Annotated in this window: 81 protein-coding genes and 2 pseudogenes (1 of these 83 running past the window's edge); 55 read left to right on the top strand and 28 right to left on the bottom strand. The window is 72.9% G+C overall.

What is annotated here, in order from left to right:
* The 4 genes from NAEX_RS00410 to NAEX_RS00395 form a co-directional block, all read left to right on the top strand.
* Positions 1-225: the 3' portion of an acyl-CoA thioesterase gene (locus NAEX_RS00410; protein ID WP_100793433.1), read on the top strand. Its footprint begins 180 nt before the window's first position; 225 of the gene's 405 nt are visible here — the last part of the coding sequence; the start codon falls outside the window, past its left edge; its stop codon occupies positions 223-225.
* A gap of 67 nt (positions 226-292) precedes the next feature.
* On the top strand, positions 293-988 hold the full coding sequence (locus tag NAEX_RS00405; protein WP_170135329.1) for an outer membrane lipoprotein carrier protein LolA: 696 nt from the start codon (positions 293-295) through the stop codon (positions 986-988).
* Between the two features lie 33 nt (positions 989-1,021).
* A complete protein-coding gene (locus tag NAEX_RS00400) occupies positions 1,022-3,409 on the top strand; it encodes an MMPL family transporter (protein WP_096325549.1) in 2,388 nt (795 codons plus the stop codon).
* Between the two features lie 38 nt (positions 3,410-3,447).
* Entirely contained in the window at positions 3,448-4,050 is a 603-nt protein-coding gene (locus NAEX_RS00395) for a DUF3261 domain-containing protein (RefSeq protein WP_143141275.1), read from the top strand.
* 139 nt (positions 4,051-4,189) lie between these two features.
* On the opposite strand, the gene NAEX_RS00390 is transcribed toward NAEX_RS00395, so the two are convergent.
* The 5 genes from NAEX_RS00390 to NAEX_RS00370 all read right to left on the bottom strand — a co-directional run bounded on the left by NAEX_RS00390 (position 4,190) and on the right by NAEX_RS00370 (position 7,855).
* Complete coding sequence (locus NAEX_RS00390; RefSeq protein WP_275937602.1) at positions 4,190-5,200, bottom strand: glutathione S-transferase family protein; 1,011 nt, start codon at positions 5,198-5,200, stop codon at positions 4,190-4,192.
* Between the two features lie 92 nt (positions 5,201-5,292).
* A complete protein-coding gene (locus NAEX_RS00385; RefSeq protein WP_143141274.1) occupies positions 5,293-5,652 on the bottom strand; it encodes a hypothetical protein in 360 nt (119 codons plus the stop codon).
* A gap of 405 nt (positions 5,653-6,057) precedes the next feature.
* Entirely contained in the window at positions 6,058-6,978 is a 921-nt protein-coding gene (locus NAEX_RS00380; RefSeq protein ID WP_096325546.1) for a hypothetical protein, read from the bottom strand.
* Positions 6,975-7,286 (bottom strand): tetratricopeptide repeat protein, encoded by a 312-nt coding sequence (locus NAEX_RS00375; RefSeq protein WP_096325545.1) that lies wholly within the window; start codon positions 7,284-7,286, stop codon positions 6,975-6,977. The genes NAEX_RS00380 and NAEX_RS00375 overlap by 4 nt, the downstream gene beginning before the upstream one ends.
* Before the next feature lie 8 nt (positions 7,287-7,294).
* Entirely contained in the window at positions 7,295-7,855 is a 561-nt protein-coding gene (locus NAEX_RS00370; RefSeq protein ID WP_096325544.1) for a hypothetical protein, read from the bottom strand.
* A gap of 174 nt (positions 7,856-8,029) precedes the next feature.
* Here NAEX_RS00370 and NAEX_RS00365 point away from each other — a divergent pair, with 174 nt between their 5' ends.
* From NAEX_RS00365 to NAEX_RS00340, 6 genes are all read left to right on the top strand, one after another.
* Positions 8,030-10,855 (top strand): VWA domain-containing protein, encoded by a 2,826-nt coding sequence (locus NAEX_RS00365; RefSeq protein ID WP_143141272.1) that lies wholly within the window; start codon positions 8,030-8,032, stop codon positions 10,853-10,855.
* Positions 10,856-11,405: 550 nt separating this feature from the next.
* Positions 11,406-12,254, top strand: coding sequence for a glycine-rich protein (locus NAEX_RS00360; protein WP_096325542.1), 849 nt, complete (start codon positions 11,406-11,408; stop codon positions 12,252-12,254).
* Positions 12,255-12,693: 439 nt separating this feature from the next.
* A complete protein-coding gene (locus NAEX_RS00355) occupies positions 12,694-13,710 on the top strand; it encodes a glycine rich domain-containing protein (RefSeq protein ID WP_143141271.1) in 1,017 nt (338 codons plus the stop codon).
* Positions 13,711-13,847: 137 nt separating this feature from the next.
* Positions 13,848-14,729, top strand: coding sequence for an alpha/beta fold hydrolase (locus tag NAEX_RS00350; RefSeq protein ID WP_096325540.1), 882 nt, complete (start codon positions 13,848-13,850; stop codon positions 14,727-14,729).
* 9 nt (positions 14,730-14,738) lie between these two features.
* Entirely contained in the window at positions 14,739-16,034 is a 1,296-nt protein-coding gene (locus tag NAEX_RS00345) for an alpha/beta hydrolase family protein (protein ID WP_096325539.1), read from the top strand.
* A gap of 336 nt (positions 16,035-16,370) precedes the next feature.
* On the top strand, positions 16,371-17,429 hold the full coding sequence (locus tag NAEX_RS00340; RefSeq protein ID WP_143141270.1) for a hypothetical protein: 1,059 nt from the start codon (positions 16,371-16,373) through the stop codon (positions 17,427-17,429).
* A 94-nt stretch (positions 17,430-17,523) separates the two neighbouring features.
* Here NAEX_RS00340 and NAEX_RS00335 read toward each other — a convergent pair whose 3' ends face one another.
* Positions 17,524-18,867 carry an NAD(P)/FAD-dependent oxidoreductase gene (locus NAEX_RS00335; RefSeq protein ID WP_143141269.1) on the bottom strand — a complete coding sequence of 448 codons (1,344 nt, stop codon included), beginning with the start codon at positions 18,865-18,867 and terminating at the stop codon, positions 17,524-17,526.
* A gap of 997 nt (positions 18,868-19,864) precedes the next feature.
* Between NAEX_RS00335 and thrS the strand changes: the two genes are divergently transcribed.
* The 4 genes from thrS (at position 19,865) to NAEX_RS00315 (ending at position 25,622) form a co-directional block, all read left to right on the top strand.
* Positions 19,865-21,085, top strand: coding sequence for a threonine--tRNA ligase (gene thrS, locus NAEX_RS00330; RefSeq protein ID WP_096325536.1), 1,221 nt, complete (start codon positions 19,865-19,867; stop codon positions 21,083-21,085).
* Between the two features lie 582 nt (positions 21,086-21,667).
* A complete protein-coding gene (locus tag NAEX_RS00325; protein WP_096325535.1) occupies positions 21,668-22,738 on the top strand; it encodes a methyltransferase in 1,071 nt (356 codons plus the stop codon).
* A gap of 98 nt (positions 22,739-22,836) precedes the next feature.
* Positions 22,837-24,129 (top strand): M16 family metallopeptidase, encoded by a 1,293-nt coding sequence (locus NAEX_RS00320; protein WP_096325534.1) that lies wholly within the window; start codon positions 22,837-22,839, stop codon positions 24,127-24,129.
* Positions 24,130-24,335: 206 nt separating this feature from the next.
* On the top strand, positions 24,336-25,622 hold the full coding sequence (locus tag NAEX_RS00315; RefSeq protein ID WP_143141268.1) for a M16 family metallopeptidase: 1,287 nt from the start codon (positions 24,336-24,338) through the stop codon (positions 25,620-25,622).
* A 160-nt stretch (positions 25,623-25,782) separates the two neighbouring features.
* Here the strand turns inward: NAEX_RS00315 and NAEX_RS00310 are convergent, their stop codons facing one another.
* The 3 genes from NAEX_RS00310 to NAEX_RS00300 all read right to left on the bottom strand — a co-directional run bounded on the left by NAEX_RS00310 (position 25,783) and on the right by NAEX_RS00300 (position 30,921).
* Complete coding sequence (locus NAEX_RS00310) at positions 25,783-27,078, bottom strand: OmpA family protein (RefSeq protein ID WP_096325532.1); 1,296 nt, start codon at positions 27,076-27,078, stop codon at positions 25,783-25,785.
* 192 nt (positions 27,079-27,270) lie between these two features.
* Positions 27,271-29,580, bottom strand: a complete 2,310-nt coding sequence (locus NAEX_RS00305; protein ID WP_096325531.1) for a PAS domain-containing hybrid sensor histidine kinase/response regulator — start codon at positions 29,578-29,580, stop codon at positions 27,271-27,273.
* Between the two features lie 318 nt (positions 29,581-29,898).
* On the bottom strand, positions 29,899-30,921 hold the full coding sequence (locus NAEX_RS00300) for a Glu/Leu/Phe/Val dehydrogenase dimerization domain-containing protein (protein ID WP_096325530.1): 1,023 nt from the start codon (positions 30,919-30,921) through the stop codon (positions 29,899-29,901).
* Positions 30,922-30,978: 57 nt separating this feature from the next.
* Between NAEX_RS00300 and NAEX_RS00295 the strand changes: the two genes are divergently transcribed.
* From NAEX_RS00295 to NAEX_RS00285, 3 genes are all read left to right on the top strand, one after another.
* Positions 30,979-31,602 (top strand): hypothetical protein, encoded by a 624-nt coding sequence (locus tag NAEX_RS00295; protein WP_143141267.1) that lies wholly within the window; start codon positions 30,979-30,981, stop codon positions 31,600-31,602.
* 102 nt (positions 31,603-31,704) lie between these two features.
* Complete coding sequence (locus NAEX_RS00290; RefSeq protein WP_096333463.1) at positions 31,705-34,200, top strand: SPFH domain-containing protein; 2,496 nt, start codon at positions 31,705-31,707, stop codon at positions 34,198-34,200.
* 168 nt (positions 34,201-34,368) lie between these two features.
* Positions 34,369-35,688 carry a radical SAM/SPASM domain-containing protein gene (locus NAEX_RS00285; protein ID WP_096325528.1) on the top strand — a complete coding sequence of 440 codons (1,320 nt, stop codon included), beginning with the start codon at positions 34,369-34,371 and terminating at the stop codon, positions 35,686-35,688.
* Positions 35,689-35,991: 303 nt separating this feature from the next.
* Here NAEX_RS00285 and NAEX_RS00280 read toward each other — a convergent pair whose 3' ends face one another.
* A complete protein-coding gene (locus NAEX_RS00280) occupies positions 35,992-36,564 on the bottom strand; it encodes a hypothetical protein (protein ID WP_096325527.1) in 573 nt (190 codons plus the stop codon).
* An 88-nt stretch (positions 36,565-36,652) separates the two neighbouring features.
* Here NAEX_RS00280 and NAEX_RS00275 point away from each other — a divergent pair, with 88 nt between their 5' ends.
* On the top strand, positions 36,653-39,091 hold the full coding sequence (locus NAEX_RS00275) for a hypothetical protein (RefSeq protein ID WP_143141290.1): 2,439 nt from the start codon (positions 36,653-36,655) through the stop codon (positions 39,089-39,091).
* 478 nt (positions 39,092-39,569) lie between these two features.
* Complete coding sequence (locus NAEX_RS00270; RefSeq protein ID WP_096325525.1) at positions 39,570-41,273, top strand: tetratricopeptide repeat protein; 1,704 nt, start codon at positions 39,570-39,572, stop codon at positions 41,271-41,273.
* A gap of 133 nt (positions 41,274-41,406) precedes the next feature.
* Here NAEX_RS00270 and NAEX_RS00265 read toward each other — a convergent pair whose 3' ends face one another.
* The 3 genes from NAEX_RS00265 to NAEX_RS00255 form a co-directional block, all read right to left on the bottom strand.
* Complete coding sequence (locus NAEX_RS00265; protein ID WP_096325524.1) at positions 41,407-41,829, bottom strand: GFA family protein; 423 nt, start codon at positions 41,827-41,829, stop codon at positions 41,407-41,409.
* Positions 41,830-42,031: 202 nt separating this feature from the next.
* Positions 42,032-43,444, bottom strand: coding sequence for a DUF1552 domain-containing protein (locus NAEX_RS00260; protein ID WP_096333462.1), 1,413 nt, complete (start codon positions 43,442-43,444; stop codon positions 42,032-42,034).
* Positions 43,445-43,449: 5 nt separating this feature from the next.
* The gene (locus tag NAEX_RS00255) at positions 43,450-45,225 is read right to left on the bottom strand and encodes a DUF1592 domain-containing protein (protein WP_096325523.1); all 1,776 of its coding nucleotides are present in this window, start codon (positions 45,223-45,225) and stop codon (positions 43,450-43,452) included.
* Positions 45,226-45,368: 143 nt separating this feature from the next.
* Between NAEX_RS00255 and msrB the strand changes: the two genes are divergently transcribed.
* Positions 45,369-45,779, top strand: coding sequence for a peptide-methionine (R)-S-oxide reductase MsrB (gene msrB, locus NAEX_RS00250; RefSeq protein WP_096325522.1), 411 nt, complete (start codon positions 45,369-45,371; stop codon positions 45,777-45,779).
* An 11-nt stretch (positions 45,780-45,790) separates the two neighbouring features.
* On the opposite strand, the gene NAEX_RS00245 is transcribed toward msrB, so the two are convergent.
* The 5 genes from NAEX_RS00245 to NAEX_RS00225 all read right to left on the bottom strand — a co-directional run bounded on the left by NAEX_RS00245 (position 45,791) and on the right by NAEX_RS00225 (position 51,488).
* Positions 45,791-46,384: a hypothetical protein gene (locus NAEX_RS00245; RefSeq protein WP_143141411.1), complete on the bottom strand. Its 594-nt coding sequence runs from the start codon at positions 46,382-46,384 to the stop codon at positions 45,791-45,793.
* Between the two features lie 550 nt (positions 46,385-46,934).
* Positions 46,935-47,909 carry a hypothetical protein gene (locus NAEX_RS00240; protein ID WP_096325520.1) on the bottom strand — a complete coding sequence of 325 codons (975 nt, stop codon included), beginning with the start codon at positions 47,907-47,909 and terminating at the stop codon, positions 46,935-46,937.
* Positions 47,910-48,143: 234 nt separating this feature from the next.
* Positions 48,144-49,253, bottom strand: coding sequence for a ribosome small subunit-dependent GTPase A (gene rsgA / locus NAEX_RS00235; protein ID WP_096325519.1), 1,110 nt, complete (start codon positions 49,251-49,253; stop codon positions 48,144-48,146).
* Positions 49,250-50,737 carry a WG repeat-containing protein gene (locus NAEX_RS00230; RefSeq protein ID WP_096325518.1) on the bottom strand — a complete coding sequence of 496 codons (1,488 nt, stop codon included), beginning with the start codon at positions 50,735-50,737 and terminating at the stop codon, positions 49,250-49,252. Before NAEX_RS00230 ends, rsgA begins: the two co-directional genes overlap by 4 nt.
* A gap of 91 nt (positions 50,738-50,828) precedes the next feature.
* Positions 50,829-51,488, bottom strand: coding sequence for an RNA polymerase sigma factor (locus NAEX_RS00225; protein WP_096325517.1), 660 nt, complete (start codon positions 51,486-51,488; stop codon positions 50,829-50,831).
* A 73-nt stretch (positions 51,489-51,561) separates the two neighbouring features.
* Here NAEX_RS00225 and NAEX_RS00220 point away from each other — a divergent pair, with 73 nt between their 5' ends.
* The 5 genes from NAEX_RS00220 (at position 51,562) to NAEX_RS00200 (ending at position 62,686) form a co-directional block, all read left to right on the top strand.
* Positions 51,562-55,140 carry a serine/threonine-protein kinase gene (locus NAEX_RS00220; protein WP_170135328.1) on the top strand — a complete coding sequence of 1,193 codons (3,579 nt, stop codon included), beginning with the start codon at positions 51,562-51,564 and terminating at the stop codon, positions 55,138-55,140.
* A 456-nt stretch (positions 55,141-55,596) separates the two neighbouring features.
* On the top strand, positions 55,597-56,550 hold the full coding sequence (locus NAEX_RS00215; RefSeq protein WP_143141410.1) for a hypothetical protein: 954 nt from the start codon (positions 55,597-55,599) through the stop codon (positions 56,548-56,550).
* A gap of 94 nt (positions 56,551-56,644) precedes the next feature.
* Positions 56,645-58,483, top strand: a complete 1,839-nt coding sequence (locus NAEX_RS00210; protein WP_096325514.1) for a c-type cytochrome domain-containing protein — start codon at positions 56,645-56,647, stop codon at positions 58,481-58,483.
* Between the two features lie 205 nt (positions 58,484-58,688).
* Positions 58,689-61,580, top strand: coding sequence for a serine/threonine-protein kinase (locus NAEX_RS00205; protein ID WP_096325513.1), 2,892 nt, complete (start codon positions 58,689-58,691; stop codon positions 61,578-61,580).
* Positions 61,581-61,942: 362 nt separating this feature from the next.
* Positions 61,943-62,686 (top strand): SDR family NAD(P)-dependent oxidoreductase, encoded by a 744-nt coding sequence (locus tag NAEX_RS00200; protein WP_096325512.1) that lies wholly within the window; start codon positions 61,943-61,945, stop codon positions 62,684-62,686.
* A gap of 305 nt (positions 62,687-62,991) precedes the next feature.
* Here NAEX_RS00200 and NAEX_RS00195 read toward each other — a convergent pair whose 3' ends face one another.
* Complete coding sequence (locus NAEX_RS00195) at positions 62,992-64,560, bottom strand: NAD(P)H-binding protein (protein ID WP_096325511.1); 1,569 nt, start codon at positions 64,558-64,560, stop codon at positions 62,992-62,994.
* A gap of 95 nt (positions 64,561-64,655) precedes the next feature.
* Between NAEX_RS00195 and NAEX_RS00190 the strand changes: the two genes are divergently transcribed.
* The 6 genes from NAEX_RS00190 (at position 64,656) to NAEX_RS00165 (ending at position 71,962) form a co-directional block, all read left to right on the top strand.
* Complete coding sequence (locus tag NAEX_RS00190) at positions 64,656-65,738, top strand: alpha/beta hydrolase family protein (RefSeq protein WP_096325510.1); 1,083 nt, start codon at positions 64,656-64,658, stop codon at positions 65,736-65,738.
* A 1,041-nt stretch (positions 65,739-66,779) separates the two neighbouring features.
* On the top strand, positions 66,780-67,790 hold the full coding sequence (locus tag NAEX_RS00185; protein ID WP_170135327.1) for a hypothetical protein: 1,011 nt from the start codon (positions 66,780-66,782) through the stop codon (positions 67,788-67,790).
* Between the two features lie 391 nt (positions 67,791-68,181).
* Complete coding sequence (locus NAEX_RS00180; protein WP_096325508.1) at positions 68,182-68,736, top strand: polyhydroxyalkanoate synthesis regulator DNA-binding domain-containing protein; 555 nt, start codon at positions 68,182-68,184, stop codon at positions 68,734-68,736.
* A gap of 137 nt (positions 68,737-68,873) precedes the next feature.
* On the top strand, positions 68,874-70,397 hold the full coding sequence (locus NAEX_RS00175; protein WP_096325507.1) for a class I adenylate-forming enzyme family protein: 1,524 nt from the start codon (positions 68,874-68,876) through the stop codon (positions 70,395-70,397).
* A 12-nt stretch (positions 70,398-70,409) separates the two neighbouring features.
* On the top strand, positions 70,410-70,808 hold the full coding sequence (locus NAEX_RS00170; protein ID WP_143141408.1) for a hypothetical protein: 399 nt from the start codon (positions 70,410-70,412) through the stop codon (positions 70,806-70,808).
* 2 nt (positions 70,809-70,810) lie between these two features.
* On the top strand, positions 70,811-71,962 hold the full coding sequence (locus tag NAEX_RS00165) for an alpha/beta fold hydrolase (protein WP_245913930.1): 1,152 nt from the start codon (positions 70,811-70,813) through the stop codon (positions 71,960-71,962).
* A 21-nt stretch (positions 71,963-71,983) separates the two neighbouring features.
* On the opposite strand, the gene NAEX_RS00160 is transcribed toward NAEX_RS00165, so the two are convergent.
* From NAEX_RS00160 to NAEX_RS00145, 4 genes are all read right to left on the bottom strand, one after another.
* On the bottom strand, positions 71,984-73,504 hold the full coding sequence (locus tag NAEX_RS00160; RefSeq protein ID WP_096325505.1) for an esterase/lipase family protein: 1,521 nt from the start codon (positions 73,502-73,504) through the stop codon (positions 71,984-71,986).
* A gap of 51 nt (positions 73,505-73,555) precedes the next feature.
* Positions 73,556-74,617, bottom strand: a complete 1,062-nt coding sequence (locus tag NAEX_RS00155) for an alpha/beta fold hydrolase (RefSeq protein ID WP_096325504.1) — start codon at positions 74,615-74,617, stop codon at positions 73,556-73,558.
* A 293-nt stretch (positions 74,618-74,910) separates the two neighbouring features.
* Positions 74,911-75,474 carry an MYXO-CTERM sorting domain-containing protein gene (locus tag NAEX_RS00150; RefSeq protein WP_143141407.1) on the bottom strand — a complete coding sequence of 188 codons (564 nt, stop codon included), beginning with the start codon at positions 75,472-75,474 and terminating at the stop codon, positions 74,911-74,913.
* Positions 75,475-75,680: 206 nt separating this feature from the next.
* Positions 75,681-76,409 carry a 2OG-Fe(II) oxygenase gene (locus NAEX_RS00145; protein ID WP_143141406.1) on the bottom strand — a complete coding sequence of 243 codons (729 nt, stop codon included), beginning with the start codon at positions 76,407-76,409 and terminating at the stop codon, positions 75,681-75,683.
* A gap of 163 nt (positions 76,410-76,572) precedes the next feature.
* Between NAEX_RS00145 and NAEX_RS00140 the strand changes: the two genes are divergently transcribed.
* The 18 genes and pseudogenes from NAEX_RS00140 to NAEX_RS00060 all read left to right on the top strand — a co-directional run bounded on the left by NAEX_RS00140 (position 76,573) and on the right by NAEX_RS00060 (position 100,956).
* Positions 76,573-78,480, top strand: a complete 1,908-nt coding sequence (locus tag NAEX_RS00140) for an acyl-CoA dehydrogenase family protein (protein ID WP_096325501.1) — start codon at positions 76,573-76,575, stop codon at positions 78,478-78,480.
* A gap of 468 nt (positions 78,481-78,948) precedes the next feature.
* A complete protein-coding gene (locus NAEX_RS00135) occupies positions 78,949-80,289 on the top strand; it encodes a DNA methyltransferase (protein ID WP_211302325.1) in 1,341 nt (446 codons plus the stop codon).
* Positions 80,290-80,458: 169 nt separating this feature from the next.
* Entirely contained in the window at positions 80,459-81,868 is a 1,410-nt protein-coding gene (locus NAEX_RS00130) for a sigma-54-dependent transcriptional regulator (RefSeq protein ID WP_096325499.1), read from the top strand.
* 9 nt (positions 81,869-81,877) lie between these two features.
* Positions 81,878-82,933 carry a type II secretion system protein GspC gene (gene gspC, locus NAEX_RS00125; RefSeq protein ID WP_096325498.1) on the top strand — a complete coding sequence of 352 codons (1,056 nt, stop codon included), beginning with the start codon at positions 81,878-81,880 and terminating at the stop codon, positions 82,931-82,933.
* On the top strand, positions 82,930-85,347 hold the full coding sequence (gene gspD / locus NAEX_RS00120) for a type II secretion system secretin GspD (RefSeq protein ID WP_096325497.1): 2,418 nt from the start codon (positions 82,930-82,932) through the stop codon (positions 85,345-85,347). The genes gspC and gspD overlap by 4 nt, the downstream gene beginning before the upstream one ends.
* A gap of 19 nt (positions 85,348-85,366) precedes the next feature.
* Complete coding sequence (locus NAEX_RS00115) at positions 85,367-87,232, top strand: GspE/PulE family protein (protein ID WP_245913557.1); 1,866 nt, start codon at positions 85,367-85,369, stop codon at positions 87,230-87,232.
* Positions 87,233-87,238: 6 nt separating this feature from the next.
* Positions 87,239-88,477 carry a type II secretion system inner membrane protein GspF gene (gene gspF, locus NAEX_RS00110; RefSeq protein WP_096325495.1) on the top strand — a complete coding sequence of 413 codons (1,239 nt, stop codon included), beginning with the start codon at positions 87,239-87,241 and terminating at the stop codon, positions 88,475-88,477.
* A 25-nt stretch (positions 88,478-88,502) separates the two neighbouring features.
* Positions 88,503-88,949 carry a type II secretion system protein GspG gene (locus tag NAEX_RS00105; RefSeq protein ID WP_096325494.1) on the top strand — a complete coding sequence of 149 codons (447 nt, stop codon included), beginning with the start codon at positions 88,503-88,505 and terminating at the stop codon, positions 88,947-88,949.
* Positions 88,950-88,989: 40 nt separating this feature from the next.
* A pseudogene (locus NAEX_RS54280) lies at positions 88,990-89,073 on the top strand (prepilin-type N-terminal cleavage/methylation domain-containing protein); the annotation flags it as partial.
* A gap of 671 nt (positions 89,074-89,744) precedes the next feature.
* Positions 89,745-89,999 carry a hypothetical protein gene (locus NAEX_RS52645; RefSeq protein ID WP_245913553.1) on the top strand — a complete coding sequence of 85 codons (255 nt, stop codon included), beginning with the start codon at positions 89,745-89,747 and terminating at the stop codon, positions 89,997-89,999.
* A 1-nt stretch (position 90,000) separates the two neighbouring features.
* Complete coding sequence (locus NAEX_RS00095) at positions 90,001-90,774, top strand: type IV pilus modification PilV family protein (RefSeq protein ID WP_096325492.1); 774 nt, start codon at positions 90,001-90,003, stop codon at positions 90,772-90,774.
* Positions 90,771-91,496 (top strand): PulJ/GspJ family protein, encoded by a 726-nt coding sequence (locus tag NAEX_RS00090; protein ID WP_096325491.1) that lies wholly within the window; start codon positions 90,771-90,773, stop codon positions 91,494-91,496. Before NAEX_RS00095 ends, NAEX_RS00090 begins: the two co-directional genes overlap by 4 nt.
* 13 nt (positions 91,497-91,509) lie before the next feature.
* A complete protein-coding gene (locus NAEX_RS00085) occupies positions 91,510-92,880 on the top strand; it encodes a type II secretion system minor pseudopilin (protein ID WP_096325490.1) in 1,371 nt (456 codons plus the stop codon).
* Positions 92,881-92,920: 40 nt separating this feature from the next.
* Positions 92,921-94,675: a pilus assembly protein PilM gene (gene pilM / locus NAEX_RS00080; RefSeq protein WP_096325489.1), complete on the top strand. Its 1,755-nt coding sequence runs from the start codon at positions 92,921-92,923 to the stop codon at positions 94,673-94,675.
* Complete coding sequence (locus tag NAEX_RS00075; protein ID WP_096325488.1) at positions 94,672-95,280, top strand: hypothetical protein; 609 nt, start codon at positions 94,672-94,674, stop codon at positions 95,278-95,280. Before pilM ends, NAEX_RS00075 begins: the two co-directional genes overlap by 4 nt.
* On the top strand, positions 95,277-96,815 hold the full coding sequence (gspN, locus tag NAEX_RS00070) for a type II secretion system protein GspN (protein WP_096325487.1): 1,539 nt from the start codon (positions 95,277-95,279) through the stop codon (positions 96,813-96,815). Before NAEX_RS00075 ends, gspN begins: the two co-directional genes overlap by 4 nt.
* A 162-nt stretch (positions 96,816-96,977) precedes the next feature.
* Positions 96,978-98,396 carry a sigma-54-dependent transcriptional regulator gene (locus NAEX_RS00065; protein WP_096325486.1) on the top strand — a complete coding sequence of 473 codons (1,419 nt, stop codon included), beginning with the start codon at positions 96,978-96,980 and terminating at the stop codon, positions 98,394-98,396.
* A 160-nt stretch (positions 98,397-98,556) separates the two neighbouring features.
* Positions 98,557-100,956: a hypothetical protein gene (locus tag NAEX_RS00060; RefSeq protein ID WP_096325485.1), complete on the top strand. Its 2,400-nt coding sequence runs from the start codon at positions 98,557-98,559 to the stop codon at positions 100,954-100,956.
* 84 nt (positions 100,957-101,040) lie between these two features.
* Here the strand turns inward: NAEX_RS00060 and NAEX_RS00055 are convergent, their stop codons facing one another.
* Positions 101,041-102,036 carry an autophagy-related protein 101 gene (locus NAEX_RS00055; protein ID WP_096325484.1) on the bottom strand — a complete coding sequence of 332 codons (996 nt, stop codon included), beginning with the start codon at positions 102,034-102,036 and terminating at the stop codon, positions 101,041-101,043.
* A 110-nt stretch (positions 102,037-102,146) separates the two neighbouring features.
* Between NAEX_RS00055 and NAEX_RS00050 the strand changes: the two genes are divergently transcribed.
* Positions 102,147-102,992, top strand: coding sequence for a hypothetical protein (locus NAEX_RS00050; RefSeq protein WP_096325483.1), 846 nt, complete (start codon positions 102,147-102,149; stop codon positions 102,990-102,992).
* Between the two features lie 260 nt (positions 102,993-103,252).
* On the opposite strand, the gene NAEX_RS00045 is transcribed toward NAEX_RS00050, so the two are convergent.
* Positions 103,253-106,165, bottom strand: a complete 2,913-nt coding sequence (locus NAEX_RS00045; protein ID WP_170135300.1) for a HEAT repeat domain-containing protein — start codon at positions 106,163-106,165, stop codon at positions 103,253-103,255.
* A 159-nt stretch (positions 106,166-106,324) separates the two neighbouring features.
* Here NAEX_RS00045 and NAEX_RS00040 point away from each other — a divergent pair, with 159 nt between their 5' ends.
* The 4 genes from NAEX_RS00040 (at position 106,325) to NAEX_RS49320 (ending at position 110,942) form a co-directional block, all read left to right on the top strand.
* The gene (locus NAEX_RS00040) at positions 106,325-106,510 is read left to right on the top strand and encodes a hypothetical protein (RefSeq protein WP_096325481.1); all 186 of its coding nucleotides are present in this window, start codon (positions 106,325-106,327) and stop codon (positions 106,508-106,510) included.
* A gap of 16 nt (positions 106,511-106,526) precedes the next feature.
* Positions 106,527-108,128, top strand: a complete 1,602-nt coding sequence (locus NAEX_RS00035) for a hypothetical protein (protein ID WP_096325480.1) — start codon at positions 106,527-106,529, stop codon at positions 108,126-108,128.
* Entirely contained in the window at positions 108,125-109,957 is a 1,833-nt protein-coding gene (locus NAEX_RS00030) for a HEAT repeat domain-containing protein (protein WP_096325479.1), read from the top strand. The genes NAEX_RS00035 and NAEX_RS00030 overlap by 4 nt, the downstream gene beginning before the upstream one ends.
* A gap of 679 nt (positions 109,958-110,636) precedes the next feature.
* Positions 110,637-110,942, top strand: coding sequence for a hypothetical protein (locus NAEX_RS49320; protein ID WP_096325478.1), 306 nt, complete (start codon positions 110,637-110,639; stop codon positions 110,940-110,942).
* A gap of 42 nt (positions 110,943-110,984) precedes the next feature.
* Here NAEX_RS49320 and NAEX_RS00020 read toward each other — a convergent pair.
* The 3 genes and pseudogenes from NAEX_RS00020 to NAEX_RS51895 all read right to left on the bottom strand — a co-directional run bounded on the left by NAEX_RS00020 (position 110,985) and on the right by NAEX_RS51895 (position 113,719).
* Positions 110,985-111,841, bottom strand: a pseudogene (locus NAEX_RS00020) (class I SAM-dependent methyltransferase).
* Positions 111,838-113,136 (bottom strand): alpha/beta hydrolase family protein, encoded by a 1,299-nt coding sequence (locus NAEX_RS00015; RefSeq protein ID WP_211302323.1) that lies wholly within the window; start codon positions 113,134-113,136, stop codon positions 111,838-111,840. The pseudogene NAEX_RS00020 and the gene NAEX_RS00015 overlap by 4 nt, the downstream one beginning before the upstream one ends.
* The gene (locus NAEX_RS51895) at positions 113,090-113,719 is read right to left on the bottom strand and encodes a TolB family protein (RefSeq protein WP_211302322.1); all 630 of its coding nucleotides are present in this window, start codon (positions 113,717-113,719) and stop codon (positions 113,090-113,092) included. The genes NAEX_RS00015 and NAEX_RS51895 overlap by 47 nt, the downstream gene beginning before the upstream one ends.
* A gap of 856 nt (positions 113,720-114,575) precedes the next feature.
* Here NAEX_RS51895 and NAEX_RS49315 point away from each other — a divergent pair.
* Positions 114,576-115,034 (top strand): hypothetical protein, encoded by a 459-nt coding sequence (locus NAEX_RS49315; protein WP_096325477.1) that lies wholly within the window; start codon positions 114,576-114,578, stop codon positions 115,032-115,034.
* Positions 115,035-115,343: the final 309 nt, after the last annotated feature.

The raw sequence follows: 115,343 nt of genomic DNA, 5'->3' as shown, positions 1-115,343 counted from the left end.
GTCGACAGCCACTGCCGCTACACCTACCCGCTGCGCTACGCCGACCGCGTGCGCGTCGACGCGTGGTTCGTGTCGGTCACGCCGCGGCTGGTGGTGGCCTACCGGATCCGCAACCTCAACCAGGATCGCTGCTCGGCCCGCGGGCAGACGATCCTCGTCACCACCGACCAGGAAGGTCGCCTCTTGCCGGAGACGCCCGATGCGCTGCTCAAGTACCTGGTGTAGCTCGTTGTCGCCGAGAGCGCGGGGGCTGTCCGCCAGGACAGGTCCGTTCGCACATGTCCTCACGGTCATGCTCGTCCTGCCCGTCCTGCTGGTCATGGCCGGCTCGCCCGGCCGGGCCGGCGCGACCGAGCCGCTGCCGGTGACGGTGGCCGCGCCGGTGGTCGCCAGCATCACGCTCGAGCAGCTGCTCGGGCAGTTCGCCGGGATGAGCGGGCTGCAGGCCAGCTTCCGCGAGGAGAAGCGGATGGCGCTGCTGGCCGCGCCGCTCGTCAACGAGGGCACGATCTACTTCGTGCCGAACGGCAAGAAGCCGCGCCTGGCCCGGCACACGGCGAAGCCGGCCCGCTCGGTGGTGGTGATCGACGGCAGCGCGCTCAAGCTGGCCGACGACGCCGGCCGCGAGGAGATCGCGCTCGACAAGAGCCCGGCGGTGCGGCTGTTCGTCGACTCGTTCGTCAAGATCTTCGCCGGCGACCGCGAGGCGCTGGCCGCGATGTACGCGATGGACCTGCAGGCCGAGGGCCAGCGCTGGACGCTGAAGCTGAAGCCGAAGCTGGCGCCGCTCGACAAGCTGATCGAGCGGGTCGAGATCACCGGCGACGGGGTGGTGATCGCGACCATGCGCGTGGTCGAGGTCGGCGGCGACGAGGCCGTCACCACGTTCTCCGCCGTCGACCCCAAGCGCAAGTTCACCGCCGAGGAGCTGGGCTCGCTGTTCAGCCTGCCGCCGAAGCCGGCCGCGGCCCCGCCGGCCGGCCGCTGAGCGCGGCGCGGCCGTCCGCTGGTCACCTGTTCCATGGAACCTGCCCGATCAGACAGGCCGAGCGCGTGGCGGGCGGGGCTCGGCGCGGCGCTGGTCGCCGGGCTGGTGGCGTTCTGCGTGCTGCGGCTGCAGGTGGTCACCGACATCACCGCGTTCATGGCCGACGTCGCCGACCCCAAGCTGGCGGCGCTGTCGCGCGGGATGGCGAGCTCGGAGCTGACGCGCACGCTGGTGCTGTCGGTCTCCGACGAGCGCGGCGAGCCCGACGTCGCCATCGCCGGGGCGCAGGCGCTGGCCGACCGGCTGCAGGCCCGACCCGAGGTGGCGTGGCTGCGCACCGGCCCGGGCGAGCTGCACGCGGAGGCGATCCACAACCTCTACTATCCGCGCCGGTTCTACCTCCTGGCCGACGAGGCAGCTGCGCTCCAGGACAGGTTGTCCGACGACGGCCTGCGGGCGGCGGCCCGCGAGCTGCGGCGCCAGCTCGGCCTGCCGACGTCGGGGGTGATCAAGCAGATCGCGCCGGCCGACCCGCTGCTGGCCTATCCGGCCCAGCTGCGCCGGCTCGAGGCGGCCCAGGGCGGCGGGGTCGGGCTGCGCGACGGCCACTTCGTCGCCGAGGATCAGCACGCGCTGGTGATGCTGGCGACCCGCAGCTCGCCGTTCGACGCGACCGACCAGGCGCCGCTGCAGGCGGCGATCGAGGCGGCGTTCGCCGAGGTCGACGCGCAGGCCGGCGGGCGGCTGGTGCTCGAGCAGTCGGGCGTGGCCCGCTTCGCCCTCGCGGCCGAGACCAGCATGCGCGCCGACATCGGCCGGATCTCCACCGTCTCGCTGGTCGGCATCGTCGTCCTGTTCCTGCTGATGTTCCGCTCGCCGCGGCTGGTGCTGCTGTCGCTGGCGCCGCTGGTGGCCGGCGTGGCGGCGGCGCTGGCGGCCTGCCTGGCGCTGTTCGGGTCGGTCCACGGGCTGACGCTGGCGTTCGGGGCGACGCTGATCGGGGTGTGCATCGACTACTCGGTGCACCTGTTCAACCACCACATGCTCGACCCGGCGCACGGCGGGCCGCGCCACAGCGCGCGGCGGATCTGGCCGGGCCTGCTGCTCGGGGCGCTGACGACGGTGGCGGGGTTCGCCGGGCTGGCGTGGACCAGCTTCCCCGGGCTGCGCGAGGTGGCGCTGTTCGCCTCGATCGGGGTGCTGGTGGCGGCCCTGGCGACGCGCTACTGGCTACCTGACCTTTTGCCCATGGCCCCAAAGCCAGGTTCGGTGCAGCGGCGGGCGGCGGCCGGGCTGGCGCGCGTGGTGGCGGGGATGCGACGCCGGCGCTCGGCGGTGGCGGTGCTGCCGGCGCTGGCGCTCGGGCTGTGCGTGGTCGGGCTGCCGCGCATCGAGTGGTCGGACGACGTGCGGCTGCTGACGGCGCTCGACCCGGCGATGCTGGCCGAGGACGAGCGGGTGCGGGCGCGGGTGTCCCGGATGGACGGCGGGCGCTTCGTGGTCGCGTTCGGGGCCGACGAGGAGGAGGCGCTGGCCGGCAACGACGCGGCGGCGGTCCGCCTGCGCGCGGCCCAGGCGGCCGGCGAGATCGAGGCGTTCCGCAGCCTGCACGCGCTGGTGTGGTCGGCGGCGCTGCAGCGGGACAACGCGGCGGCGCTGGCCGACCCGAGCCTGCCGGCCCGCCTCGACGCGGCGTTCGTCGCCGAGGGCTTCCGCGCCGGCTCGTTCGCCAAGTTCTTCGCGGACATGTCCCACGGGCCAGACGTGATGCGGCCGGCCGACCTGGCGGCGACGCCGCTGGCCGAGGCGGCGCGGACGTTCCGGGCCGACATCGAGGGCGGCGAGGTGGCCCTGGTGACGCTGCTGCGCGGGGTCGCCGACCCGGCGGCGCTGCAGGCCCGCCTGGCCGACCTGCCGCAGGTGCGCTACTTCGACCAGCAGGGCATGATGCAGGCGGCGTTCGGCCGCTACCGCGCGCGCACGCTCGAGCTGGTGGTGTTCGGGCTGGTGGCGGTGCTGGCGATGGTGTGGCTGCGCTACCGCCGGGTCGGGCTGGCGCTGGCGGCGTTCGCCCCTGCCGTGCTGGCCGCCGCGACGGCGCTGTCGCTGGTGGCGCTGTCGGGCGCGACGATCGGGATCCTCCACGTCGTCGCGCTGCTGCTGGTGCTCAGCATGGGGGTCGACTACGGGGTGTTCCTGGCCGAGAGCCGGCGCGACCCGGGCGGCTTCGACGCGACGGTGCTGAGCGTCCTGCTGGCGTGCCTGTCGACGGTGCTGGCGTTCGGGCTGCTGGCGATGTCGCAGAGCCCGGCTCTGCAGGCGATCGGGGTGACCGTCGGGCTCGGGGTGCTGCTCAGCCTGGTGCTGGCCCCGGCCGCCCTGGTGCTGGCCGGCGCGGGCGAGGGGAAGGATCGCGAATGAACTCGAGGGCATGGTCGATCGGTCATGTCGTGGCGGCCATGCTTTTGGGAGCATGCGCGAAAGGACAGGAGGCCGAGACGGCGCCGCCGCGCGAGCTGCGAGACGCCGACTACCCGGGGGCGCTGGCGACGACGCTGACCGGGCCCGACTTCATGGCCCGCCAGCGGCTGCGCGGGACGGCCCGCGGGCGCGAGATCGGCGGCGAGGTGGTGCTGCAGAAGCAGGGCGACGCGCTGACGCTGGTCGGGCTGACGCCGTTCGCGACCAAGGCGTTCGTCGCCAGGCAGCAGGGCGCCGAGGTGAAGGTCCAGGTGTTCGCGCCCGAGGGCAAGCTGCCGTTCCCGCCCCGCTTCATGCTGCTCGACGTCAACCGGGTGCAGTTCCTCGGGCTGCCCGGGGCGCCGCTGGCCGACGGGACCCACCGCGGCGAGGTCGGCGAGGAGACGGTGACGGAGGTGTGGCAGGGCGGGGCGCTGCTCGAGCGCCGCTTCGAGCGCAAGGACGGCGCGCCCGCGGGGGCGATCGTCGTCACTTACGAGGGCGGGATGAAGGACGGGGCCCTGCCGCCGCGGCTGAAGCTCGTCAACGGGTGGTTCGGCTACGAGATCGCGGTCGAGACGCTGCAGTGGCAGCCGCTGTGAGCTCGAGCCTCGGGCGGTGATCGCCGCGGACGTGAGCCGGGCGGCCGGGGTCGTGAGCAGGGCGGCGACGGCGACATCCTTCTGGCAGGGCGGTCGGCCGGTGCATTCGCTGCGGCTCTGCGGACGGGACGAGCCGCGCTCACGACTTCGGGGCGAACAGCTCGCCGCCGAAGCGGCCGCGGTCGTGCGCCTGCTCGAGCGTCGAGATCGGGCCGAGCGGGACGATGCGCGTCGGGTTCACGTGCGGGTGGCTGCGATAGTAGTGCTCCTTGATGTGATCGAGGCGGCACAGCTCGGCCACGCCGGGCAATTGATAGAGGTCGCGCAGGTAACCGGACAGGTGCGGGTAGTCGACGATCCGCCGCAGGTTGCACTTGAAGTGCCCGTGATAGACCGGGTCGAAGCGCAGCAGGGTGGTGAACAGGCACAGGTCGGCCTCGGTGACGACGTCGCCGCACAAGAACCGCTGCTCGGCGAGCACGCCGTCCCAGTGGTCGAGCGCGGCGAACAGCTCGCGCACCGCCTCCTCGTACGCGGCCTGCTGGGTGGCGAAGCCGGCCTTGTACACCCCGTTGTTGATCGGCTCGTAGATCTGGTCGATTGTGCGGTCGACGCGGCGCTGCAGCGGCTCCGGGAACAGCGTGATCGGCCGGGTGTGCAGCGCCGCGAACTCGACGTCGAGCATGCGCAGCAGCTCGCGCGACTCGTTGCACACGATCGTCGCGCGCTCGCGGTCCCACAGCACGGGCACGGTGACGCGGCCGCTGTAGCCCGGGTCGGCGCGGAGGTAGATCGAGCGCAGGAAGCGAGCGCCGAAGATCGGGTCGGGGACGCAGCCGTCGCGGTCGGTGAAGGCCCAGCCGTCGTCGCCCATGAAGGGGTCGACGACCGAGATCGAGATCGCCTGCTCGAGGCCGAGCAGCCCGCGGGCCAGCAGCGTCCGGTGAACCCAGGGGCAGGCGTGGGCGACATAGAGGTGGTAGCGGCCTGCGACCGCCGGGTGGCCCGAGCTGTCGCCGGCGGTCACGCGGTCGCGGAACTGCGACTGTTCGCGCACGAATTTGCCGGCCTCGTCCGGCTCGTACCGCTTCGTCGTCCACACGCCGTCGATCAGCATGCCCATGGCTCCGGCCTCCGCGGCGACGATCATGATCGGAATTCGCCGGCCGGGCCACCGATCCGGCCGCGAGGTCGCCGGCGATCGTCGCCGGGGGGAGCGGCGACGGCCGGCGGGGCGATGGTTCAGCGGCTCTCGAGCTTGAAGCCGGTGAGGCAGCGCTCGCCGCCGTTGCCGGCCTTGTAAGTCGGCGTGAGCTCGACCTGCTTCTTAGCGCGCAGGGCCTCGAACAGGAGGTTGATCGAGTTGGCGCTGAGCTCGCGGCCGGGGCACAGCGAGCCGCCCCACTTGTAGTCGCGCTTCTGGCCGGTCTTCTCCTTGATCGTGACCGAGCCGTTGAACATGGCGTGGTTGTCGCTGCTGCTCTCGTAGAGGGTGACGGCTTCGACGTTGCCGACGGTGCCGTTGGAGTCGGCGAAGGCGACGGCGGGGATCATCACGGCCGTCAGCGCGGCGATCAGGGACAGACGAGGACGATGCGACATGTTCATGCTCCTGGGGGGTCGGCCCGTGGTGGGCACTCGGACTGCGGGCGCCAGGGTCCTATTTGCGTCCCCGACCTGCAACACCTCGTGAGCGCTCGATCTGGGCGCGATCAAGAGCCGGAGGGGCGCGTGAGCGCCCGCTGCGGACAGACGGCGACAGGGCGGCCTGGAGACAGAGATGTCTCTCGGGACATGTCGGGCCCGTGCGAGGCCGAGGACAGGTGACCGGCCGCCTGCGGGATGTCCTTCGGGACATGTGATTCCGCGTCGGGCCCGGCGACCGAGGGCCGCCCGGAGGAGCGGTCGGGACCGGTCCCCTTTCGCGCGGGCGGGGGACAGGTGACCGCGCGGAGAGAGTATGTCTCTCGGGACATGTCGAATGCGACAGTGTCCCGAGGGGCAGGTTCAGCCGCGCGCGCGCAGGGCGGCGCGGATCTTGTCGAGCGTGGCGTCGAGGCGCGAGGCGGGCACGCTGACGCGCGTCGGCATGCCGCCGCCGAGGCCGAGCAGGGCGACGAAGTCGAGGCCGCTGTCGAAGCCGGCGGCGATGTTCAGGGTCTGGCCGTCGACGACGACGGCCACGGGGGCGCGCTCCTGGCCGAGCAGAAGCAGCTCGGTCTTGTCGAACGGGCGCGGGTTCGAGGGCACGCGCACGAGGGCGACGCCGTCCTCGACGACGTAGGCGCGGGCCAGCGCGGCCGCCTCGGCAGCCATGGCGTCGAAGTCGGCGGCGGCGGCGGCGATCGCCTCCTGCTCGGGCCCGCGCGGGCGGCCGGCGACCAGCCAGCGGACGATCTTGTTGAGGAGGACGGTGTCCTCGTAGTGAGCCCGCAGGGCCTTGTCGACGAGCGCGCCGATCGGGCCGACGGCGCCGGTCCGGGTGTCGACGGCGCGGGCGTCGGCGTCGGCGCCGGGGTAGGGCTCGACGCCGCGGAGCAGCCACTTGGCGGCCGAGTAGAGGCCGTCGAGGTCGAAGTGGGCGACGATGGTGTCGACCGGACCTGTCTCTTCGACCATCTGCGGGGTGATGATCTCGGGGCAGGCGCCGTGCTCGGCTTTGGTGTGGAGCACGAACCGCCGGTCGCCGCGGAACTGGGCGTGGCGCTCGTGATCGTGGTGGTCGACCCACCGGGCCAGGCGCGCGCCGAGGCCGGTGAGGAACTTGCCGGTGATCTTGTCGAAGCCGCTGCCGATGCCCTCGGCCGCGAACGCGACGTCGAGCACGACGACGCGGCCGCGCAGGCTCGCGGGCTTGGGCAGCCGCCGCGGACTGGCGAACACCAGGTCGATCGCGGCGGCGTCGGCGAGGCTGGACGTGGCGCTCACCCTTCCAGCGCCGCGCGGGCGGATTCGAGCTCGCCGAGCGCGTGCGCGTCGCCGGCCGCGCGCGCGGCCTGGACGCCCTGATCGAAGACCTGCAGCGCGCCGTCGCGGTCGCCGGCCTCGACCAGGGTGTTGCCGGCCATCAAGTAGGCGGGCACGTACTCGGGGATCTTGGCGATGAGCTCGCGGAACTCGGCGATCGCCTCGGCGAGCTGTCCGCGGCGCTTCAGCTCCATCGCCAGGCCGTAGCGCGGGAACGCCTCACCTGGCTTTTGGGCCACGAACTGTCGGAGCATCGCCAGGCGATCCACGGCGGACCTCAGGAGGCGGCCTGCTGCTGGCGCATGCGCGGCTTGTAGGTCTGCTTGTGCTTCTCGATGTACTCGGCGGCGGCGGCGTCCTCGACGCCGAGAGCCTTGAGGACCTCGGGGGTCTGGTCGAACACCGGGGTGTCCTGCAGGTGGCCGACCAGCAGCAGGTAGCTGGCGACGTGCGCCGGCGGGTACTTCTTGAGCAGCTCGGCGACGCCCTCGCGCAGCTTCTCGGGCGTGTTGGTGACGCAGAAATCCTCGTCGGTCTCGCCCATGGTGTGCTTCACGCCGAGGAAGTCGAGGTAGTCGACCAGCATCTGGCGGTGGTGGCGCATGAGCCACTCGAGCAGGAGCGCGAGCGCGAGGTTGTCGTTGCCGCCGGCGAGCTCCGTGTCGAAGCGGCGGCGCCACGCGCGGCGGCGGGCGGCCTGGGTGTACGCGGTCGGCGGGACGTTGACGCTGCAGCCGCCCGCCTTGAGCACCTCGCGGACTTCCTTGCCGGAGAGCTCGTCGTAGTACGCGTCGATGTGGCCTTGGCCCAGGTGTTGACAGATCTCGATCGGCTTCACAGCGCTTCCTTCGGGTGGGCGGCACCCTAACCGCCCTGCCGCTTCCGCGCAACCCGGCCGCGCCGGCGACGCCGTCCGGCAGCAGGCCGGCTTTTGCCGGGCGGCCCGGGGCGCTATGGTTGCCGGACCCTCGCCGATGCGATCCTCCCCCGGCCCGCGCGCCCCGGTGCGCCCGTGACCCGCGCTCCCGCCTCCGGGGCTCGCCCGTGGGCCTTGCTGTGGCTCGCGCTCGGCCTCGTCGCCGCGGCCGCGCTGCACCGCTTCGGCCCCGACGTTCCTGTCCTTTTGTTCACCCTGCCCGAGTGGCTGGCGGCGAGGTTGTCCGAGGCCGGCGACCGCACGCTGGTGCTGACGCGCCCGAGCGTGCTGTGGCTCATGCCGGTCGCGCTGCTGCCGTTCCTCGTCGCGGTCGCGCGCCGCTCGCTGGTCGACCTCCCGGGCTGGCAGGTCGCGCTGCAGTTCGCCGCCCGCGTGCTGCTGCTGCTGGCGCTGGCGCTGGCGCTGGCGGCCCCGAGCCTGCAGGCGCCGCGCCGCGGCAAGACGGTGGTGGTGGCGGTCGACGTGTCGGCCAGCGTCGACGACGGTCAGCTGGCGGCGTTCACGGCGGTGGCCCGCGAGGTGGTCCGGCTGGTGAAAGCCGAGACCGGCGACCGCGACGACCGCACGCGGCTGCGCCTGGTGAGCTACGCGAGCCGGGCGCAGGCGGTGCCGCTGTCCGAAGAGACAGGTGAAGTCGAGCTGTCCCGAGAGCCAGGCGGTGGGCTGGCCAGCGATCACGCGGGGGCGCTGCGGCTGGCCGAGGCGCTGCTCGACCCCGACACCGAGGGCCGGGTCGTGCTGGTCAGCGACGGGGCGGCGAGCGTGGCCGAGCGCACCGACCTGATCGCGGCGGCCGAGGGGCTGCGCCGCCGCGGGGTCGCGCTGCACACCCGCACCGCCGCGCCGGCGGCCCGCGGCGACGTGCTGGTCGCGGGCGTGCACCTGCCGGGCGAGCTGCGGGTCGGGCAGACGTTCGACGCGGCGATCGACGTGTGGGCCAGCGGGCCGCGCACGCTCACGCTGTACGTCGAGAAGGACGGGGTGCCGAACCCGCTGTCGCCGAGCGTCGAGGTGACGCTGCGCGGCGGGCCGCAGCAGATCAAGGTGCCGGTCCGCGCCAACGCGGCGGGGCCGATCGTGGTCGCGGCCCGGCTCGACGCGGCCGAGCTCGACGCGGCCGACAACCGCAGCGTCGACAACGACCGCGCGGCGGCCGTCGGCGACGTCCGCGGGCGACCGCGCGTGCTGCTGGTCGGGGAGGGCGACCCGTCGGGGGCGCTCGCGCGGGCGCTGCGGGCCGACCACCTGCAAGTCGACGCGGAGGCGGCGTCGGCGATCCCGGCGGCGCCCGAGGGACTCCAGCCGTACGACCTGGTGATCCTGTCCGACGTGCCGTCGCGCCACGTGTCAGGGGCGCAGCAGCAGGCGATCGCCAAGTGGGTCCAGGACGGCGGCGGCTTCGTGATGATCGGCGGCGAGAGCGCGTTCGGGGTCGGCGGCTGGGGCGGCAGCGTGCTCGAGGACGTGCTGCCGGTCCGCTTCGAGGGCGAGCGCCAGCGCGAACAGCCGACCCTGGCGCTGGTGCTGGTGATCGACAAGAGCGGGTCGATGTCGAGCGAGGACCGCCTCGACCTGGTCAAAGAGGCAGCTCGCTCGACGGCCAGCACGCTCGACCCGGGCGACGAGATCGGGGTGATCGCGTTCGACTCGCGGCCGGTCACGCTGGTGCGCCTGCAGCCGGCGGCCAACCGGATCCGGATCGCGGGCGACATCCGCAGGCTCAGCGCCGGCGGCGGGACGAACGCGCTGCCGGCCCTGCGCGAGGCGTACATGCAGCTCGCCGGCAGCAAGGCGCTGGTCAAGCACGTGATCCTGCTGTCCGACGGGCAGTCGCCGGAGGCCGGGGTGTCGGCGCTGATCACCGACATGCGCGACGCCGACATCACGGTGTCGGCGGTCGGCGTCGGCGCGGGCGCGGGCAAGGACTTCCTCGCCCGCGTGGCCGAGCGCGGCCGCGGCCGCTACTACTTCAGCCAGGACGGCACCGACGTGCCGCGGATCTTCTCCCGCGAGACCCGCGAGGTGACGCGCAACGCGGTGGTCGAGCGCGACCTGTTCGCGCGCGTGGCCAAGAGCGCGCAGGTGCTGCGCGGGATCGACTTCGACCGCGCGCCCGGCCTCGGCGGGGTGATCCCGCTGAAGGTCAAGCCGCTGGCCGAGCTGCTGCTGCGCACGCACGTCGGCGACCCGCTGCTGGTCCGCGGCCGCCGCGGGCTCGGCCGCACCGCCGCGTTCGCGTCCGACGCCAAGCCGCGCTGGGCCCACCGCTGGATCGGCTGGGACGGGTTCCCCAAGTTCTGGTCGCAGGTGGCCCGCGACCTGATGCGCCAGGGCGCCGCGTCGCTCGGCGGGGCGTCGCTGCGGATCACGCCCGGCGCCGACGAGGGCAGCTTCCGCGCGGTGGTCGACCTCGACGCGAGCACCGGCTTCGTCAGCGACCTGCGCGGCGAGCTGCAGGTGATCGACCCGTCGCTCCCGCCCGGCTCCGAGGGCCACACGACGACGCTGGCGACCCAGCTGACGGCGCCCGGCCGCTACGAGGCGACCGTCCTCGGGGTGCGCGCGGGGCAGCGGCTGATCCGGGCGCAGATGTTCGACGACGGCCAGACGCCGCCGCGCCTGGTGGCCGAGGCGACCGGGCAGGCGAGCGTGCCGTACCCGAGCGAGCTGGCGCCCGACCAGCTCGGCGCCGACCCGGCCTGGCTGGCCACGCTGGCGCCCGAAGGGACGCACTCGGGGCCGATCGACGCGGTGGTGACGACCCCGGGCGCGCCGCAGGGGACCCGCCAGCGCGCGGTCTGGCCCGAGGTGCTGTGGGCGCTGGCGCTGCCGCTCTTGATCCTCGACCTGCTGCTGCGGCGCGTGGCGTTCGGCCGGGCGCGGCGCGGCGAGATCGGGTGAGCGGGCGAGCGGCGGGCCCAGCGATCCGCCGCGGACGCCGTCGTGAGCGCGCCTTCGGGCGGGGGGCAGATGTTCATGAGGGCATGTCCGAAGAGACACGCCGAGGAGACCGTCGGGCGCGCGGTTGGAATGTCTGAAAGGACATGTTCTGCCGTTCATAGGACGCGCTGCGGGAGTTCAGGCTCCGCGGATGGACGCGCGCGCAGCCGCAGACCCCGCACGCGATGAGGCTGTTTAAAAGGACATGTCGCTTCATCGGAAGCGCATGCGACAGGAAAACCGGGGCTCGCCCGGGACACAATCCTGACATACCATCAAGATGTCCGAAAGGACATGTTGACACCCTCGAAGCGGGCGCACCAGGAGAGCGGGGGCGCGCCCGCCGGACGCGCGCAGCCGCAGACACCGCATGCGATAAAGCTGTCCAAAAGGACATGTTGCTTCGTGGCAGGCCATGTCCGAGGGGACATACGCATCCCCGGCGTGACGCGCAGCACGGCCTCGGTTTGCGTCGCGGACGGCGCCGCGCATCTGTGGAGAAGGGGGCGCGATGCAGGGGAGCGGCTCACATATTCGGCCCGGACGCGGGGCCGCGGCGCTCGTGGCGCTGCTGGGTTGTCACCATCCCGACATCGCGGGGTTCGACGAGATGGTGCCGGACGCGATGCCGATGTGCGCGGGCCCGGGCGGGCGCGGGTTCGCGTTCACGGGCGGACCGCAGGTGTTCGTGGTGCCGGAGTGCGTGACGCGGTTGACGGTCGAGCTGTGGGGCGCCCAGGGCGGTCCGAGTCGATGCAGTACCGACGAGATCCACGGGCTGCCCGACGTGCAAATGGACGGTGGTCTCGGCGGCTGGCTGCGCGCCGAGCTGCCGGTGCGCCCGGGCGAGGTGCTGCTGGTGCTGGTCGGCGGGCGCGGCGGGATCGATGGGGCGCCCGGGTGGAACGGGGGCGGACGCGGGGGCGTGTGGGGGGGCGGCGGCGGCGGCGGATCGGACATCCGGATCGGCGGCGCGAGTCTGATCGATCGCGCGCTGGTGGTCGGCGGCGGCGGCGGAGGCTCGTGCGGCTTTCCGGACCACGGCGCGGGCGGCCACGGCGGCGGGCTGGTCGGAGAAGACGGGGTCGTGGGCGACGCGTCCTGGAACGCGGGCGGCGGCGGCAAGCAACACGCCGGCGGCGTGGCGGGCTCGTCGCCCGGGCAAACCGGCGTGTTCGGGCTCGGCGGCGGCGCGGCGCGCTACCACGTGGCGGGCGGCGGTGGCGGCTGGTACGGCGGCGGCGGAGCGTTCGGCGCGGGCGGCGGCGGCGGGTCGTCGCACGTGGCCGTCGACGTCGAGGCGGTGGCGTTCGAGGCGGGCGCCCGCGGCGGCGACGGTGCGATCCAGATCTTCTGGTGACGGAGGTCGCTGGTGATGTCGGAGGCTCGCTGCGCGCGGGGCCTGGTCGTCGCGCCGCGGCCCTGCTCACGCGCCGGGAGGCGCGGAGGCGCGGAGCCGGTCGCTCGCTGCGGTGGGATCGGATCCGCGTCGGCGACGACGAAGCGCGCGGGCCGGGCGCTGCCGGGCGACCCGGAGGACTCCGCGGTGACCGAACCGCGCGGCGCTGGAGCGCGCTCGGACGGCGGTGGGCGACGGCGGCCCAGCCGATCGCGGACCGCGTCGCGTGGCTGTTCTGCGGGACATGTCGCGAGAGACATGTGACCGCCGTGCGCGTGAAGCGATCGCGGGTGACCGGCGACACAGCGGTGTTTGCGTGGCTGCCTCGTGCGCATCATGCCTACAGGTCGCAGGGGAGGCCGTGCAGATGGTACTCGAGGGTCGATGGCGTACGGTGTCGGTGACGCTCGCAATCGTGATCGGCGGCTGCGACGAGATCAACGACGCTCGCCAACCGCGGCCGGTGCCGATCTCGTTCGCCGACGTCGAGGACGAGTCCGAAGCCGAGACCGACGAGGTGCTGGCGCGCGCGTGCGAGGCGGAGGCGCTCGACCTGTGCGAGGACGAGTGCGTCGACGTCCGGTTCGATGCGCGTCACTGCGGTGGTTGCGGGCGTGTGTGCGCCGGCGCGTGCGCGGCGGGCTTTTGTGAGGCGCCCTGCGAGGTCGGCCAGATCCGCTGCGACGGCCGCTGCGTCGAGCGCACGCGCGTGACGCCCGGCGGAGGGGCGCGCGAGTTCGCATTCACCGGCGCGCCGGAGACGTTCGTGGTGCCCGACTGCGTGTCGCGGATCACCGTCGAGCTGTGGGGCGCGCAGGGCGGCGGCTCGCGCTGCTGCGAGGGGCCCGAGCAGGACGACGGAGGGCTCGGCGCCTACGTGCGGGCGGAGCTCGACGTGGAGCCCGGGGAGGCGCTGCAGATCCGCGTCGGCGGGCGCGGCGGGCTCGAGGGCGCGGCGGGCTACAACGGCGGCGGCCTCGGCGGAGCGTTCGCGGGCGGCGGCGGCGGAGCCAGCGACGTGCGCCACGGCGGCACGACGCTCGACGACCGGATCGTCGTCGCCGGCGGCGGCGGGGGCGGACAGTGCGGGTGCCCGGACCACGGCGCCGGCGGGCCAGGCGGGCTTGCGATCGGCGGGCCCGGGGTGGCGCTGCTGCCCGAGTGGCAGGCGGCCGGCGGCGGGACGCAGAGCCAGGGCGGGGCCGTGGGCTCGACGCCCGGCGAGGCGGGCCGGTTCGGCGAGGGCGGCGGCGGGGGCCTCTATCACGTGGCGGGGGGCGGCGGCGGCTGGTTCGGCGGCGGCTCGGCCCACGCGGCGGGGGGCGGCGGCGGGTCGTCGCTCGTCGGCGACGACCCGGCCGGCCGCGGCCTGCCGGGGGTGCGCGCCGGCGACGGGCGGGTGCGGATCCGCTGGTGAGCGCGGCGCGAGGCGAGGTGCCCGTTCGTACATGACCGAAAAGACATCCACTCGACCCGCCGGCCCGGCCTTCCCCCCTCTGCCGCGGCCGGCGGGTTTTCTTTTGCCGAGGTCGTGGCATCCTCGCCGCCGCCGGCATGACCGCCCCCGATCGCTCCATCGTCGCCGCCGACGGCACCCGCGTGGTCTACCGCCGTGAGGGCGAGGGGCCGACGCTGCTGCTGTGCAATGGCATCACGACCTCGCGGTTCTTCTGGACCCACCTGGCGCCGCGCTGGGCCCGGCGCTTCACGGTGATCACGTGGGACCTCAAGGGGCACGGGCGCAGCGAGCCGGCGCGCACGGCCGCGGGCGTCGAGATCCCGGCGCTGGCGCGCGACGCCCTGCAGATCCTCGAGGCCGAGGGGCTGGCCGAGGCGGTACCGGTCGGCTTCTCGATGGGCTGCCAGGTGGCGCTCGAGATCTACCGCGCCGCGCCGGCGCGGGTGCGCGGGCTGGCGCTGCTGCTCGGGCCTTCGGGGCGGGTGTTCGACGCGGCGCTCGGGCCGTTCGGGCCGGCGCTGCACGGGCTCATCGCGCGCCTGCCCGCGCCGGGCTTTCGCCTGGCGTTCCGCGGGGTGCGCTCGATCGTCGGGCTGCCGGGCAGCCGGCGGCTCGGCCAGTGGCTCGGGCTCATCGGCCCCGCGGCCGCGCCGGCCGACGTGAAGCTGTACATCGAACACTTCGTGCGCGAGCTCGACCCGGGCACGCTCGCGGCGATGGCGCTGGCGGCCCAGAGCCACTCCGCGGCCGATCTGCTGCCGCGGATCGCCGCGCCGACGCTGATCGTGGCCGGCGACCGCGACGTGTTCGCGCCGGCGCCCCGGGTCGGCGTGCCGCTGCATCGCGCGATCCCGGGCAGTCGGCTCCTTCGCCTGGCCGACGGGACTCACACCAGCCTGTTCGAGCACCACCAGGAGATCGGGGCGGCGGTCGAACGGTTCTGCGAGGGCCTCACGGGGCGGCGCGAGGTCGGGTAAAACGGCGGCATGCGCCGCTTCGCTTCGCTTACTCTCCTCCTCGCCGCGTGCAGCACCGCGGCGGCCACCTCCGGTCCCGGCGAGAGCGCCGGCGGCAGCGACGGCGGGGACACGCAGATCTCGTCGACGACGGTCGAAGGACCGCCCGAATCGGGCGGGACCGAGGCCGGGACGGACACGCCGACGACCAGCGGCGGGACGACGGAGAGCGACAGCCTCGACCCGACCGGCACGGGGACCTCGGGCCAGGGGTCGCAGGACGACTACGACGCGCCCGGGGGGGCGCCGGTCGGCAACGCGACGTTCTCGGTGGTCGCCGGCGACCGCACGCTGCTGGTCGAGGCGTGGTACCCGGCCGACGTGTCGGCGCAGGCGGCCGCCGACGCCGGGCACCCGATCGCCGAGTTCGTGCCGGAGGGCCCGCAGCGCGAGATGATGGTGGCGCTGCTGGCCAAGCTGTCGGAGCACGGGCAGGTCGGCGTGCGCGAACAGACCCGCTCGGCGCGCGACGCCGCGTCGGCGGGCACGGGGCCGTACCCGCTGGTGATGTTCTCGCACTGCCACGGCTGCGTGCGCTTCTCGATGTTCACGCTCGCCGAGCACCTGGCCAGTTACGGGTTCGTGGTGGTCGCGCCCGACCACGCCGGCAACACGCTGTTCGACGAGCCGCAGGCGCCGCTCGACGAGGCGTTCCTGCAGGTCCGCGTGGCCGACCAGATCGCCGTGCTCGACGCGGTGCTCGACGCCGGCAACTCGGCGGTCCCCGCGGCGATCCGCGGCGCGATCGACCCGACCCGCATCGGCGCGATGGGGCACAGCTACGGGGCCGCGACGGCCGGGCGGCTGGCGCAGGAGGACGACCGGATCGTCGCCGCGCTGCCGATCGCGGCGCCGGTCCAGAACCCGATCTTCCCCGGCACGATGCTGGCGGCGATCGACGAGCCGCAGCTGTTCGTGCTCGCCGCCGAGGACAACAGCATCGGCAAGCTCGGCAACCAGCTCATCGAGTCGAACTTCGACGCCGCGGCCACGCCGGCCTACCTGGTGCGGATGAAGGACGCCGGCCACTGGGGCCCGACCGACATCTGCGGCCTGGCCGAGCAGTTCGACGCCGGCTGCGGCCCGGGCGCCCGCCAGACCGACGGCTCCGAGTTCGTCTACCTCGAGCCGCTGCAGGCGCGGGCGATCGTGGCCGCCTACGCGGTCGCGTTCTTCGACCTCCACCTGCGCGGCAACGCCTCGGCGCTCGAGTTCCTGCAGGCGCCGACGCCGCCCGAGGTGGTCGAGGTCGAGACGCGGCTGTAGCGGGGCGACTGGTTCGAGGGGCATGTCGTCAGAGGCATGCCCGAAAGGACATGGCAAGGAGGACATGGCGCGAGGGACATGGCGCCGAGGACACGAGGGATGGAGGCCATGCGGGGCGCTGCTCGGCGGCGCTCGCGAGGGGCGGCGCGGCTTGCCGCGAGGGAGCCGGCGCCGAGCGTGGGTGCGACGGACGAGCCGGGACGCCCGGAGACGTCCTCCTTGCGTCGGGGTGCGGGCGGGCAACGGCGTTCGCGGCGAGGACAGGGGGCGGGTTCGTCCGCGCGGGGCGGGCGGCGGGCCTTGTCCGGCGGGCCGGCGCGGGCCATGCTGCGGCGCATGGAATTCGCACGGCTCGCGGAGGCGCTCGGCGGCGAGACCCTGGCGGCGGACGCGGGCGGGCGCAGCGAGCTGGCGCCGTTCGTGCTGCGCTTCGGGACAGGTCCCGAGGTCCACGTGTATCCCGAGCTCGAGGAGGGCGCCTGCGTCGGCGCGGTGTTCGCGGTGCTGCGCGCGGACGCGGCCGAGACGCCGCGGATCGTGCTGCGGGCCGAGGACGCGCTCGACCGCGGCGGCAAGGCGGTCGGCCTCAACCGCGAGCTGCAGCTCGGCGACCCGGCGTTCGACGCGGCGGTCTACGTCGAGTCCGAGGCCCCCGACGCGCTCGTGGCCCGGGCGCTGGCCGATCCGGCCGCGCGCGCGGCCGCGGTGGCGCTGGTGCGCGGGCCGGCCCGCGAGGTCCAGCTCGGCGAGGGCCGCGTGACGGCGCGGCTGTCGGCGGCGCAGCTCGCCGAGACCTCGGTCGCGCAGGCGCTGGTGACGTCGCTGCGCGCGCTGGCGGCGGCGATGGCTGTCCCGAAGGACATGCCGACCCGCGGCGAGCTGGTGCGGCGGCGATCGGTCGGGCACATCTTCGTGATCGCGTTCGCGTGGCTGCTCACCCTCGGGCTGGCGGTGCTGCTGCGCCCGCCGCCGGTGCTGGCGTGGGGGCCGGTGTTCGGCGCGCTCGGGCTCGGCGCGCTGTTGTGGCTGGTGCTGCTGGTGCCGCTGGGGCTCGGCCTGCGCGGCGCGCCCGACTCGCTGCGGTGGTTCACGCTCAGCGCGGCGGCGTTCCTGCTGACGACGCCGTTCGCGGGGATGAAGCTGGCGCTGTGGGCCAACGCGGCGTTCGACCGCGGGCCCGAAGTGGCGACCCGCCTGCCGGCGCGGGTGGTCGACCGCAGCGAGACGCTGGTGCTGGTCGAGGTGGACGGGCTGGCGGCCGGCGGCCCGGCGACCCGCCTGGCTGTCCCGAACGACAGGGTCCTGGGGACATTGCCGAAGGCGCCGGGCTCGTTGATCCTGACGACGCGGCCCGGGGCGCTCGGCTGGCCGTGGCTGGTCGACCTGCGGCCGTGAGCGCGAGGGCGGCCGGGGGCGGGCGCCGCCGACGCTCGTCGGCTGCGAACATGGGTTCCGGGACATGTCGCATCGGGCATGTCCTTGGAGACAGTCATCGCTCGCGGCCGGGCAGCAGGGCCCGGCGCAGCACGCTCGGGTGGAACAGGGCGCTGCTCGGGCGCATCAGGTGCAGGACCTCGACCAGGCGCAGGTGGAGCTCGGGCGAGCGGGTGGCGGCGGCGAAGATCCGGTCGACGAAGCGGTGCATGACCTTGAGGCCAGGGGAGACCTTGCCGGTGGTCCCGGGCCAGCGCAGGTCGTCGCTGCTGGCGGTCATGAAGGCGGCGAGGTTGCCGGCGGCGAGGCGACGCTGGAAGCGCAGGCCGAACGGCTCGTCGGAACCCGCGCGCAGGGCGGCGTCGAGGGCGGTGGCGGCGACGGCGGCGACGCTCATGCCCTGGCCGTAGACCGGGTTGAGGGCGCAGGCGGCGTCGCCGAGGACGACGAAGCCGCCGGGCCAGCGGCGCAGCTTCTCGTAGTGGCGCAGGCGGTTCTCGGTCTTGCGGTAGCCGTGGATGGCGGAGCAGGGCGTGGCGCCGGCGAGGACGTCGCGCAGGGCGGGGGTCTCGAGCGCGCCGGCGAACTCGAGGAAGCCGGCCTCGTCGACCGGCGGGAACACGCCGCCGTAGCCGACGAGGGTGACGATGTGGCGCCCGCCCTCGACCGGATAGACGACCCCGCCGCGCGGGTTCTTGCCCGGCTTGCCCATGACGTAGAGGACCTTCCAGTCGGGCCGGGCGCGCAGCTCGTAGAGGCGGGTGGCGTAGCCGAGCTGGGCGTCGATGATGGTCTCGGGCGGCTCGAGGTAGCCGAGCGCGGCCAACCAGGTCGGCGCCCTGCTGGCGCGCCCGCCGGCGTCGACGACGAGGTCGGCGCGCAGCTCGTCGGCGGCGAGCTCGGGCGCGCCGCTGCGGCGGTGGACCTGCACGCCGACGATCCGCTCGCCGACCGCCTGCAGCCCGGTGACCTCGGCGCCGGAGTGGACGCGCACGCGCTCGTCGGCGACCAGAGCGGTGCGCAGGTGGTACTCGAGCAAGCCCCGGGTGCAGGCGCGCGAGCGCAGCGGCGAGGGGACCCGCGGCGCCTGGCCGAACGGGGTGTGCCAGGCGACGTCGCCCAGCCAGTCGATCTCGTGGGCGCCCGCCGCGGCGAGCGCGTCGCCGAGGCCGGGGAACTGCTCGCTCATGATCTGCCAGCCGCGCGTCAGCAGGACGTGGACGTGGTGGCTCTGCGGGGCGCCGGCCCGCGGCTCGGGCCCGGTCGGCAAGCTGTCGCGATCGAGGATGGTGACGCGCTCGAAGTGACGCGTGAGCACGCGGGCGGCGAGGAGGCCGGCGATCCCGGCGCCGACCACGATCGCGCGGCGAGGAGCCGGCGCGGAGCCTGATGTGGGCATGGCGCAGTGATACGACAGCGCGGCCACGCCCGGAAGCGGGCCCGCCCGCAGGCGGGGCGCGCGATCGCTCGCGTCCGCGGCAGGGGCTGGTCGAAAGGACAGGTCGCGCGGCGATCGGCAGCGGGGCGCCGTGAGGCGGAGGCGCCCGCCGGACGGGCGCGCTCGGCCGCGGCCCGAGGAGAGGGCGAGCTGTCCGAAGGAACATGTGCCGTGCGGTCTGCGCCGGCGGTGCGCGGGGCGGCGGACGTCGGCGGGGCGATCGCCGCGCCGGGTGGCCGGCTGGCCGAAGAGACATGTCGGGGCGGGCGGCGGCGAGGCGCGCGGCCACCGGGTCGCGGCCGGCCGAGGAGGCCCGTCACGGTGGGCCGGAGCGGCGAGCCTCGTCGCGGAGGCCCGCGGCCGGGTGGCGGCTGGCCCAGGAGACACGGGATGATGGGTCGCGGCGGCGCGGCGCTCGTCGCGGAGAACCCCGGTCGTCCGCGGCCGGGTCGCGGCCCTGGCTCTCGCGGGGGCGGGAACGCCCGCGAGCGCGGGCGCGACCGGGCTGTCTGAAGAGACATGTTCGGACGAGCCCGAGGAACGGCGAGCGAACGGCGTGCCGAGGGCGCGGCGCGAGATGTCCGAAGGGGCAGGTCGTCGCGGCGGACCGGTGATCGGCGGCACACGGCGCGATCGTTGCCGCGGCGTGGAGCACGTCGTGATCGCAATCGCAGGTGTGGGCAGTGCCGGCATTCGCGTGCCGGGGGCCCACGAGCTTCCGCACGATCGTTCGCCTTGACCGCCTCGCAGGCCGCGTGTATCCCCAAATTCGATGCTCCGGCGCGCCACCACCGCGACCACTACCACCACCCTTCCGGGTGGGGTCGGTCGCGTGCGCGTGCGCTGAGAGTCTCTCGAAGACACGCCCCGCGAAGCCCCGCCCGAGCCGGCGGGGCTTTTGCGCGCATGGTGGCGTCGCTCCGTCCGGCCGGCCCTTTCCACCCCGGAGACCGCCGCCATGAGCCACGACATCAGCCCCCATTCCGTCCTCGACGCCCACGACCACCGCGCCCTCGGCCCGCGCCTCGGCCTGTTCCACCTGCAGGAAGAGGCGCCGGCGATGGTGTTCTGGCACCCGCGCGGCTTGATCCTGGCCCGCGCGCTCGAAGACGCGGCCCGCCGGCGCGCGAGCGCCGACGGCTATCGAGAGGTCCGCACGCCGCAATTGCTCAGACAGCCGATCTGGGAGAAGAGCGGCCACTGGCAGCACTTCCGCCACGGAATGTTCGCAGTCGCCGACGAGGGCTGCGGCGCGGCGCTGAAGCCGGTGAGCTGTCCGGGGCACATCCAGATCGCCCAGCGCAGCGCGCTGTCGTACCGCGACCTCCCGCTGCGCCTGTGCGAGTTCGGGCTGTGCCACCGCGACGAGCCGAGCGGGACGCTGCACGGGCTGTTCCGCCTGCGCCAGTTCACGCAGGACGACGGCCACGTGTTCTGCGCGGAGGAGCAGATCGCGGCCGAGATCGTGCGATTTTGCCAGGGGGCCCGCAAGTTCTACGCGGGCTTCGGGTTCGACGAATTCGCGGTCGGGCTGTCGACGCGCCCGCCGGAGCGGGTCGGCGACGACGCGCTGTGGGACCGCGCCGAGGCCCAGCTGGCGGCGGCCGCGAGCGAGGCGGGGCTCGAGTACGCGGTGCAGCCGGGCGAGGGGGCGTTCTACGGGCCCAAGCTCGAGTTCTCGCTGCGCGACCGCCTCGGCCGCTCGTGGCAGTGCGGGACGATCCAGCTCGACTTCAACCTGCCGGAGCGCTTCGGGCTGCATTACATCGACGAGCACGGCCAGCGCCGCCGGCCGGCGATGCTGCACCGGGCGATCTACGGCAGCCTCGAGCGCTTCCTGGCGATCGTGCTCGAGCACCACGCGGGGGCCCTGCCGGCCTGGCTGGCGCCCGTGCAGGTGGTGGTGGCGCCGGTGGCCCCGGCCCAGCAAGCAGCCGCAGAGGCGATGGTGGCCGAGCTGCGCGCGGCGGGGATCCGGGTCGAGCTCGACGACCGCCGCGAGACGCTGGCCCGCCGGGTCGCCGAGGCCCACGCGCAGGGAGTACCGATGCTCGCGGTGATCGGCGCGCGCGAGGCGAGCAGCGAGGCGGTGACGCTGCGCAGCCGCGAGGTCCAGCAGGTGCTGCCGCGGGCGCAGGCGGTGGCGCAGATCGCGAGGGACTGCGCGCCGCCGGTGTGAGGCGCGGAGCCGCGGCCCGGGCCGTGGGCCGCGCGAGCGGATGGATTCACGCGAATCGACGCAGGTGCGAGCGATCCAGGATTGGCGCGAGCGTCCCGTTCGGTCGATTCGCCGTCGCTCGCACGGACCATGCGTCGCGCACGACCTCCGCCGATGGGCGGCTCCGCGACGAATGGGCCGAGGACGTCGAGATCGGCATCGACACCGGGCTGACGCGCGGCCGCCGAACGCCGTGCGCCGTGGCGTCGGAGCATGTCCTCCAGAACATGCTCACAAGGACATGCTGTCCGCTCGCGGCGGTCCGGCGTCGGCCCGGCGAGAGCCGCGTGAATGAGGTGTCGAGAACGGCAGCGCGGCCCTTCGAATTCGACGGTCTCGGCGCCCGAGGGAGATCGCCCGGGCCGAACGCGGCGGCGGCCGGGCGCCCGGGCCGCCGCCGGGCGCGAGGGACCGGCTCGCTGCGAGGCTGGGGCCCCGTAGCCGCGGGTCTGGGTGCGGGCGCGGGGCGAAAGCGCGCGCCGCGCTCCGGGCCATCGGGGCCTCGTCGGCGGGGCCGCGGTGAGCGAAAGTCGGGCCCTCGGCATGTCCGTAAACGTCCCCAAGCCCATCACCGCGCTCGAGGCGCTGGAGCGCGCGCAGTGGATCGCGTTCGCGCCGTTCGTGTTTCAGGCCGCCCGCGTGCTGCGCGACCGCGGGATCCTCCTCGCCATCGAGCGCAGCCGGGAGGGCCTCACGCTCGAGGAGGTCGCGGCAACGGCGGAGCTGCCGATCTACGGCACGCGGGTGGTGCTCGAGGCGGGGCTCGGGATCGGGCTCGTGACCGAGGTCGACGGCCGCTATCGGATCACCAAGACCGGCGTGTACGTGCAGCACGATCCGATGACGCGCGCCAACTTCGACTTCACCCGCGACGTGAATTACCACGGCATCGCCGCGCTCGACGCGGCGGTGGCGTCGGGCAAGCCGGAGGGGCTCAAGGTGTTCGGCGAGTGGCCGACGGTGTACGCCGGGCTTTCGCAATTGCCGGAGTCGGTGCGAAAGTCGTGGTTCCAGTTCGACCACTATTACTCCGACGGGGCGTTCGGGGCGGCGCTGCCGCTGGTGTTCGCGGGCAAGCCGAAGCGGCTGCTCGACATCGGCGGCAACACCGGCAAGTGGGCGGCGGCGTGCATGAAGCACGACCCGGACGTCGAGGTGACGCTGATGGACCTGCCGGGGCAGCTCCGCAACGCCGAGCAGAACCTGCGCGAGGCGGGGCTGCTGGCGCGGGCGCGCTTCCACGAGGCGGACCTGCTCGACGAGCGCTCGGCGATCCCGACCGGCTTCGACGCGATCTGGATGAGCCAGTTCCTCGACTGCTTCTCCGAGGCCGAGATCGTGTCGATCCTGCGCCGCTGCGTCGCGGCGGCCGGGCCGAATTGCAAGATCTACATCCTCGAGGCGTTCTGGGACCGCCAGCGCTTCGAGGCCGCGAGCTTCTGCCTGCAGATGACGTCGCTCTACTTCACGGCGATCGCCAACGGCACCAGCCAGATGTACCGCTCGACGACGTTCCTCGCGTGCGTGCACGCGGCCGGCCTCGAGGTCGAGCGCGAGCACGACGACCTCGGGGTCAGCCACACGCTGCTGGTGTGCCGCCCGCGGCCGATGTGATCCGCGAGCAGCCTCGCGTGACCCGCGGGTGAGGACGGCGCCCGCGTCCGATCGGCGACCGCGGCGCCGCGGCGCGGGCTCGCGGTACGTTGACGGCGATGCTCGCCGCCGTGCTCGCGCTGCTCGCCGCCCCGGTCGTGACGCCGGGGCAGGACGCTCACTACCGGCTCGACAACGGGCTCGAGGTGATCCTCCGCCACGACCGGCGAGCGCCGCTGGTGGCGGTGCGACTGCGCGTCCACGCCGGCAGCGTCGACGACCCGCGCGGTCGCAGCGGGCTGGCCCACGTGGTCGAGCACGTGGCCCACGAGGGCTCGACGCACGTCGATCGCGGCCGGCGCGAGACCCTCGAGTATGTGCTGTCGGCCCACGCGAACAACGCCGAGACCGGGTTCTATTCGACGGAGTACTATTATACCGCGCCGGCGCAGGCGACCGAGCACGTGCTGTGGATCGAGGCCGATCGCCTGGGCTTCGTGCGCGGGCAGCACGGCGAGCCGACGCTCGCGGGCGTGCGGCGGATCGTGCTCAACGAGCGCCGGCAGCGGGCCGAGCAAGATCCGCTGGCCCGGCTCGAGATCCAGGCGCTGGCGGCGTTGTTCCCGGCGGGGCACCCGTACCACGGGGCGATCATCGGCAGCGCCGAAGACCTGGCAGCGGCGACGATCGCCGACGTCGACGCGTTCCTCGGCGAGCATGTCCATCCGGGCAACGCGACGCTGGTGCTGGTCGGCGATCTGCCGGCCGAGACGCCGGCGTGGATCGAGCGGCACTTCGGCGGCCTGCCGGCGCAGCCGCGGCCGGCGGCGCGCACGGTGCCGCGAGTGACGCGGCCCCGCGAGCTGCGGATCGCGGCCGAGCAGCCGGTCGGCGCGGCGCCGGCGGTGCTGATGGCATGGCCGTCGCCGGCGCTCGACGAGGACGGCGACGCGGCCGCGGACGTGCTCGCCGAGGCGCTGGAGCGCGGCGGGTACGTCCGCCTGGCGCGCGCGGAGGGTCCGCCGGAGGCGGCCGAGTTCCAGGCGACGCAGCGCAGCCTGCCGCATCAGTCGGTGTTCTTCGTGCGGGTGATCGGCCGCGTCGGCGGCGAACCGACGCGCCTGGTCGCCGAGGTCGATCGCGTGCTCTCGCAAGTGGCCGCGGGAGCGCTGGCCGAGCCTGCGGTGCGACGCGCGCGGCTGCGGCTCGCGCGAGCGCATCGCAGCGCGCAGCAGGACCTGCAGGACCGCGCGGCGCTGCTGGCCGCGGAGGCGGCCGCGGGCAAGCGGCTCGGAGGCGGGCAGGACGTCGACGAGTGGATGGCGGTGACGCCCGCGGAGGTGGCCCGCTTCGCCCGCGAGGCGCTGCGGCCCGAGGCGCGCGTGGCCGTGCTGGCGGAGGGCGAGCGATGAGGGCCGGGCGAAGCACGGCGGCAGGCCGGTCGCGCCGAGGCGCTGGCACGACGGACGGATCGCAGCGCGCTTCGTCGCGGCTGGCATGGTCCGCGACCGGTGCTCGCGGGCGGGGCGCGAGGACGCGGCGAGGCGCCTGGTCGCTGGCGGCGGTCCTCCTGAGCGCGTGCGCGGGCAATCAGTCGTGGCGTCACACGCCGCCGGAGGTGCCGACGACCGCGCCGGCAGTGGTCGCGCCGCGGCTCGAGCGGCTCGGGCCGTCGCTGCTGCACGTGCGGCGGGCGGGCCCGACGACGGCGATCGGGCTGGTCTTGCGGACAGGTGCGGAGGTCGACCCGCCGCTGGCGAGCTTCACCCTCGAGCTGCTGGCTCGCGGGCGCGACCGGGCGGTCGAGGACGCGCTCGGCGAGTACGGCGGGGCGATCGAGGTGGTGTGGCTCGCGGACGGGGCGCTGCTGCAGGTCGAGGTCGAGGCGTCGGCGTGGCGCGAGGCGCTGGGGCTCTTGACGGCGGCGGTGCGCAGCGCGGCGCTCACGGGCGAGGACGTCGAGGCGCTGCGGCGCGAGCGGCTGGCCGCCTTGCAGCGGCGTGACGGCGATCCGGCGGCGCGCGGGCTGCACCTGCTGCAGCGGCGCCTGGCCCCGAGCCTCGACCCGCTCGGGGAGGCGCGCAGGGCGGCGAGCTGGTCGATCGAACATGTCCGAAAGGCGCAGGAGCAGTGGTTGCGGGCGGCCCGACCGGCGCTGGTGGTGGTCGGGGAGGCGCCGCGGGCCGAGCTCGCGCGGGCGGCCGCGAGCGCGCTGGGGGAGTGGCCGGGGCCGGCCGCGGCGCGGACGCTCGCGCCGGAGTCCGACGCGCAGGAGGGCCGCCTCGTCCTCCCCGTGCCGCGCCGCGAGGTGCTGGTGGTGCCGCGACCAGGGTTGGCCCAGACGGCGATCCTGGTGGGTCGGACGATCCCCGGCGACGCCGACGCGCTGGCGCTCGAGCTGGCGTCGGCCGTGGTCGGCTCGGCCCTGCGCGAGGTGCTGCGCCGCGATCGCGGCGACACCTACAGCGTGGCGGTGAGCCACGCGCCGGCGCGGCGCGGCGGGCTCCTGGCGATCGAGACGCAGGTCGAGGCGGCCGCCACCGGCGCGTCGCTGCGGGCGATGTTCTCGCAGCTCAAGTCGGCGCAGGGCCGCTTCCTGACCGGCGATCTGCTGCGCCTGCTCGGCCGCGCGTTTCAGGTCGAGCGCATGCTGGGGCAGCAGCGCCTGTCGGCGGTCGTCGAGGGGGTGGCGCGCCTGCACGTCGCGGGGCGGCCCGACGACGCGCTCGCGGCCGAGCTGCGCCGGCTCGGCGGCGTGCGCGACGACGACGTCGAGAGCGCGCTGTCGAAGTGGTTCGCGCCGGAGGCGATGCAGGTGGTGCTGGTCGGCGATCCCGGGACGATCCGCGCCCAGGTCGAGCCGCTCGGCCTCGGGCCGCTCCAGGTGATCGACGACGCGCGCTGAGGCGCGTCGCAGGGCGGGCGCTCGGGACATGCCCTTCTGGTCATGTCTTCACGGGCATTTCTTGAGAGGCATGTCCTCAAGAACATGTACGGAATTGCGCGAGCCGGGCGCCCCGACCTCGGGGCGCCCGGCTCGCGTGAGGACGCAGCGCTCGCGCGGCTCACGACTTCGGCGGCAGGACGCGGAGGGCGATCCGGCGGTTCTGCGCGCGGCCCTCCTCGGTGCTGTTGGAGGCGATCGGGTGCTGCTCGCCGTAGCCCTCGGTCTCGATGCGGTCGCCGGAGACGCCGCGGGCGACCAACTCCTTCTTCACGGTGTCGGCCCGCTCCTGCGACAGCTTGAGGTTGGCGTTCGGGTCGCCGGTGTTGTCGGTGTACCCGCCGATCTTGATGTGCACGCCGGGGTAGGCCTTGAGGATCGCGGCGAGGTTCTCGAGCTGCTCGTTCGAGCCGGGGGCCAGCGTCGGTGCGTCGGTGTCGAACACCAGGCGGTCGAACTCGAACCAGTTCTGGTCGTCGTACCTGGCGTCCTTGGTGCGCAGGAAGGCGAGCAGCCTGGCCTCGACCCCGTTCTCGGCGAACCGCAGCTCGCGGTTGACCTCGGCGACGTGGACCGACTTGAGCTCCGGCTCGGCCCTCGCGGGCGGGGGCGGGGTGGCGGGCTTGCTCGCGGGCGGCGGGGGCGGCGTGGGCGGAGGCGTGCGTGTGGCGACGGCCGCGGGGGTCTCGTAGCGCGTGGCGGCGGTGTCGACCTGCTGGTCCGTCCGGCGCCCGCCGACGAACCACCAGGCGAGCAGGGCCAGCGGCAGCAGGGCCAGCGGGATGGCCCACCAGGGCGGCCGCTTGGGCTCGATGACCGCGGGATGCGGCAGGTGAGGCACCTGCGGCTCGGGCTCGCGGACGACGTCGTAGATCTGCGCGCGGCCGATCACGCCCGCCATCGCCGGCGGCACGGCGTTCATGATCTCGCTCTGGTTGCCGAGCAGCGCCTGCCCGAGCGAGCCGACCGTCATGCCGCCGCCGCGCACCAGGCCGCCGACCGCCCGCAGCACGAGCGGCGCCGCCAGGCTCATCAAGGAGGCGGCCGCGGGGGTGCCGAGGCCGGCGTGACGCGCCAGGCCGCTGATCACGTCGTCCGTGCGGCCGCCGAACAGACTCGACATCAAGCGGCTGCCGAGGTCGCGCGCGCGCGTGGCCTCGGCGGCGCCGCTGAGCAGACGCGCCGGGTCGTCGAGCGCCGGGCTGGCGAGCGCCGGGTCCTGGGCCATGTTGAAGAATTCGCCGAGCAACAGCGGATCGCGGGCTTTGTTGGTCAGACCGGCGAGCATGGCCGAGCCCGCGGCGCCCAGCCCCTTCGTCGCCGCCGCGCTCGAGATCCCGAGGGCGGACGCGGCGCCGTTGACGATGCCGCCGGAGGTCAGCGCGTCGCGAACTGTGTCTGTCAGAGAAATCGTCATGGTGGTCCTTTCGAGTCCGCGCGAAAGAGTACCCAGGTCGCGCGATGCGACAACCCGACGCTGCTGCCGTCCGCCGCGCTCCCGGCCGCCGCCGCCGGCGCCGCCCGCCCGGGCGGGTCATCACAATGACTCCAAGGACATGTTCGAAAGGATATGTGGCAAGCCCGTCCGCCGCGGCGACCCGCGGCGCGCTCACGCGGTCGCCGGCTCGCCGTCGAGGATCCGCCGGACCAGGCCGACGAGGGCCTCGCCGGTGAACGGCTTGGCGATGAAGCTGGCGGCCGCGTCGAGCTCGGCGGCGGCCTGCATGGCGCGCTCGGGCGAGCCGCTCATGAACAGGACGCGCAGGCCGGGGCAGCGGGCGGCGATCCGCTGGGCCAGGTTGGCGCCGGTGGTCCACGGCATCACGAGGTCGGTGACGAGCAGGTCGATCGCGCCGCCGCTGCGCTCGCAGATCAGCAGCGCCTCGGCGGCGTCGGCGGCCGTCAGCACGCGGTAGCCCGCCGCCCCGAGCACGCGCAGCACGAGGCGTCGCACCGGCTCGCTGTCCTCGACGAGCAGGATGGTCTCGCCGCCCGGCGCGCGCGGCTGCGGCGCGGGCGCCTTCGACGGCCGGCGCGGCAGCGGCTCCTGGTCGCGCGGGAAGTAGATCCGGAAGGTCGTGCCGCGGCCCGGCTGGCTGTCGACGACGATCGCGCCGCCGGCCTGACGGACGATGCCGTAGACGATCGCCAGCCCCATGCCGGTGCCGAGGCCGGGCGGCTTGGTGGTGAAGAACGGCTCGAAGATCCGCGCCCGCGTCGCCTCGTCCATGCCGCTGCCGTCGTCGCGCACGGTCATGACGACGCGCGGGCCGGGCGGCAGGTCGAGGTGGACGCCGTCGTCGTCGCCGGCCTCGAGCGTGGCGGTGGCGATGACGACGCGGCCGCCGACGCGGGTGGCGTCGCGGGCGTTGATGACGAGGTTGACGAGCAGCTGATCGATGTGGCCGGGACCGATCCGCACCGGACACGGCGCGCCGGCCAGCGAGATCGTCAAGGTCCGCTCCTCGCCGAGCAGGCGGACGAGCATGCCGCGGAGCTCGTCGATCTTGGCCCCGAGATCGATCACCTCGGGCGCGACGATGTCGCGGCGGCCGAAGGAGAGGAGCTGCTGCGTGAGCGCGGCGGCCCGCTCGCTGGCCTTGCGGATCTCCTCGAGGTCGGCGACGTCCGAGCCGGTGGCCTTGTTGGCGGCGGCGCTCTTCTCGAGCATGCCGGTGTAGCTCAGGATCACGGTGAGGAGGTTGTTGAAGTCGTGGGCGACGCCGGCCGCCATGCGCCCGAGCACCTCCATCTTCTGCGCCTCCTGGAAGCGCCGCTCGAGGTGGCGCTCGCGGGTGACGTCGACGACGTGGGTGAGCACGAGGTCCGGGGGGACGAAGCCGAACGAGACGACGTAGATCGCGGCCGAGCGGTCGGGCCTGGCGATCTCGACCTCGCGGCGGAGGGCGCCCTCGCCGGCGACGCAGGTCCGCATGGCGTCGACGAGCTCGGGTCGGTCGGGCAGCAGCTCGGCGAGGCTGCGCCCGACCCACGCGGGGACGTGGCCGTCGCTAAGGGTGAAGGCGGCCCGGTTGTGGTCGACGAGCACGAAGGTGTCGCCGCGCTGCTGCCAGCACACGGTGGCGATCGGCAGGCGCTCGTAGAGCTCGCGGGCGTGGCGCTCGCTGGCCCGCAGCGCGTCGATCATGCCGGCCCGCTCGGCCAGGGCGCCGATCCGGCCGGCGATGACGTGCAGCATCTCCTGCTCCTCGCGCAGGAAGTAGCGCGCGCACGGGACGTCGGAGTCGGCGATCCGGCACACCTCGAGCACGCCGGCGGCCCGGCCGCCGACGTTGATCGGGGCCGACTGGCGGCACGGGTCGGCGGCGAAGCGCGACGAGGTGTAGACGCGGTCGCCGAGCTGGATCCGCGCCGCGACCTCGCGCGGGTAGCAGTAGCCGCGCGGGATCCGGTCGGCGATCTGCCACAGCGCCTCGTCGAGCGTGAGCTCGTCGCCGGCGATCGACGAGACCTCGTAGAGCAGCTCGAGCTCCTTGATCCGCTCGCGCAGGTCGTGCTCGGCGCGCCGCAGCGGCGAGATGTCGGTGACGAAGCCCTCGAGCACGGCGGCGTTGCCTTCGCCGCCCAGCAGTCGGCCGTGTTCCCACACGTGCTTGAGGCGGCCGGCGCGGTCGCGGATCCGGTACTCGACTGTGAACGACTGGCCGGCGGCGACCGCCGTCTCGACGGCCGCCTCGACGGCGCGTCGATCCATGGGAATGATGAGATCGGCGTAGGCCCGCCGCTCGCTCGCCAGCAATTCGTCGGGGCGATAGCCGGTCAGCTCGAGCGCGCCGGCGCTGACGTAATCGAGCGTCCAGGCGCGGTCGGCCCGGCAGCGGTAGACCATCCCCGGCAGGCTGTCGATCAGCGCCGCGGGGTCGCACGGAGCGCCGACGTGTCCCTCGGATTCGGGCATACGTGCCTCAGCATAGCGGACGGGCCGCGCGTCTTCTCGTCCGCGAGCCGACGGCGAAGCCGCGACCCGGTTGACGCCGTTCGTGGCGCGGCGGCCGCGACACCTGATTCAAGGGATAGGTCCCGCGAAAGACTGCGGTCATTCGTCCGCGCGTCGTCGCCGCGCGGCGGCGTCGGCAGCAGCAGACGAGCGAGAGGCCTCGTGCCCCTCGGTCCGCACGTGGGGGCGGTCCGCCTCGCGCCGGCACAGCCATCAATGAATCATGGGGCATGTCCCTGGGGACATGTCTCGACTGCCAGCTCGGGCGGGGCCCCCAGGTCAGCGGCGCGCGGCGGCGATCCGGGCGGCGGCCCGGCGGGCGGCCAGGGCCTCGGTGGTGAGGCCGGTGGCGGCGCTCTCGGCCAGCAGCTCGCCGGCGGTGGCGCCGAGCGCGGCGATGAGCGGCTCGCGGTCGGCGAGGTCCATGACCGAGCGGCCGATGCCCTCGATCACGGCGCCGGCCGAGGCGACCACGTCGGGCACGTGCAGGATCCCGCGGGCCCGCAGCGCCTCGGCGACCGCGGGGGCGGCGAGCAGGTTGTTGGCGGCGCCGCACAGCGCCCACGCCGGGGTCGCGGCGGCCACGTCGGCGGTGATCACCCCGCCGACGGCGCACGGGACCAGGACGTCGACCGGGGCGAGCAAGATGTCCTTGGGGTCATGGACGTGAGAACCTGTCGCTTCGGCCAGGTCGTGGGCGCGCCGGGGGTCGACGTCGGCGACCAGCAGGAACGCGCCCTCGGCCGCGAGCGCGCGCGCGACCGCCGAGCCGATCGCGCCGCAGCCTTGCACGGCGACCCGCAGCCCGCCGATCCCGCGCCCGCGGGCCCGGGCGCACGCGCGGACGCAGGCGACCACGCCGCGGGCCACGGCCTCGGCCAGGTTGCGGTCGTCGGTGTGGACGTACGGGCAGGTCTCGGCCATCGCCGCGAGGTCGGCGGCGGTGGTGCCGAGGTCGCCGGCGGTGCGGAAGACCCCACCGAGCTCGGCGACGAACCGGCCGAGCGCGCGGAAGGCCGCCGGGCGGTCGAGGCCGGGGTGGTCGAGGACGACGGCCTTGGCCCCGCCGGCGGCGAGGCCCGCGAGCGCGCACTTGCGGGTCATCGCTCGCGCCAGCGCAGCCGCCTCGGCGATCATCGCCGCGGCGTCGGGGTAGGCGCGGGTCCGGACGCCGCCGGCGGCTGGCCCGAGGGACAGGTCGTCGATCACCAGGACGGCGGCCAGGCCCGCGGGCGGATCGCGCCACAGCACGCAGCGAGCGGCGCCGGCGGGGTCGAGGAGCTCGGGGAGGGTCGCGGACATCGGCGCGACTTTACCCCGCTTGTGCTCGGGCAGGCGCCGGCCTACCGTCGCCCGCGCATGGGTACCTGGGACGACGGACTCTACGACAACGACGCCGCGCTCGACCTCGTCGGCGGCCTGGTGCGGCTGCCGGCGCTCGACGCCTCGCCGAGCGAGCTGGCGGTGGGCATCGGCCTGGTCGCGTGGTTGCAACCGGTGGTGCTGAAGCTGCGCGGGGCGGGCCACGTGGCGGCCGCGCTGGCGCACGGCGAGGCGCTGCCGGCGGACGCGCGCGAGGTGCTGGCCGGGCTCGCGCGCGATCTCGAGGGCGCGCTCGCAGGGCGCTCGCGCAGCGAGGCCGCGGCGGCGGCGATCGGCGGCTACAACGACGGCCCGCGGTTCGACGCGCTGCTCCGCGTGCCCGGCGGGCAGGCGAGCATCGACGCCCTGGGCGAGCGCGCGGCCGCGGTCCTCGATCGCGCCGACGACGTCGATCTGTACGAGGCCGCGGGCGACTTCGGGGCGCTCGGCCTCGTCGTCGAGCTGGTCGACGCCGGCTTGTGGAAGCCCGCACCGGATCGCGTGGCCGCGTGGCAGGCCCGCTTCGATCGCGCCGACGCGGGCACGCGCGAGGAGCGGGGCTTCTGGGACGCCTACGCCGTGCGTGTGCGCCTCGGCTTCGAGCTCGCCCTGCGCGCGTGAGCGCGCCTGCGCGATCGCGGCGCGCGGCCGCGGGGCTGCCTTCGCGGTGCGGCGGCTCGTATGCTCGGGACCCGCGACGTCCAGCGTCGCGACAGGAGCCCCATGAACGACCGAGGCCGTGAACGAGACCTTGTCCTCGCACCGAACGAGTTCGCCTTCATCCTGGACGAGACGAAGGGCAACATCAACGTCTACGTCGGGCCGCACAAGACGAGCCTCGCCAACACCGACGCGCCGGTGGTGTTCGACGCCGGCAGCAAGCGGTTCGAGCGGCGCCAGCTCGACGGCGCGATCCAGTCGCTGTCGATCGCGCCCGAGGGCTGGTACCTGGTGCTGAAGAACCCGGCGACCGACAAGAGCCACCCGCGGACCGGCGCGCTCAACAACCTGCCGTCGCTCGACACCGGCCGCAAGGTCAACATCCCCGGGCCGGCCTCGTTCGCGCTGTGGCCGGGGCAGATGGTGCGGGTGATCCAGGGCCACCACCTGCGCTCCAATCAATACCTGCTCGTGCGCGTGTACGACGAGGAGGGCGCCAAGGCCAACTGGAAGAACGCGGTGCTGCGCATGCGGCCCGAGGCGGCGGCGGACGAGGGCGAGGCGGTCCACGTGCAGCGGCCGCCCGACCTGACGATGGGCACGCTGCTGATCATCCGCGGCACCGAGGTCGCGTTCTACATCCCGCCGACCGGCGTCGAGGTCGTGCCGGACGTCGACGGCAACTACGTGCGCGAGGCGATCACGCTCGAGCGGCTCGAGTACTGCATCCTGCTCGACGAGAACGGCAACAAGCGCTACATCCAGGGGCCTGCGGTGGTGTTCCCGCAGCCGACCGAGACGTTCGTGGCGATGCGGGGCGCCCGCAAGTTCCGCGCGATCGAGCTCAACGAGAACACCGGCCTCTACGTCAAGGTCATCGCGCCGTACGAGGAGAACGGGGTCCGCTACAAGGTCGGCGACGAGCTGTTCATCACCGGCAAGGACACGATGATCTACCTGCCGCGGCCGGAGCACGCGATCATCAAGTACGGCGATCAGGAGCGGCACTACGCGGTCGCGATCCCGGCCGGCGAGGCGCGCTACGTGCTCGACCGCAACAAGGGCACGATCACGCTGAAGCGCGGGCCGGCGATCTACCTGCCCGATCCGCGGTTCGAGCTGATCATCCGCCGCGTGCTCGACCCGAAGACCGTCTCGCTGTGGTTCCCCGGCAACCGCGAGGCGTATGACTACAACCGCCGGCTGGCGCAGCAGAACGCGCCGCAGATCGCCGCCGAGTTCGCGGCGGTGGCCTCGGTGCCGGTCCAGTCGGCGCGGGCCTCGGCGGCGCCCAAGCCCGCGCCCGCGCCGGGCGGTCCGGCCGCGCCGCCGCCTCCGCCGACGTCGTCGGAGTTCGCCGGCGACGACTTCACGCGCAGCCAGACCTTCACCGGGCCGCGCACGATCGTGCTCGACACCCGCTATGACGGCGCGGTCGCCATCGACGTGTGGACCGGCTACGCGGTGCTGGTGGTGTCGAAGACCGGCGAGCGCAAGGTCGTGACCGGGCCGCACACGCACCTGCTCGAGTACGACGAGACGCTGCAGGTGCTCGAGCTGTCGACCGGCACGCCGAAGTCGGAGCACAACCTGTTCAAGACGGTCTACCTGCGGGTGCTCAACAACAAGGTGTCCGACCAGGTCGAGGTCGAGACCCGCGACCTCGTGCGCGTGCAGATCCAGCTCAGCTACCGCGTCAACTTCGAGGGCGACCCGAACAAGTGGTTCGAGGTCGAGAATTACGTCAAGTTCCTGACCGACCATCTGCGCTCGCTCGTCCGCGCGGCGGTCAAGCGCCACGGGATCGAGCAGTTCTACGCCGACTCGGTGGCGATCCTGCGCGACGTGATCCTCGGGACCGCGGGCGACGACGGCAAGCGGCCGGGCCGGCGCTTCGACGAGAACGGCATGCGGGTGTACGACGTCGAGGTCCTCGAGGTCACGATCGGCGACGAGGCGATCGCCGAGCTGCTGGTCCAGGCGCAGCACGCCGCGGTCCAGCAGACGCTGTCGCTGGCGGCCGAGCAGCGCCGGCTCGACATGGTGCGGCAGACCGAGGCGGTCACGCAGCAGGTCGCGGAGGCCAAGTCGGCGACGCTGCAGCAGGCGATCGCGCTGCGCACCCGCGAGGGCGAGCAGCAGCAGCGCTACCAGCTGGCCGAGCTGGCGGCCAAGCTCGATCTGCACGAGCGCCAGCAGCAGGCGCTGCTGGCCGAGCAGGAGCGGCTCGGGGCGATCCACGGGGCCGAGCTCGGCCGGCGCCAGGCGTCCGCGACGCTCGATCTGACGATCCAGCAGCAGCAGCTCGACCAGCGGCTGCGCGAGCTGCAGGCCGAGGTCGCGGCGGTGGTCGAGAAGGCGCGGGCGGTCTCGCCCGACCTGATCGCCGCGCTGCAGGCGTTCGGCGATCGAGCGCTGGCCGAGAAGATGGCGGAGTCGATGGCCCCGCTGGCGATCCTCGGCGGCGAGAGCGTGGCCGAGGTGCTCGCACGGCTGCTGCGCGGCTCGCCGCTGGCGCGGCTGCTGCCGGGCGCGGCGAACGAGCCGGCGAAGTCGTGAGCGTGGGGCCGGGTCGCCGCGCCCGTGTGTGGGGTGCGGCGACCGGGGCAGCGATGTCGCGGTGAGCCGGCGACCGGGTCAGCGACGTCGTGAGGCTTCGACCTCGCACGGAGCCGTCGGCTCGGGCCCGCGCGAGCCTCGGTGCGGCCCGCGTGTTAGGCTTGTGCCATGAGCTTAAGTGATGTGCGCCGTCGTTTGCCCGTGGTCGCCTCGTTGCCCGCGCCGGCCAACCGCTGGCTGACCCACGAGGATCGCCGCGAGGCCAAGGCGCCGCGCTGGGCGGTGTGGGAGCTGACGCTGGCGTGCGACCAACACTGTGCGCATTGCGGGCCGCGGGCCGGCCACAAGCGGCCCGACGAGCTGTCGACCGAGGAGTGCCTCAAGGTGGTGCGCGAGCTGGCGGAGCTCGGGTGCGGCGAGGTGGTGCTGATCGGCGGCGAGGCCTACCTGCGCAACGACTTCATCCTCATCATCCGGGCGATCCGCGAGGCCGGGATGGCCTGCACGATGACGACTGGCGGCCTCAACCTGACGCAGGAGCGGGCCGAGGCGATGATCGAGGCGGGGATCGGCAGCGTCACCTTCTCGATCGACGGCCTCGAGGCCACCCACGATCGCCTGCGCGGGGTGCAGGGCAGCTGGCAGCGCGCGTTCGCGGCGATGCGGCGGATCCGCGCGGCCGGCGGCAAGATCGCCAGCAACACCCAGATCAACGCGCTGACGCGCCACGAGCTGCTGCCGCTGTTCGAGCTGCTGGCCGACGAGGGCATCCATTCGTGGCAGCTGCAGATCACGGTGCCGCACGGCAACGCGGCCGATCACCCGGAGATCCTGCTGCAGCCGCACATGTTCATCGACATCTTCGCCACGCTCGAGCAGGTGCTCGACCGCTGCGAGGCCCGCAAGGTCCGGCTGTGGCCGGGCAACAACCTCGGCTACTTCGGCCCGCTCGAGCGGCGCCTGCGGCAGTCGCAGCGCAAGCACTGGCGCGGCTGCACGGCCGGGGTGTCGGTGATGGGCATCGAGAGCGACGGGGCGATCAAGAACTGCCCGAGCCTCGGCGGCGGCACCAACATCGGCGGGAACTGGCGCGTCCACGGGGTCAAGAAGGTGTGGGAAGAGTCGTATCAGCTCGGCTACATCCGCGCGCGCACGGTCGACGACCTGTGGGGCTATTGCCGCGAGTGCTACTACGCCGAGACGTGCATGGCCGGCTGCACCGCGGCCGCCGAGCCGCTGCTCGGCCGCCCCGGCAACAACCCGTTCTGCCACCACCGCGCGCTGATGATGGACCGCGCCGGGCTGCGCGAGCGCATCGAGCAGATCCGCGGCGCCGGCGGCAAGTCGTTCGACAACGGGCTGTTCCGGGTGATCCGCGAGCACGTCGATCCGGAGCTGCGGGAAAAGCACGGGCCGGTGGCGATCGAGGAGCCGCGGGTGTCGCGGCTCGAGGAGCCGTACGGGGCCGGGCACACGGTCGCGCTGTAAAGAGCGAGGCTCACGCGGGCGAGCGCGCCCGCTGGCGTGAGATGCGGGCGGCCGCCGCGGCGATGGCGTCGATGGCCCGAAGGGCATGTTTTTTGAACGTGTTCTTCGGGACATCTGACGGCGACGGCCACCGGGGGCGGGGCGACGAGCAATGGCCGCATGACCACGGGGACACGTCCGCGGGGCATGCGGCGCGGGCGGACGCCGCGAGGGCGGCGGCGAACCATGGACGCATGTCCCCAGGGACATGTCGGTGGGGACATGCGGCCCGAACGGCCGCCGGCGAGGCGCGCAGGCGGGCGCTCAGAAGGTTGTGTCGTCGGGGCCGGCGTAGGTGCTGGCGTCGGACGTGCTGGTCGTCCAGTCGGTCGTGGTCCACTCCTCGTCGGGGCCGGCGTAGGTGCTGGCGTCGGACGAGTCGTTGGTGGCGCTGGTCGTGGTCGTCGTCGTGCCCGGGGTGGTGTTGGTGGTCGACGTCGACGTGTCGGTGGTGGTGGTGGTGGTATCGCCCCAGGTCGTCCACTCCTCGTCGGGGCCGGCATAGGTGGCGCCGTCGCTGGAGGTGGTGGTGATCGTCGGGTCGATCGTCTCGCCGCCGGGGTTGGTCGATTCGGTGGCCGGCGAGGTGTCGACGGCGGTGTCGGCGGTGTCACCGGTGTTCGTCGACGTCTGGTCGCCGGCGGTCGCCGACGTCTCGTCGCCGAGGTCGCGGTCGACCTGGCAAGCGGCGCCCATCACTCCCAGGCTGGCGGTGAAGGCGACGGCGGCCCACGTCGAGCCGAGCGAGTGACGCTGCGTATGGCCGCAGAACGGGCAGGTCGCGTCGGAGGCGCGGAACAGACAGGCGCATTCGGGGCAATCGATAAGCGAAGACATGCCCGGACCTTAGCAGATCGAGGGCACGGGCGACCAGAAAATCTGCCAGCGCCGGCGCGGTGCGGCGGGCGTCGGGTACACTGAACCGGTGTCTGCGGGACTCGCGGTGGCGCTCGCCCTGACGGCCGCGAGCCTCGTCGGCCTCGTCGCGCTGCACCGCGAGGGGCTGCGCCGCGTGCTGCTGCGCGCCGTCGATCCGCGGCCGCTGGCGCTGTTCCGGATCGCGTTCGGCTGCTGTCTACTCGTCAGCTTGCTCGAGATCGCGCCGCTGGCCCCGTATCTGTTCTCCGACGAGGGGATCGTGCCCCGGGCCGCCGTTCCCGAGCTGATGGGCCGCGGGGCGCTGGTCGGCTTCGGCGACGGCGTGCGCGAGCCCGCGGGCCCGCGCGACGCCTGGGCGGTGGCCGAGTTCGTGAGCAGCGGCCGGTGGTCGCCGCTGTACTTCGGCGACAGCCCGGGTGGGGTGGCCGTACACCTCGGCCTGCTCCTCGCGGCCGCGCTCGCGCTCACGCTGGGCTTTCGCACGCGGCTCAGCGCGATCGCCACGTGGCTGCTCTACGCCGGGCTGCTGCGCCGCGGCGACGCGCACTGGGGCGGGGAGCAGGTGTTCTGCGCGTTCCTGTTCCTGCTGACGTGGTCGCGCTGCGGCGCGGCCTACAGCGTCGACAACTGGCGGCGCTGCCGGGCGTTGCGACGACGTGGCCTTTTGAGCATGCCCTCGGGGCCAGGTGCGGGCGCGGGCGCGGCCCCGTCGCCCGCGGCGCCGCGCGGGCTGGCGGCGATCTATCGCCGGATCCCGGCCTGGCCGCAGGCGCTGATCGCCGCCCAGCTGGCGCTGTGCTACGCGGCCAACGGCTGGGCCAAGGCGGGCACGGCGTGGCAGACGGGCGACGCGCTGCTGCTGGTGCTGCTGCGCGACACGTATGTCCGCTGGGACATGTCGGCCGCGATCGCGGCGGTCGGGCCGTGGCCGCTGCGCCTGGCCAGCTGGGGCGTGATGTGGTGGGAGCGGCTGTTCCCGCTGGTGCTGGTCGGGCTGGCCGCGCGAGCGCTGGGGCGCTCGGGGGCGCCGGCGCTGCGCGGGCCGGCGAGCGCGGCGGCCCGGCTGTGCTGGGGCGGGCTGGCGGGGGCGGCGGCGATCGCCGCGGCTGTCCCGATGGACCTGGTCGAAAAGCCAGGCACCCCGGGGGCGGCGGAGCGCGCCGCGGCGCTGGCGGTGCTGGCCGCCGTGTGCGCGGCGGTGGCGATCGCGGGGCCGCGGGCGGGGGCGGCGGCGCGGCGGCTGGCCGCGGGGCCGCTGGCGCCGAAGTGGTGGCTCGGGTTCGGGGCGCTGTTCCACCTCGGCAACCACGCGCTGCTGGCGGTCGGGGCGTTCGCGCCGGCGACGCTGGCGGCCTACCTGGTCTGTGGGGCAGGTCCGTGGGCGGTGGCGACGCTGCGGCGAGCGCTGGGCGGGCTGGCGCGGCGGGGCGTACCTGTCCCCGAGCACCTGCGCGAAGAGACAGCCTGCGAGGACCCGTCGCTGCCGCACCAGCACCGCGACGCGGCGGCGCTGCCGGGGTGGGCGATCGGGGGGGCCGGCATGGTGGTGCTGGCCGGCGGGGCGATCGCGCTGATCGGCGGGGCGGGGGCGCGGGCGTGGCACGCGGCGTGGCTGGCCGCGGGGACAGGTCTGACGATCGCGGGCTGGCGGATCGCGCGGCGCGAGCGAGGCGCCGCGGTCGCGCTGCCCGAGCCGTGGGCGCACGGGCCGGCGGGGCGCCTGGCGGCGGGAGGCCTGGTCGCGTACCACGTGGTGGCGCTGCTGGTGTGGCAGCTGCCGGCGTGGCCCGGTCTGCCGTGGCGAGCGCAGGCGCGGACGCTGGTGGGGCCGTGGATCGAGCTGAGCTTCACGAGCCAGGTGTGGTCGATGTTCGCGCCCAATCCGCCGCGCGACCAGCAGCTGCTGCGCGCGACGGTGGTCGACGCGGCCGGGGTGCGCCATCGCTTCGGCGAGGAGCCGCAGCGCGTGGACGACCTGCCGCGGCCGCACCCGTGGCACGACCGCTGGCGCAAGATCGCCGACAACGTGCTCGGGCAGCGCGAGCGGCTGGCGCAGTGGCACGCGCGCTACCTGTGCCGCCGCTGGGCGCTCGAGCACGCCGGCGAGCCGCCGCGCGAGGTGCTGCTCGAGGGCCTGCGCGCGCCGCTGCCGCTGCCGGGCTCCGACCTGCGCGAGCACTTCGCGGGGCAGCAGCAGGCGCGGGTGCTGATGCGCGTCGATTGTGCGGACGAGCCGTTCGCGCAGCTGGCCCCGGAGGTGCGGGCGAGGCACGGGCTGGCGCCGGCGCCCGCCGGATCGCTGCGGTTCGCGTGGGAGCGGCCGGCGACGTGGGCGGAACGCAAGGCCCGGCGCGACCCGCTGGCGCCGCTGTGGCCGCTGGCCGCGCTCGGGCTGCTGGGGGCGCTGGCGCGGTGGGCTCGCGAGGATCGCCGGGCGCACGTGGCGGCCCGGGCGGCTCGCGCGGGCGAGCAGGAGCGTGGCTGACTCGGGGAGTCTGTGGGGCTGCGCGGGCGCCCGGTGACTCGGAGGAGCTGCGCGGCTGCGCGGGACGACGGCGTTCTGGCCGTCCGACTCATCGGTCGATGCGGCGGTGAGGTTCGAGATGTCCTCGTGGACATGGTCGAAAGAGCAGCCACGCACGGGGAGCGCGCGAGCGCCGAGGTTCGAGGTGTCCTCATGGACATGGTGGAAAGATCAGCCGTGCACGACGGGCTCGCGAGCGCGGGCAAGGTCCGGATGTCCCCGGAGACATGGCGTAAAGAGCAGCCGTGCGCCGGCGGCGAATGAGGCCGGTTTGTCGACCGCCGAGCGACAGGGCCGGTAAGGCGGGCGGAGGAGCGCGGGGCTATATGTCTCCTGGGACATGTCGGAGACGCGGCGGGGCGGGCGACCGGGGGAAGCGCACGCGGGGGCGAGGGCGAGGCACGAGCGCGGACGGGGTCTTGCGCGGTAAGAGTCGCGCATGCGGACGCCGTCGTTCATCGCGTGCTGGTCGGCTCACGGCGGGGTGGGGCGCACGCTGGCGGTGTGGGGCGTCGGTCGTGTGCTGGCGGCCCGCGGGCTGCGGGTGTTGCTGGTGGACCTCGACCTCGAGTCGCCGGGGTTGACGCGGATCGTCGGGAGTGACGGCGAAGGCCTGGTCGAGTGGGCCGTCGCGCGGGGCGGCGTCCAGGCGCTGGTCGAGCGGTGCGTGCCCCTCGGCGAGGGGCTGCGGGTGCTGCCGGCGGGGCGCCTCGATGCGAGCTACTGGGACCGGCTGGACGGGTGGACGGCCGAGGCGCGCGACGTGGCGTGGGGCGAGCTGCGCCGGGCGATCGTAGCGGCCGAGGTGGCGGACCTCGTGCTGATCGACGCGGCGGCCGGTGCGTCGCGGGCGGCCGAGCGCGGGGTGCGGGCGCTCGCCGATCGCGTGGTGCTGTTCACGGCGCTCGATCGCCAGCACGTGGCCGGCACCGCCGAGCTGCGGCGCCGCTGCGAGGAGGCGGGGCTGGCGACGCGCGTGGTCGGCAGCCCGCTGCCGGTCGGCGAGGACGAGCTGAGGGCGACGCGCGAGGCGGCGGCGCGCGCGGCGGGGCTCGAGCTGTCGCTGGTGGTCCCGCAGCACCCGCGCGTGGCCCTGGACGAGCGGGCGAGCGAGCGCGGGCCGCTCCACGCGGCGCACGTCGAGCTGGCGCGCGTGCTGCTGATCGACGCGGGGTTCGAGGGGCGATCGATCCTCCCCGCGGTCGCGGCGGCGATCGCCGACGAGGCGTGGCCGCGCGTGGTGTCGCTGATGCGGCTGGCGAAGGTGATCGAACCGAGCGGCGCGTCGCTGGCGGTGACGCTGGGCTGGCTGCGCGAGCACGCGGCGCCGGGCGCCAGCGATCCGGTGTTCGCGCTGCTGGTGGAGGCGTTGCCGGCCGATGCGCCGGTCCACGCGAGCTTCGCCACGGCGCTGCACCGGGCCGGCAATCCGCTGGCGCGCGGCTTCTACGAGAAATTTTTGGCAGAGGCGCCTGACCACGCGGACATGCTCGGCAACTTCGCGGCGTTCCTCAGCGACGTGTGCGGCGAGCACGACCTGGCCGAGGCGTGCTATCAGCGGGCGCTGGCGATCGACGGCGAGGACGCGGACCATCGCGGCAACTACGCCAATTTCCTCGCGCTGGTCCGCGGCGACGCGGCGCGGGCCGACGCGGCCTACCGCGAGACGATCGCGCGGGCGCCGGAGGACGCGCATCACCTCGGCAACTACGCGAACTTCCGCGTCAGCGCGTTCGCTGACATGGCGGGCGCGGAGGCGCTGTACCGCCGGGCGCTGGCGGTCGAGCCGGACGACGGCAACCTGCTCGGCAACTTCGCCCGGCTGCTGTTCGCGGAGGGCCGCGCGGCCGAGGGCCGCGAGCTGCTGGCGCGCGCGCTGGACGCGTCGGAGCCGGCGTCGGCGCTGCGCTGCGAGCTGTGCTTCTACGCGTTCGCCCACGCGCCGGAGCTGTGCCCCGACGCGCTGACGCAGCTGCTCGCGGCGCTGGCAGCCGGGGTGCGCTCGCCGGGCTGGGACCTGGCGGCGAACGTGGCGCGCGCGCGAGGCGACGGGCATCCGCAGGCGGAGCTGTTGGCGACGCTGGCGAAGGTGATCGCCGACGAGGCGCCGCAGGCGGCGCTCGACGCATTCGCGCGAGGGTGAGGCGAGGGGCGTCCGCAGCTGTCGGCGACGCTGGCGAAGGTGTTTGCCGACGAGGCGCCGCAGGCGGCGCTCGAGGCGTTCGCGCGAGGGTCAGGCCCTCGCGTTCGCGGCGCTCGCCGCGAACGCGCTGCCGTCAGAGGTATGCGGTGATCGCCGGCGGCTGGTCCTGGCGGTCGCGCTTGCCGTCCTCGTAGATGACGGGCGCGGCGGCCAGCTCCTCCTCGGTGGCGTCGTCGAGGCAGGCGACGTTGACGGCCCAGAAGTGGCCGCCCATCTCCTTTTCGAGGTAGCCGCGCGAGAACACGTGGGCGCCGCAGCGGCCGCAGTGGTAGTGGTGGATGTCGCCGGGCGGCCAGTGCAGCGGGGTCGGCTGGTAGTCCTTCATGGCGTCCTGGCCGGCCGTCGTGCGCACGGCCTCGTCGGGCACGAGCGCCTTGCGGTAGCCGAGCTTCCAGCAGAAGCTGCAGTTGCACTTGCGGATCCCCCGGGACAGGTCGATGTCGGCCTCGAAGCGGATCGCGCCGCAGTGACAGCTGCCGTGGTAGGTCTGGGGCATGGCGAGGTCTCCGCCGCGAGCATGCGCGACGGCGCGGCTCCGCGCCAGTCGCGTCGCCGCGGAGGCGCGCGATGGAGCGCCGCTCGGGGGCCGCGTCGGCACGACCGGCGCGTCGCTGCATGTCCTTCGGGACATGGGACCATGAAGACGAAGCGACCACCGAGCGAGCGCTCGGTGGTCCTCTCGTCGCGGCCTTCGCGGATCAGGCCCGCAGCTCGGCGTACTCGCCCTGCTCGAGGCCGGCGCGGCCGAATTGGGTGACCGGGCCGCCGTCGTCGGTGCAGCCGACGGCGTTGAGCAGGGTGATGAGCAGGCGGTTGTGCGGGTGGGTCTGGACCCAGGGGTCCTGGCCGCCGATGAGGTCGATGTACTGGCCCTGCTTGAGGTAGCCGCCGGCGCTGCCGGCGATGATGACCGGGAGGTCGAGGTACGAGTGGGCCTTGCCGTCGGACAGCTCGTTGAGCCAGACGACCGCGCTGTTGTCGAGCACGGTGCCGTCGCCCTCGGTGTACGACGAGAGGCGATCGAGCAGGTGCCGGTACTGCTCGGCGTGCCAGCGATCGATCTGGGTCAGCATCTCGAGGTAGCCGGCCACCTCCTCGCCCGAGTTGTCGTCCTTGGTGTTGCCGTGCGACAGCTTGTGGTGGTTGAACTCGTGGTTCATGCCGTCCCACTTGTAGATCGGGCCGCCGGAGCCCGAGGCCCACTGGATGCTGCCGACGCTGGTGGCCCCGCAGGCGATCGCCATGGCCAGGACGTCGAGCTGCATCAGGCCGATGGTCTTGAACTGCCAGTCCTCTTGCACCGAGTTGGGGTCGATCGCCTCGATCTCGGCGGCCCGCGCCGGGTCGAGGGCGCACTCGATGAGGCCGTTGCCGACCATGTCGATCTCGAGGTCGCGGATCGAGTCGGCGTGCATCTCGAGCTTCAGGGTGTCGGCCTGGCTGAGGTTCTTGGCCTTGAGCGCCTTGAACTCCTCCTCGACCAGGTCGAGCACGCTCTGGCGGCGCGTGGCGATCTGCATCTTCACCATCTCGTCGAGGCCGCCCAGGCCCATGAGGTCCTGGTAGGTCAGCCACGGGTTGCCCTCGGGCGTGACGGGCGTGTTGTTGCCGGCGTACGAGATGTGACCGAGCACGTTGGTGTGGCGCCAGCCGACCGAGAGCGTCATCGACGGGCTGCCGTCCTTGTTGAGCTCCTGGGCGGCGCGCTGGTCGACCGAGATCCCGCGGGCGTACAGGGTGTTGGGATCGAGGGCCTCGGCGGTGAGCTTGTGGCCCATGCCCTTGGCGTGGTCGTCGCCCGGCGTGTCGGCGTCCTGGCCCCAACCCTTGGGCACCATGTGCATGCCGCGCGGGATCAGCAGCTTGCCGGCGTAGTCGGCCAGCGGCTCGATGCTGGTGCCCATCAGCGACGCGGCCGTCAGCGGGCCGGGCGCGGCGGGGAAGAAGGTCTCCATGTTGACGCCGTTGCACATGAAGAACACGACGAGCCGCTTGCCGCCGGGCTCGGCCGCCCTGGCGGTCTTGATGAAGCGCCGCCAGTTCAGCGACTCGAGGAAGGGCAGCGCGACCGCGACTCCGCACGCGCCTCGCAGGAAGTTGCGCCGTCTCATGGTCATCACTCCTCCACCGCGCGGAAGCGGAAGGTACGGGTCAGGGTGAGGGACACCAGCAGCTCCTTGATGTTGTAGCCCGAGGCCGCCAGCTCGGCGTCGAGGGCGTCGATCGTGCAGCGATCGATCGGGGCGACGTCGCGGCCGTAGCCGTAGCGGAACCAGTTGGTGAGGTAGCAGCGCGTGCCGTTGGCGGACTCGCCGATCTGATTGACCATGTCGATCGCGTCGGTGAACGAGAACAGCCAGGCGCCGGAGATGGTCTCGCCGCTGGCGTCGACGGGGGCGCCGTTGTCGAGGTCGCGCCACTTGCCGAGCGCGTCGTAGTGCTCGAAGGCGAAGCCGGGCGGGTTGATGATGCTCTTGTGGCAGCCGGCGCAGTACGGGTCCTGCTGGGTGTGCGCCTCGACCTGGTCGCGGGTGGTGACGATGTCGTCGCCGAGCGGCGGCAGGTTGGGATCGATGCCGCCGGGCGGCGGCGGCGGCGGGGTGCAGAGGATCTGCTTCTGCACGAAGGCGCCGCGGAAGATCGGCGACGACATGCTCTGGTAGGCGTGAGTGGCGAGGAAGCTCGGCTGGGTCAGGATGCCGGCGCGCTTCTGCGGGTCGAGGGCGGCCTCGGTGAATTCGGCGCCGAACTGGCCCTGCAGGCCGTAGAGGGCGGCGAGCTCGGCGTTGACGAAGGTGACCGGGGCGGTGAGCAGGGCGGCGTAGTCGCCCTCGAGCTCGAACACGACGTGACGCACGAACCGCTGCGTCTCCTCGCGCATGGCGTCGGCCAGGGCCGCGTTGAACTCGGGGTAGAGGTCGGTGTTCTTCTGCAGGTTGTCGACCTTGTCGAGCTCGAGCCACTGACGGTGGAAGTCGGCGACCGGCGCCTCGGCCTTGGGGCTGTCGAGCAGGCGCCGCGCCTGGGCCTCGATGCCCTCGGGCGTGTCCAGCTCGCCGGCCTCGGCGGCGGCGAGCAAGACATCGTCGGGCATGCTGCCCCACAACAAGTAGGACAGGCGCGAGGCGAGCTCGTAGCCGCCGAGCGGGATGACCTGGTCGCTGTCGATGCTGTCGCTCAGCTCGACGCGGTAGAGGAAGTGCGGCGACTGCAGCATCGCCTCGATGATGAAGCGGATGCCCTGCTCGAACGGGGTGCCCTCGGGGTAGAGGCCCTGGCCCTGGGTGAAGAGGCCGCTGTAGGTCGTCTGCTCGGTCGGGGTGAGCGGGCGACGGAAGGCGCGGCGGCCGAACTCGGTGACGAACTGGGCGGCGCACTGCGAGCCGTCACCCTCGGGCTGACACGGCAGCAGGGCGGCGAGGGCGTCGGGCTTGGCGGCCTCGCCGGCGAGCCGCTCGGCGGCGCGGCGGTAGTCGCGGCCGAGGCGGTCCTTGACGACCATCTGCGCGGCGTTGTTGTCGAAGCCGGCGACCGCAGGGTCGGCGAGGAACTCGGCCGAGGGCAGCGGGTCGAGGTTCAACTTCAAGAGGTCGGCGACGGTGAGGTCGTACTGCTGGTGCGTGAGCCGGACGAGCCGCGGCATCGGGCCCGGCTGCGGCCCCGCGTCGCACGAGACAGGCTGACTGCCGCCGGTCGGATCGTCGCTGGTGTCGGTGCCGCCCTCGGTCGGATCGCCGCCGTCGGTGCCGGCAGAGCCTTCGCTCGGGCCGGGGTTCTCCGTGACGCCGGCGGTGACGGTGGCATCGTCACCGCCGCCGCCGCCTCCGCCGCAGCCGATCGCCGGCGCGACGAGGGCCAGCGCGGCCAGGTATCGTGGTAGGGATCGTGACACTCGGTCGCCTCCTCGGAAGCCACGGTAGAGGCCGGCCGGAGGGCTTGCAACGCAGAATCGGCGGGGGGGCCGAAGGCCTCGAGGGGCGCCGCGTCGAGGCCGCGAGGGCAGCCGCGAGGGCGCGGACGCGCTATGGTCCAGGCATGTCGGAACGAGAGGTGAACAAGAGCGACGCGGAGTGGCGGGCGACGCTGACTCCGGAGCAGTACCGGGTGCTGCGCCAGGCAGGGACCGAGCGCGCGTTCACGGGCGCGTACTGGGACGAGAAGGCGCCCGGCAAGTACCGCTGCGCCGGCTGCCAGGCGCTGCTGTTCGACGCGACGACGAAGTTCGACTCGGGCTGCGGCTGGCCGAGCTTCTTCGACGCGGTCGACCGCTCGGCCATCGAGGAGCGGGTCGACACCAGCCACGGCATGCGGCGCATCGAGGTCCTGTGCCGCCGCTGCGGCGGCCACCTGGGGCATGTGTTCCCCGATGGTCCACAGCCGACACGTCTGCGTTATTGCATCAACTCGGCGAGCCTCGACTTCGAGCGCGACGAGCGATCGAGGTAGCCGATCTCGCCTCAGTCCGACAGCCAGTGGCTGCGGAAGCGAGCGCCGTCCCAGTAGACGAGCGCGCTCGAGGACTCGAGCTTCATCATGACGATGCCGTCGCCGTGGAGCGCCGGCGCCTTGCCGCCGGGCCCCGAGGGGACGGAGGTGCCGCGGTCGTGGACGTACCAGGCGTCGCGCGCGGGCAAGCCGAGGCCGGCCTCCGGATCGGCGTCGATCCAGACGGCCGGCCGACCGCCGCCGCGCAGCACGACCAGCCGCGGCTGCGCGCCGGCGCCGAGCTTGGGCACGACGCCGACGAGGTAGTCGGGCGCGCCGTCGCCGTCGAAGTCGCCGCGCAGGTAGAACGGGTTGATGCCGCGGTCGATGACGTGGTCGGCCCAGATCTTGGCGGCCGCGCCGCGCTCGAGCAGCTCGGGCGGGGTGTTGGCGTCGCCGAGCCGATCGGCGAGCGCGGCGTCGTCCTGGGCCGGCGGCGGAGGCGGCGGCGGCGAGGCAGGGGTGGGCTCGACCTTGGCCGGCACGGGCAAGGGTGTCGCCGCCGGCGCGGTGCAGGCGAGGGCGGACAGGCCGAGAGTGACGAGGAGGTCGATGCGGGCGCTCATGACGAGGAGGCGGAGCGTCACGACAACGGCACCGGCCGGCGTCGCATTCCGTCGCGGCTCGGGATAGCACGCACGCGAGTGACGCCCAGCCGCCCCGGTCGCCGCGCGCGCGCAGGGGCGCCGGCGAGGGGCGCAGCCGGGAGAGCGCGGGCGGCGGCCAGCGAGCTCGACCGTTCGGCGCGGTCGGAGCGTGCGGTCAGTCGAGGCGAGGTGTGACGAAAGACATGGCGTTTGGGACATTTTGAGAAGGACATGTCGTAGGGGGCATGTCCGGGGCGACATGTACTTCGCGCCCGGGCAGGCGCCCACGGCCAGGCCGACCATGCGCGACCCTCGCGGCGAGATGTCCCCGACGGACATACGCGTCGCGCAGCGGCACCGCAAGCCTGCCGGACGAAGTCGACGAGATCGCCGCGCTCACCGGTGCGCCGCGCCCACGTGGGTGCTCTGGCGCATCTGGCGTACAGGACATGTCTTCATGGGCATGACCGCACGGCCAGGTGAAGGCCGCAGGCCGCGGGGCGGCCGCGTCCGGCACGAGCGCGGCGGTTCAGCGCGCGGGCGAGAAGCCGGGGCCGGGGTCGGGGCCGATCGGGGTCGGGGTCGGCGGCGGGTCGGGCGGCGGCGGTTCGGGGGTGGTCTGCGGCGCGACGGCGGCGGCGCCGAGCTCCGTCTCGGCGCTGACGTCCTCGGGCAGCACGGGGGCGTCGTAGGGGCGGAAGCGGGCCTTGCCGGCGCGACCGGCGTTGAGGCGATCGAGCTCGGCCTCGGTGAAGGCCTGCGGCGAACCGTACGGCGCGACCTGGCGGACGAACGCCTCGATCTTGGCGCGGGCGGTGCGGGCGACCTCGAGGCGCATGAGGTCGACGTCGGTGCGGCGCGTGGTGGTCGGGTCCTCGCACTCCTCCCAGCGCTCGAAGATCCGCCGCTTGCGCTCGGCGAGCGGGAGCTTGGCGTCGCGCCACACCTCGAGCAGCTGGCCGCCGAGGTCGGCGAGCTCGCTGCGCAAACGCTCTTTGTACCAGGCGTTGGCGAGGTGAAAGCGCAGCTGCTCGGTGGCGATCATGAAGGCCTGCTTGGCGCTCTTGTGGCGGTTCTTGCGGCGGCCGTCGGCGAGGCCGCCGAAGCGGGCGCCGAAGCCGGCGAGGATCGGCGCGGGGCCGTAGGGAGCGGCGCGCCTGGGGTAGAGCGCCTCGTCGACGACGCCCATGAACCACGGCGGGTGACGCTCGGGCTCGGGCTCGCGGAGGCGGCGGCGCCACAGGTCGAGGCCGAGGAAGTTGATGTCGGCGGTGCCGCCGTGGTCGCGGAACTCGACCGAACCGTCGGGGTAGATGATCGCGGTGAAGCCGTCACCGCGGTGCTTCAGGCGGCCGGCGCCGTCAGGCTCGAGGTCGACCGAGGGGCGCGGGATGTTCGGCGGCAGCTTGGCCGGCGCGGCGTGGGCGGCCGGCGCGACCGACAGGCCCAGGACGACCGCGCTCGCGCGGACGAGACAGGGCAGGGACGGACGGCGCGGGCGCATCGGGCGAGCTCCGGCACAACACGGCGGGCTGGGCCGGCATTTCCGCGGTCGCGGCCGCCGTGCGGGGGCGCTTTGAGTTCATCGCTGAACGCGGTGGCTGTAAAGCGGCGCGGAGGTCGCTCGGGCCGCGAGCGCGAGGGCCGGAGCGGCGCTCCGCCGGAGGACCGAAGCGCCGGCGCGGCGATCGGGAAGATGGCATCGCCAGCCGGGACTTGCGAGCGGCCTCCGCCGCGGTCAGTCGCGCTGGCCGCGGGTGCGCGGGTCCTTGTAGTAGGCGCGCAGGGCCCGGTGGTCGGCCTTGCGGGCGCGATTTCGCGCGGCGGTCTCGCGGTCGCGCGCGAGCGAGGCCAGCTCGGCGACCAGCTTGCGGTAGCTGTCGAGGCGCTCGGGCTCGATCTGCCCGGCCGCGGCGGCGGCCACCACGGCGCAGCCGGGCTCGTGGGCGTGGGTGCAGTCGCGGAAGCGGCAGCCCTCGGCGACCGCGGCGATGTCGGCGAACGCCTCGGGCACGCTTTCGTCGGCGTTCCACAGCCCGAGCTCGCGCATGCCCGGGGTGTCGATGACGAGGCCGCCGCGCGGCAGGACCAGGAGCTCGCGGTGGGTGGTGGTGTGGCGGCCCTTGCCGTCGTCGCGCAGGCCGCCGGTGCTGAGCCGATCCTCGCCGAGCCAGCGGTTGATGAGGGTGCTCTTGCCGACGCCCGAGGCGCCGATCAGCGCGGTGGTCTGCGGACGGGCGACGTAGGCGTCGAGCTCGTCCAGGCCCTGGCCGCTGACGCTCGACAGCACGTGGACCGGGACCGGGCGATCGCCGGCGATGCGGGCGAGCAGCGGGCGAATGGCCGAAAGGACAGGTTCGGCGCTGTCGACCAGGTCGGCCTTGGTCAGCGCGAGCACCGGGGCGGCGCCGCTGGCGAGGGTGATCGCCAGGTAGCGCTCGAGCCGGCGCAGGTTGGGCGGCTGGTCGAGCGGGTGGACGATGAAGACGCTGTCGACGTCGGCGGCGACGATCTGCGGGGCGGCGGCGCGGCCGGCGGCGCGGCGGGTGAGGACGGTCTTGCGCGGCAGGACGGCGTGGATCGTGGCGGTGCCGGCCGCGGCGTGGACGTCGAGCGCGACCCAGTCGCCGACGGCCGGCTTCTGCATCGCGTCCTTCGCCGCGGCCTTGCGCAGCTTGCCAGCCAGCTCGCCGCGCAGCTCGCCGGCGGCGGCGAGGACGACGTAGCCGCCGCGGTGCTCGGCGGCGACGCGGCCGGGCACGTTGCCGTCCCCGCGGTGGGCCGCCCAGGCGCCGGCGGCGTGCTCGTCCCAGCCGAGGCGTGCCAGCGGATCTGGCGCTTCGGTCATGTCTTCTTGCCCATGTTGATGATGACCTTCTTGGACCCGGTATGGATCACCGGGCGCGGGTCGGCGAACTTGCGCACGCAGGCGACGCCGTCGCCGAACGGGCCCGCGCCCTCGTAGATCGGCTCGATGACGATGCGGCCGGCGCGGTCGATGAAGCCCCACTTGTGGTCGATGCGCACCGCGGCCAGGCCCTCGCTGAAGCTCTGGGCCAGGTCGAAGCGCGGCTCGATGACCATGCGGCCCTCGCGGTCGATGAAGCCGGTCTTGGCGCCGACGCCGACCGGCGCCAGGCCCTCGGCGAAGTTGCCGGCGCGCAGGAACCGGAAGTCGACGGCGGCGGTGCCGCTCTTGTCGCAGTAGCCGTACTGGCCGCTGTCGCCGACGGCGGCGAGGTCCTCGTGGAAGTCGCCGGCGTCCGTGAAGCGCGGCTCGATCGCCCACGCGCCGCCGACGTCGATGAAGCCGAACAGGTCGTCCTGCTGGACGCAGGCGAGGCCCTCGCAGAACTCGCCGGCGTAGTCGAAGCCGGCGGGCACGACGACCTGGCCGGCGCGATCGATGTAGCCCCAGGCCGGCACGCCGATCCGCGACAGCGCGCGGAAGGGGGCCCGACCCTCGGCGAACCGCCCGAGCTGCGAGGCCTGCGGCGGCGCCGGGACGAACACGCCGGCGCGGTCGCAGTAGCCGGTCTGGTCGCCGAGCTGCACGCACGCGAGGCCGTCGGCGAAGCTGGCGGCGGCGGCGAAGCGGGCCGGGATGACGAGCTCGCCGCGGACGTCGATGAAGCCCCAGCCGCCCTCGAGCTTGACCGCCGCGAGGCCCTCGCTGAAGCCGAGCGTCAGCGCGTAGGCCGGGGCGATCACGACCTCGCCGGTCGCGCGGGCGAAGCCGAAGCGGTCGCCGTCGCGGAACGGCAAGAGGCCGCTGGCGTGCGGCAGGGCGAACCGCAGCGACGAGGCCGCGAGCACCTGCCCGCGCGGGTCGATCAGCTGGAACGCGCCCGGCTCGCCGTGCGGGTTGACGTAGGGGAAGTCGAGGTTGCGCAGCAGCGCGCTCATCAGCGCGTCGGGCGATTCGGACAGGTCGGCGCCCGACTCGACGCGGCTGGCGACGCGGTCGAGCAGCGCGACCACTTCCTTCATGCCGATCGGCGCGTCGCCGAGGTAGGTGCCGAACTCGTGGCCGAGCCGCAGGGTGCAGCGCGACTTCTTCTTCGGCCCCTCGAGCACCTCGATCTCGTGCTGGTAGTCGGCCATCGCGTCGCCGTGCAGGCCGGTCGCCGCCTTGAAGCCGTACTGCGCCAGGCGGCCGAGGATGTCGCCGTAGACCTCGGGCGGCAGCTGGACCTCGCAGTAGCGGCCCTGCGAGGTCCACGTCGCCCGCCCGTCGGGGTCGAGCGTCAGCGTGTCGACCTCGCTCGAGTGGCGGGAGCCGACGCGATAGACGATCTGGGTCGCACGGCTCAGGGTGCCGGTGGCGTTCATCTCGGGGTCCTCGGGGGGCCCGACTATAGCGCGGCGATCGGCCGCGGGAGGCCGGTGAAGCCGCGTCGCGGCCGGTCGCCGGCGCGCGCGCTCACGAGCCGGTCGCCGCCGGGCCGTCGTCGCCGTCGTCGCGGTCGAGGGCGCGGCGGATGCTGGCGGCCCAGCCTTCGAGGTCGGTGAGGGTGGCCTGGAGCTCGGCCGGCGAGCGGGCCAGCTCGGCGAGGCGGGCCCGCAGCTGCTCCTTGCCGAGGCGCAGCCGGCCGCGCACGGTCCCCTCGGGCACGCTGAGCAGCTCGCTGATCTCGCGCCCCGACAGGCCCTCGAAGATGTTGAGCTCGAGCACGATTTGCTGGTCGAGCGGGATCTCTCGCAGCGCCAGCACCAGGAGCTGGGCCTCGCGCCGGCGCATCACGATCGAGCTCATCGACGACGGCGACAGATCCTTGGCGCACAGCGCCCCGAAGTCGAGCGCCTCGCCCTGGCGCTTGTGCTTGGTGCGGATGTAGAGGCGCAGCACGTTGAGGGCGATGGCGAAGACGAACCGCTTGAAGCTCGTCTCGCCGCGGAAGCCGTCCTTCGCCTTGGTGCACTCGAGGAAGGTCTGACTGACGAGGTCGGCGGCGTCGTGCTCGCTCGAGACCTTGTTGCGGAAGAAGCGGGCGATCGCGCCGAAGTGTCGCTTCACCAGCCGCTCTCCCGCGCCGCGATCGCCGCTGCGCCAGGCCGAGAGCAGTTCCCAGTCGGGGTCCATGGCGCCTCGATCTTACCTCCGATCGCGCCGCCCGCGGGGCCGCTCCGCCTGTTATCTTCACTGCGATCCGACGATGTCGACGCCGCCCCACACGCCGCCCGACTCGCCGTCCGCCCGCGCCGCAGGTGCGGGCACGTGGGCCGACGTCGACGTCCACCGTCTCCACGCGCGCGTCATGGGCCGGCTGTTCGGCGAACCGGCGGCCCCCACCATGATCGGCCGCTTTCACGTCGAGCGCCGGCTCGGGGAGGGGGCCATGGGCGTCGTGTATGCGGCCGTCGACGCCCAACTCAATCGCCGCGTCGCCATCAAGCTGCTGCACCCGCACCTCCAGGGCGACGACCAGGGTCGCGCCCGCCTGCTGCGCGAGGCCCGGGCGATGGCACGCCTCGAGCACGAGCACGTGGCGCGGATCTACGAGGTCGGCGCGTGGGGCGACCAGATCTACATCGCCATGGAGCTGATCGAGGGCGTGACGCTCGAGGCGTGGCTGCGCGAGCGCCCGCGGCCGTGGCAGGCGGTGCTCGCGGTCTACCTGCAGGCCGGGCGGGCGCTCGCCGCGGCCCACCACGCCAACCTGCTCCACCGCGACTTCAAGCCCGAGAACGTGCTCGTCGACAGCCGCGACCGCGCGCGCGTCCTCGACTTCGGGCTCACGTGCGCCCTCGATGCCGGCGAGGACCTCGACGACGAGCTGATGCCGCTGACGCGCACCGGCAGCATCCTCGGCACGCCGGCTTACATGGCGCCCGAGCAGCAACGCACCGGCAACGCCGAGCCGCGCTCCGACCAATTCAGCTTTTGCGTCGCGCTGTTCGAAGGTTTGTTCGGTCTGCGGCCGTTCGGCTCGCTTCCGCGCTTCGGCCAGGTCGAGATCGCGCCCATTCCGCGCGAAAGTCGCGTCCCTTTGCGCATCCGCCGCGCGATCGTACGCGGGCTGTCCGAAAAGCCAGACGACCGCTGGCCGACGATGGAGGAGCTGCTGGCGGCCTTGCAGCCGCGGCGGCGCTTCTCCGAGGCCCCCGAGCCGATCCGCGCGCGGACGTGGCTGATCGCCGGCGGGGCGGCGCTCACCGCCGCGGGGCTGGTCGCGCTCGGGGTGTCGCTGGCGCAGCCCGACGCCGGTGCGGGGGCCGTCGCCGCCCCGCAGGCCGCCGCGCCCGCGAGCGCCCCCGCGGACGCGCAGAGCGGCGAACTGGCGGTCGAGCGCGCGGCCGCGGAGCGCCAGGCTCACGCCCTGCGCGTCCGCGACGCCGCGTTCTCGCTGCTGCCGCGCGATCCTACCGCCGCCGCGCTGCTGCTGCGCGAGCTCGACGACCCCGGCGCGCTGGCCCAGCGCGTGCTGGCCGAGCCGATCAGCGCGGCGATCCTGCGCGGCCACGACGGGCCGGTGACGGCGGTCCGGTGGGTCGAGGCTGTCCCGGAGGACAGGGGCGGGGCGGTGCCGGGGGCGGCGGGGGCTGTCCCGGAGGACAGGTCGAACGCGCGTTCGCCGGGGGATGCCCCCGAGGACAGGTCGAACGCGCGCGCGCCCGGGGATGTCCCCGAGGACAGGTCGAACGCGAGCGCGGCGGGGAATGTCCCCGAGGACAGGTCGAACCCGAGCGCGGCGGGGGCTGTCCCCGAGGACAGGTCGAACCCGAGCCGCCGTGAGGTCGTGCTCGCCCGCGCGGCGCTGCCCCGGGGGACCTCGGCCGCCGCAGACGCTGCCGGGGCGCCGCCCCAGGACAGGTCGAACGCGCGCCCCCGCGAGGTCGTGCTCGCCAGCGCGGCGCTGCCCCGCGCCGGGGTCCCGGCCGCCGCCGGGGCGCCGCCCCCATCTGTCCCCCAGGACAGGTCGAAGCCGGGCCCCCGCGAGATCGTGCTCGCCGGTCCGGCGCTGCCCCGCGGCGCGGTCCTGGCCGCCGCGGACGCTGACGGGGCCGCGAGCGCACCTGTCCCCGGGGACACCTCGACTGTCCCGCAGGACAAGCCGCGGCCGGCCGCCGACGAGCTGCGCGGCGCGGTCGAGACGGTCGACGCCGCCGGCAACGTCCGCCGCTTCGCGCTGGCCGGCGGGCCGCCGACGCCCGGCGCCGGCGGCCTCCCGCCCGATCCGCGGCGCGGCCCGTCGGGCGAGCAGCTCCGCGCCGACGCGCGCGGGGGCGTGTCGCTGGTCGCGGTCGACCGGGTCACGCCGCTCCGCGGCGTCTCCGGCCCGCTGGCGGTGGTCGCCTGGAGCCCCGACGGCGCGCGCGTGGCCGCGGCCGGCGCGCGCGGCGAGGTGTGGCTGATCGCGGAGGGGCGCGCGGTCGCCGTCGGCGGCCGCGGCGCGGCCGTCGGCGCGCTGGCCTGGGACCGCCACGGGCGCCAGCTGGCGATCGGCCGCGACGACGGCGGCGTCGAGGTCTGGCGGGTCGACGGGGCGCCGCGGCGGGTCGCGGCGGTGGTCGGCGACGGCGGCGTCACCGGCCTGGCTCTCGGGACAGGTTGGTTCGCCAGCGGCAGCGACGACGGCAGCGCGCGGGTGTGGCGGATCGGCGGGACCGCGCGGCCCTACGTGCTGCGCGGCCACACCGGGCCGGTGCGGGCGCTGGCGTTCGCGCCGGCCGGCGTCCGCCTGATCACCGGCAGCGACGACGGCAGCGCGCGGGTGTGGCGGCTGACGCCGGCCGCCCTGCGCGAGCACGACCTCGGCGCGGCCGTGCACGCGGTCGCCTGGAGCCCCGACGGCACCGCCCTCGCGGCCGCCGGCGCGCGCAGCGTGTGGCTGCTGCCGACCGACGACGGGCCGGTGCGCCGGCGCGACCACGCCGGCACCGCGCTCGCGCTGGCCTGGCGGCGCGACGGCCAGGAGCTCGCGGTCGCCGACGACAGCGGCGCGGTCACCTGGATCCCCCGCGGCGAGGGCGAACCCCGGCGCGTCAGCGTCGACCGCCGCCCGCTGTCCGCGCTGGCCTGGGACCCTCGCACCGCCCGCCTGGCCGCGGGCGGCAGCGACGGCGCGTTCTTCCTCTGGCCTTCCGGACATGACTTCAAGGACATGCTCGATCCGACCCGCGCGCCGCAGGGCCGGGGGGCCATCACCGCGCTGGCGTGGTCGCCGGTCGACGAGCGCCTCGCGGCCGTCACCGCCGCCGGCTTCGTGCTGGTGCGCGTCGAGCAGACGGTGTTCATCGAGCTCGGCCACCCGCTGCGCGCGCTGGCCTGGAGCCCCGCCGGCGACGCCCTCGCGGTCGCGGGCGAGGGCAGGGCGCTGGTCCGCGTGGCGGCCGCCACCGGCGTGCGCACCGAGATCGGCCGGGCGGCGGCGGCGCTCGGCAGCGTGGCCTGGGACCCGCGGGACGGCTGGATCGTCGCCGGCGCCGCCGACGGGGCGCTCCTCTTCTGGTCGCTGCAGGGCGACGCCGGGCCCGAGCTGCTCGCGGGCCACGGCGGCGGCGTCAACGCGCTCGCGTTCGACGCCGGCGGCGACCGCCTGGCCTCGGCTGGCTCCGACGGCCGCGTCGTCGTGTGGGCGCGACCGGGCGAGGGCCTGCGCGCGCGCCTCGCCGCCGCCACGCGCGCTTGCCTCTTGCCTGCAGAGCGCCGGCGTCACCTCGGCGAATCCGAGGACGTCGCGGAGGCGCGGGCCGGCGCGTGCGAGCGTTCATTTGGTAATTCGAATTACTAAATGATCGAATGCGGCTCGTCGGCGGCCGCAATGCGTGCAGTCGATGGCGCGGCGGTCTTCCGCCCCCAGGGCTCGACGTCGACCGGAGCATCGTCGCTCCACGGCCGTGAAATCGCCGTCATACACCTGTCACGAGGCTTTCGCGAATTTTCTGTCGGTCGCGGTGATCGATCGGGCGAGCCCCGTTACTCGAGTTCGCGGGTCGGGCCCCGCGGTCGTCGCGGCGATCCCGCCCATGCGCCATGGAAGGTGCTCTGCCAGGGAGGCTGTCTTTTCGGCCAGGATGGCCAATCCTAATTCTCGCGGTCCGTCACGGCCGTCGCCAGCCTTGTGTGTCTCACCCAAGGCCGGCCTGTCGGATCGCATCGTCGCCGCGCGCCGCCGTTCGCGGCCGCGGTCCTCTAAGGAGAGCACATGTCGACAGTACGATCGCAGGGGCGCCGTTCGCTCCTGAGGGTGGGGATCGCATTGTCCCTGGTGGCGCCGGCGCCCGCGTGGGCCGGTCAGCCTGGGGAATCCAGCAGCGGATGGAAGACCGAGTCGGCGGCCGCGCCCGCCGACGACGACACCGTCGTCCTCGAAGACAGCCCCGAGCCGGCCAAGCGCAAGGGCGGGGGCAAGAAGAAGGCCGCCGCCAAGGCGCAGCCGCGCGAGGCGATGATCAAGGCCCAGGTCGAGAAGGCGGAGGCCGAGCGCGCGCCGCTGCAGGACCAGGCGCAGCAGCTGTCGGACGCCGGCAACCTCGAGGGCGCCGTCGGGCTGCTCGCCGGCGGGGCCGAGGCCCTGCGCGACCCGGTGCTGCACCTCGCGGCCGCCGACGCCCGGCAGAAGCTCGCGCGCAAGCGCAGCGCCGACCAGGCCAAGGCCGAGTGGGAGGCGAGCCTGCGCCACCTCGACCGCGCCGACGCGTTGCTCGCGGCCAACAGCGGCGGGGCCGTCGACGGCATCCGCGTCAACCCCGACGACCTCGAGACGATGCACGCGTGGAGCACCGAGCTGCGGACCGCGGCCGACAGCGCGCTCCCGGACCTCGTGCGGCGCACCAACCCGGTCCGTCGCAACGCCCGCGGCGAGCTGATCGCCGGCTCGATCTTCCTCGCCGGCGGCCTCGCGGCCCTCGGCGTCATGGGCGGCGGCATCTACCTCAGCCGCTCCGCCGACCGCGAGCTGCCGAAGGCGAATGGCAACGAGGAGTACATCGCCCCGCTCGAGGCGCAGAAGAAGCAGGGCGACACGATGACCGCGGCGGGCGCGGTCGCGGGCGTCCTCGGCGTCGCGCTCGGCGTCACCCTGGTCGCCCTCGGCGCGACCGACTTCAAGAAGGCGCGCCAGGAGCAGCTGGCGCGCGTCCGCGTCTCGCCCGCCGTCGCGCCGACGTTCGGCGGCCTGTTCCTGTCTGCGCGCTTCTGACCCCCTGGCCTGAGGGCCGCGATCGTCGCCCCGGCCCGGGCCCCGCGATCCCCACCTGTCCTACGGGCCACATCTTCCAGGAGCACCTTCGACCATGACTCAACGATTCTTCTCATCGATCCCGCTGATCTCCGCCGCAGCGCTCGCGCTGATGGTGGGCGGCGCTTGCAAGACCGTCGTCCTGCCGGGCAACGACAGCGGCGACGAGACCGAGGGCACCGGCGGCACCGGCAACGGCGGCACCGACGGCGGCAGCAGCACCGGCAGCGACGGCGAGCAGGGCGAGGCCAACTGCGGCGAGCTGTCGGCGCAGACCGTCAACATCCTCGACAAGAACTGCAAGCAGTGTCACGGGGCCGACAGCGCGGCCCTCGGCAGCATCAACTACATCACCAACCTCGACGCGCTGATCTCGAACGGCAAGGTCGTGCCCGGCGAGCCGAACAACTCGGCGATCTACCGCCGCATGGCGGCGACGATGCTGCCGATGCCGCCGGAGGGCCAGGAGCCGCGGCCGACCGAGGACGACATCCGCGCGGTCGAGCAGTGGATCGCCGAGTGCGCCGGCGTGACCGGGTGCGGCGAGAACCCGTGGATGACGCGCACGCAGGTGATCGACCTGATCCGCAACGACCTCCTCAACACCCAGGAGATCTCGGCGGACGCGCGGCCCTTCATCCGCTACTTCAGCCTGGTCCACCTCTACAACTACGGCTGGTGCGACGACCAGATCGAGATCTACCGCCACGCCCTGTCGAAGCTGGCCAACAGCCTGTCGAACGAGATCAAGGTCGTGCCGCCGGTGCCGATCGACAAGGACCGGCTGATCTTCCGCATCGACATCCGCGACTACGACTGGGACGCGCCGGGCCGCGTGCTCGACCCGGTGAGCAACACCTTCGTCGAGGAGTTCCGCGACACCTGGGAGCTCATCGCCGACAAGGACCCGTACGCGATCGAGTTCATCGGCGACAGCGCCGAGGACGTCAAGCAGGCGACGAACACCAAGTTCTTCCTGCTGCAGGCCGACGCGTTCGTCGAGGTCGCCGCCCAGCCGCCGCTCTACCACGACGTCCTGCGGATCCCCGCGACCCGCTTCGAGCTCGAGGAGAGCTTCGGCATCAACGTCGACGCCAACATCCAGGAGGAGATCGAGACCAACCCGAACCGGGTCGCGCGCGCCGCGTTCCACGAGTCGGGCGTGTCCGAGAACCACCGCGTGATCGAGCGCCACGACTTCCCGAACGCCAGCAACCGCGTCTACTGGATCAGCTACGACTTCCAGAGCAACGCCGGCCCCGCCAACGTGTTCGTCGACCCGTTCAACTTCGTCGAGGACGGCAGCGAGATCATCTATAGCCTGCCGAACGGCCTCCAGGGCTACATGATCGTCGACAACGTCGGCTTCCGCATCGACGACGCGCCGATCCAGATCGTGCAGGACAAGAACGCCCCCGACGGCGTGGTCCGCAACGGCAAGTCGTGCATGGGCTGCCACAACGTCGGCATGATCAACAAGGAGGACGACCTGCGCTGGGAGATCGACGCGAACCTCGGCGAGGGCGACTTCGACGACAACGAGCTCGACGCCATCCGCGCCCTGTACCCGCAGCGCGACGACTACAACAGCCTGCTCGCGCTCGATGCCGACCGCTTCAACCTCGCCGTCAAGGCGGCCGGCGTGCCCATCGGCGGCGACAAGGAGCCGATCGTCACGGTGTTCAACGCGTTCGACGAGGACGTCGAGATCCGCCGCGCCGCCGCCGAGCTGTGGACCACCGAGACGACCCTGCGCGAGAAGCTCGGGCAGCTGAGCCCCGACCTCGACGACCTCGGCAAGAGCCAGACCGGCGTCCGCCGCGACGTGTTCACCGCCGCCTACGCCGACGCGATCTGCCAGCTCAAGGTCGGCATCACGAAGGCCTGCAAGTAATCCTCACCCACCAGACCGCCCGGGCAGATCTGGCGACCTGCCCGGGCGGTCGCCTGTCGGCTCCAGAACCTGTCCGAAAGGACATCTCGCGGCTCCGCGCAGGCATAGGTCCGCGCGTGGTCCGGCGCACGCAGGGTGGGGCGCTCGTGCCCGTGCGCGATAGCGTCCTCGCCGGAGGGGCACAGGTCGTGTACCGTCCTCCACGGTGGGTGCCCACTCGCCCGACGACAAGCGCTCCGGGCCCTCGGACCCGGACCTGCTCGCGACCACCGACACCAAGTCGCCGGCGCTCGACGTCACCGCCCGGGCCCGCCCGAGTCCGATCGAGGAGACGGTCCTCGCGGCGCCTGGCCGAAGGGACAGCACGCCGGTCCACTCGGCCTCGGGCGTCAGCCTGCGCGGCCCGGCGGCCCCGCTCGAGGACTCGCTGCTCCGCCAGTCGCGGCGGATCGGCCGCTACGCGATCCTGAGCGAGCTCGGCGAGGGCGGCATGGGCGTGGTCCTGTCGGGCTACGACGAGGTGCTCGAGCGCCGCGTCGCCATCAAGGTCGTGCGCTCGCACCACCGCCAGGACGAGCGCCTGCAGGCCCGCCTGCTGCGCGAGGCGCAGGCGCTGGCCCGCCTGTCGCACCCCAACGTCGTCCAGGTCTACGAGGCCGGCACGATCGGCGACGAGCTGTTCATCGCCATGGAGTTCGTCCGCGGCGTCACCCTGTCGGCCTGGCTCGAGGACCGCGAGCGCACGCAGCAGGAGATCCTCACCGTGTTCTCCGAGGCCGGGCGCGGCCTGGCCGCGGCCCACCGCGTCGGCCTCACGCACCGCGACTTCAAGCCCGGCAACGTCCTCGTCGACCTCGAGGGCCGCGTCCGCGTGGTCGACTTCGGCCTGGCCGCGCTCGCCGAGCAGGCCGAGCGGCGGCCCGCCGGCGACGAGCTCGTCGACCTCGGCGTCGAGCGCACCGTCTTCTTCGCCGGCACCCCGGCTTACATGTCCCCCGAGCAATGGCTCGGCGGACAGGTCGACGCCCGCACCGACCAGTTCAGCTTCTGCGTCGCGCTGTGGGAGGCGCTGTGGGGCTCGCGGCCGTTCGCCGGCCAGACCGTCGACGAGCTGCGCGAGCAGGTCCTGGTCGCCGACCTGCCCGAGCGCGTGCAGGTCGGCCCGCGCGTCGGCAAGCGGCTCTACCGGGTGCTCGCCCGCGGCCTCGCGCGCGCCCCCGACGCCCGCTACCCGAGCATGGACGCGCTGCTGGCCGACCTCGCCGGCCCGCAGGTGCGCGCGCGTCATGCCGTGGTCGGCCTCGGCCTCGGCGCCGTGATCGGCCTGGCCGCGGCCGCGTGGAGCTTCCAGGACGAGGGCCGCTGCCTCGGCGGCGAGACCCGGCTGATCGGCGTGTGGGACTCCGACCGCCGCGACGCCGCCGCCGACGCCTTCGAGGCCACCGGGCTCGGCTTCGCCGACGAGGCGTGGACGCACGTGGCCAACCGCCTCGACGCCCGGGCCGAGGCGATCGTCGCCATGCACCGCGACGCTTGCGAGGCCCACGCCCGCGGCGAGCAGTCGGAGCACCTGCTCGACCTGCGCATGGCCTGTCTTTCGCGCCATGTCCATGAGGTCAGGGCCGTCACCGACCTGCTGGTCGCCGCCGACGCCGGCGTGGTCGAGCGGGCCGTCGACGCCGTGGCCGCGCTGCCGCCGATCGAGCGCTGCGCCGACGTCGCGGTGCTCCGGGCCGAGGTGCCGCCGCCGGCCGACCCGGCCACCGCGCTGGCCGTCGACAACGTCCGCCGCGCGCTCGCCAACGTCGCCGCGCTCGAGCACACCGGCCGCTACGAGGCCGGCCTGCTCGGCGCCGACCAGGCCGTCGCCGCCGCCGAGGCCGCCGCCTACGCGCCCGCCGTCGCCGAGGCCCAGCTCGCGCGCGGCCGCCTGCTCGCGCTCCTGCAGCGCGACGCCGAGGCCGAGACCAGCCTGCGCGCCGCCTTCACCACCGCCACCGCCAGCCGCCAGGACGCGGTCGCCCGCGACGCCGCGGCCGCGCTCGTCGAGACCCTCAACACTCTCGGCCGCCTCGACCACGCCGAGGTCTGGCTCGAGATCGCCGCCGCCGCCCAGACCCGCGCTCCCGACGAAGGCGCCGCCGCCCTCCTCGACCTCGCGCGCAGCAAGCTGCTGTGGTCGCTCGGCCGCTACGCCGAGTCCGAGGCCCTCATCGAGCGCAGCGTCGCCGCCTACGACGCCCTCCACGGCGCCGACAACCCGGCCACCGCGCGCGCCCGCCAGTGGTTCGGCACCGCGCTGTGGGCCCGCCAGGAGTTCGACCGCTCGAAGGCTGTCCTTCCGGACAGCCGCGCCCGCCTCGAGCGCGCCTTCGGCCCCGAGCACCCCGAGGTCGCCGCGGCCCTGCGCTACGAGGGCAACCTCTACTTCGTCCTCACCGACTTCGACGCCGCCCTGGCGACCTGGCGCCGCGGCCTCGACATCATCCTCCGCACCCGCGGCGAGGACGACCCGCTGGTGGTCGTGTTCCAGGGCAACATCGCCGCCGCCCTGGCCCGCGCCCGCCGCCCGATCGACGCCGTCGCCGCCTTCGAGGCGGTCGTGCGCTCGCTCGAGCGCCGCCACGGCCCCGACAACATCGAGCTGTGCACCCAGCTCGACAACCTCGGCGCGTCCTACCTCGAGGCCGGCCAGCTCGGCCCGGCGCGCGAGGTCATCGACCGCTCGCTGGCGATCCGCCGCCGCGTCCTCGGCGACGACCACGCCGAGGTCGCGCGCTCGCTGCTGGGCCTCGGCGAGTGGGGCCTCTACGCCCGCGACTACGCCACCGCGATCCCGGCCTTCGAGCGCGCCCTGGCGATCCGCGCCGGCACCGACGTCCACGCGCTCCTGCGCGGCCGCGCCGAGTACGGCCTGGCCCGCGCGTTGTGGCTGTCCGAGCGCGACCGCGTCCGCGCCCGCGCCCTCATCGACAGGGCCCTGGCCACCTTCACCGCGCTCGGCCCCGCCGGCTCGCTCGACCTGACCGAGGCCACCGCCTGGCGCGACGAGAACGTCACGCCCGGGAGCGCCGCGCCGGCCCAGCCGAAGCGGTGAGGGCGATGCGCTGCTCGCTCGGTCATGTCGAAAGAGACATGTCATTTGAAACATGTCGATCGAGGCATGTCCGAAAGGACGATCGACGGCGGCTCGGGCGGAGCGCCGCGTACGTTCCGGCCCGTGCAGAAGGACGGACGAGGCGTAGTTTCGGCCGAGCCGCGCGGCGGCCGAGCCGTCGGCGCGCCGCTCCGGCCGAGCGAGGCGCGCGGACGTCCGTCGAGGCGCAGCTCCGGCCGAGCGCCGGCGAGTAGGGGCCGCGGGCGACCCGCCGACGCGACGCGTCCCCGCGGCCCGCAGCGGCGCGAGCACCCTCGCCCTCTCGCTGGCGCCCGCGGCCCGGGCCGGGCTACCTTCCGCGCATGCGCCACGTCATCGTCTTCGGGGCCACCTCCGCCATCGCCGCCGAGGTGTGCGCGCGCTGGGCCGCGCGCGGCGACCGGCTCCACCTGGTCGGCCGCGACCCCGACAAGCTCGCGGCGGTGGCCGCCCGCTGCGCCGGCGCCGAGGTCACCACCGCCGCGGGCGACTTCACCGACCTCGCGCGCGCCGAGGCGCTCGCGCACGAGGGCGTGGCCGCGCTCGGGGGCCGCGTCGACGTCGCCCTCGTCGCCCACGGCGACCTCGGCGATCAGCAGCGCAGCGAGCACGACGTCGCCGAGGCCGCGCGGATCGTCCAGACCAACTTCCTCTCGGTGATCGCGCTGCTGGTCCCGCTGGCCAACGCGCTCGAGCGCCAGCGCAGCGGCACGCTCGCCGTCATCACCTCCGTCGCCGGCGAGCGCGGCCGGCCGCGCAACTACACCTACGGCGCCGCCAAGGGCGCGCTGCACGTCTACTTGCAGGGCCTGCGCAGCCGGCTCTACCCCGCGGGCGTCAGCGTCACCACGCTCAAGCTCGGCCCCGTCGACACGCCGATGACCGTCGGCCACCCCAAGAACGCCCTGTTCGCCACCCCGCAGCGGGCCGCCCGCGACATCGATCGCGCGATCGCCCGCCGGGCCGTCGTCGCCTTCGTCCCCTGGTACTGGCGCCCGATCCTCTTCGTCGTCCGCCACACCCCCGAGCCGCTGTTCCAGCGCCTCGGCTTCCTCTCGGGTCGCTAGCCGCGGTCGTCGTGTTCGAGAGATTCTCGACGCCGGCGGCGCCGAGCTCATCGACTACGCCTGTCTCATGACCGTGGCGCTGTTCCACGAGGCCGGTCCCGAGGCCGTGGAGCGGGCAGGAGCCTTGATTCGCGGCCCCAGGCGGCGCCTCGCCGAGCTCGGCGCCGCGCTCGCGTCGAGCTCGTGATCGCCCGTCCACAGCGGGATGTCTCCACGGACATGTCCTGGAGGTCACGCTGCAGGTCCGCGACGAGGCGACGATCCCGAGTCATGGCTCCTCGGACATGCCCCGAAGGCCATGTCCTTCAATACAGCCGCAGCACCGCCACGCACGCGTCCCACAGCACGTGGCACACCATCACCACGAACAGGCTGCGCGTCTTGAGCCCGAGCCAGGCCCAGAAGAAGCCCGCGCCGGCGGCCGCCGCCACCAGCGCCGGCACCCCGAGGCTCACGTGCGCCACCGCGAACGCGGCCGCCGACGTCGCCGCGCCCCACCACGGGCCCGCGCGCGACGCGACCGCGAACGCCACCGCCCCGCGCCACACCACCTCTTCTGCCGCCGCGATCAGCGGCAGCAGCACCGCCGCCGCCGCGGCCGGCAGCAGGTGGACCCAGCTGTACACGGCGGCCACCTCCGCGCGCGCCTCCGGCGTCAGCGCGAACAGCACCTGGCTCCCGAGCCACCCGGCCGCGATCAGCACCACCGCCGCAAGCGCCCCCTGAACCAGCCCGCGCAGGCTCGGCCGCCACAGCTCCAGCCACGGCAGCCGCACCGCCGCCAGGCACAGCGGCACCAGCACCAGGTTGGCCGCCAGCATCCGCCACCACACGTGCTGCGTCAGCGAGCCGAGCGCCCAGATCAGCGCCACCGCCAGCGGCACCAGCCAGGCCACGTGGATCGCGCCTTTGGAACATGTCTTAAAAAACATGTCCTCGTCGCCACGTCGCAGCCGCAGCGACAGCCCCAGCCACGCCTCGACCCCGGCCGAAAGCGCCACGATCTTGGCCGCGGTCAGCGGCTGCGTCACCAGCCCCAGCTCGGTCGTGGCCGGCCCCGGATCGCCGACCAGCCCGTGGCTGAGCAGCCCGAGCTGGGCCCGCGTCAGCAGCGGTTCGGGCAGCCTCTCCAGCGCCGCGACCGCGACCGCCAGCAGCGGGGCAGGGCAGGGCACCAGCGTCACCGGCAGCGCCAGCGCGTCGGCCACCCGCGTCACCACCTCGCGCAGCGTCAGCACCTCCGGTCCGACCACGTCGTAGCAGCGCCCGATCGCCGCCGGCCGCTCCAGCGCCGCCACGACCGCCAGGGCCACGTCCTCGACCAGCACCGGCTGCAGCGGCGCGTGGCCGCCGTCGGGCGCGGGGAACACCCCTGCGTGGCGGATCGTCGCCGCCAGGTTGCGCACGAAGTCGTCGCCCGGCCCGGCCACCGGCCCCGGGCGGAGGATCGTCCAATCTGTCCCCGAGGACATGACCAAACGTTCAGCCTCACGCTTCGTCGCCATGTACGGCGTCGGCGACCGGGGCTCCGCCCGCGGCCCGGCCACGCTGACGTGGACGAGGCGGCGGATCCCCGCCGCCTGCATCGCCGTCGCCAGCGCCGTCACGGTCGCCACATGGGCCGACGCGAACGACTGCCCCGGCTCGGCTCGCTTGATCCCGACCAGGTTGACCACCGCCTCGCAACCGGTCAGGGCCGCCGCCAGCTCTGGCCCGCCGCGGCTCACGTCGACCGGGCGCCACTCCAGCCCGGGCCGCTCGAAGCGGCCGCGACGGCCGCGGGACAGCCCGACCACCGCGTGTCCGGCCTGCCGCAGCGCGTGGACGGTCGCCTGTCCGATGAACCCGCTCGCTCCGGCCACGGCGACCCGCATGCGCAGCCAGCCTCGCACCGGCCCGGCCTCCGGCGCAAGGCAGGATTTTGCTTCTCAAACGCCGTCCGCGCGCCTAAAACAAAAATCAGACCCGCATGCTCAGCGCCCTCGCCGATCACGCCTGCGCCCGCTTCGACCGCGTCATGCGGCACGGCCTCCGTCGCGTCCTCATGCAGCGCAACGAGCTCGACCGGCTCGCGCGCGCCGAGCTCGAGCGTCGCCTCGAGGCCGTCGCGCAGTACACCGATCCCGCCGTCCTCGCCGAGCCCGATCGCCTGCTCGCGCCGCCGCCGGCGCCCCCGCCGCTGGTCCCGCTGGCCGTGCGTCGGCTCCCCGACGGCCGCGCCACGCACTTCACCTTCGCCTCGCCGTACCGCCCGCGCGACCCGCACTACGCGCGCGAGTACGCCACCTACGATCGCGTCGATACCGTCCACCTGCACGCCTGGCAGCACGACCGGCCCGCGCCCGCCTCGATCTTGCTCGCGCACGGCTGGTGCGTCGGCAACCGCCGCCTGCACGAGATCGAGTTCAGCATCTCCACCCTCTACCGGGACCTCGGCCTCGACGTCTACTTTTACGTCCAGCCGTTCCACAGCCTGCGCAAGCCGACCGCCGCGCGCTTCTCCGGCGAGCTGTTCCCCTCGACCGACATCGTGCGCACCAACGAGGCCTTCATCCAGACCGTCCAGGACGTGCGCGCCGCCATCACCGCCGTCCTGCGCCACAGCCCGGCGCCGCTCGGCATGATGGGCTCGAGCCTCGGCGGCTACACCTCGGCGCTCGTCGCCTCGATCGATCCGCGGCTGTCCTTCGTCGTCCCGATCATGGCCCCCGCCTCGTTCGCGCACCTCTTGTGGGATCACGGCGAGGGCGACCCGTTCCGCCGGCAGGCCGAGGCGCTCGGCATGACCCGCGAGCGCTTCCACAGCGCCTGGGCCCTGCACAGCCCCCTCTCGTACGCGCCCAAGGTCCCGTGGGAGCGCCGCCTCGTCGTCACCGCCCGCGGCGACGCCCTCGTCACCGAGGCCCACGCCGACGTGCTGTGGCACCACTGGCAGCGCCCGCGCCGGTTCCGCTTCACCGGCGGCCACTTCCTGCAGCTCGGCCGCCGCGACTACATCCGCGAGCTCGCGCGCTTCCTCGCCGACCTCCGCATCATCCCCGGCCCGGGCTGAGGCGGCGTTTCATCGTGAGCGGAGATGTTCCGGCGGGCATGTCCGACAAGACATGCTTCGTGAGCCATGGCGGATAGAGCATGTTCAATCGGGCATGTCCTGCCGGCACCGCGCATCGGCGCCGTCGGCCGCGGTCGTGTGACCTCGTGCGGCTGCTCGACCCGCAGCGCCGGCGCCCGCCCGCGGCGGCGCATGGGCGACCGGACGGGCACGCTCGCGGGGACGAGCGCACCGCCCCGTCGGGCCGCCTGCGCGGCCGCACCGCGCCTGTCTCTCTCGCCGTCCCGCCGATGGGTAGGACGCGTAGTTCGCTCTGGGCGCCTCCGGGCGCGTCGGGTGGGGCGCTGACTCGCGCCTGGAACGGGCCTCGCGCCGCTCCTCGGCCGCGCCTCGGAGCGGACAGGTGTACTGCCAGGACCGATCGGAGCCCTCCGCCGAAAGGCGTACCGGGCTTCGCCGATCGGCTCCAGCGCCGACCTGCGCACCGCTGCGACCGACGAAACGCCTTTCAGCTCGCCGTTCGCCGGTGACGGCGAACCGGTGCGCCCGGCGTCGCGACGACGAGGCGAGCACTGGCTCGCGCACGACTGCGACCCGACGCGCGCACGGGCGAACGAGGTCGCGGACCGCCGCGCAGGCGCGAGCCCCGAGCGCAGGCGAGTGTCGGCGGCGCCACCTCCTGCGACCGAGGTTCCGCTCGCACATCAGCCGGCGAACGCGTCGCGTCCCGCGATCCGAGGTCGGCTCAGTGCAGGCGTCGGCTGCCGCTGAAGCCGGCGCCTTCGCTGCCGCGGCGACCACCTTTCTCTAGCGATCGATCCGCAAGCACATCCCGCCCCGCGGACACAGCACCACCTGTCCGGCTCCCGTCGCGGTTCCAACTCGGCCGCCGCGGTCGCGCACCGCCTGTGCCGCGCATCACCGATTCGTCGCAGCGAGCTTCTTACACCGGCGATGCTCGCCCACATCGCCGGGCAGCATCCATCACTCGCCGCGTCGCGCTCGGACCGCCGAGCCCCTCGGTTCCTTGATCTCCTCCGCGTGCTCTGGCAGCATGAGACCGTGCGGTGTGGTTTTGGCGCGCGCCCGGCAGGCGTCGCCTATCTCTTCTCGTGGCTGGTGACGACCGGGTGTAGTCCCGAGCGGTCCGACGCGTCCTCGCGCGGCACCGACAGCGAGGGGAGCACCGTCGCCACCGCCAGCGAGGGCGGCAGCGCCGGCGGTCCGAGCACCGGTGTCGTCGGCGGTTCGAGCACCGGCGACGGCGTCGCCGCCATGCCCGCGACCGGTTCCGGCGCCCTCGTCACGCCGCCGCCCGACCTCGCGCCCGAGCTCCCGCCCGCGCCCGTCGAGCCGTGCGAGTCGCACGCCGTCGAGGCCGACTGCGACGCCGCCGGCTGCATCTGGTTCGCCACCGAGCGCCTCGCCGATCGCTCGACCTGCACCTTCGAGTCCGCCGGTTTCTGCGCCACCGCCAGCGCCTCGACCGGCGACGAGGACTACGACTCCGCCTTCTACAAGCGCGTCGGCGACGTCGTCCACCTCCGCCGCGTCGGCCGCAACGCCGGCGATTTCCCCGGTCTTGAGCACCCTGCGGGCTGGACCGAGTGCGGCCTCGACTCGCAGGACCCCGAGGAGTGCGCATGCGTGTGCGCGGCCGGCCGTTGCCCCGGCGACACCGCCCTCGCGCTGCTCGACGCGTGCGCCTCGCCGCGCCCGTGCGACGGCGACCTCGCCGGCGACGCCTGCCTCTACCAGGCCCTCGCGGCCGAGGCCGCCGCCAGCCTCCGGATCCTCAGCCTCATCGGCGACCGCAACGTCGACGACCGCGTCTTCCTCCGCGGCGACGGCACCGCCACCTGGATGCGCAGCGCCTGCGACGCGCGCGACGACAGCTGCCGCGACCGCAAGTGGGAGCTGCCGCGCCTGTGCTCCCTGCGCGACCGCGCCGCCTTCCTCGCCTGCGCCGCCGCCGACCCCGCCGACCCGCAGTGCCGCGACGTGGCCGCCTGGTTCACCGACTGCAAGCTGGCTCCCGCGACATGTCCGTAGGGACAGCCGCGAGCGCCGTTCGGGCGCCAGCGCCGTCCAGGCCCCTGTCCCATAAGCCAGCCCGTGATGCGGCGCCTGCGTACGCGTGACCTCCAGACGCGAGCAGCTCACGTTGCTCGGCAGCGCCGAACTCCACCTCGCTCCACAGGCCGCGGCCTCGCCGTGAAGCTCGCCAGCCACGGGGTCAGGACGCGTCGAGCAGACTTTGCCCGGGCACCGTCGCCGCGCATCGAGCCGGCCCCGAGCCGGGGGACCCGATCGCCGGCCCCGCCGGGTACGCTCGCCGAGCCCGCTGCGGGCCGCAATCCATTCATCGCGGCCTTCGGCCCCGCCGAGCGAAATCGCCCCTCGCACCTGCAGCGCGACCTCGGCTACCGTTCGTGGCGCCACCATGCTGCAGGTCAAGAAGTACGGCAACCGTCGGCTCTACGACACCGAGGGTAGCCGGTACGTCACCCTCGAGGAGATCGCGGAGCGCGTGCGCATGGGCGAGGACCTCAAGGTCGTCGACGCCAAGAGCGGGCAGGACCTCACCCAGGTCACCCTCGCGCAGATCATCCTCGAGAGCCGCGGGGCCGCGCGGCTGCTCCCGGTCTCCCTGCTCAAGCAGCTCGTGCGCATGCGGGACGACGCGCTCGCCGAGTTCTTCGGCCGCTACATCGCCTGGGCCCTCGAGGTCTACCTGCAGCTCAAGGGGGGCGCGCGCGCTGTCGTCCCGTGGAACCCGCTGGCCGACCTGGCGATGCCCGGGATCCTCAAGCGGTGGTTCGGCGGGGGCGCGCCGGCGGCCGGCGAGCCCGCGCCGCCGCCGTTTCCGGACGAACCCCCGCCCGAACCGGCGGGCATGTCCGACGAGCTGGCCGCGCTGCGGCGCGAGCTCGCCGAGCTGCGGCGGACCGTCGAGGACGGCCGGCCCCCCCGCAAGGGCAGGCGGTCCGCCACCTGAGCCTTTGTGCGCCGCACAATTCCCGACCGACCCCCCGGCCGCGTCGGCCCGTCCGCCGCCGGCAGACCCCGGCAGCCCTTTTCGCAGGTGCAGCACGGCCCGGCCTTCGGGTAGCCTCGCGCGCGGAGGACCTTCGCATGTTCATCGGCGACTGGATGCGACGCGGAGCGCAGTACTGGCCCGACAACCTCGCCGTGGTCGACGTCGCCAAGGGCGACGCCGGCCGCTTCACCTACGCCGCGCTGAACCGGCGCGCCGACGCCGTCGCCGGGTGGTTGCGCGGCCGCGGCGTCGTCCGGGGCGACCGCGTCGCGCTGCTCGCCCACAGCGGCGTCGAGGTCCTCGACGTCTTCTTCGCCTGCGCCAAGCTCGGCGCGATCTTCGTCCCGCTCAACTGGCGCAGCCCCTGGCGCGAGCTCGTCGACGTCATCCTCCCGGTCTCGCCCAGGGTGCTCGTGTTCGGCCCCGAGTTCGCCGCCACCACCGCCGAGCTGCGGCCGCACACCGGCATCGCCGAGCTCGTCCACCTCGAGGGCGAGCCCGTGGCGGGCAGCACCGCCTACGCCACGATCCTCGCCGGGCCGGCCGACCCGGTCGACAACCCCGCCGTCGACCTCGAGGACATCGCCTGCCTGCTGTTCACCGGCGGCACCACCGGCGCGCCCAAGGCCGCGAAGATCTCGTACCGCCAGATCGCGTGGAACACCCTCAACACGATGGTCCACGAGATCCAGCGCGGCGACGTCACGATCACCCACACGCCGATGTTCCACACCGGCGGCCTGTTCGTGTACACGATCCCGCTGCTCACGCTCGGCGGCACCGTCGTGATCATGAAGAAGTGGACCGCCGACGACATGCTCGCGCTCATCGAGCAGTACAAGGTCACCGCGCTGTTCTGCGTGCCGACCCAGTACCAGATGATGCTCGACTCGCCGCGCTTCGCCGCCACCTCGTTCGCCAGCGTCCGCTTCCTGACCAGCGGCGGGGCCCCGCTGCCGGTGCCGCTGATCCGCGCGTTTTGTGCGGTGCACAAGGTCGCCTTCAAGCAGGGCTTCGGCATGACCGAGTTCGGGCCCGGCGCCTTCTCGCTCGCGCCCGAGTTCGGCGAGGTCAAGGCCGGCAGCATCGGCCGGCCCAACTACTTCGTCGACGCGCGGATCGTCGACGACGACAACGTCCCGGTGAAGGACGGCGAGGTCGGCGAGCTGGTGCTCAAGGGCCCGGCCGCCTGCTCGGGCTACTTCGGCGTCGACGCCCCGCACTTCGACGAGCACGGCTTCTTCCACACCGGCGACCTCGCGCGCCGCGACGCCGAGGGCTTCTACTACATCGTCGACCGCAAGAAGGACATGTTCATCTCCGGCGGCGAGAACGTGTACCCGGTCGAGATCGAGAAGATCCTCTACGAGCACCCCGCGGTCGCCCAGTGCGCCGTGATCAGCGTCCCCGATCCGCAGTGGGGCGAGGTCGGCAAGGCCGTCGTCGCCCTGCGCCCGGGCGCCAGCGCGACCGAGGCCGAGCTGCTGCAGCGCTGCCGCGACCACCTCGCCCGCTACAAGATCCCCAAGTCGGTCGTCTTCCTCGACGCCCTCCCGCTCTCGCCGGCCGGCAAGATCCTCAAGCGCGAGCTGCGGGCCATGCTCTCCACCTCCGCATAGGATTTTATCGCCATGTCCCAAGAGACAGCTCCCAGGAACTTGACCGCCCGGATCCTCCGGCTCGTCGGCTACCTCACCGATCCCAAGAGCGGCCCCGGCAAGTGGTGGATGCGCTTCGAGGGCGCCTCGACCGGGGCCATGGCGCGCCTGGCCACCAGCCCGCGCTACCTGCGGTTCGCCGGCCGCGGGCTGCAGAAGATGTTCCATCTACACCGCGACGCCGTCGACCTCACCGAGGAGGTCCTGCACTTCTGGCGCGTGCCCACCCTCGGCGACTTCAACGAGGTGCGCGCGCAGCTGCGGCGCGCCGAGGACCGCCTCGAGATCACCACCACCCAGCTCGAGCTCGCGCTCGAGCTGCTGGCCAAGCTGCAGGCCGAGCTGGCTCGCTCGGCGCGGGGGGCCGCGTGACGATGGGGGAGGGCGGACGGTTCTCGCGGGTCAAGGGCGCCGCGCGCAAGCTCGCCAATATGGCCGAAGGGACAGCCACGATCGGCGCCGCCTGGCAGCGGGCGCTGCGCGACCGCGCGATCAGCCCCACGCGCTACCTGGCGCCGCTCGTCAAGCGCGCCACCGGGCTCGGCGATCCGCCGGTCAACTCGACGCCGAAGCGGGTCGTGTACGCGCGCGGCGGCATGAAGCTGATCCGCTTCGAGCCGCCCGTGCGGCGCTTCCGCACCCCGATCCTGTTCGTCTACTCGCTGATCAACCGCTACTACATCCTCGACTTCCTGCCGGGTCGCAGCCTGATCGAGTTCATGACCCGGCAGGGCTTCGACGTCTACGCCATCGACTGGGGCACCCCCGGCGTGGTCGAGCAGGACATGACCTGGGACGACCTGCTCGGCGGCTTCGTCGAGGCGGCCAAGCGGTGGGTCTTCAAGCTGTCCGGCGCCGACGACCTGACGATGTACGGCTACTGCATGGGCGGCACGATGGCGCTGGCCGCCGCCGCGCTCCATCCGCAGGGCGTGCGCAACTTCGTCGCCCAGGCCACCCCGGTCGACTTCAAGCACGGCGGCATCTTCACCACCTGGACCGACCCGGAGTTCTTCGACGTCGACGCCATGGTCGACGCCTACGGCAACGTCCCGATCGACCTGATGGAGTCGGGCTTCTCGATGATGGCCCCGGTGCAGCGGATCTCGAAGTGGTTCGAGGTGTTCCGCCGCCTCGACGACCGCGACTTCGTCACCAGCTTCCTCGCCATGGAGCACTGGGCCGCCGACAACGTGCCGTTCCCGGGCGAGGTGTACCGGCAGTACATCCGCGACTGCTACCAGGAGAACAACTTCTTCGAGGGTCGCATGATCGTCGGCGGGAGGCGCGTCGACCTGCGCCAGATCCACGGCCCGCTGCTCGTGCTCGTCGCCGACAACGACACCATCGCCCCGCCGCCCTCGTCGGAGGCGCTGCTCGGCGCCGTGAGCTCGACCGACAAGACCCTGCTGCGCTTTCCGGTCGGGCACATCGGCCTGTCGACCTCGAGCAAGGGCCCCAAGGTCATCTGGCCGAAGATCGCCGCCTGGCTGGCCGAGCGAAGCGAGCCGCTCCCGCCGGGGTGAGGCCCCGGGCGGGCCTTTGCCTCACTGCCCCAGCCACGTCGAGATCTGGGCGGCCGCCGTCGGGTGCCAGCCCAGCTTGAGGTGGTTGATGTCCGGAAGGACAGCCGAGTCGGTGAGCGTCCCGATCCCGTCGGACGCCGCGCAACTGTCGACGAACACCACGCCGTCGCTCGGCCCGGCGATCTCGTTCGGGATCCCCGGGATCAGCACGCTGTTGTCGTTGAAGTTGAGGTCGCCGCACAGCAGGTAGGTCGAGATCGAGGCGGGGATGCCGGCGCCGACCATCTCCTCGATCACCGAGCCCTGCGTGATCGCGTAGTCGATGCCCTTGCCGCGGGCGTACACGCCCTTGTACTCGCCCTCGCCGTAGTAGGTCGACTCGCTGTCGCCGACGATCCATTGCATCAGCCCGTTGTTGGCCGTGCCGGTCAGCGGATAGACGTCGTCCCACGCCGCGAGCATCTGCAGCTGCCCGCGGTAGTTGTCGCCGGAGGCCGACTTGTAGATCGCGTACTCGGAGCGGTCCTCCCACACGCCGAAGATCAGCAGCTCGTCGTGCGGCCCGGGCGCGTGGATCTTGCCGCCGAAGTCGGCGTACACGCCGCCGTTGTGGGCCGTGCCGTAGCGGAAGATGTAGTCGAAGCCGAGGTTCGGCCCGCCGATCAGGATCAGCTTGCCGATGTCGTCGCGGTACTGCAGCTTGCCGCCGGTGACGCCCGACGCGTACATGCGCGTCGACATCACGCCCTTGCTCCACCCGATCACGTCGACCTTGTCGACCCCGGTGCGCTCGCGGATGATGTCGATCGCCCACGCGATCTGCAGGGCCCAGAACACGTTGTCGCCCTGGCTGTGCGCGTGCGACACGGCGAACACGCGGTGCCCCGCGGCCGCCAGCTCCTGCATCAGGCCGATGTCGGGGCAGGTCGACTGCCCGCAGCCGAAGTCGCCGCTCTCGCCGGGGTTGGCCCACGCGCGGTCGGCCTGGTCGTTGGCGCCGTGGGCCAGCAGCACCGTCGACTTGGCGCCGTTGTTCCAGCCGGGCGCGTAGTACAGCAAGAAACGCCCGCTGTGCGGCACCGGGTCGTTGCCGAAGAACTCGAGCCGCTGCCCGGTCTGGTGGGCCCGCTGATCGAGGTCGAATCGATCCTCTTGAATGAAGAACGGATCGGGGTCGAACCACCGCTCGACGCGGACCCAGCCGTTCTGGATCCCGTCCTCGAACGTGTCCTCGAGGATGAGCCCGTGGAGCGAGTCGCCGGTGGTCTCGCTGGTCGTGCTCGTCGGCGCCGTCGGGTCGTCCGTCGTCGTCGAGGAGGTCGCCGGCGGCTCGGTCGTCGTGCCGGTCGGCGGCTCGTCGCCGGTCGACGTCGGCCCGGTCGTCGCCGTGCCGGTCGCCTCGCTCGAGTCGGTGCCCGGCGTGGAGTCGGTGCCGGGCGTGGAGTCGGTCACCGCCGCGGTCGACGCGTCGGTGTCGCCGCCACCTTGCGGCGTGCAGGCGAGGAGCAGGGTGAGGGCGGCGCAGGGACGGCTTGTTCGCATGTGCAGCAATTTAGCCCATTCCTCCCCGGCGTAACAGTGCGCAGAAGCTTGCTATCGGCCCTGGAACGTCGTGTCTGCGAAATTTCGCAGCGCCGCAAGAAAGCGCTCGGGCTGCTCGATGTGCGGCGAGTGTCCGCAGTCGGAGAACACCAATTCTTCGTAGCGCCCGCCGTTCGCGGCGTAGGCGTCGAGGACCGCGCGCATCTGCCCGACCATCGGCTGCGGCGGCGCCACCTCGTCGCCCGGCCAGCCCGGCACCGCGCCGACCTTGCCGAGGAAGCCGAAGTCGAACAGCGAGGTGTCGCTGACGATCTGGTCGTCGGCGCCGCGGATCCACAGCACCGGCGGCCGCGGGTCGATGCGGGCGAGGCCCGACAGATCGGTGTACTTGGCCGAGATCGCGTTGTTCATGCCGCGCGTGCCCGGGGCGACCCCCGGCCAGTTCGGTGAGGTCGTCATGTCGCCGGGGTAGTGGTCGTCGCCGATCTTGGTCTTCAGCAGCGCCTCGACGAACGCGTCCTCGAGCGCGGGCTCGACCCGGAACGGCGGCTTGAAGTAGAACGCGTTCATGACGTTGCGCGGCGACACCTGGCTGTCGCTGCCGCGGTCGCCGGCCTTGATCAGGCGCGCGAATTCGGGGTTGGCCGTGCCGCCGCCCGAGCCGGCGAAGTCGGCGGTGGTCGGGGTGCCGCGCGCGTCGCGGGTGCCGCCGAAGCCGTACGGCGACATCGGGTTCTCGAGCACCAGCCCGGCCACCGCGCCGGCGTGGTCGATCGTGTACTGCATGATCACGCCGCCGCCCGCCGACCAGCCGACGAACACGGCTGGCCGCGAGGACAGGTCGAGCGCGACCAGCAGCGCGTGCAGGTCGTCGGCGAAGTCGCGCACGCCGCGGGTCGCGTCGATCGGCGCCGGCTCGGTGTCGCCGAACCCGCGCATGTCGGGCGCGAGCACGCGGAAGCGATCGGCGAGCGCGTCCATCAGCGGCTCGAAGAAGCCGCCGCTCGAGGCGTTGCCGTGGACGAGCACGACGAGCGGCGCCCCTGCCGGACCGGCGATGCGGGTGTGGACGCGGAGGCGCGAGGTGGGGACGAGCTGCTGTTCGATCGGCATGATGGCAGCATGCAGGGTCGCAAATGGGGCCTTGCTTGTCGATGCGAGCGGAGATGCGCGATCTCGCCCCACCCGAGACCTGGCGAAAGGGACAGGCCTTCCTCGGTCCGGCGAACCGAGGCCATGTCGCGTCTTTTCGCAGCGCAGCAAAGAGGGCCGGGTCTGCTCCTGCGTTTCGGGTCGAGCCCGAGGGCGCGTCACCCCGGCTCGCCTCGCGCCCCCGTCGGCCCCGCGAAGCGAGCGCCAGGGGGATCGCCGGCCCGACGGCGCGTCGCGAATCGGCCTCGCGGCCGTCAGCCGCGCCGTCGCGAGCGCCGGCGGATCGCCAGGCCGAGGACGCCCAGGGCCAGCAGCGCCGGCGCGGCGTCGTCGCTGGTCCGACAACCTTCGCAGCCCTCTTTCTTCGGCGGCGTGCCGCCGCTGGCGCTGTCGGACTCGCTGCCCTGCGAGGTGTCGGAGCCTTCGCCCGTCGACGTCGCGCCGGTCGTGTCCGACACGCACAGCTTGAACGACTTGCACGTGCCGACGGCACACGCGCCGCCCTCGCCGCAGGGCCCGAGGACGTTGTCGACCGAGAAGTCGCCGCCGGTGCTCGTCCACCCGCCGCCGCAGGTGACCGTGCCCGCGCAGCGCTCGACCTCCATGCACACCTTGCCCGAGGGACAGGTGTCGACGCACTCGTTCGGCTCGCAGTACTCGCCCCCGTGGCAGCCGTTGGGGCTGGTGCCTTCCGGGCAGCTCGGCGGCTCGGACACGGCGTCGGCCCGCGCGGGCCCGCTCGTGGTCGCCACCAGCACGAACGACAGGGCCGCGGACCATCGCGCGGCCGACAGATTCAATAACCGAGACAAGCTCATCACGCGATCGTACACGCCCCCGGCCCGCGCCCGCAACCGTCGACCTCGAACCGGCGGGTGGGGGACGACGCCCCGCAGGGGCGGGCGTGAGCGTGAGACCGCTCGGGGGCCGTGCCGGTCACCACATGTCACTCGGGACAGGTCAGTGCAGGCGTGGCGACCTCCGCCGCCTCCCACCACATGTTCGTAAGGACATGTGGCCCGCGCTACCGCGGCTCGTAGATCACGTCGGAGCGCACGGCATACTTCACGCCGGCGGTCACCTCGGCGCCCTCGTGGAGCAGCAGGTGATCGAACACCACCGCGCCGCCGACGGGGGGCTTCAGCGCGAACCTCACCTTGTTGTCGAACTTGCGCCCGCGGCCTTCGCCGCGGCGCTGCGACTTGTCCTTCTCCTCGAAGAAGCGGGTCGCGCCGCCCTCGAACTCCGCGTTGAGGAAGATGACCAGCGACTCGCGCGTCTCGCCGAGCGGCACGGCCGTGCGGACGTCGACGTGCGGCGAGAAGCGCATGCCGACCTCGTAGCGGTACACGCGGAAGCGGAAGTTCAGGCCGCGCACCGGTGCGCCCTCGTGCTGCGGGTTCGCGGTCCCGCGGACCCGCTGCCACAGGCCGGCCGCCAGCTCCGGCGCGTCGAACACCACGCGCAGGTTGTTGCGGGCCGCCAGGTTGATCCGGTAGGTGTCGTCGCCGATCGCCAGCCCCGCGTGCGTGAAGCCGATCGCCTCCGCCGCCGCGATCAGCCGCTTGCACTCCTTCGGCGACATCACCCCGTGGAGCACATGCACGCCCGGCGCCACCTCCTCGCGGCGGGCGGTCGCCTCGCGGTCCGCCTCGAGCACCGTCTCCGTCAGCGCGTGGGGCGCCGCGTGAAACGTCGCCTCGCGGCGAAACGACGCGTGCTCCCGGTTCCGCATCCCCTCGCCTCGGCTCACGGTCCTCCTTTTATAGACCACCGCGCCGCTCCGGGTGCGGACAATCGACCGGTCTTGCGCTGTTTGCGCAGGGGCCGCATCGGCCTAAACTGCCTCCAGCCCGCCGCCTGCACGGACTTTTCCTGAGCTTGCTCAGCATATCGGCCTCGGCTAGTGTCGTCTCGTGGCCAACTACTTCGACGACAACGAAGACCTCCAGTTCTACATGGATCGCGGCCTCGATTGGGCGCCGATCGTCGGGCTCGTCGAGCAGGACTTCCGCATCCCCGGCGGTTACACCTCGCTGGAAGAGGCGCGCGCGGCCTACCGCGACATCCTCGGCATGGTCGGCGAGTTCGCCGCCGAGCAGGTCGCGCCGCGGTCGATGGCCATCGATGCGAAGGGCGTCCACCTGAAGGACGGCGAGGGCCACCTCGCGCCCGAGACCGACGCGCTGTTCGAGCAGATCAAGGGCCTCGACCTCCACGGCCTGGCGCTGCCGCGCGAGCTCGGCGGCATCGGCTGCCCGGCCGTCGTCCACTTCATGGTGTGCGAGCTGCTGGCGCGGGCCGACAACGTCGTCATGACGCACTACAACTTCTACAGCGGCATCGCCCTGATGCTCCTGCTGTACTCGGTGCACGAGGGCACCACCACCTTCGACCGCGAGCAACGCGTCATCACCGGCACCCGCTTCCAGCCCGAGATCGCCGAGATCCTGCGCGGCGACGCGTGGGGCAGCATGGACATCACCGAGCCCGACGCCGGCAGCGACATGGCCGCGCTCAAGGCCCGCGCCGAGCAGGACGAGCAGGGCAACTGGTACATCACCGGCCAGAAGATCTTCCTGACCTCCGGCCACGGCAAGCACCACATCGTCATCGCCCGCACCGAGCCCGACAAGCCCGGCCTCGGCGGCCTGTCGCTGTTCCACGTCCCTGCCTACGAGGACATGCCCGACGGGACACGTCGCCGGATCGCCGTGATCGACCGGCTCGAGGAGAAGCTCGGTCACCACGGCTCGGCCACCGCCGCCGTCAGCTTCGATCGCGCCCCCGGGCGCCTGATCGGCAAGCGCGGCGAGGGCTTCCAGCTCATGCTGCTGCTGATGAACAACGCCCGCGTCGGCGTCGGCTTCGAGTCGATCGGCGCGTGCGAGGCCGCCTACCGCAAGGCCAAGGCCTACGCGGCCGAGCGGCGCAGCATGGGCAAGACGATCGACCGCCACGAGATGATCGCCGACTTCCTCGACGAGATGCAGACCGAGATCCTCGGCCTGCGCGCGCTGGCGATGCAGTGCGCCTACCACGAGGAGCTGCACCAGCGGACCAAGATGCAGGGCCTGCTCGACACCGACCCCGACAGCCTCGAGCGGGCGCGCGTGCTCAAGCAGGCCAAGCGCCACGCCAACCGGGCCCGCCGGCTCACCCCGCTGCTCAAGTACATCGCCAGCGAGAAGGCCGTCGAGATGTCGCGCAAGTGCATCCAGATCCTCGGCGGCGCCGGCTACATCCGCGAGTACGGGGCCGAGAAGCTGCTGCGCGACGCCATGGTCCTGCCGATCTACGAGGGCACCAGCCAGATCCAGGCGCTCATGGCGATGAAGGACGCGATGAGCGGCATCATGCGCAACCCGCAGCGCTTCCTCACCCGCGTGGCCCAGGCCCGCTGGCGCAGCCTCTCGGCCCTCGACGCGCTCGAGCGCCGGGTCGCCCGCCTGACGTCGCTCACGCTCGCGGCCCAGCAGCACCTGATCCAGCGCACCGCCGCCGACAAGCTGCGCGGCCTCGGCAAGCACAAGATCACCGAGTGGTCGAAGGAGTTCTTCCAGAACTGGGACCCGAAGCGCGACTTCTCCTACGCGATGCTGCACGCCGAGCGGCTGACGCGCCTGATGGCCGACACCGCGATCGTCGAGATCCTCCTCGAGCAGTCGCGCAAGCACCCGGAGCGCCGCAGCATCCTCGAGCGCTGGCTCGAGCGCGCCGAACCGCGCTGCAACGCCCTCTACGAGGAGATCACGACCCGCGGCGACCGCCTGCTGGCCCAACTCCGCGACCAGCAGGAGGACGAGGCCGCCTCCGGCCGCTGAGCCCGCGGTCCTTTCCGGCGCCGGCCGGCCCGCCCCGGGCGGGCCGCGCCGGCGCGCTCAATTCGGGCCAGCGGCCGCGAGATCGGGTACCGTCCCGCCCCCATGGCCGCCCGCTCCCGAACCGCCGCCGAGCCGCGTCCCGCCAGGGCCAGGCGCGGACGAGCGCGCGAGGCCGCAGACGAGTCGCGCCCGTCCGCCCCGCGAGGGCGAGCGCGCCAGACCGCGGACGAGTCACGTCCCGCCGCGACGCGAGGGCGACCGCGCGAGACCGCGGACGAGTCACGCCGCGCTGCGCCGCGAGCGCGAGCGGGCGAGGCCGTCGCGGACGAGCCGCGCCTGGCGACTGCGCCTCGCGGGCGGGCGCACAAGACCGCAGCGGTCGAGCCACGTCCTGCCGCGCCGCCGGTTCAAAACCGCGAGGCCGAGGCGACCGAGCCGCGGTCGACCACGCGCCGCGTGCAGGGCGGCGTGGCCACCGCCGACGTCGTCGTGTCTGCACGGGTCGGCGACAACAGCGAGCTGTTCGCCCAGATCCTCGAGCTACATGTCCCGGAGGGCAGCACCGTCGCCGACGTCACCTACGGCCTCGGCGTGTTCTGGCGCCGCGTCCCGGACGGCCGCTACACGCTGCTCGCCAGCGACATCGCCCTCAAGCCCGACGTCCCGGTGCGCGCCGGCGCCAGGCTGACCAGCGGCGTCGACTGCCGCGCCTTGCCGTACGTCGACGCCAGCCTCGACTGCGTCGTCCTCGACCCGCCGTACATGGAGGGCATGTACCGCCGCAGCGTCGATCACATGGCCGGCTCCGGCACCCACGCTGCCTTCCGCCGCGCCTACTCGGCCGCCGCCGCCACCGAGGCGGGCCCGAAGTGGCACGACGCGGTCGTCGACCTCTACGAAAAGGCCTGCCGCGAGGCCGTGCGCGTGCTCGTGCCCGGCGGCGTGCTGATCGTCAAGTGCCAGGACGAGGTCAGCGCCAACAAGCAGCGCCTCACCCACGTCGAGCTGATCACGGGCGGTGAGTCGCTCGGCCTCTACTGCAAGGACCTGTTCGTGCTCGTGCGCCCCAACAGCCCCGGCGTCAGCCGGCTCAAGGCCCAGGTCCACGCGCGCAAGAACCACTCCTACTTCCTCGTGTTCGAGAAGCGGCGCGTGGCGATCCGCAGCGTCCGCGACTTCGCGGCGGGCCTCGAGCCGTCCGTCGAACCGTCGGCAGCCGCACCGCAGGGCTCGACGTCGGGCAGCCGCACGACGACGGCGGCCTCTGGCCGGGCGGACGCCGACGCGTCCGGGCCCGCCAGGACCCGCGGGAAGAAATCGAAGAAGACCGGCGCGAGCGAGCCAGCGGCCGCCCGACAGAACCTGTCTCCCGGGACAGCTGAGCCGGCGAAGACGAAGCCGTCGGAACGACCGCGCGCGAGCGAGCCCGACCTGTCCCTCGAGCCACCTCCGGCCGGCGGCCCGAAGCCGTCGAAACGACCGCGCGCGAGCGAGCCCGACCTGTCCCTCGAGCCACCTCCGGCCGGCGGCCCGAAGCCGTCGAAACGACCGCGCGCGAGCGAGCCCGACCTGTCCCTCGAGCCACCTCCGGCCGCCGCTTCGGAGCTGCCCGAAAAGACAGTCAATCGGCTCGCTGCTCCCCCGCAGCTGCCCGAAAGGACAGCCAGGCCCGGGGCCGCGAGGCCCGCGTCGCGGTCCGTCCCGCAGCAGACCTCGTTCCTCGACCTGTCCGAAGCGCCAGCCTCCGTCCCCGCCGCGAAGCGAGCCGGTCGACGCGCCGGCAAGGCGGGGCAGGGGGGCGGCGGTTGAGGCGCCGCGCCTCTTGCGCGAGGAGCGCGATTGCCATTTTGGCAAGCGGCCTCGGACGGCCTGACAATTGCGCGGGACAGCCTCGTTCTGGCTCCAGGAGTTGCCTTAGAATCATTCGCTTTTCACCGAGGACCCCGAATTGCACACCGCGGGTTCGACTCGAGCGCCCATGACCAGCACCGCCCGTACCCCGACCATCCTCGTCGTCGACGACGAGCCCAGCATCCTCGACGCGCTGCAGAAGGTATTGGCCAAGGAGAACATGTCCGTGCGGACAGCCTCGAGCGGCCAGCAGGCGCTCGAGATCCTGCGGAGCGTGCCGGTGCAGGTCATGATCACCGACCTGCGCATGCCGGGCATGACCGGCGAGGACCTGCTCAAGGCGGTCAAGGCGCTGACGCCCGAGGTCGAGGTGATCATGATGACCGCCTACGGCACCGTCGAGAACGCCGTCGGCGCGATGAAGCTGGGCGCGTACGACTTCATCTCCAAGCCGCTCAAGCGCGCGGCGATCATCGCCGCGGTGCAGAAGGCGCTCGACAAGCACGCGCTGGTCGCCGAAAACCGCGAGCTCAAGGCCCAGCTCGCGGCCGCGACCAACCGCCCGATCGTCGGCAACAGCCAGGTGCTGCGGGCCGCCCTCGACATGGCGCGCCAGGCCGCCGGCTCGTCGGCGACCGTGCTCTTGCTCGGCGAGAGCGGCACCGGCAAGGAGCTGTTCGCCCGCTACATCCAGCAGCACAGCCCGCGCGCCGCTCGCCCGCTGGTGCCGACCAACTGCGCCGCGCTGCCGGAGTCGATCCTCGAGAGCGAGCTGTTCGGCCACGAGAAGGGCGCCTTCACCGGCGCCGTGCGGGCCCGCGAGGGCCGCTTCGCCGAGGCGCACACCGGCACGCTGTTCCTCGACGAGATCGGCGAGATCCCGCTGCACATCCAGGTCAAGCTGCTGCGCGCGCTGCAGGAGGGTGAGATCGAGCCGGTCGGCGGTCGCCTGGCGAAGGTCGACGTGCGGCTGATCTGCGCCACCAACCGCGACCTCGCCGAGGAAGTGAAGGCCGGGCGCTTCCGCGAGGATCTTTTCTACCGCATCAACGTCATCCCGATCCGCGTGCCTCCGCTCCGCGATCGCCTCGAGGACGTGCCGCTCCTGGCAGACCACTTCCTGCGCATCTTCGCCGGCAAGCACGGCAAGCCGGTGTCGGGCTTCACCGAGGCCGCGCTCTACCGCATGAGCAACTACGGCTGGCCGGGCAACGTGCGCGAGATGGAGAACGCGGTCGAGCGCGCGGTCGTGCTGTGCCGAGGCGGCCTCGTCGACGAGCACGACCTCCCGCCGGAGCTGCGCGACCCGCAGGCCGGGCATGGGCGTCAGATCACATTCTCGGTCGGGACCCCGCTGGAGGAGGTCGAGCGCCGGATGATCACGGAGACGCTAAAGTTCACGCGCGGCGACAAGCGGCTGGCGGCCGACCTGCTCGGCATCGCCACCCGCACGATCTACCGCAAGCTCGAGTCGGGCGCGCAGCCTGCAGAGCCCGCGCCGCGCGTCGAGTCGGAGAGCGACGAGGTCATCCACTAGCGGAGAGCGATGGAAGCCGTCTTCAAGCAGCACTTCTGGGTCGTCAAGGCGCTCGGCCTCAGCGTCGCCGCTGCGTTCGCCGCCTCGGCGTTCACCACCTGGCTCGGCACTTCGTACATCTACGAGACCCCCGCCGACGAGGCCGAGGCCACCGGCACCGACACCGACGGCGCCAAGGACGAGGAAGAGGACGAGGAGGACAAGCCGATCATCAACCCGCGGATGATCTCGAGCCCCTCGCGCGGACCCTCCGCGGCCGACCGCAACAAGGTCACGCAGACGATCCTCTCGCTCAACCTGTTCTGCCCGACCTGCACCAAGGTCGTCACGCCCGAGACCGGCCCGGGCGGCCCCGCGGTCGCGCCCGACCTCGGGCCCGGCGAGCTGCCGCAGGTCGCCGGCGGCAAGCAGCCCGGCGAGGGTCCGTGCACCCAGCCGCTGCGGCTCATCGCCACGATGGAGACCAACATCCCCGAGTACTCGTGGGCGACCATCCGCGACGAAGAGGACGGCAGCGTCGGCCCGTACTGGCCCGGCGACCGGATCCGCCCCGGCGTCTACCTCGTCAGCGTCGAGCGCAGCCTCGTCCACGTCAAGAACGGCGGCGCGCTCGAGTACATCGAGCTCGGCGTCGAGCCGCCGAAGCCCACGGCCAAGCCGCTGCAGGTGGCCGAGAAGAAGGAAGACGCGCCGCCGCCGGCGGGCGCCATCCCCGGGGCCGAGGACGCGATCAAGTGCGAGAGCGAGAACTCGTGCACCGTCGATCGCATGTTCATCGACAGCCTGTTCGCCAACCCGGCCGCGCTGACCAAGCAGGCGCGGGTGATGCCGTCGATCAAGGACGGCGAGACCAAGGGCTTCAAGTTCTACGGGATCCGCCCGGGCAGCCTGCCCAAGCTGCTCGGCATGAAGAACGGCGACCTCCTCACCTCGGTCAACGGCATCGAGCTGAAGTCGGTCGACCAGGTCATGGGCCTTTTGACCAAGATGCGCAGCGCCAGCAACCTCCAGGTCACGATTGAGCGCAAGGGCGAGTCGATCACCAAGGACATCACGATCCAATGATTGCGCGTAGCACCCCCGTCCGCCCGACTGCTTTGGGCCTCGTCTCTCTCGGTCTGGCCGCTCTGACGCTCGGCCCGACCACCGTCTCCGCGCAGGATCCGACCACCGGCGCGCCCAGCCGCGGCGGCGAGCTGATCGGCGACGAGGGCGGCGGTACGCCCGGCGGCGGCCCGATCCCGTTCAACACGTGCAAGAAGACCCCGCGCGGGGCCAAGTTCACGATCACGTTGCCGAAGGAGACCGAGCTCGAGGACCTCGTCAACTGGATCATGTCGATCACGTGTCAGAAGTTCATCTGGGACCGCAAGGTGCGGTCCGGCAAGGTGACGATCCTGTCGCCCGAGCCGGTCACGGCCGAGGAGGCGTACGCCGCCTTCTACGCCGCGCTCGAGACGATGGGCCTGACGGTGGAGCCCTCGGGTCGCTACTTCAAGATCGTCGAGACCACCGACGCCAAGAACCGCACGCTGCCGACCTACGGCGACGACGCCAACGCGCCGAACAGCGACCGCTTCGTCACCAAGCTGCTGCGCGTCAAGCACGGCAACAGCAAGGAGATCAGCGACGTCCTCGGCCAGCTCAAGAGCAAGTCGGGCAGCGTCGACCTGGTCGGCAACCTGCTCATCATCACCGACAAGGGCTCGATGGTGCGGCGGCTCGAGACCTTCGCCGCCGAGCTCGACCAGCCGATGGGCAGCGAGAAGATCTTCTTCTACCAGCTGCAGTACGCCAACGCCGAGGAGGTCGCGCAGATCATCCGCGACATCTTCGGCGAGGCCAAGGCCAGCGGGGGCGGCGGGGGCGGCGGGGGCGGGGCCACGGGCGGCCGCGCCGGTCGGCGGGGCGGGGGCGGGGGCGGCGGCGGTCAGACCGACTCGGCGATCAGCCGCGTCATCGTCGACGAGCGCAGCAGCACCCTCATCATCGTCACCACCGAGTCCGACTACGTCGTCATCCGCAAGCTGATCGAGCGGCTCGACGTCAAGCTGCCCGGCGGCGGCGGCCGGATCCACGTCTACAAGCTCAAGAACGCCGACGCCACCGAGGTCGCGCAGGTGCTGTCGCAGCTGGCGACCGGCGCCAAGCAGGCCGCCCAGGCCTCGCAGCAGGGCGGGCAGAAGCCGCCCGCGGGCAACCCGGTCAGCGCCGACCTGTTCTCCGGCGACGTCAAGGTCACGCCCGACCCGGCCACGCGCTCGCTGGTCATCATCGCCTCGGCGGCCGACTACAAGAACTTGGAGCCGGTGATCGAGAAGCTCGACCGCGAGCGGCGCCAGCTCTACATCGAGATCTACATGCTCGAGGTGAGCATCAAGCACAACACCGACGCCGGCGCGGGCGGCCACTTCGGCTACCCGATCAACACCGAGCTCGGCGGCACCGCCGGCACCGCGATCGGCATGGTGGGCAGCGCCCCGACGCCCGCCCTCAACTCGCTGCTGCTCTCGCCCGACTCGCTGAAGAACTTCACCCTCGGCCTCATCGGTCCGCCGCTGCTCAACTCCGGCACGATCCTCGGCACCGGCCGCGACGTGCCGGCCTTCGGCGCCATCATCCAGGCGCTGCAGAGCAACAGCGACGTCAACGTCGTCAGCGAGCCGCACATGTACGCGGCCGACAACCAGGAGGCCACCATCGAGGTCGGCCGCAACGTCCCGACCCCGGGCGCCCTGTCCTTCGGAGCAGGTGGCGGCGGCGGCACCGGCCTGGTCCCGCTGCAGTCGGTCGAGCGCCAGGACGTCACCCTGCGCATCAAGGTCAAGCCCTACATCAACGACGAGCGCAACGTGACGATGGACGTCGAGGTCGAGGACCGCGACATCACCGAGAAGGACCCGGTGCTCGGCGTCACCACGACCAAGCGGCGCATCAAGCTCGACAAGATCGTCGGCCGCGACGGCCAGCCGGTCGTGCTCGGCGGCCTCATCCGCGACCGCGAGAGCGAGAACGTCAAGCAGGTCCCCGGCCTCGGCTCGATCCCGCTCCTCGGCTGGCTGTTCAAGAACCGCGTCAAGGAGAAGGAGAAGATCAACCTCCTCCTCGTCATGGTCCCGCACATCATCGACAGCCCCGACGACGTGCGCCGGATCCACGAGCGGCGCGACAAGGAGCGGCTCGAGTTCATCGAGCGCGAGACCAATTTCCGCAAGCGCGAGCTCAAGAGCAACATCAACTACCGCAAGAAGTCCGGCATCTTGGCCGCGATCGACAAGGAGGCCCGGCGCATGGAGCAGGAGGAGCTGCTGCTGCGCCGCGCCGAGGAGGAGATGCGGCGCGAGATCATCACCGGCGAGCTCGGCCTCAGCCCGCGCTCGGCGGCGGTCGACGACAACGTCGGCGGCGAGGGCGGGGGCGGTGGCGCGCCGCCCGCGGCCACGGTGAACCCGGCGCCGGTGATCCGGCGCGAGCCCTGAAGCTATCCTCTCGTCTGACATGCCCGAGTCATCCAGGCAGGCCATGGACACCGCCCTCAAGACCACCGCAGAACGCAACGCCGGCTCGACCTTCGCGCCGCTCGGGGTCCGTCCGCTCGCGCGCCCGCTCGGCGAGATCTTGATCGAGATGGGCTGCATCACCGCCGAGGCGCTGGCGGAGGGCCTGCAGGCGCAGCACCTCGAGGGCGAGAAGATCGGCGAGACGCTGGTGCGGCTCAAGCACTGCACCGAGTGGGACCTCGCGCGCGGCCTGGCGCGGCAGTTCGGCCTGCCCGCCCGCGAGAACGTCGAGATCAGCGACATCCAGGACGAGCTGGTCGAGCAGCTGCCGATCCAGTACGCGCGCGCCAACAAGGTCCTGCCGTACCGCCTCGACCGCGAGCGCGGCGTGCTCGGCGTCTACGCCGCCGACCCGCTGCGGATCCTCGACCTCGACGACCTCGGCACCCTCTACGAGGCCGACGTCGACGTCACGCTGATGCCGGAGTCGAACGTCCTCGAACTCATCAACCGCACCTACGCGCGGCGCACCAAGGACGTCGACCTCGGGAAGAAGGAAGAGGAGTACGAGGAGGAGGACGAGGACATCCTGCACGCCTCGGCCGAGGACGCGCCGATCATCCGCTTCGTCAACAGCCTGATCTTCAACGCCTCGAAGGAGAAGGCCAGCGACATCCACATCGAGCCGGGCGACAAGGAGATCATCGTCCGCAACCGCGTCGACGGCGTGCTGCACGAGGTCAAGCGCGCGCCCAAGGCCCACCTTCCCTCGGTCATCGCCCGCGTCAAGATCATGGCGGGCCTCAACATCGCCGAGAAGCGGCTGCCGCAGGACGGCCGCATCCGCCGCAAGATCGCCGGCAAGGAGGTCGACATGCGCGTCGCCACCGTGCCGACGGCCCACGGCGAGCGCGTCACCGTCCGTCTCCTCGACAAGTCGGCGGTCGCGCTCAAGCTCGACAACATCGGCATCGCGCCCGACCACCTGCGGATGATCCGCGACGTCATCAACCGGCCGCACGGCATCTTCCTCGTCACCGGCCCGACCGGTTCGGGCAAGACGACCACGCTGTACTCGGCGCTGACCGAGATCAACACGCCGGACCTCAACATCCTCACCGTCGAGGACCCGGTCGAGTACCAGCTCGCCGGCATCTCGCAGGTGCAGGTGCAGAGCAAGATCAACCTGACCTTCGCGGCCGGTCTGCGCTCCTTCCTGCGTCACGATCCCGACGTGATCATGGTCGGCGAGATCCGCGACGTCGAGACCGCCGAGATCGCGATCCAGGCGTCGCTCACCGGCCACTTGGTGCTCAGCACGATCCACACCAACGACGCCGCGACCGGCATCACCCGCCTGGTCGACATGGGCGTGCAGCCGTTCCTGGTCGCCTCGTCGCTGGTCGCGCTGCAGGCCCAGCGCCTGATCCGCCGCGTGTGCGTCCACTGCTGCGAGCCGTACCGGCCGACGGCGACCGAGCTCGAGGAGCTCGGCATCATCCCCGCGGCGTTCTACGCCGGCGAGCAGGCGCTGAAGGTGCCGGTGCGCGACGAGAACGGCGAGGTCATGCCGCTGGTCGCGCCCGAGCCGCGGCGGCTCCCGCCGCGCGGCCACGTCTACCGCGCGACCGGCTGCGACAAGTGCCAGGGCAGCGGCTACGCCGGGCGAACCGGCGTGTACGAGGTCCTCATGGTCACCGAAGAGGTCCGGCGTCTGGCGATCCGCAACGCCGACGCCATGCAGATCAAGCAGGCGGCGCTGGCTCAGGGCCTGCGTACGCTCCGCGACGACGGCGCGCACAAGGTCGTCTGCGGCATCAGCACCATCGACGAGGTCCTGCGCGCGACCTCGGTGGAGTCGTAACCGAGCATGCCGGCGTACGCGTACACGGGCCTGCGCAAGGACGGCAAGACGGTCAAGGGCGTCGAGTCGGCCGACACCGTCGCCGCGCTCAAGGCCAACCTCAAGCGCGCCGGCATCTTCCTCACCGCGGTCAGCGAGACCACGGCGCAGGTGGCCGCCGCCGGCGGCGCGGGCGGCCGCGAGATCGACCTCGGGGCGCTGTTCGACCGCATCTCGCAGAAGACGGTCTCTCGCACCACGCGGCTGCTCGCCACGCTGCTGTGCGCCGGCGTCACGCTGCCCGAGTCGCTGTCGGCGATCACGGAGCAGAGCGAGAGCCGGCGGCTCAAGGGCATCCTCAGCGACATCGCCAACAAGGTGAACGAGGGCAGCTCGCTGGCGGACGCCTGCGCCCGCTACCCCGACGTGTTCCAGCCGCTGTTCATCAACATGGTCCGCGCGGGCGAGGCGTCCGGCTCGCTCGAGACCGTGCTCCTGCGCATCGCCGACTTCATGGATCAGCAGGAGGAGCTGAAGGGCAAGGTCACCTCGGCGATGATCTACCCGGCGATCATGACCGTGCTGTCGGGCGGCATCATCACGATGCTGATGCTCAACGTGGTCCCGCAGATCACGGAGATGTTCGAGGGCATGAACGCCCAGCTGCCGTGGAACACCGCGTTCCTGATCTGGCTCAGCGACTTCATCGCCGCCTGGTGGTACCTGATCATCGCCGGCTTCTTCGGCCTCGGCTGGCTGTTCCGCCGCTGGCGCAAGACCGACATCGGCCGCGCGACCGGCGACACGATCTTGCTCAAGCTGCCGATCATCGGCGACCTCGCGCGCAAGCTGGCGATCGCGCGGTTCGCCCGTACACTTGCCACCATGCTCGCCAGCGGCGTGCAGCTGCTCGCGGCGCTCGACATCGTGCGCGCGCTGCTCGGCAACTGGGTGCTCGAGAAGGTCGTCGCCACCGCCCGCGACAACATCCGCGAGGGCGAGGGCATCGCCCCGGCGCTCAAGCGCAGCGGCCAGTTCCCGGCCCTGGTGACGCACATGATCTCGGTCGGCGAGCGCTCCGGCCAGCTCGAGCAGATGCTCACCGACGTCGCCAACGCCTACGACCGCGAGGTCAACACCGCGCTCACGCGCATGACCGCGCTGCTGGAGCCCCTCATGATCGTGCTCATGGGCGGCAGCGTCGGCTTTATCGTGTTCTCGATCATGCAGCCGATCATGATGCTCAACGAAATGGCCGCGCAGTAGCCCGAGTACTCAGGAGAGACCATCCATGAACCCGCAACTTCACACCGTCCGCCAGGCCGTCCGCCGCCGCCGCAACAGCCGCGGCATGACCCTGATCGAGATCCTCGTCGTGCTGGCGATCATCGGCCTCATCGTCGGCGGCGTCAGCGTCGTCGCCTTCAACGCGCTCTCGGACTCGAAGGTCAAGGTCGCCTACAACGAGGTGGTCGAGATCCAGAAGCTCAGCGAGCAGTACATGCTGCAGAAGAACGACAAGTGCCCGAAGAGCATGGCGGACCTCAAGGCCGCGGGCGTCACGGCGCGCGTCAAGAAGGACCCGTGGGGCGAGGAGTACGTGATCGTCTGCCCCGGTCAGCACGGCCCGGTCGACGTCACGTCCAACGGCCCGGACAAGAAGCCGGCGGGCGGCGACGACATCAACAGCTGGGAGGACCCGAAGGAGATCGAGGCCGCCAAGGAGGAGAAGAAGTGATCGGGCGTTAGCCCGATCGTTCTCTCCCGCGAGGATCGTCATGGCCATGCGGAGTCGACATACGGCAGCGCGCGGGCGGCGAGGGAGCCTCGGCTTCACGCTGATCGAGGTCCTCGTGGTCATGGGGATCCTCGCGCTGCTGATCGGCTCGGTGATCACCGGCCTCGGCGCCAGCAAGCAGGCGCAGGTGGCCCGCGTCACCAACCAGCTCGCCAACACGATCCGCTTCGCCTACAACAAGGCCCGCGTCACCGGCACCTACTACCGCCTCCTCATCGACATCGACAAGAACTCCTTCACGATGCAGCGCGGCGACGACCGCATGTACCTGCCGGCCACCGACCGCTACGGCCGCATCGTCGTCGTCGACCCCGGCAAGGTGAAGGAGCGCGAGGAGCGGGACAAGCGGGCCGAGGAGAACTACAACCGCTCGCTGCAGGCGCGCGTGCTCGACGCCGTCAAGGGCGCGCCGGTCGGCAAGCCGGGCCAGACGATGGGCCCGCTCGGGCAGCCGATGGCGAGCGTGTCTCAAGGGACAGGTACTCCGGGACAGCCGGGGCAGCCGACGAAGGCCGGCACCCCGGGCGCCCCGGCACGCCGGGGCAGCCGGGGGCGGCCGGCGCGGCCAAGCCGGGCGCCACGCCGTCGCAGACCCAGCCGCTCGACAAGTACATCACGCCGCCGAAGAAGGTCCCGCGGCGCAAGCCGCCGATCTTCGGCGCCTTCGAGGACGACAACAGCCTGTCGGAGCTGCGCAAGCCGTTCAAGTTCCCGCCCGAGGTCAAGGTCATCGCCGTGCGCACCGCCGAGGACCTCAAGCCGATCACCAAGGGCGAGGCGAGCCTCTACTTCTTCCCGCAGGGCCACACCCAGCTGGCGCACATCCACGTGCAAGAGGTCGCCAACCCGGAGAACGAGTTCACGATCATCGTCAAGCCGCTGACCGGCCGGGTCGAGGTCAAGGAGGGCCACATCGACCTGGCGCTGCCCGACGACCCGACGTCGATCCGCGACGACCTCGGCAAGAAGATGAACCGGAGGGCGTTCTGACATGACCGCGCCCGACACCAAGCGCCCGCGCCTGCGGCCGCCCGAGCAGCGCTACGCGGCGGCCGGCTTCACCCTGCTCGAGGTCATGATCGCCATGGCCGTGCTGGCGCTGTCGCTGACGTCGATGCTGACGTCGCAGATGGCCAGCCTGCGGGCCACCCGCTACGCGCAGACGATCACCTCGGTCGCGTTCCTCGCCGACTACCAGCTGATCGAGACCGAGTACATCGTCCGCAAGGAGGGCGGCTGGGTGCTCGAGGACAAGTTCTACGAGGGCACCTTCGCCGACCAGGGCTGGCCCGACGTCAAGTACAAGTGCATCGTCGACTTCCTCAAGCTGCCCGAGTTCACCGAGCTGCGCGCGGCCAAGGACGACACCGACCGGGCCAACCGCGGCGAGAGCAGCATGTACTACCGCAGCGCCGCCGACCAGGCGTTCACGGCGCTCGGCATGGTGTGGACCCCGGTCAAGCAGGCGATCGAGCGCTCGATCCGCAAGGTCAAGTGCACCGTCAAGTGGAAGAACGGCAACCTCGACGAGGAGTTCATCGTCAACACCTTCTGGGCCGACCCGGAGAAGCTCAAGCAGCTGCCCGGCCTCGGCGGCGAGGCGAAGGAGGGCGACCTCGGCAACGAGCAGCAGCAGGGCGGCGGCGCGGGCGCGGGTACGGGCACGGGCACGGGCACGGGCACGTCGACCGGCGGCCCGGGGCGTCAGCCGGCGGGCGGCTCGGGGCCGGGATCCAGCATGGGCATGGGAGGCTCGCGGCGATGAGCACCTTCGGCCATGTCGTTCCGACCCTGTCCTCGCGGACAGCCCGCCAGCGCGGCCTGTCGCTGATCGAGATCCTCGTCGCCGTGGCGATGATGACGATGATGACCGCGTCGGTCTACGCCAGCTTCAGCACCACGGCGCAGAGCATGCGCTCGGCGGAGAAGATTCAGCAGAAGTACGCGGTGCTGCGCAACTGCCTGGCGCGGATGGGCACCGAGATCTCGCTGGCGTACCTGTCCCACAACCGGCCGGCCGGCGAAGACCGGCACTTCACGCTGTTCGAGGGCCGCGACCAGTTCAACTCCGACAGCCTGACGTTCTCCGCGTTCGCCCACATCCGCATGCGCAAGGACGCCAACGAGAGCGACCAATCGGTCATCCAGTACTTCCTCGCCAAGGACCCGAACGACGCCAACCGCACCCACCTGTTCAAGCGCGAGACGCGGCGGCTGATGGGCGACGTGCCGGAGAAGATGGAGGAGTGGTGGCCGGCCTACGTGTTCTGCGAGGACATCAAGTCGTTCGACGTCAAGTACTGGGACAACAAGCGCATCGAGTGGCGCGACGAGTGGCGCACGATGAAGCAGGACATGCAGCCCAACCGCCTGCCCGAGCGCGTCAAGATCACCTTCGGCGTGTGGGACGCGGACCTCGGCAAGGAGGTCAAGTACGTCACCCAGACCCTCATCCCGATGCAGGAGCGCATCGACTTCTCCCGCTGAAAGGCCCGCGCCCGTGACCGCCGACGCCGATACCGCCAAGCCCGAGCGACATGTCCGTACGGCCAGGTCCGGCGCGGCGCGCCGGCGCGCCGGCGGCAAGGAGCACGGCATCGCCCTGCTGATGGTGCTGGCCTGCATCTCGGTGCTGCTGCCGTTCACGGCCGCGTTCAGCTACACCACCCGCGTCGACTGGCAGGCCGCGATCAACCTGCGCGACGAGATCTCGGCGCGCAACCTGACCCGCGGCGGGATGCGCCTGTCGCTGCTGCTGTTCGAGCTGCAGCGCATGGTGTTCAACCAGAAGCAGTTCCGGCAGATGCTCGGCACCTGGGACATCACCCAGGTCGCGCCGTACCTGATGTCGGCGTTCGGCTCGAAGGACGGCCACGAGGCCATCTCCGGGCTGGTCGGCCTCGACAACTCGACCTTCAAGGAGCTCGCCATCGACCACGGCGGCTTCGAGATCCGCGTCGAGGCCGAGAGCGGCAAGCTCAACGTCAACTGCCTGGCGTCGGCCGGGCAGGGCAAGGACAACTCGCAGGCGCGCACCGTCGAGACGCTCGAGGCGATGCTGATGCCGACGCTCTACGACCCGCTGTTCGACGAGGAGAAGAGCGACGGTCAGCGCTACACCCGGGCCGACGTCATCAAGGCGATCGTCGACTACATCGACGAGGACAACAAGGCCTGGGACATGGTCAAGCTGGCCTCGTCGTCGACGCAGGAGCGCTACCGCTACACCGAGATCTTCGACCCGTACCAGCCCCGCAACGCCCGGCTCGACAGCGTCGAGGAGCTGCACCTGGTCCAGGGCGTCGACGACGACCTGATGACGGCGATCGCCGCCGACCTCACCGTCTACGGCGGCTGCAAGGTCAACCTCAACTTCGCCAGCGCCGACCAGATCGCGCTGGTGCTGCGCCACTCGGTCACCGCCGAGGACAAGTGGAAGACCGAGGGCGAGAACTTCCTGCTCAAGACGCTGCCGCTGGCCCGCTACGTCGTCGACACGCGGACGATGAGCCTGTTCTCCGACATGAAGGCGTTCAAGGAGTTCGTCGAGAAGCCCGACAAGTTCATGAACCCGCTGGCGGCGCTCGGCGGCGGCGGCTCGGCCGCGCAGGCGCTCAACCGGGCCAACCTGCCGCGCATCCCGGAGGGCATGACGATCCGCGAGAACAGCGAGGAGGACAAGAGCTCGGGCGAGCAGCTCGGCGGCCTCAGCGACATCGCCACCATCGCCCCCGAGCGGGTCTACCGCATCGAGATCATCGCCGAGGTCGGCGCGGTGAAGAAGCGCCTCACCGCCGTCTACGACATGCAATTCGTCCGCAGCGAGGGCGCGAAGGGCACCGGCGCGTGGCTCTACCTGCGCGAGGACTGATCTTCATGGCTCCCATCTTCAACCGCAAGGACTGCCGCACGTGGCCCAGAAGTACGTAGGACTCGACCTCGGAACCTCCGAAGTCAAGGCCGTGCTCATCAACGCCGGCCTGCGCACCATCCAGGTGCTCGAGACGGTCGTCGAGCCGGTGACGCTCACGCCGCAGGGCGACACCTCGCTGGCCGCCGCGCTCGACATCGGCATCGCCGTGCTGCGCCGCCGCGGCTGGAACCACTACCCGATCGGCGTGGTGCTGCCGGGCAGCTTCGCGGCCTACCGCGTGTTCAAGTTCCCGTTCAGCGACCCGCGCCGGATCGCCCAGGCGATCGCGTTCGAGGCCGAGGGCCAGTTCCCGGTCCCGCTCGAGAACCTCGAGCTCGACCACGTGCCCGCGACCGTCCCCGGCGGCGGCGGCCAGGCGCTCGCGGTCGCGGTCCGCCGCTCCGCCATCGACCAGGTCCAGGCCGCGTTCAAGGCGGCGACGATCGACGTCAAGCTCATCACCGTCGACGTCCTGGCGACCGCGCAGGTGCTCACCGCCGACCTGCCCGAGCCGGCCAAGGGCGCGCCCGCCGAGGCGCGCACGCCGGTGGTGCTCGGCCTCGACATCGGCCACGCGACCACCGACCTGGTGGCCTTCGGCGCCAAGGGTCCGCTCGCCGCCCGCATGCTCCGCCGCGGCGGCGTCCACGTCACCCGCGCGCTGCAGCAGCGCTACCAGCTCGGCGACGCCGAGGCCGAGGCGGCCAAGCGCGACAACGCGTTCCTGCCCCACCGCGGCCAGGGCGAGCTGTCGGCCGAGCAGCTCGAGTCGGCGACGATCGTCGCCCGCGCGCTCGAGCCGGTGGTGCGGGAGATCGAGCACACGCGGATGTGGCTGCGCGCCGAGTTCTCCGCGGAGGTGGTGCAGCTGCGCCTGTCCGGCGGCGGCGCCAACCTGCGCGGCCTCGACGCCTACCTGTCCGAGCAGCTCGGGCTGCCCACCGAGCGCGCCCGCCCGCGCGAGAGCCTCGGGCTCAAGGGTCTCGCGGGACATGACTGGACGGCCATGTCCGCCGCGCTCGGCGGCGCCGTCGGCTGCGCCCGCCGGCCGCTGATCCAGCTGCACAAGGACGCCACCGTCCAGCGCGGCGGCGACGGCAGCTGGATCGCGGAGCGGCTCGCCACCGTCGCCGCGCTCGGGTTCGCGATCCTCGCGTTCGGCGTCGTCGACACGGTGGTCGGCACCAGCGCGCTCGAGGCGGAGCGCGCGGCCTACGAGGAGGAGCTCGGCGAGGCCAGCCACAAGGTGTTCGGCGAGGCGCTGACCTCGAAGGCCGAGATCGAGGAGCGCCTCAACGCCGTCGACGGCCGCGACATCACCAAGCTGATCCCGCAGCGCGGCGCGCTCGACGTGCTCGCCGGCTTCGTCAAGGCGGCCACGCCGAGCGGCCCGAAGCCGCCGCCGGCGCCGACGCCGATGGTGGCCGAGGAGGGCGTGAGCCCCGACGCCGAGAGCTCGCCCGGGGCGACGCCGACGGCGCCGGTGCAGCTGCCCTCCGTCGACCCGGCGTCGGGCATCGCCTGGGACGACGAGTTCGTGCTGTCGCTGATCGAGATCCGGCCGCGCGCGATCCAGTTCCGCGCCTCGGCCACGCGCTCGTCGGCCCAGGAGCGGTTCAAGAACAAGCTGCTGCAGGCGCTGCCCTGCGTCATCCCGTTCCAGGTCGCCAAGGTGCGCGACGAGGGCACCAAGAAGGTGTTCGACCCCAACATCGAGCACGACTGCTACGCCAGCACGGAGACCGAGTCGTGAGCGCCATCGAAACCACCCTGTTCGGGTTCATGTCCCGCTTCAACCCGCGCGAGCGGGCGCTGCTCGGCGTGCTGATGCTGGTGTTCTTCGTCACCGCCGTCGGCGTGCTCTACATGATGCGCAAGAGCTCGTTCGACACGGCCCGCGCCGAGATCGCCGAGCTGCGCGAGGCCCTCGTCCTCGTGCGCACCAAGGGCACCGCGTACGACACCAAGAAGAAGGAGAAGGAGGCGCGCGAGGGCAGGATCGCCAGCGCCCAGCCGATCGTGTTCTCGATCCTGCTCGAGGAGGCGCAGAAGAACCTCGTCACCGGCACCCTGCGCGGCGAGGAGGAGCGGCAGGCGGTCGTGATCGACGAGGAGAAGGGCCTGACCAAGCGCGTGGTCGCCTTCGAGGTCCGCAACGTCGCGCTCGAGGAGCTGCTGAACTTCCTCGCCAAGCTCGAGGGGCAGCCGGGCAACATCCTGTTCGTCGAGCGCCTGATGCTGCGCTCGCCCTCGGCGCTCGAGGACCGCCTCAACGCCGAGGTCGAGCTCGCAACCTGGCAGCTGCAGAAGCCGGAAGAGCCCGCGCCGGCGCCCGGCGGAGAGGAGGGGGAGTCGTGAAGATCCGTCTGCCCAACCTCGCCAGCCTCCGCCGCGGCGCCGAGGTGCCCGCCGCCTTGCCGCCGAGCGGCACCGTGGTCGCGCCCGCCGTCGCGATCGGCGGCTTCGGCGACCGCATGCGCCTCTTGTCGCGGCGCCTCCGCAGCTCCGCCGGCTGGGTGTTCCTGGCCGTGTTCGTGTTCTTCGCCTTCATCTGGATCAGCCTGCCGACCCGCGCGCTCGCGTGGCGGATCGGCCACCAGGCGCGCCAGGCCGGCTACCTGATCGACATCGAAGACATGTCGGTGCGGCCGTGGGGCAGCGCGACGCTCTACAACGTCACGTGGACCTACGCGCCGTCGCACCCGGGCCAGATCCCGCACCAGATGGTGCTCGACGCGGTCGACGTCGATTTCTCGGTGCTCGGGTACCTGCTGCTCGGCAACATCGACGTCGAGGTCGACACCGTGCTCGACGAGGCGCCGATCCACGTCGAGTACGCGCGCAGCAGCAGCGAGTCGAGCATCAAGGTCGAGGTCACCGAGCTGCCGCTCGGCTCGGTGCCGAAGCTGCAGCAGGCGCTGGGCGCCCCGCTGCGCGGCCTGTTCGCCCTGCACGTCGACATGACGATGCCGGAGAACCTGTTCGAGAAGGCCGAGGGGTCGATCTCGCTCGAGTGCGCCTCGTGTTCGATCGGCGACGGCGAGGAGCTGCTGTTCATCCCCGGCTCGTCGGGCATCACCGCCAAGGGCATCACCATCCCCGAGATCGACCTCGGCACGCTGGTCGGCAAGCTGAAGGTCGCGGAGGGCCGGGTCAGCGTCGAGGACTTCAAGACCAAGAGCGCCGACATCGAGCTCGAGGTCATCGGCGACATGCCGCTCAAGGATCCGTTCTCCAAGTCCGAGTTCGCGTTCCAGATGAAGTTGCTGGTCACGCAGGCGCTGCAGGACAAGAGCGAGACGCTGCGCTTCGCGGTCCAGACGGCGGGCCCGTCGTCGAAGATGGATCCGCCGGACGAGGGCTGGCTCGGCTTCAAGCTGCGCGGCACCGTCGGCAAGCCGCGCTTCATGGGCATCAAGAGCAAGACCGCGGAGGAGCGGATGCTCGAGCGGCGGCAGAAGAACGCCGAGCGCGAGGCGGCCAGGAAGACGCGCAGCAAGTCGCGCTCGACGTCGAAGAAGACCGAGGAGAAGGACGCGCTCGAGCGCAACAACGGGCCGGAGCTGCCGAGCGCGGGCGCCGGCGACACCGGCGGGCCCGACAAGGAGCCGGCGAAGACGCCGGAGACGGAGATGAAGCCGGCCGAGCCGCCGCCGACGCCGTCGACCCAGCCGCCGGAGCCGGAGCCCGAGGCGCGGCAAGAGGAGCGCCCCGCCGAGCCGCCGCCGCCTCCGCTGCCGCCTCCGATGGAGGAGGTGCAGGCGGAAGGTGGCCAGGGTCAAGGGCAGGGTGACGGTCAGGGTCAGCCCGAAGGTCAGCCCGATGGCCAGGCGCCAGCCGAACCGCCACGCGAGGGCGAAGCGCCGCCCGCGAACGACGCCCCGACTGGCTGAACGCCGTATCAGTGCGTCTTTCATGCCAGACGTGAAGAGCTCGCAACGATAGGAGAAACGTCGTGGGCGGGGGTCGCGGCTTTGCGCGAGCGCGCAAAGTATGCATTACACCCGCGCATCTTCCGCCCGCAGAGTAGGCGAAGCCCCGCGGAGGTACCGCCTATGACGAAATTCGAAGAGACCAGGCCGACCCGAATTTTGGTGGTCGATGACGAGTCAAGCGCACGCTCTGCACTCAGCGAGCTGCTGCGCGAGGAAGGTTATGAGGTCCAGTCCGCCGCCGACGGATACAAGGCGCTCGGACGCATCGACCAGTGGGAACCCGACGTCGTGATCACCGACGTCAAGATGCCCGGCCTCAACGGCCTCGAGCTCATATCCAAGCTCCGTGAACTCTACCCTGACGTCGCGGTCGTCGTGATGACGGCCTTCGGCTCGGTCGAGGGCGCCGTCGAGGCGCTCCACCTCGGCGCCGACGATTACCTCAGCAAGCCCGTCGACCTGCCGCAGCTGCTCATCGTGCTGCAGCGGGTCCTGCGACACCGCGCGCTCCAGCGCGAGGCCCGGCACCTCCGCTCGGCGCTCGAGAGCCAGCGCGCCGACCTGCGCGCCGGCGTCATCGGCCAGTCGAAGGTGTTCCGCGACCTCCTCGGCCTCGCGCGCCAGGTCGCCGACTCGCCGGTGTCGGTGCTCGTCACCGGCGAGCGCGGCACCGGCAAGCAACACCTGGCGCGCCTGATCCACCAGTGGAGCGGCCGCCGCGGCCCGTTCGTCAGCCTGCAGTGCAGCGGGTTCACCGACGAGGCCTGCGCCCGCGAGCTGTTCGGCGTGCGCGACGGCGAGGCGGTGCTGCGCGAGGGCCGGATCTTCGAGGCCGACGGCGGCACGCTCTTCCTCGCCGACGTCGACGAGCTGCCCGGCGGCGTCCAGGCGGCGCTGCTGCGCTTCCTGCAAGACCGCACGTTCTGCCGCGTCGGCGACAGCGAGCCGCTGCACGCCGATGTCCGCGTGATCGCGGGGACCAGCCACGATCTCGGCGCGGCCAAGGGCAGCAAGCTGCGCGAGGATCTGTACTACCGCCTCAACGTCGTCAGCCTGCGCATGCCGTCGCTGCGCGAGCGCCGGGACGACATCCCGCTGCTGGCGATGTACTTCCTGCGCCAGTTCGCCGCCCAGGCGCATCGACCGGTGGTCGGCTTCAGCGAGCGCGCGCTGGGCGTGCTGCTCGGGTGCGACTGGCCCGGCAACATCCGTCAGCTCGAGAACAGCGTCGAGCGGGCGGTGGTGCTCGCGCGCGGGGCGGAGATCGAGCCGCGCGACCTGCCGCGCGAGCTGATGTCGAAGATGCGCGGCGACGACGCGGCGCCGGTGATCCCCGGCGCGTCGCTGCGAGAGATCGAGCGCTACGCGATCCTGCGGACGCTCGAGCACGTCGGCGGCAGCACCAGCAAGGCCGCCAAGATCCTCGGGATCTCGCCGCGCAAGATTCAGTACCGCCTCAACGAATACCGCGTCGCTCCGCAGACGGGGATGCCCCCCGTGCCGCCCGAGCCGCACGCGCACAGGGGCGCGCTGAAGTAGGCGCGGAACATCGAACCGCGGCGTGACCACGGTTCGCCGGCACGAGAGGCTGTCCGAAAGGACATGTCGAATTCTCCAGCCCCGCCGCGCCCGTGCGCGTGGGACCGCGCGTCCGATGACGTCGCGGCAGCGTGCTACGCTCGCGCCCTCGGAGGGTGCGATGAAGGAGATCGAGATTCGGATCGGGCGCGGCGCCGAGGCCACGCGTTTCGCCGCCGTCCTGGTCAAGTCGGGCAGCACGGCCACCCGCAGCTTCGAGCGCGCGCGCAGCGGCCCGGGCGTGCAGATCCACCTCACGGGCGAGCGCAACTACCACGTCGCCCTCGTCGCCGAGCCCTCGGCGGCCGACAAGGCGCTGCTGCGGTCGTCGGTCGGGCACAAGGTCCTGCTCGACTTCCCCGGCCGCCGCGCCGTCCGTCAGCGCCTCGCCGGTCTCTCGGGACAGGGTCTTCGAGACAGGCCGGAGCCCCAGGCGGCGGCGCTCGATCTGACCGCCGGCATCCACGGCGTGGCCCCGCTGTTCCTGCTGCCGTCGGGCGAGCTGGCCGGCGACCCGGCCGGACCTGCCCCGAAGGACATGTCGGCGCTGCCGGTGTTCGTCGCCGCCGCGCGCTGGATCTCCTCGCGGCGGACGTCGAGCTTCGAGTGCCTGTTCCCGCCGAGCGCGTTCTTCCCCGACGAGCCGCTGCGGACCGAGCGGCTGACGCCGGCGCAGGCCGGGGCGCTGCTGCAGCAGGTCGAGGCGGTGCTGACGGCGGCCGCGCCCGGCGGGCCGCACGGGGCGGTCGACGACGCGGTGCAGCTGCGCTCGGCGGCGCTGACGGTGCTGTCGCACGTGGTCGCCACGGCGCTCAAGGACCCCGGGTTCCGCGCCGCCGCCGACGCGGCCGCCGAGCGCATCTTCCGGCTGGTCGACGACGAAACCGGACCCGGCGGGCGCAGCGAGCTGCGGGCGCACGCGATCTCGCTGCTGTCGCTGCGCGGTCCGGCGCTGCGCCCCCAGCAGCAGGCGCGCGCGCAGGCGCTGCTGCGCTCGCTGTCGCGGCGGGCCCCGCCGTACCCCGCGCTGACCGGGCCGTGGCGGTTCGCCCTGGCCTCGGCCCCCGAGTTCTTCCCCGGCGAGGTCGAGCTGCTGCAGACCAAGTACGGCTTCACCAAGATCGCCGCGCCCGAGGGCACGCCGAGGCCGCCGAACCTGTGGGGCGACGGCTACGTGGTGCTGCTGGCGCCGTTCGTCGGCAAGGGCGGGCGCGAGTTCGTGGTGTTCGCCCGCTCGGCCTCGCCGCGCGACGAGAATTTCGAGATGTCGCAGGAGTTCTTCACCGGTTTGCTCGTCAGCCGTCACGCCAACCTCGGCGCGTCCGACATGCGCGCGTCGGCGATCCAGACCCAGCAGGTCGGCTACAAGCTGATGATGAACTGCCAGTGCGCCGGGCTGACGACGCGCTTCGCCATCGCCCGCATGTTCCCCGACGCCGACATCTTCTCGAGCTGGGACTCGACCTACTTCCGCACGGGCGAGGGCGACAAGGTCGTCGCCTCCGAGGGCATCGACTGCTTCGTGGCGATCCTGCGCGGCCTCGCCGAGGAGGAGGACTTCGCCGCGATCGACCAGCGGATCCGCAAGGCCCAGTGGCACCACCGGCAGAGCCGCACGCCCGACTTCGTGCAGTTCATCGGCCCGGCCCACCCGCTGGTGGTGGCGCGCTACCAGGACATCAACCGCGACGGCAAGGCCGACTACTACGACGGCTTCCTCGACTTCCGCCTGGTCGAGATCGCCGAGAGCCTCAAGGACTCGGCGGTGCCGCGCGACCCCGGCGCCTCGCCGTCGCAGATCAGCGGCGAGGCCGCGCGCGGGCTCGGCTGGGCCGCCGGCAGCCTCAACCGGGTCACGCAGTACTCTGAACTTTGGGACAGCTTGCCGGGCCAGGCCGAGATCCTCTACGCGTTCCGGGCCGGCGGCTTCTTCAGCGGCGCCGAGCCGCCGCGCGACGTGCCCGCCGGCAAGGGCCCGCGCGGGGAGCTCGGCCGCCTGCCCGCGGTGGTCCGCTACGTCCGCGACCCGGCCGGCGACGCCCTGACGGCCGACGTGCTGTTCCACAGCCACCTCAGCCACAGCGCGCAGGAGCTCAAGCGCCTGCTGGTCGCCGCGGAGGCGTGGTGGCGGGCGATCGACCTCGGCTACCTCGCCGACGCGCCGCCGCTCGACACGCCGCTCGGCCAGCGCGCCGGGCTCCTGTTGTTGCTCGCCGGCCTGCTCGAGTTCCCCGCCGATCAGAACTTCGTCGACGGCCTGTGGGAGATGGCGCTCGACATGCTGCAGCTCCCGCGGCTGTCCCGCTCGCTGATCCGCCGCTGCAACAGCGACGAGGACCACGACAACGGCAACTACTACGGGTCGGTGCGAGGCATCCGTGAGCTCATCGGCACCGCCGAAGCCCGCGGCGGGACGCTGAAGCAGGCCAACCCGGAGGCCTACGAGGAGCTGGCCTCGGTCGACCCGGCGATCGGCCGCGCCCGCCCGCTCGGCGAGGTCGCGCAGGCCCCCGGGGTGTGAGCCGGTCGCGCGGGCAGGCGGTGACGATTCGCCCGCGCCGCTGGACCTGCGCTTCAGGGCGTGTCCTGAAGCGCAGGCGCCGGCTCACTTGGCGACGCTGTCCGCAGGGACATGGTCTTCGGGCAATGTCCCCGCGACCAGGTGCTCGAGCCACGCGGCGAAGCGCGGGCCGGTCAGCCCGAGGCCGAGGTGGTAGCGCAGCTCGGCCTCGACCGCGCCGCGCCACGCCTCGACCTCGCCCGAGCCCGCCAGCAGCTCGCCGACGGTGACGTCGCCGAGGCCGGCGACCGCCTCGGTGAGCACGGCCTCGACCTCGGCGGGCAGGCGGTCCCAGGCGGCGACGGCGACCAGCGCGGCCTGGACGTCGGCGGCGACCACGGCGGGGTCGAGCTTGACGAGCTCGGCGTGGAGGGCCGACTCCGGCAGGTCGAGCATCGCGGCCAGCACGTCGGCGCGGAAGGCCGCGCCCTCGCCGGCGTGCCTGGGGTCGCTGACGCGGTCGACGATCATGTCGATCACGCGACCGACGGCCCCGTCGACGAAGCCGCGCACGCGCTCCTCGACCGAGGCGTCGAGCCCGACCACGGAGGCGACGCCCTTGGCGACGCCGAACAGCTTCGAGGTGACGCCGGCGCCCGGGATCTTGCTGGTGTCCGGCAAGATCGAGCCGACCTTCCTGGCGAAGTCGAGCAGCGTGGTGTGGAGGATCGTGCGCGACAGATCGCGCACGGTCGCCTGATCGACGACGGCTCGCACCAGCGCGCGGCTCGGTGTGTAGGGTCGACGGACGACGGTCCGCAGCAGCGGCAGCAGATCGCCGGGGAGCCGCGCCCGCACCGTGCCTTGCCGCGGCCGAAGTCGCCCCAGCGCGTCGCGGAGGCGCTGCTCGAGCCACGCGGCGTGGCCGGGCGCGGCGGCGACGGCCTGCAGGCCGGTGACGACCAGCGGCGTCAGCCGTACGGGATCGATGAAGCGACGCGCCGGCGCGGCGAGGACCTCGTCGACCAGCAGCGCAGCCAGCGCGGCGAGGTAGCGCGGCTCGTCGCGCAGTCGCGCGAGGAGGGCAGGGACGTGGGGCACGCCGGCCCTATACCAAGCTTCTCGCACAGGGGATACGCTGGTCCTCACCACGCGCCGCGCCGAGCCCTCGTCCGAGACCCGACCACGACCACGCGCGTTGTCCCGCCGCCATGCACAGCCGCAACGTCGAGATCAAGAGCCCCTGCCACGAGTCGTGGGACGCCATGCACGGCGATGACGAGCGCCGCTTCTGCGATGTCTGCGCCAAACACGTGCACAACCTCTCGGCGATGACACGGCAGGCCGCCTCCGATCTCCTGCGCGCGCACAAGGGCGAGCACCTGTGCGTCCGCTACTCGAACCAGGAAGACGGCCAGATCGCGTTCCGCGACACCGTCCCCGTGTCCCGGCTCCGCCCGGTGCGGACCGCCTTCGCGGCGATGCTCCTGGCCGCCTGCACCCCCCACGGCGACGGCCCGCCGATCCAGGACATCGGCGACATCGCCATCGAGGCGATGGCCCGCGACGCCAAGCCCTCGCCCGAGGGCGGCTGCGAGGTCCAGACCGGGCCCTTCACCACCATGCACTTCCCCGCGGGCCACGAGGTCTGCAAGCACGTGGTCGACCTCGGGGCCCAGATCCGTCCGCCCCAGCCGCCGCCGGTGCCCGCGGTGACGGTGGCGACGATGGGCGCGGCGCCGATCGTCGTCGAGCCGCCGCCTCCGCCGCCCGCGACCGAGGAGCTGATGGGCAAGGTGGCGCCGGTCGAGCACGCGAAGATGGGCGAGGCGATGCCCGAGGTGAAGGAGCCGTGCGACCCGCAGCCCGGCTTCGCGCCGCCGCCGCCGCAGATGGGCCAGGCGCCGGTGAAGCCGGTCGAGCCGCCGAAGTCGGAGCCGCTGATGGGCGACGTCGTCGCCGACGTCCCGCCGCCGCCGCCCGAGCGCGAGCCGGTGCGGATGGGCCGGATGGCCCCGGCCAAGACCGGCAAGGTCATGGTCGACGACGACCTCTGAGCCCGAGCCGAGGCGCGAGGAAGGCATGGCGCTGCGGCCATGTCTCTTCGTTCATGCTCGCTCGGCCATGTGCGGAGCGAGCCGGACGGGCAGAGGTCGCGGCCCCTCGTCCATGGTCGTCAAGGCGCGCGTGACTCCGCCAAAGCGCCGCGGCGCGACGGCCGCGCGAGCCTCGCCTGCGGGCATGGCCGAACGACCATGGTCGATCGGGCAGGCTCGTCGGGACATGCCCCTGAGGGCATGCCCCGAGCGACAGGTCCTCAGGGACCGGCGGTGAAGTCCTCGCGGTTGCTGTCCCACCAGGCCTGCCAGGCGCGCAGCGCCAGCTCGCGGCTGCGGCGGTCGCCCTCGGCCGGGAACGGGATCCGCTGGCCGGTGATCCGCGCCAGCTCGTCGGCGGCCCAGCGGCGCACGGCCTCGTCGCGGTGGCGCAGGCCGTCGATGACCCATTCGATGCGCGGCTCCTGGCCGTGCTCGGCGTACCAGGCGCGCCAGCGCTGGGCGCGGTAGCCGTGGTGCTTGGCGGTGATCGAGCACAGCGCCTCGAGCGCGGCCTCGCGGACGTGCTTGTCGCGGACCGCCAGCAGGTCGATGAGGCGCGGCACGGCGAGGGTGTCGCGCAGGGTGCCCGCGGCCTCGACCGCGAGCAGCTGACGGTCGCGCTCGGCGCTGTCGAGCTCGTCACGGATCTCGGCGGCCACCGCGGCGAAGTCGGGCACGCGGCTGTACGACTCGAGCACGCGGGTGGCGATCAGGCGCACGTCGGGGTCGGGGTCGAACGCCAGCTCGCCGAGCGGCCGCAGGCACCTCGGGTCGCGCAGCTCCTGGAACAGGAACGCGGCGTAGAAGCGGATCTGCGGCCGCACGCTGGCGAACAGGGCGAGGATGTGCGGGCTGACGGCGTGGCCGAGCTCGACGCAGGCGCGCAGCAGCGGCCCGTGGGCGCTGGGTGGCGGGAAGTTGGTCGCGTTGGCGAGGTCGATCGGCCCGGGGAAGCGCGCGGCCAGGCGCGCCAGGCCGCGCTCGTCGAGCGCTCGCAGCCGCGACACGCTGGTCCACTCGGCCGGGTTCTGCAGGAACTCCTCGATCACCGCGTCGATCTCGCGCTCGCTGAGCGCCGCCCCGGGGGCGGCGTCGGCGGCCGTCGGCTCGACGGCCGACATCTCGTCGGCCGCCGGGCGGGCGGGGCGTCCTTCGGCCGCCGGGGCCTCGGCCGGCGCGGCGTCGGACCCGCTCCGGGTCGCGTCCGCGCGCGGCGCGGCGTCCGCCTGCGCTTCGGGACCGGTCGCCGGGGACATGTCCTCGAGGGCATGTTCCGAAGGACCGGCGGCGCCGGCCGGCAGCGGCGCCTCGTCGGCGTCGGCCTCGCGCACCAGGCGGGGCATGGTCAGGCCGCTGGACGAGGCGTCGGAGCGCGGCTCGTGCTTGCCGCGGCGCCGGCCGCTGCGGGGGCCGATCAGGGTGCTCGGCATCGACAGCGTCGGACCGCCCTCGACCTCGTCCGGATCGCTGCGGCGGGCCATCGGGTGCGGCGTGACGGTGAGGCCCCCCGAGCGTCGCAGCGTCTTCGGGATCACCAGCACCGGCTCTTCCTCGGCCGGCTCCGCGCGTCGGCGGCGGCCCGCGCCGGCGGTGCCGGGCGGGGCGATGAGGTTGGGGATCAGGGTCTCGGGCGGGACCGCGGCGTCGAGCGGCGGGATGTCGAGGATGGTCTTGGCGTCGGGCGCGGCGCGGGTCTCGACCAGCAGCGGCGCGTGCGTCGGCGGGGGCGAGAGGTCGAGGATGGTCGGGGTGTCGGAGGCGGCGCGCGGCCACTCGTCGAATTCGGCCTCGCGCACCGGAGCCCGGGCGGTCTCGTCGATGATGACCCGCGGCGCGCCCGGCAGCGTCGCCGCCGGATCGTGGTCGACGCGGGCCTCTGCGGCCGACGCGGCGGACCGCAGGACCTCCGCGACCGGCAGCGGGTCCTCGATGCCGGAGGGCTCGGCGGTGGCGATCCAGTTGGGCATGTCGGCCTGCGGCCCGGCGGGCGGCGGCTCGGGCGTGTCCGATCGGGCATGTCCGAAGGTGCCGGGCCGATCGGACAGATCGATCGTCACCCCCGGCGCCGGCGGCCTGGTGAACATCGCGGCGAAGCGGGCCACGAGCGGGCTGTCGCCGCCATTGTCGGGGCCGAGGGGGACCGGGACCGGGGCGAGGCCGAGGCCGGGGCCGTTGCGGCGGGCCGGCGGCGGGTCGGGCTCGGGGTCGTCGGTGAGGTCCTCGTACTCCGGCTCCTCGGGGGGCGGGGGCGGCTCGTCGGCGAGCGGCTGGGCCCGCACGAGCGCGGAGCTCTCGGCGCGGACCGGCAGCGGCGTCACGGTCGCCGGGTCGTCGCGCCGGATCGGGTTCTTCAGGGTGATGACCGCGCGCCCGCGGCTGCCGCGGCCGCGCGAACGGCTGGCGGCGCTGCTGCTGTCCCCGAAGCCAGGTTCGCTCGACGCCCCGCCCGTGGTCGGCGACGGCTCGGGCTCGTCGGGCTCGGGCGCGGCCTCGGCGGCCGGCGCGGGCTCGGGCTCGGGCTCGGGGCTGTCCGCAGAGACAGGTGGCGACGTGGCCGGGGCCTCGGTCTCGTCGACGGTGACGATCGGCGTGGCCAGGTGGGGCCGGATCGACGGGCGCGTGCGGTCGGCGGGGCCGGCCCCGGGCGTGCCGCCCGGCACCACCCACCCGAGCAGCCGCAGCAGCGCCTCGAGGCTCTGCCGGGCGGTGTCGCACAGCTCGCGCAGGACGGTGCGCTCGCGCGGATCGAAGGCGACGCCGGCACGGTCGAGGTAGAGCATCAGCACGGTGCGACCGCCGGCGAGCACCGGCTCGAAGATGCAGGGGATCCCGAGCGGCTGGCCGACGGCGAACGACAGGCTCGGCTCGATCAGGAGGTGCAGCGGGCCCTGGCCGGACACGGCGCGATCGAGCAGGCCGCCCTCGGGCAGCGGGATCACGAGGCCCTCGGCCAGCCGCAGCGCGCTGCCGGGCGCGGCCAGGACGCGCAGGCCCTCGCGCTTGACGCCGAACAGGGCTACGCGTGGGGCGATCAGCGCTGCGGCGCGCACGAGCGCCTCGGTGATCCGGTCCCGCTCGCGCGCGGTCGCCAGCGCGGCCCGGGCGGCGTCGAGGCGCTGGGCCAGCGTCATCACCATCGGCTGCGGCGGGGCCGGCGGCTTGCGGGTCGACGGCTCGATCAGCGCGTCGCCCGAGGCGGCCTCGGCGGCGGCGGTCGCAGGCTCGCTCGGGCTGGTCGAAGGGACAGGTGTGCGCCGACGAGCCTGCAGGACCTGCTCGAGGAGCTGCGGGTGATCCGCGAGACGCTCACCGGCAGCCAGGTGCTGTCGGACATGCAGCTGTTCAGCCAGCTGCGCAACCTCGGCGACATCAAGGCGGCGCTGCTGCGCATGCAGGACAGCCCCACGGCCCAGCGCATGGTCGGCGAGGTCGACAAGCTGCTCGAGACGATGTTCGCGTCGAGCCGCTTCGCGTGAGAGGGGCCCGCCTTTTATGGCCGACGTCCGCAAGCCCCCGGTCCCGCCGCGCGCCGCCCCGCCTCAGGCCCCGGCGCCGCGGTCGACGCGACCGTCGGCCGGCGCGCCGGCCCAGGCGCCGCGGGTGACGCCGAACGTGGCCGAGCTCGAGCGCCAGGTCGGCAGCCTGGCGCTGTCGCAGATCGACGGCGCCGGCGCGCTGGCGATGATGCGCGCGCTGGTGTGGCAGGGGATCCTCGCGCGCCTCGGCGTGGCCGCGCCGCTGGTGGTGCTGCACGACCTCGGCTGCCTCATCACGGGGCTCGGCGGCCCGGGTCCGGTGGTCAAGGGCATCGCCGAGTCGGAGCTGTGCGAGGCCTGGCGCGGGCTGCTCGTCGAGCTCGGCGAGAGCGACCTGGTGCGCGCGCAGGCCGGCTGGAAGCACCGCGACCAGATGATCGGCGTGGTCCTGGCGCGGGTGTTCGCGCCGGTGGTCCCGCAGCTGCCCGACGACGTGCGGGTGCTGCGGCCGATCGAGCTGCCGGTCGACGCGATCCACTACGCGAAGGTCGAGCCGAGCTCGGCGTACACCCGCTACGACCAGCGGCAGACGATCGCGTGGCTGCAGACGCTGACGACGCACCGGCTCTTGCCGCTGCTGGCGGTCGAGCAGATCGACGTCGACGCGCTGCGCCTGTTCGGCCTGTTCCGCGGCGGGCCCGGCGAGGCGGCCGCGGGCGTCGACCTGGCCGACCTCTACAACGTGATGGTCAGCCCGGCCCTGGCCGACGTGATCGACTTCTCGATGGAGCTGCTGCCGTCGATCCTCGAGGTCAAGCGCGAGGCCGGCCAGCAGGTGTTCTCGATCGACGGCTACGCGTCGATCGAGCGCTTCGGCGGGGTCGACGACCTCGAGCTGTCGCAGCTCGCCTACGACGAAGACATCTTCGAGCAGAAGTTCATCGACGACGAGCTGTTCTACTTCACCCACGAGAAGCAGGTCGAGAACGAGCACCGCACCCACTACGTGCTGGTCGACGGCTCGGCGTCGATGCGCGGGGTGCGGGAGGTGTTCGCCCGCGGGCTGGCGCTGGCGCTGTGCAAGCGGCTGGCGCTGCTCGGCGAGCACGTGATCCTCCGCTTCTTCGACAGCCGCCTGTACGAGGGCGTCAAGGTCGGCGCGCAGGGCCACGCCGAGGTGCCCTACGTGCTGCAGTTCCGCGCCGAGCACGGCCGCAACTACGCCCGCGTGATCCGCCAGATCAACGCCGAGCTGTCGGCCCCGCGCCGCTCGGGCGGCGGCGGCGGCAAGGTGCTGGTCTACCTGCTGACCCACGGCGAGTGCCAGCTGCCGCCCGACGACGTCGCCGCCCTGGCCGCGCGCGCGCCGATCTACGGGGTGTTCATCCTGCCGAGCTCGGGCGTGCTCGACCTCGGCTACCTCGACCTGTTCTACCGCGTCCACGTGATCGACGACCAGGCGATCAGCCACGGCCGAAGGGCCCAGCGCGCCCGCCAGATCATCAGCGACGTCGAGGCCGGCCAGCGCCAGGCCCAGCCGATCCGGCGCAAGACGGGTGGCCCGAAGACCATGTCCGCCGGGACAGGTCTGAAAGGCCAGGGACGGAGGCGGCGGTGATCGACACCAACGTGCTGTGGATCCGCGCCGAGGGGGCGCTGCGGGCCGGCCGCCACGCCGACGCCCAGATCTACCTGCGCCAGCTGGTCCAGGTCGTCGACCGCATCGACTTCGAGTACGAGGAGTGGCTGCGCGCCTACGTCGACTCGCTGCGCGCGACCGGCAACTGGGGCGAGGGCATGGCCTGCCTGTCGTACCTCGGCGCGCGCGAGATGCCGGGGCCCGACATCATGCGGCTGTACGCGCAGCGGGCCCAGGCCGGCGACGCCGACGCGATCCGCACGGTGCGGCTGTACGCGATCTATCTGTCGCGCGCGGGCCAGCACCGCCCGGCGGCCTCGTGGTTCGAGCTCGGCGGGATGCCGGTGCACCGGGCGATCGCGCTCGAGCGCGCCGGCGACGACGCGGCCGCGTCGCAGCTGTGGGCCCGCATGCTCGCCGGCGACGCGCTGGTCGACCGCGACTACGAGCGCGCGCTGATGAAGATCAACTACGCGCTGTGCCTGCGCCGCCTCGGCCACGAGCGCGCCCGGCAAGCGATCGCCGACGCGACGACGAGCGTCGAGGAGGTCGCCGACGCGTTCGAGAGCGAGGGCCTGCGCGAGCGCGCGTTCGACTGCTACCAGCTGATCGCCCGCCTCGGCTCGGAGACGCGGGCGTTCGAGAACGTCGCCGAGGGCTACCTCAACAGCGTCCGGATCCTCCGCGACGACGGGCTCAAGCTCGACGCGCTGCGCCTGTACGAGACGTTCATCGCCATGGCCCGCGAGGCCGGCGAGTTCCACGCGGTGGCGTCGATCCTGCGCGAGGCGGCCGACTACTGCACCCGCTCGGGGCTGCCCTACGCCGACGACCTGCGCTGGCGCAGCGCCGAGGCGTGGATCAAGGCGGCGACCGAGGCGCTGGCGGCCGGCCACCCGCCGCAGATCATCGAGAACGCGTGCCTGGCCGCGGCCGAGGCGTTCGCGTCGGTGCGGGCGTTCCGCCAGGTCGCCGAGGCCTACCGCAAGATCACCACGCTCGACCTGCCGGCCAAGAACCGCGAGCGGGCGCTGCGGCTGATCCGTCGCCTCGGCGACCAGCCGCAGGACGCGCCACGGCCGATGCCGGTGCCCGAGTTCCTGCGCCAGCTGCCCGACTACGAGGAGGTCTGGTACGTCGACCTGGCCGAGTGGGAGCTCGGCGGCGATCCGGCGCTGGTCGCCGCCGGGGTGATGGCCGACCGCCGCTTCCCCGACTACGTGCGCCGCCACGCGCTGCTGCTGGTGCTCGAGCTCGAGCGCCGCGGCCAGGCGGTGCCGCCGCTCGAGATCGTCAAGAGCCTGGCGACGGTCCGCGCCTACCCGGTGATCGCCGGCCTCGAGGCGATGTACCGCCACGGCGACGCGTCGCTGCGCGAGTCGGTGGCCGCGGCGATGGGCGCGCTCCGCTTCAAGCGCAGCTTCGGCCTGGTGTCGCAGGCGCTGCGCGACCCGAGCGCGCCGGTCCGCAAGGCCGCGGCGGCCTCGGTCGAGCGGCTGGTGTTCCCCCACGCGTTCGAGCCGCTGCGCCGGATCTTCGAGGCCCGCGACCTGCCCGACCCGGAGGCGGCCCGCAAGGCCGCGCTGACGGCCATCGGCAAGATCGGCAGCGTCGAGGCGCTCGACTTCCTGTGCGACCGCCTCCGCGAGGGCGAGCAGCCGTTCGTCAAGGTCGCCAGCACGGCGATCAGCGAGCTGCCCAACTCGGAGCTCCTGCCGTACCTGCGCCGCCAGATCGAGTTCGTGCCGGCCGAGCACCGGGCTGTCCTCGAGGACACGGCCCAGCGGCTCGAGCACCGGCTGCGCTGAGCGAGCGGCGGCTGTCGGGCGAGTGAGGACCGCGGTCGCCTCGCGCGCCGCCGCGACTGCAGCGGCGATCCCCGCGAGCCGTGCCGGAGCACCTGCGAGTCGACGACGTCGCGCGCTCGTCGGACGGGCCGGCGCGCGCCGGTGCGCGCGGGAAATGGGGTCGCCCGCTGCGGGCCTGCGCCGGCGGCGGGTTCACGCATTCGCGAGGAATGTGGGCAGCGTCGGTGGCCGCGATCACGGCGCGCCGCCGCTCGCGGGCCCGGCCGATTTTTCCCGAAATCACGCGCCGATGGCCTCGCCGCGGGGCCGGCCGGGCGAACGTCGTTCGAGTCACATCAATGGATTTTGAGGTGCCGCTCGCCCGACCGTCGCCATCTTTCCGAGAGATCATGCGTCCCAACGTCGTCCTGTACCTCGCCGTGGCGCTCACGGCGTCCTGCGGTGAGAAGGAGAAGCAAGGTGTGGCCGCCAGCGACGGCGACACCGAGCCCGGACCGATGGTGCCGGTCATGGAGACGACCGGCACGACGACCGGCACGACCACGTCCACGACCACGGGCCCGGGGACCACGGGCACGGCGCCGACGACGTCGACGACGACCGGCGACGCGGGCACGACCGGGCCGGCGACGACCACCGGCGAGACGACCGGCGCCCGCCCGCGGACAGCGAGGGGCAGATGTGCCAGTTCAACGAGGACTGCCCCGACACCGCGCAATTCTGCGTGTTCGGCGAGTGCCGCGACGGCACCGAGGGCGACCCGTGCGAGTTCCACGAGGAGTGCAGCGCCGCGGCGCCGCGCTGCATCATGATGGTCTGCTACGACGGCAGCGAGGGCGACCCGTGCAAGACCGACACCGACTGCGCCGAGGGCTCGAAGCACTGCGTGTACGGCAAGTGCTACGACGGCAGCGAGTTCGACCCGTGCGAGTTCGCCAAGGACTGCATGGACCTGATGAGCTGCGAGAACAACCTGTGTGTGTGAGCATTGTGGGCACATGTCCGCCGGGACATGTGCCCACCATGGTCAGACCTGGGCCGTGACGATCCACGCGGCGCCGCGGATGATCACCCCGGTCGGCCCGGCGCGCTCGGCGAAGGCGGCGCGCACGGCCGCGAGCCCGCGCGCGCGCACGTCGTCCGGCTGGCCCGCGAGCAGGCGCGAGACGGGCCGACGTCGAGGGCCTGCGCGACGGCGTCGTCGACCGCGGCCTCGGGCGTGTCGCCGCGGCCGAACCGCAGGGGGGCGTCGAACGGGGCGATCGTGACGGCGCGGAAGCCGGCGGCGTCGAGGATGCCCTGCACGCGCTCGCGCGCGCCGAACGAGAACGGGCCGGGGGCCGAGGGCTCGGGCGGCGGCTGCGGCGGCACGATGCCCTGCAGCGCCCGCTGCGGCAGCACGACCCAGTCGTTCTCGGCGGCGGCGCGCCAGCACACGAACACGAGCCGGCCGCCGGGGCGCGCGGCGGCCCGCAGGTGGCGGAAGGCGGCGACCGGGTCGGCGAAGAACATCACGCCGAAGCGCGAGCACAGCAGGTCGTAACCGCCGGGGCCGAGGTCGTCGACGCTGGCGTCGGCGCGGCGGAACTCGAGGTCGAGGCCGGCCGCGGCGGCCCGCTCGCGGGCGCGCTCGAGCAAGGGCACGGACACGTCGACGCCGACGACCGCGCCGCCGGGCTGCACCGCGCGCGCGAGCGCCAGCGAGGTGGCCCCGGCGCCGCAGCCGACGTCGAGCACGCGCTCGCCGGGACGCGCGGCCGCGGCCTGCAGCACGGCCTCGCCGTAGGCGGCCATCATGTCGTCGAGCCGCTCCTGGTGGACGCGCCAGCCCTCGCCGACGCGGCCGTTCCAGTCGGCGATCATCTGCGAATTGTCGCCGCTCATTCGCTCATCCCGTCGAGCAGGAACTTCTTCATGAACAGGATCGTGGCGTACATCTGGTAGTCCTGGTTGCGCTTCTTCTGGAAGCCGTGGCCCTCGTCCTTGCCCTCGAGGTACCACACCGGTGTGCCGCCCTGCTTGAGGGTGGCGACGATCTGGTGCGCCTCGCTGGCCGGCACGCGCGGGTCGTTCTTGCCCTGGATGACGAACAGCGGCTTCTTGATCTCGGCGGCGCGGGTGAGCGGCGAGATCTCGAGCAGCTTCTTGCGCAGCTCCGGGTCGCGCTCGTCGCCGTACTCGGCCCGCCGCAGGTCGCGGCGGTAGGCCTCGGTGTTCTCGAGGAAGGTGACGAAGTTGCTGATCCCGACGATGTCGACGGCGCAGCGGATCCGGTCGGCGAAGTGGACCGAGGCCGCCAGAGTCATGTAGCCGCCGTACGAGCCGCCCATGATCATGACGCGCTCGGCGTCGAGGTCGGGCCGGCTGGCGATCCAGTCGAGCGCGGCGCCGAGATCCTTGACCGAGTCCTCGCGCTGGGCGCCGTTGTCGAGGCGCACGTAGGTCTTGCCGTAGCCGGTCGAGCCGCGCACGTTGGGGTAGAGCAGGGCGACGCCGAGCTCGTTGAGGTAGTAGTTGTTGCGGCCGATGAAGCCGGTCTGCGACTGACCCTCGGGCCCGCCGTGGACGATGACGACGACCGGGCGCTTGCCGGTGAACCGCGCCGGGGGCTTGTAGTAAAAGCCGGGGATCTCGCGGCCGTCGAAGCTCTTCCAGGTGACGAGCTCGGGCTCGCTGAAGGTGGCAGGGTTGAGCGTGCCGACCTCGCTCTCGGTCCAGCGCTCGATGACGCCGGACTGGACGTCGAGCACGTAGGTGTCGCGGGCGAGCGCGCCGACGACAGGGTGAAGGCCAGCAGCTTGCCGTCGGGGTGGAAGTTGAGGCCGCCGATCGTGCCGGCCGGCAGGCGGGTCTTGATCGGCCGCTCGCGCCCGCTCGGCAGGTCGTGCAGCCGCAGCCGATCGATGCCGCCCTCGTTGACCACCGAGGCCAGCTTCTTGCGGTCGTGGCTGACCGCGAAGCTGTCGACGTCCCACTGCCACCGGCGGGCCGAGCGGGCTGGTCTGCTTGCTGGCGAGGTCGAGGGTGACGAGCTCGCGGAACTCACCCTTGCCGTCGGTGGTGGTGATGACGCCCTTGCCGTCGGCGGTGAAGCTGGCGCCCGACCAGGCGACCGGGACGTCTCCTGTCTTTTCAGTCAGCTTGGTGCGCTCGCCGGTGGCGAGGTCGAACAGCCACAAATAGCTCTCGTTGACCGAGACGTACTCGAGGCGCGAGGAGCTGGTTGCCGTCGGCCGAGAAGTCCTGCGGCGACCAGCCGCCGCCCTCGACCTCGGCGACGAGCTTGTCGCTGCTCGGGTCGCGCGGGTCGACGACGTAGAAGTCGGTGTCCTTCTTGTTGCGCCGGGTCGAGGTGTACGCGAACCGGTCGCCGGCGCGGGTCCACGGGCCGAGGCTGTTCTTCGAGGCGCCGTCGGTGAGGAGGGTCAGCTTGCCGTCGGCGCGATCGAAGCGCCAGTTCTGCGCGAACTCGTTGCCGCCGATGTCCTTCGAGAGGACGAAGAAGCCGCCGTCGCCGACCGGCGGATAGGTGGCCCCGCCGACGCGGTCGCTGAAGAAGGTGAGCTGCCGCCGATCGCCGCCGGCCATCTTGACCTCGTGGACCTGATCGGTGTCGGCGAAGCGGGTGCGGATCAGCAGCGAGTGATCCTTCGGGTGCCACTCGAGCGCGAGGGCCGAGCGCGCCTCGGAGTAGGTGCCGACGCCGTCCGCGATCGCCCGCGGGATCGGCGGGATGTTCTCCGCGGTCAAGCTGTCGGGCATGCTGACGACGCTGTCTTCGGCAGGTCCGCCCGGAACGATGACGGGTGGGACGTCGGACTTGCTGTCGGGCGGCCTGCCGGTGTCGGCGGGCGGGCGTCGGCCGTGCCGGCCGGCTCGACGCGCTTGGCCTGGATCGTGGCGACCTTGGGCGCGTCCTTGGCCGGCGGGGCGTCGCAGGCAGCAACAGCGAGGAGGAGGAGACAGACGCGGGTCGAGGTCGGCATGGTGACGCGCGCGACTATAACCGACGGCGGCCCGCTCGCGGGCGGCCGGCAGCGGATCGCCCAAGCTGCCGCGAGGGTGGTCTCAGGCGAGGATTCACGAGATCTTGCGCGGCGGGGCGGACGCTCCGCCGAACGCGACGGCGGCTGATGTGCCGCCGTGCATCAAGGCTCCGTCGGGGAGGGTCTGAGCCGCAGGCGAGAGGGGGAGGCGGCCAGATGTCTCGAAACAATCGACGCGCCGGTCCGTGGGAGGTCATTCGATATGTCTTTCGGGAATGTCCGATGTGACAAGTTCGACCGAAGGCCGCGGACGCTCACGTTCTTCCCTTCGCAATGGAGATCGTGCGTAATATTCAATGTTTCCCTGAGAATTGGAGCATCTTTCACTCTCGTCTGTTGCAATCGATGGATTGAACCACGCACCACTCGTGAACGCCGGCAGGAATTCATTCGACACAGGCCCCACAGGCCATGTCCCCGCGGGTCGTCCGATCGCGCGGCGGCATGCGGCTGGACGAGTTCGCGCTTGCGGAGCTCGCCCATGCTCGCGTGGAGCCGCCCGCAGACGCGCCGCCGCGCTGCGCGCGGGCGAGCCTGCAGGCGGTCGCCGGCCGCCCTGAACGTGGTGTACGATGGCCGGCGATGTCGCCCCGCACGCCCGTCGCTCACGCCTCGCCACCTCGCTCGTCGAGTCCGCGTACGCCAATCAGCTGGAGTCTCCCTCGGACGCCGTCGTCGACGCGCCCTCGGACGCCGTCGTCGACGCGCCGATGGGCCCGGACGCTCCGCAGACCGGGAGCGCCGCCTCGCTCGTCGAGTCCGCGTACGCCAATCAGCTGGAGTCTCCCTCGGACGCCGTCGGCGACGCGCCGATGAGCCCGGACGCTCCGCAGACCGGGAGCGTCGAGTCCGCGTACGCCAATCAGCTGGAGTCTCCCTCGGACGCCGTCGTCGACGCGCCGATGGGCCCGGACGCTCCGCAGACCGGGAGCGTCGCCTCGCTCGTCGAGTCCGCGTACGCAAATCAGCTGGAGTCTCCCTCGGACTCCGTCGTCGACGCACCGATGGGCCCGGACGATCCGCAAAATTAGTGTCCTGAGTCTTAAATCCGCTCTTTATGCCGTCGCGTCCAAGGTGCGAAGGCAGTACCGCCCGATCGAGGCGAGGATCTCCTCGGCGGACTCGGTCCAGGCGAACAGCCTGGGCTCGTCGTTGCTGGCGGCGATGTACGCCTCGATATCGTTCTCGAGGCGAGGGTCGAACGGTGTGACGAGCGCTTGATCTTGCGCTCGGAGAGGAGCCCGCACCATCGTTCGACCTCGGGGGTGAAGTGTCGGCGCTCTTGCTTCTTCATGCGGGCCTCCTGGCCACGCCTCTCCTCTACCAAACTCAGGCCCGTT

The organism is Nannocystis exedens (genome assembly GCF_002343915.1).
Classification (GTDB): Bacteria; Myxococcota_A; Polyangia; order Nannocystales; family Nannocystaceae; genus Nannocystis; species Nannocystis exedens.
The sequence above is the reverse complement of the archived record's forward strand: the minus strand, read 5'-3'. Positions and strand labels throughout refer to the sequence as shown.

Excerpts from the sequence above, each read along its gene's own strand:
- NAEX_RS00405 (WP_170135329.1), top strand. The coding sequence starts at position 293 with ATGCTCGTCCTGCCCGTCCTGCTGGTCATGGCCGGCTCGCCCGGCCGG.
- NAEX_RS00400 (WP_096325549.1), top strand. The coding sequence starts at position 1,022 with ATGGAACCTGCCCGATCAGACAGGCCGAGCGCGTGGCGGGCGGGGCTC.
- NAEX_RS00395 (WP_143141275.1), top strand. The coding sequence starts at position 3,448 with ATGCTTTTGGGAGCATGCGCGAAAGGACAGGAGGCCGAGACGGCGCCG.
- NAEX_RS00390 (WP_275937602.1), bottom strand. The coding sequence starts at position 5,200 with ATGATCGTCGCCGCGGAGGCCGGAGCCATGGGCATGCTGATCGACGGC.
- NAEX_RS00385 (WP_143141274.1), bottom strand. The coding sequence starts at position 5,652 with ATGTCGCATCGTCCTCGTCTGTCCCTGATCGCCGCGCTGACGGCCGTG.
- NAEX_RS00360 (WP_096325542.1), top strand. The coding sequence starts at position 11,406 with ATGCAGGGGAGCGGCTCACATATTCGGCCCGGACGCGGGGCCGCGGCG.
- NAEX_RS00350 (WP_096325540.1), top strand. The coding sequence starts at position 13,848 with ATGACCGCCCCCGATCGCTCCATCGTCGCCGCCGACGGCACCCGCGTG.
- NAEX_RS00345 (WP_096325539.1), top strand. The coding sequence starts at position 14,739 with ATGCGCCGCTTCGCTTCGCTTACTCTCCTCCTCGCCGCGTGCAGCACC.
- NAEX_RS00340 (WP_143141270.1), top strand. The coding sequence starts at position 16,371 with ATGGAATTCGCACGGCTCGCGGAGGCGCTCGGCGGCGAGACCCTGGCG.
- NAEX_RS00335 (WP_143141269.1), bottom strand. The coding sequence starts at position 18,867 with ATGCCCACATCAGGCTCCGCGCCGGCTCCTCGCCGCGCGATCGTGGTC.
- thrS (WP_096325536.1), top strand. The coding sequence starts at position 19,865 with ATGAGCCACGACATCAGCCCCCATTCCGTCCTCGACGCCCACGACCAC.
- NAEX_RS00325 (WP_096325535.1), top strand. The coding sequence starts at position 21,668 with ATGTCCGTAAACGTCCCCAAGCCCATCACCGCGCTCGAGGCGCTGGAG.
- NAEX_RS00320 (WP_096325534.1), top strand. The coding sequence starts at position 22,837 with ATGCTCGCCGCCGTGCTCGCGCTGCTCGCCGCCCCGGTCGTGACGCCG.
- NAEX_RS00310 (WP_096325532.1), bottom strand. The coding sequence starts at position 27,078 with ATGACGATTTCTCTGACAGACACAGTTCGCGACGCGCTGACCTCCGGC.
- NAEX_RS00305 (WP_096325531.1), bottom strand. The coding sequence starts at position 29,580 with ATGCCCGAATCCGAGGGACACGTCGGCGCTCCGTGCGACCCCGCGGCG.
- NAEX_RS00300 (WP_096325530.1), bottom strand. The coding sequence starts at position 30,921 with ATGTCCGCGACCCTCCCCGAGCTCCTCGACCCCGCCGGCGCCGCTCGC.
- NAEX_RS00295 (WP_143141267.1), top strand. The coding sequence starts at position 30,979 with ATGGGTACCTGGGACGACGGACTCTACGACAACGACGCCGCGCTCGAC.
- NAEX_RS00290 (WP_096333463.1), top strand. The coding sequence starts at position 31,705 with ATGAACGACCGAGGCCGTGAACGAGACCTTGTCCTCGCACCGAACGAG.
- NAEX_RS00285 (WP_096325528.1), top strand. The coding sequence starts at position 34,369 with ATGAGCTTAAGTGATGTGCGCCGTCGTTTGCCCGTGGTCGCCTCGTTG.
- NAEX_RS00280 (WP_096325527.1), bottom strand. The coding sequence starts at position 36,564 with ATGTCTTCGCTTATCGATTGCCCCGAATGCGCCTGTCTGTTCCGCGCC.
- NAEX_RS00270 (WP_096325525.1), top strand. The coding sequence starts at position 39,570 with ATGCGGACGCCGTCGTTCATCGCGTGCTGGTCGGCTCACGGCGGGGTG.
- NAEX_RS00265 (WP_096325524.1), bottom strand. The coding sequence starts at position 41,829 with ATGCCCCAGACCTACCACGGCAGCTGTCACTGCGGCGCGATCCGCTTC.
- NAEX_RS00260 (WP_096333462.1), bottom strand. The coding sequence starts at position 43,444 with ATGAGACGGCGCAACTTCCTGCGAGGCGCGTGCGGAGTCGCGGTCGCG.
- msrB (WP_096325522.1), top strand. The coding sequence starts at position 45,369 with ATGTCGGAACGAGAGGTGAACAAGAGCGACGCGGAGTGGCGGGCGACG.
- NAEX_RS00245 (WP_143141411.1), bottom strand. The coding sequence starts at position 46,384 with ATGAGCGCCCGCATCGACCTCCTCGTCACTCTCGGCCTGTCCGCCCTC.
- NAEX_RS00240 (WP_096325520.1), bottom strand. The coding sequence starts at position 47,909 with ATGCGCCCGCGCCGTCCGTCCCTGCCCTGTCTCGTCCGCGCGAGCGCG.
- rsgA (WP_096325519.1), bottom strand. The coding sequence starts at position 49,253 with ATGACCGAAGCGCCAGATCCGCTGGCACGCCTCGGCTGGGACGAGCAC.
- NAEX_RS00230 (WP_096325518.1), bottom strand. The coding sequence starts at position 50,737 with ATGAACGCCACCGGCACCCTGAGCCGTGCGACCCAGATCGTCTATCGC.
- NAEX_RS00225 (WP_096325517.1), bottom strand. The coding sequence starts at position 51,488 with ATGGACCCCGACTGGGAACTGCTCTCGGCCTGGCGCAGCGGCGATCGC.
- NAEX_RS00220 (WP_170135328.1), top strand. The coding sequence starts at position 51,562 with ATGTCGACGCCGCCCCACACGCCGCCCGACTCGCCGTCCGCCCGCGCC.
- NAEX_RS00210 (WP_096325514.1), top strand. The coding sequence starts at position 56,645 with ATGACTCAACGATTCTTCTCATCGATCCCGCTGATCTCCGCCGCAGCG.
- NAEX_RS00200 (WP_096325512.1), top strand. The coding sequence starts at position 61,943 with ATGCGCCACGTCATCGTCTTCGGGGCCACCTCCGCCATCGCCGCCGAG.
- NAEX_RS00195 (WP_096325511.1), bottom strand. The coding sequence starts at position 64,560 with ATGCGGGTCGCCGTGGCCGGAGCGAGCGGGTTCATCGGACAGGCGACC.
- NAEX_RS00190 (WP_096325510.1), top strand. The coding sequence starts at position 64,656 with ATGCTCAGCGCCCTCGCCGATCACGCCTGCGCCCGCTTCGACCGCGTC.
- NAEX_RS00180 (WP_096325508.1), top strand. The coding sequence starts at position 68,182 with ATGCTGCAGGTCAAGAAGTACGGCAACCGTCGGCTCTACGACACCGAG.
- NAEX_RS00175 (WP_096325507.1), top strand. The coding sequence starts at position 68,874 with ATGTTCATCGGCGACTGGATGCGACGCGGAGCGCAGTACTGGCCCGAC.
- NAEX_RS00170 (WP_143141408.1), top strand. The coding sequence starts at position 70,410 with ATGTCCCAAGAGACAGCTCCCAGGAACTTGACCGCCCGGATCCTCCGG.
- NAEX_RS00165 (WP_245913930.1), top strand. The coding sequence starts at position 70,811 with ATGGGGGAGGGCGGACGGTTCTCGCGGGTCAAGGGCGCCGCGCGCAAG.
- NAEX_RS00160 (WP_096325505.1), bottom strand. The coding sequence starts at position 73,504 with ATGCGAACAAGCCGTCCCTGCGCCGCCCTCACCCTGCTCCTCGCCTGC.
- NAEX_RS00155 (WP_096325504.1), bottom strand. The coding sequence starts at position 74,617 with ATGCCGATCGAACAGCAGCTCGTCCCCACCTCGCGCCTCCGCGTCCAC.
- NAEX_RS00150 (WP_143141407.1), bottom strand. The coding sequence starts at position 75,474 with ATGAGCTTGTCTCGGTTATTGAATCTGTCGGCCGCGCGATGGTCCGCG.
- NAEX_RS00130 (WP_096325499.1), top strand. The coding sequence starts at position 80,459 with ATGACCAGCACCGCCCGTACCCCGACCATCCTCGTCGTCGACGACGAG.
- gspC (WP_096325498.1), top strand. The coding sequence starts at position 81,878 with ATGGAAGCCGTCTTCAAGCAGCACTTCTGGGTCGTCAAGGCGCTCGGC.
- gspD (WP_096325497.1), top strand. The coding sequence starts at position 82,930 with ATGATTGCGCGTAGCACCCCCGTCCGCCCGACTGCTTTGGGCCTCGTC.
- NAEX_RS00115 (WP_245913557.1), top strand. The coding sequence starts at position 85,367 with ATGCCCGAGTCATCCAGGCAGGCCATGGACACCGCCCTCAAGACCACC.
- gspF (WP_096325495.1), top strand. The coding sequence starts at position 87,239 with ATGCCGGCGTACGCGTACACGGGCCTGCGCAAGGACGGCAAGACGGTC.
- NAEX_RS00105 (WP_096325494.1), top strand. The coding sequence starts at position 88,503 with ATGAACCCGCAACTTCACACCGTCCGCCAGGCCGTCCGCCGCCGCCGC.
- NAEX_RS00095 (WP_096325492.1), top strand. The coding sequence starts at position 90,001 with ATGACCGCGCCCGACACCAAGCGCCCGCGCCTGCGGCCGCCCGAGCAG.
- NAEX_RS00090 (WP_096325491.1), top strand. The coding sequence starts at position 90,771 with ATGAGCACCTTCGGCCATGTCGTTCCGACCCTGTCCTCGCGGACAGCC.
- NAEX_RS00065 (WP_096325486.1), top strand. The coding sequence starts at position 96,978 with ATGACGAAATTCGAAGAGACCAGGCCGACCCGAATTTTGGTGGTCGAT.
- NAEX_RS00060 (WP_096325485.1), top strand. The coding sequence starts at position 98,557 with ATGAAGGAGATCGAGATTCGGATCGGGCGCGGCGCCGAGGCCACGCGT.
- NAEX_RS00050 (WP_096325483.1), top strand. The coding sequence starts at position 102,147 with ATGCACAGCCGCAACGTCGAGATCAAGAGCCCCTGCCACGAGTCGTGG.
- NAEX_RS00045 (WP_170135300.1), bottom strand. The coding sequence starts at position 106,165 with ATGACGCTGGCCCAGCGCCTCGACGCCGCCCGGGCCGCGCTGGCGACC.
- NAEX_RS00035 (WP_096325480.1), top strand. The coding sequence starts at position 106,527 with ATGGCCGACGTCCGCAAGCCCCCGGTCCCGCCGCGCGCCGCCCCGCCT.
- NAEX_RS49320 (WP_096325478.1), top strand. The coding sequence starts at position 110,637 with ATGTGCCAGTTCAACGAGGACTGCCCCGACACCGCGCAATTCTGCGTG.
- NAEX_RS51895 (WP_211302322.1), bottom strand. The coding sequence starts at position 113,719 with ATGCCCGACAGCTTGACCGCGGAGAACATCCCGCCGATCCCGCGGGCG.
- NAEX_RS49315 (WP_096325477.1), top strand. The coding sequence starts at position 114,576 with ATGGCCGGCGATGTCGCCCCGCACGCCCGTCGCTCACGCCTCGCCACC.